Source organism: Sedimentitalea sp. (genome assembly GCF_039973035.1).
Lineage (GTDB): Bacteria > Pseudomonadota > Alphaproteobacteria > Rhodobacterales > Rhodobacteraceae > Sedimentitalea.
Window position 1 is genome coordinate 1 of record NZ_JBDWLR010000025.1, and the last position, 112199, is coordinate 112199.

A 112199-nucleotide genomic window follows, 5' to 3' on the forward strand; every position below is an offset into this window, starting at 1 on the left:
TGGGGCACCTTCATCAGCTAATAGATATTGTATCTTGAGTGCCGATGCGCACGCGTCCGAGCATCCATCGAACGCGGCTAGCCACCCATCCCCAAGACGTTTGATAACCACGCCGTCGCCCGCTGCAATGCATGGCTCGACGATACCGTCGCGGACGTTTCTCAGGGCGTCCAACGCGACACTGTGATCCTCATCCATCATCCGCGAATATCCCACGATGTCCGCCGCCAGAATGACTGTTTTTCGCTCAAAAGAACTCAAGTTAAACATTCCAAAATCGCCGTCACACATTCGATGCGAGCTGCAATCCGTGCATATCATGTAACCTCAAGCAACTGACCATGAATGCGGACGTTCGTATAGAGTGCAATATCCGGCAAAGTGGGCTCTCCCGATACCTTCGCCGCGTCGGCCACGAGCGGCGGGTTCGGGAACCAGCGCCGTTCGCTGCATCGTGCGCGAACTAGTAAGACGCGAGACAAAGCGGACTTATGCAGGTGCGGCTATTGCTAACGCTGCAATTCTTCACACATGCAGTGATAGTTATCCGGCAGCGCAGCGAATTTACCAAACCAGTCGTTCGGCCAGTTTCTAAGTCAGCTGAGTAGTTAATTCTTAAGCTGGCAGTGGTGCTCGCTCAGAGTCTGCAAAGACGCTTGGTTTCAGCCAAGACTGCACATTGCGTGTCAGAACCAAATCACCGTCAACGCGTAGATCACCAGACTTGAGCGCGTCACGATAAGTCCGGTCGCCCATCCAAACATCATGCATTGTGCGAACGGAGCAGTTGAAGAACACATTAACGTCCTTGCCGGGATCTTTCAGGCAGACTTGGGCCTTGTTGCTTTCAACAAGGAGCCACCAGTTTTGCTGTTCTGTCAGATCAGAGAAACGGAACTTGATGACGGTCTCAGAGCCGACCAGTTTCGTCGGATCAATGCTGCGTTCAAGATAGAACATCAAAAACTCGGCGTCGAAATCGGCGTCTAGGATAGTATGGCGTGCCCATAGCATGCCCCAATCCCCCAAAGACTTCACCACTGGGAGCAAGGCCTGACAGGCGTCCGTTGGGAAATACTCAAAGCCTTTCTGACCGGAGATTTTGCGGCGGGCGACCATCCCTTGCGACTCTAGAGATTTAAGCCGGTTGGTCAGAAGGGCCGGAGATATATCTCCAAGACCGCGTTGCAAGTCATTGAAGCGGGTGCCTCCCATAAGCAGCTCGCGAATGATCAGGATTGTCCACTTTTCGCCTAATATTTCGGTTGCCTTGGCGATGGGGCAAAATTGGTTGTAGCGCATATTAACACCTCCAATACGCAAACTTTATCACCTGACTTCAGAATTTGTAGTGGGTTGGTTCCAATTTTGTAGTGGGTTGCTTCAGTCCGCGAAGTATCTGGACGCCCGGCAAGCACATATTCCTTTGTTCATCGGTTGAGACGCGGTGTCTCAAGCGAAAGCAAAACAAAAGGAAACACACTATGCCACTCGTAGATATCCAAGTCATCGACGGTGTCTTCAGCGAAGACGAGAAGAAAGAAATGATCGCCAAAGTAACCGACACAATGGTCGCTATCGAAGGCGAGGCCCTGCGTGGCGTCACATGGGTGCGCGTCATTGACGTCCCCGGCGGTCAGTGGGGCATCGGAGGCCAAGCGCTTGGCGCAGCTGACGTCAAATCAATGCAAGCAGCTGCGGGCTAAACCTAGCCCCCTCGTTCGGGGCAGGTTCATACCAGCCTGCCTCAGACGATCCGCACTCCTTTTTTAAACGGGATACCACCATGACAATTGCATTCAACCTACCGACAGCAACCGCCACCCCCATCACACGCGGTACTCCGACCTACGGAACCGGCTTTGATGGCGTCTCCAACCTACCGGCCAGAAGCGCTTTCAAGCGCTGGTATAACCGTACAGCCTTGATCGGGTCCATCCGGTCTGCGGCTGATCGCGGCTAGTGCCGAACTTTCCCTAAAACACCTTTCAAACTGGAAAACACAATGAACACGCACTCCCAAATCACACCCGACTTTGACGCCATCAAGATCAAGCAAAACGCAGCATGGTCATCTGGCAATTACGCCGTGGTTGGCACGACATTGCAGATCGTCGGCGAAACGCTGGCCGAGGCAATGGACCTCAAGACAGGGTCCAAGGTCCTTGATGTTGCTGCCGGGAACGGCAACGCAACACTCGCCTTTGCCCGCCGCTGGCATGAGGTAACTTCAACCGACTACGTGCCGTCACTCTTGGCCATGGGCGAAGATCGCGCTGTGGCAGAGGGCCACCGTGTGACCTTTAAAGAAGCTGATGCTGAGGCCCTGCCGTTTGCGGACGGAACCTTTGACGCAACAGTTTCAACTTTCGGCGTCATGTTTACGCCGAACCAAACGCAGGCAGCAAACGAACTGATCCGTGTCACCCGCAATGGCGGACAGGTCGGCATGGCCAATTGGACGCCATCCAGTTTTATTGGGCGGCTCTTTAAGACGCTTGGCGCGCATGTGGTCCCACCCGCAGGTGTGAAGTCCCCGGCACTTTGGGGTGACGAGACTTGGATCAATGAAACCTTTGAAACAACGGCTTCGTTGATCACTTCGAATGTCCGCCAATTCAACTTCCGTTACCGCTCGCCTTCGCACTTTGTAGAGGTCTTTCGCACGCTCTATGGACCAGTGCACAAGGCATTCTTGGCCCTTGACGAAGCTGGCCAGATGAAGCTGGAAGCCGACATCCTGGCTCTAATTGATGAGTTCAATATCGCCGAAGACGGCACAATGAACGCGCCTGCGGATTACGCGGAAGTCATCATCTACAAGTAAGAGATTAGAGGCGTGACAACGCGCCTCTGATGCTCCCTTCAAATAAATGTCAAAAATCGTCGCTGCTCAGAGTGATACGTCAGGAATTCCTATGACCATTCATGCTTACCCCATCAACACCACAAAGCCTTCACCACTCGTTGATTTTTGGAACACGGTGCTGGCCCCCAAATTCATCACCTATCGGCACATTCTGGTTGGTGGGCTATCGCAGCACAGCGCTGCCATCATGCCGAGACTGGATATCGCAGAAGGGGATCAAATCCTCGATATTGGTTGTGGGTTTGGCGATACTGCCATCGCGCTAGCGGATCATACAGGTCCCAAAGGCGAAGTTCTTGGCGTTGATTGCTGTCAGGATTTTATTGACCTTGCCCGCCAATCAATCAGTCAAGACCAGCCCGACAATGTCCGGTTCATTTGTCATGATGTCGAAAATGGGTTGGCTGCGAGCGACTTCGATTTTGTCTTCGCGCGCTTTGGCACGATGTTTTTTGTCAATCCGGTGGCTGGGCTTAAAGCGATGCGCGCGGCCATGAAACCCGGCGGGCGCATGGCGCATATCGTTTGGCGCAATCGCGAAGACAACCCTTGGCTTATCAGTGCCAGGGATGTCGTGCAAAGCATTCTGCCCAAGCCCGGAGAAAATGCGCTTACTTGCGGACCAGGGCCATTTTCTATGGAAGATGAAACGGTGCTGCGGGGCCAAATGGAAGCGGCAGGTTATTGCGACATCGCGTTTGAGCGGCTGGATGCGAAAGTGCTGGTCGGGCGTACGGTCGAGGAAGCAATCGCATTTCAACTGGCTATTGGCCCCGCCGGAGAAACGTTCCGCGAAGGAGGCCTACTTGCCGAAGAGAAAAGATCAGAGGTTGAAGTAGCCCTTGCCGAGATGTTCCGCGGGGTCGAAAGTGACGAAGAGGGCCTATGGATGGACAGTTCGTCTTGGATTGTAACCGCAAGAAACCCGGAGGAATGACGACGATGACTTTTCACTTGGAAAGACAGGCCTAGGTCCGGCAATTCTGTTTTTGCTCGGTTTTTACAGCGCCGCAGCCGCTTGGCGCGGCGTTTGGAACCACCTCAGTGGCACTTACCAGTTGATTGCAACCAGTCTACTCGGCTATCTGCGAAAACAAATCGAGATGGCAGGTTCGATCCCGCCCAATCCGCAAGAAACTATCGAAAAACCGTACCTTCGGTTCATCTCAGAAAACGATCTGGCCCTGTATCTGCACTGTAGCTCGGCGGGTTATGCGTCGGGACTATTTGACGTCCTAACAATCCCAAAAATCACAAGATCCTTTGAGGACGAAGATGGGGTGCCTGAAATCTACGCCATGCTGAACGTAATGAAGGCGGACTTTGCTTTCGCACGCCAGGTCTTCTTCGAAACCCACGAATGGCCTCGTCCTCAGATGTTGACTGATCCAGCTGGAAATCCAGCGGCACGACTATTAGCCGCTGTGCTAGTCGAAGCGTTTCATGATCTGTTGCCACAGCTGAACCGTGCGGGCTTTTGATACTGTCAAAAATGCTTGAGTGTTTGCTGGTGGCTCTTATTCTAGACAGCGCGAGTTCTTCATCAGAGCTTTTTACCCAGTTAGTAATATCTGCCCAAACAGGATCGAATGCGGGATGCCTCCCCCTTGTTACAAGGCCCAAGCAGTCTTTGTTGTTTTGCATTGAGCCGCCGCCAGTCTTCCATTGCTTCCAGGCGAGATCCACAAAATCCTTCGGAAATCCATTGCGCGAAACTTGAACATTACTCTTGCAAGAGATCGCAAGATGACTAGCCCCGTCTTTGGTCGAAACCAAAAGGTCATCGATTATCCAGCCCATGGAACTAGTCTGAGATTGCAAAATAGCGCCTTCCGTCCCGACCCCTTGCAGCCTTTGCCCGAGCAACATCTTAGAAACCAGCCAAGCAGAAGTTAGGTCTTCGAAGTTGAAGCCAGGTCCGGCGGTCTGGCGTGTGGTCGCTGGCATTAATGGCCTCAATTTTTTTAGGTTCGTTCGAAAGGGCGAGCTGCTCTTGTGATAAAGCACCCGCATTCGAAGCGCCATCAATCAAGGAAACTTGGTCCCCGAAACAAGATGGTTTCATGATGCTAAATCAAACGTGTTGGATGTCAGCTTTTTCACTAGACTGATCCGGTTTGCCATCGCAGCGAATGACCGGATTCCGCCCTATGTGCCTAACGCCTTGATCAACTCCGCCTGTCTCTGTCTCGTGACTGGCATGTAGGATGATACCGTCGTGATCAGGCTTTCGTGGCCCATGTTCATTGACCACGCCTTGAGTTGTTCGATGTCGTCGCACATGTCTTTGCCCAGCATGGCCAAAGTGCTGCGAAAACTGTGCGGCGGGTATTCTGGCAGCTGGACCGACGCAAAGGCATTGCGGATGATTGCGTTTAACTTGGTGCCGTTGGTGTATGGCGAGCGAGACAGGCCCAGAACGGCAAAACCTCCGCCCTCCGCCAATCCCATGTCGGGTTTCGGAAACAAGGCGTCTTGCGGACCAAACAACTTGATCTCACGCAGATACTCAACCCAACTCGTAAAGCATTCCAGATAGGCCGGGTTGACCGGGAAGAACGTGGTGTCGATGGTCTTGGAGAATTTAGTGTTCACGTCCCTGCCGTCCTGAAGCACCCGCCCGTTGAACAGGTCTATGTGTTTCAGGCGAAGTGAGGCGACCGCTCCAACACGTGCGCCAGTCAGCATGAAGAACGCAAAGAGCGCTTTGTCACGTTGCTGGAATTCGGAGCGATCGGGTATCGCTTGGAATGCGTGATATGCGGCCTCAATTGAGGGAAACTCTTTCTCGCGGGCAGTATGTGCGACGCGGGCCGATTTGCGGCTGTTGCGGAAGTAATCTGTATCACTGTAGGAAATACGCGATTTGTAACCTCTCTGGCCTGCCAGCCAGTGAAAAAAACCGCGTACTGACGCCAAGGTCGCATCAACTGTCGCGTGACCGAGCGGCTTTCCCGTCTTGCCATTGATCTTCGCGAGATCTTCCTTGAACTTTGAAGCCTGCTCGATATGGAACCGTTTGAATGGCTTGAACTTGGTCGACTGTTCGAACTTCAGGATCGCAGCAAGAACCTTGTCGGTGGACTTTTCGTCCAACCCTTTGGCCTGTTCCAGATAGAAGACGTATTCGCGTTTAGCCCGCTCGTTTTCTTCAACATGTTTTCTCATGCTTCATATTCTCCGATTGAATGCTCGATTGCCGCTCTTTTCAGGTGGTTTGGACCGCCCGACGAATGTGTGGTTTCAGGAAGGGGTTGTGGGGTTCGCTTAGGCTTGCGAACCGCCATTGATAGCAATATCGAACAACCCATCGAATTTGACCAAGCCTGCCTTGCTGGTTAACCGGTTCATGGGACAACCACAGACCTCACACAGCCCTATGAGGCGGCCTCTGGCATCCGTTATAGGTAGGTAGTCGACCATTGCACCCATAGGCTTCCGATGCTCCCCACAGCCAAAGCAATTCATAAGGTGAAGCGGCATCTTATTGGTGCGTTTCGGACAGTGCAGTTTCACAAACTCGATCAATGCTTCTCCCAAGATGTAGTGCGGCTTCTGCCCAGTCATCACACTTAGACCTTTGGCCCGCCAAGACCGTACCGTTTGGGGAGTCAATCCCATCACCAAAGCAGCGGTTTCGTAAGTTTAATGACGGTTTTTTCTTGATCTTGCGTGTTGATACACGCTTGGCCATCAGGATTTTCCAACGTCAGCAGGCTCGACGCGCTGGGCTTCGGCCCATGCGTTAAGATCAGCCCCGCGATAGATGATCTTGCGTCCCAACCTGTAGAACGCTGGCCCCATACCCTTGTGACGCCATTGCGCCAGCTTGTCCCGGTCGCCGATCAATTCCAACTCTGGGTCGCCAAGAACGTAGCTGCGGCTCTGCTCGAAAAGATTTTCCATGTTTTGATCTCCGTCGTTTTGAATACGGGACCGTTGAAACACAGCGAACGGAACTTGAAAAAGGGCTTTGAAGGCCAACCTTTTTTGTCAGCGTTCACCAGTTAAATTTGTGATTATGGACCTTTGCCCAGCATGATTCCAAAGTTAACCAAGTGGTTCACATTAGGCTTAAGGTCATCTTCTGTAAGCTGTTCAATGGCCCATTCGGCAGGAGAACGTACAACCGTTTGGATTTCCAGAAGATCGAACACCTCTTTTAGCGCACGTGTGAAAGAGGTCGACGGATCGCCGGTCTCACCCGATGTGCCTACGGTTGGTCGCTGGCGCGTCTCTTTCGCAAATAAGCGCGCCAGACGTAACGCGATCGCGCGGGCATAGTGGTCTGGTGCTCGATGCGGTAGATTCCAGAATTCTTTCTTCTGGCTCTGCAATTCTTGGTAGCGGTCCTCCATCACGGACCATAAGTCCATCAAAACAAAGAGGCTTGCCGTATAGCCTCCAACATCAGCGACATTTTTGCGAACAAGTTTAATTGGGTCTCGGACAAAGCTGCGCGGGGACCTGCGAAACAACTTGTAGTCAACAATCGGCCTAACTCGCCTCAACGTTTCTGCATGTTCGCCGGTGTCATCACTGCTCGACAAAAGTTCAATTAGCTCTGACAAATGCTCTAAGCTCTGCTCAACAACCGCCATTTCGCGCTGGAATTCTGCCTTGCTGTCATGCTCGTTTGGCCGCGAAAAGTCGAAAGGAGCACTCTGCCCCAATAAGGTGCTTGCCCGTTGTTGAAGCTTCACGTCGAACGGCTTCAGCATCCGCTCGACTATTGCATGAAGTTGTTCTGCTACATCAGGTTCGTCGTTATTGGCGATATTGTCTTGCATAAAGGTAGCGTCTCACGCACCTTATCACATTACAAGCTTTGGACACGGCTACGGACCTCTCATAGAAGGTCGGTAGAGCGCGACCTTTTCTCATTAAATTTTCTGAATTTCCGTCAGTTTTACGACCTTGCCCGGAACATTGGCCACAAACTGTGACCACCGATCCATCAACGATCGCCGTTTCTCCAATAGGTCCGACCGGGCATAGGCCCGCTCCACGTTCGACCCAATCTTATGAGCCAAGCTCATTTCTGCAACCTCACGCGGCGCATTGGCGACTTCGGATGCCCAATCGCGGAACGTCGAACGGAAGCCGTGTACCGTGACCCCTTCGACCTGCATCCGGCGCAAGAGCATCAACATCGACATGTTGGACAGCGGGTGGTGGCGTTTCTGGCCCTCGAACACATAGTTCGACTGCATCTTGCGCAGCGGTTCGATGATCTCCAGCATCTCGTCGGTAAGCGGAACGCGATGATCTTCGCCGGTCTTCATACGCTCTGCCGGGCAGGTCCAGAGCCGCGCGTCAAAGTCGATCTCGTTCCACTGCATCCCCAGCACCTCACCCGTGCGCGACCCCGTCAGGCAAGTGAACATCAACGCCTTCGCAGCCATCGCGTTGCGCGTTTTCAGATCGGCATACAAGGCAGGCACATCTTGCCAGCCCATCGCCTTGTGGTGCTTCACCTTCTTGACTACCTTTGGCAGAACCTGCGCGTCCTTGATCGCTGTCACCGGGTTTTCGCCGGATCGGAACCCTTTCGACTTTGCCACGTCGAGCACGGTCTTGATCCGCTGCGCCAATCGTTTTGCCGTTTCATGCTTTTCAGTCCAGATCGGAGTCAGGCACATCAGAACTTCAGGTTGGTCAATGCTATCGACCGGCATTCGGCCAATCTTGGGAAACGCATAGTCGCGCAGTGTGTTGATCCACTGCTGACCATGCTTGGCGTTTCTCCATGTGGGCATCCGGTCGATATGAACCTGCTGGGCAACCTCTTCGAACGTCGGAATCTCTTGCCGGGCGTTGAAACGCGGGTTTAAGCCCTGTTTCGCCATGCGCCGATACTCTAGCGCCCTTTCCCGCGCCTGGTTCAGCGTTACGATGTCCGCCCCACCCAGACCAAAGTCCGTGCGCAAGGGTGCACCCTTCTTGTTCTTCTGACCTTTAACGACCACCCGCACGATCCAGCGCCGTGCGCCGGATGGATCAACCACCAGATAAAGCCCGTTGCCGTCGCCGTGCCGCCCCGCACCTAGGTTTTCAATCAGCTTCTTTGTCAGCTTGCCGGATAACGCCATCATAAAATACCACACTTCATACCACTCAAGGAATGAATATATGCACCATCGAAAGAAACTCAAGGCAAGCGACGGGTGCCCACAAGCCCAAGCATACAAAGAGAAAAGGCCGCCCAAGGCGACCCATCTATATTCAGAATAATGTGGTAGTGGCGGACCGAGGAGGATTCGAACCCCCGACCCCTTGATTCGTAGTCAAGTACTCTATCCAGCTGAGCTATCGGTCCACTGTGGGGCGATTTAGATGGGGTGGCGGTGGTTTGCAAGAGGAAAGCGTCCGGCAGGTGAAAAAAGCCGAGCGGCCTCAGACCATGCCATCGCCCTTGGGAAGGCAAATCTCGAACACCGTGCCCTGAGCGCCGCTTTCCTTGAGCGTCAGCTTGCCACCATGTCCGCGAACGAGCTCGGCGGATATGGCGAGGCCCAGACCCGAGCCACCTTTGCGGGCGCCGCCCTGAAACGGCGTGAACAGATGCTCCACCGCACGGGGCGGCAAGCCCGGCCCAGTGTCGGTGACGGTGATCAACCATGCATCGTCGTCTTCTTCCGCCGCGATGGACACTGTTCCGGGCTTGCCTGTTGCCGCGATCGCTTGACGCGCATTCCGCACGAGGTTCAACATCACACGATAGAGCTGTTCTTTGTCGGCACGTATCGTCAGGAGAGGCATGACTTGGGTGTCAAAAGAGACCGCTTTGCTGTCTTCGGCCAAGCGCTCACCTTCGACAACATCATCCACCACATCACGCAACCGCACCATACCAAGCGTCGGCGCCGGTTCTTCGGCGCGACCAAACGCCAGCGTGTTTTCGCAAAGCGATACGGCGCGGGTGATCGAATTGACCAGCTTGGGCGCGAGACGACGCACCAACGGGTCATCCGATGCTTCGATCCTGTCCGTGAAAAGCTGCGCGCTGGTGAGAATGTTGCGCAGATCGTGGCTGACCTTGGCGACCGCACCGCCGAGCTGCGCAAGCCGTTCACGCTGTTTCAACGCTTGGGTGAGATCAGTCTGAACCTTGAGCAGGGCCTCTTCGGCTTCGCGCAGCTCAACAAGGCTGGCGCTTGGGTGGATAAGCCCGCGCGCATCCTCGGGCGCAGCGGCGTAGCGCTGCATATAGCCCACAACCCCCTTGATCGGGCGCACCAGAAGGACCCGGATCGCCCAGAACAACAGCAGCGCGGTGATAACCGAGATCACCGCTGACAGGCCGAGGATACGCAACCCATAGGAAATCATCTCTGCGCGCAGAGGCGCAGTGTCCATCGTAACCTCGATCAGCAAACCAGCCATCTGAACCGGCGAGCCAATCACACGGATCACCTGATCTTCGGTTGAAAACAACCGGATCATCGCGTCCCGGATCAGCGTCATCAGCCCACCTTCACGCAAATCGAAGGTGGCGGCTACCATGGGCGGCATGGGCGAACTCAACACCAGCTCTCGCACTTCGTCACGCCGCAGGACAACGTTGTAGACGCCCGCAGTTTGCAACAACTCGGCCTCAAGCTCTGTCGACAGCATGTCGTCCGCCAACAACGCAAGCGACGCGATTTGCGCGCGCTCAAGCCTGTCCCGCAGGTAATCCTCGCGAAACCCTGCCACGGTGGGCACGAATATCAGCACCTCGGCCAGCATCACAAAGACCGTGGTCAATACCAGAAGCCGACCCGAAAGCGTGTTCAGCATGCTGCTCCTTGTTCGTCAGGGCAGCCATCTCTGAACCAGCCCAACCACCTGTTTGACCCTAGGATTATCAAACAGTCTGGGCGAGAAATAGGCCCCTACAGCACGTTTGTTGATTTCGCCATATGTGGGATAGGGAGCGACCATCCCCGCGATCTGGCTCATCTTGAGATTGTTCGCAATCGCAAGCGACCAGAGACTGATCAGATCGCCTGCCCGATGCCCGACTATAGTGGCCCCCACGGGGCGCCCACCAACAACCATGACTTTGATTTTGCCGGTGGTTTTTCGCTCTGCAATGGCTCGGTCGTTTTCATCAAACGAGAAGGCAGCAATCTCAAGCTTATCCCCATGTTCCTCGCGCGCCTCCGCTTCGGCCAGCCCAACCTGCGCCAGTTCCGGATCCGTGTAGGTTGCCCATGGAATATGAGAGGTTTTGGCTTTTGCAGGCAGTCCAAACAACATCGGGCGCAGGATAACCCCGGCCTGATAGCCGGCCACATGCGTGAATTGAAGCCCCCCGGCGATATCGCCAATGGCAAAGATGCGCCGGTTGCTGGTGCGCATCCGCGCATCTACTTTGATGCCCGATTTCGTCGTTTCGATCTCGGCGGCTTTCAGGTTCAGTCGGTCGGTGTTGGCCTTGCGGCCAACGGCTATCAAAAGGTGCGTACCACTAAACACCCGGCCATCCTTGGCTTCGACTTCGATGGCTCTGGCCTGTTCGCGGATTTCCGCCGCCATCGCCCCTTCCTCAATCGCCACGCCTTCAGTACGAATCGCATCCAGCACCTCAGACGCGAAATCCGGATCGTCCTTCGCCAGCGCGGTCATCCCTTCGATCACCGTCACCTTACTGCCCAGACGCACGTGGGCCTGTGCCATCTCAATGCCGATCGGGCCGCCGCCAATGATCAGCAGGTGATCAGGCCGCTCGCGCAAATCGAACAGCGTTTCGTTGGTCAGATACGGCACATTGTCCAATCCGGGAATTGGCGGCACCAGCGGAGATGACCCCGTTGCGATCACGATTCGCCGCGCGGTGATGCGGTGGTCGCCCGCCTGCACTTCGGTCGGTGACACGAACTGCCCGAATTCGCGGATCACCCTTACACCCAACCCTTCGAACCGTTCCTGGCTGTCGACCGGTGCAATTTGTGCAATGACCTGCGCGACGTGTTCCATGACCGCAGCATAATCAACGTCCGGCGGCTGGTTGGCGATCCCGAGGGGCGCGGAATGGGATTGCGCGTGTGCCGCCTTGGCACTGGCGATCAGGGCCTTGGACGGAACGCAACCATAGTTCAGACAGTCTCCGCCCATCTTGTGCCCCTCCAGCAGGACCACGTCGGCCCCCATCTGGCTGGCTCCTGCTGCAACGGACAATCCGGCAGAGCCTGCTCCGATGACGAGAACATCGGTTTTGATTGTTTCGACCATATCAAATCTCTTTCCGGCCCCTGAGGACCCTGATGACAATTGGCAGCGCGGCGAGAACGCAAAGACCAAGGATCGGACCCAGGATATGCGGTTCCCACAAAAGCGACAGATCCGGGGTTTCGCCACGGTCAAAGACCTCTCCCAGCCCGACGCCGATCCACGTAAAGACGATCGCGCCGGGAATGATACCGAGGGTGGTGGTCCACACGAAGTTGCGGAACTTTACCCCAACAAGCGCCGGTAGCAGGTTGGCGACAAAGAACGGCACTGCGGGAACAAGGCGAATCAAAAGCAGAACGTTGATCTCGTGATCACGCAACCCGTCACGGATGCGCTTTGCGGTGCCTTCGGATGCGTCCAGCTTGGCGCTGAGCGTCGCGCCAAGGCCCGCGCGGGCAGCGAGAAAGATCGCACAGGCGCCAATCGTGGCCGACATTACGTTTAACATCGTCCCTGCACCGAGACCAAAGAGAAAGCCCCCTGTGACCGACGCCACCGCCGCGCCGGGCAGGGAAAACGCAACGATCACCACATAGAGGGTTACAAATGCCGCCGCGAGCCCCAGCAGGTTCTGATCGCGGAACGCCAGCAACGCCTCGCGATTGGTGCGCAGCGTGTCGAACGTGATATAGTCTCGCAGGACAAATCCACCGATCACCGCAACGCAGAGAATCAGTATCAAGGGTATGTGGCGCAGAACAGCATGACTGCTGCGATCCGGGGTGGCGTTCATCAGGTGGGTCCATCTTCGGGTGAATTTTCGAACTCAACATGCGCCTCTGCAGAGGAAAGCGACAGGGACATCACGGGCCGTTGATCTGGTCCGCCTCTTTCGTGAGAATTCCGTGACGGATTGGTCTGCCTGAAACAATCCACTGTTGCCGGGACGCGAATTGTTGCAGTTTTCTCGCGATTTATAGCAGCCAGGGTTTGACTTGGCGATCAAGCACTATTAGAGGACGGGCTTCAAAGTTCACACGGGGGGCGATTCCGCGCCGTACCCGACCGAGTATAGCTGGAGACGGAGCGATGAAACGCACCTACCAACCATCGAACCTGGTTCGCAAGCGCCGCCATGGGTTTCGTGCACGTATGGCCACCAAAGCTGGCCGTAAAATCCTGAACGCGCGCCGTGCGCGTGGCCGCAAGGAACTGAGCGCGTAAGCGCATCAGATTTTCTGACGGACATGACACCGCCGGAGGCCCCCTTGGACGGCAATGCCGCCCAAGAGAGCAAGCCCCCGGCGGTGTCCGTTTGTGCGCCCGATACTATTGTCGTGCTGAAAGAGCGTGCTGATTTTCTGCGCGCCGCACGCGCCCGGCGCCAAGGCACGGCCTCGATGATGGTTCAGGGGCGCCAGCGCGCGCCTGACGAAGCCGACGGCATTCGCGTCGGTTTCACTTGCTCCAAGAAAGTCGGCAACGCTGTTGCCCGTAACCGCGCCAAGCGACGCTTGCGCGAGGCGGCCCGTCTGGTGCTGCCAACGCACGGCCGCGCGGGGTGGGACTATGTTCTGATCGGACGCGCAGAGGCAACGGCATCGCGATCTTTCGAGGCGCTGCAAAAGGATCTGCGCTATGCTCTGCGCCGCATCCATGGCGAATCGTGAGCCCCATTGCGCATATCCTTGCCTTGCCCGTGCGTGCCTATCGGCTCATCTTTTCGCCCTGGGTCGGGTATAACTGCCGCTACCAACCCACCTGCTCGGCCTATGCACTGGAAGCTTTGGAAAAGCACGGAGCGGTCAAAGGCGGGTGGCTCGCTCTGCGCCGCATAGGACGCTGTCACCCGATGGGCGGCTCAGGGTATGATCCGGTCCCGGACAAGTCGGAACCGGATTGTTAAGGGTCAGGAACGCCGCAAACTCGCAGAGCTAATTTGGTTACTTCAACAGGCCTGCATGGCGCAGACCGTCTTCTACCAGCGTCTTGGTGCTGTCTGTAAGTCCAGTCAATGGCAGGCGAACCTCTTCGCTGCACAGGCCAAGCACGCTCATCGCGTATTTCACCCCGACAAGCCCCGGCTCGGTAAAGACAGCCTGATGCAGTGGCATCAACCGGTCCTGCACCTCGAGCGCTTTGCCATAATCACCCGCAGCTGTCGCCGCCTGCAACTGGGCACACAGGCCCGGCGCGACGTTGGCAGTGACTGAGATACACCCAACCCCGCCTTGCGCGTTGAAACCATGCGCGGTCGCGTCTTCACCCGAAAGCTGAATGAAATCGGTGCCGCAGGTGATCCGCTGGGCGCTGACCCGCGCCAGATCGCCGGTGGCATCCTTGACGCCGACTATACGCGGAAGCTTTGCCAACTCGCCCATGGTTGCCGGCGACATGTCGATCACCGAGCGCGGCGGGATGTTGTAGATGAAGATCGGCAGAGACGTGGCGTCGTGGATCGCGGTGAAATGTGCGATCAGGCCCCGCTGTGTGGGCTTGTTGTAATAGGGCGTCACCACAAGAACCGCATCGGCCTCGACCGATTGGGCATGTTGGGCCAGCCGCAGGCTTTCCAGCGTGTTGTTGGAACCTGCCCCGGCGATCACCGGCACACGGCCAGCCGCCGCCTTGACCACTTCGGTCACGACCGTTTCATGTTCCCGGTGGGTCAGCGTGGGGCTTTCGCCCGTGGTGCCGACCGGTACCAGACCGGTGGTGCCTTCGCTGATCTGCCATTCGACCAATTGTTTGAGCGTATCCAGATCCAACTCGCCGTTGCGAAACGGTGTGACGAGGGCTGTCATTGAGCCATTGAACATGGGCACGCTCCTTTTTTCTTCTTTATTCTTCGATCTGCGCGGAAAAACTCCGCTAAACCTGAAACAGTTCCGTGATTGCTGTTGATCCCGGCCCGCCACAGATTATCGTCACAGGCTCTAGCCTTGGATGATCGGGTAATGCAAGTGATGTTGCGCATTCTGACAGTTCTGTTGTGCCTTTGCGCAGCCCCATGGGGCGCCGCGCTGGCCGATGATTCGCAGAATTTCGCGCGCGCCATGGAGTTGTTGCGCAAATGGGAATGGACCGAAGCACTGAGTGCGGCTGGTGAACCCGAGAGTGTGGCGAGCGATGTCGTAGAATGGCACCGCCTGCGAGCCGGACTGGGCGATGCGGCGGACGTCACCGGGTTTCTGGCACGCCGTCCCGATTGGCCCGGTCTGGCCTGGCTGCGGCGCAAGAGCGAGGCCGCGATAGACGTCCTGCCACCCGATGAGATCATTGCATTCTATGAAGAAATACCGCCGCAATCCCCCGAGGGTGTGCTGAGCCGCGCACGTGTCTTGATCGCGCAGGGCCAGAGGGGCGATGCCGAGGCCGAACTGGTTCTGGCGTGGCGCACCATGCCGATGGGCCGGCTTATTCAGGCGAACTATCTGCGCCAACACAAGGAACTGTTGGCCCCACATCACAACGCCCGACTGGACCGGATGTTGTGGGACAACCACTTGGTCAGCGCACGACAGATGCTGTCGCTGGTTGATGAAGATCATCGCGCACTGGCAGAGGCCCGGATCGCGCTGCATGAGGTGGCCCCCGGCGTGGATGTCCGAATAGAGGCCGTGCCCGAGGAGTTGAGCACTGCTGCGGGTCTGGCCCATGATCGATTCGTCTGGCGCGACCGAAAGGGTCGTGATGACGACGCGATCGAACTGCTGATGGAACGCAGTGCGAGCGCCAAGACCCTTGGGGAGCCTGAGAAGTGGGCGCGCCGCCGTGCCAATCTGGCGCGTCAGGTGATGCGGGCCGGCGAACCGGAGCGCGCCTATCAGATTGCATCGCGGCATTACCTGACCGAAGGGTCCAGCTATGCGGATCTGGAATGGCTGTCCGGGTTCATCGCCCTGCGCCAACTGGACGATCCAACCACCGCCCTGCGCCACTTTCAACATTTTGATGAAGCCGTCAGATCACCCATCTCACGGGGGCGCGCCGGGTATTGGCTGGGTCGGGCCTATGAGGCCTTGGGGGACAGTGACGGCGCACATGACGCCTATTCCCAAGGGGCTGAACATCAGACCTCGTTTTATGGGCTGCTCGCAGCCGAGCGCATCGGGCGACCGTTTGATCCCGTTCTCGCAACCCCCCCCGACCTGCCACCTTGGAAAGACGCACCCTTCATGAGCTCAAGCGTGCTTGAGGCCGGGTTGCTGCTGTTAGAGGCCGGAGAGTTGGACCTCGCCGAACGGTTCCTTGCCCATCTGGTTGAAAGCCTTGATCCCGTACAGGCCGGGCAACTGGGCGAGATGGTGATTGATATTGGCCAGCCACATCTTGCGGTGATGATCGCCAAGCGCGCGGCGCAGCAAGCGATGGTCATGCACGCCGCCTATTATCCGCTACACCCCGTCGCGGACATGAACCTGCCGATGGCGCCCGAGATGACGCTAGCGATTGCGCGGCGCGAGAGCGAGTTTGATCCCCGGGTGATCAGCGGCGCAGGCGCGCGCGGGTTGATGCAGGTGATGCCCGCAACCGCGAGCGCTGTGGCCGATGACATGGGCATTGCCGCCGCCCACAAGACATCCCGCCTGATCGAAGAATGGGAATACAATGCCATGCTGGGCGCGCGTTACCTCGCCGGACTGGCGGGCAGCTTTAACGGCAACGTGGTGATGATGGCGGCAGGCTACAACGCGGGTCCGGGGCGGCCCCTGCAATGGGCTTTGGATTTCGGCGATCCACGCAGCCCGGAGGTGGACGTGGTCGATTGGATCGAGTTCATTCCGTTCAACGAGACCCGCAATTATGTGATGCGCGTCACCGAGAGCCTCCCGGTCTATCGCGCCCGCACTGGCTCTACGCCACTGCCGATTCCCTTTTCGCGCGAGTTGGCAGGCTCAACTCTTAACGCGTTCGCGCCATAGGGTGAACAACCCGGCGGCCACGATGATCGCGGTTCCGATGGCAACATTGTCACGCAGGGTCTCACCAAAAACCAACATGCCCAACAACGACGCAAACACCAGTTGAAAATAGGCAAAGGGCTGCACGGCGCTGGCCTCTGCCGCCTCGTAACAGCGGATCAGCAGCCAATGGCCAAGAACCCCGGTGATGCAAAGCGTGATCATCCAGAGCCAGTCCGGGCCCGCCATCGGCTGCCAGAACCAGATGCCGACGCCGGTCATCAAAACCGCGCCGACGGTGCCGGTGTAGAAAAAACTGGTCGCCGTGGTATCGCGCCGCGCAGCATAGCGATTCAGCAGGCCATAGACCGCAAACATCACCGCCGAAATCAGCGGTATGATCGCCGCAGGGTCAAAGACGTCGAAACCCGGTTGCAGGATGATCAGAACCCCGACAAACCCGACGGCGATAGCGCTCCAACGCCGCCACCCGACCTGTTCGCCAAGGATTGGTCCGGACAGCGCCGCGACAAGAAGCGGGTAACAGGCAAAGACCGCGTGACTCTCGATCAGGCCGAGCAGCGTAAACCCGTACACGGCGACGCAGATTTCGGCGGCCAGCAGCAGACCGCGGGTGATCTGAAGTGTCGGTTGTGAAGTTTGGATTGCGGCGCGCAATCCGCCACGCGCCCGGGCGGCCAATGCAATCACAAAGGCGGCAAAGAACCAGTAGCGGATCATCACCACCATCATCGTGTTGTATTCCCCCGCCAAATGGCGCGAGATCCCGTCCTGGAGAGCGAATACAATCGTAGTGGCGATCATCAGCGTGACGCCAAGCGGGACATTGTTGGACTGTTGCGGCAAGTTGGGCGCGCTCATGCGAGGAACCCCCGAACCATATGCCGTTTACGCCCGTATCCGGGCACGCGGCTTACGTCAAAGCCGGCATTCATCAATCCCCGCCGCACGAAACCTGCTGCGGTATAGGTCGCAACCGTGCCGCCGGGGGCGGTATGGCGCGCAACCTCTGACAACAGGGATTCACCCCAGAGTTCCGGGTTCTTCGCGGGCGAAAACCCATCAAGGAACCACGCATCGGCCTGCGCCGCCCATGCGGGCAAAGTCTGGCGCGCGTCGCCTTTGATGACGGTCAGATGCATCGTGTCCAGATCACAGGTCCCCTCGCCGGTCCAGACCTCAAGGAACCGATCCCGCCACGATGACAGCGATGGAAATGCGGCAAGCGCCTTTGCCATGTCGGCAGGCACCATCGGAAAGGCCTCAAAACTGGTGAATTGCAACGGAGTCTGATGACCCGCCTGCTCCCACGCGGCCCAAGCGGTCAGCATGTTCAACCCGGTGCCAAAGCCAAGCTCGGCAATGTGGAACCCGTCGCGAAATCGATCCGGCAGATCATTGCCGTCCAGAAACACGTGTCGCGTTTCGGCCAACCCGTTTTCCAGACTGAAATACGGATCGTCAAACCGTGTCGAAACCGGCACCTGGCCATCACGCCATTGCAATTCTGCCTGCTGGTCCTGCATGTCCGGATTCCGTAAGAATGTCTCACAACGTCGCGAGACATGGCGCAAGGAACGGGATTAGGCAATGGTCGATGTAACGATACGCGGCGCAGGCATCTTTGGCCTGTCAATCGCGTGGGCCTGTGCCCGCCGTGGCGCATCCGTGCAGGTCATCGACCCGAACGGCCCTGCCGCAGGTGCATCGGGCGGAATCGTCGGGGCGCTGGCCCCGCATGTGCCGGAGAATTGGAATTCCAAAAAGGCATTTCAGCTTGAGAGCCTGCTGATGGCCGGGGATTTTTGGCAAGACGTGGAAACCGCCGGGGGTGTCCCGGCCGGGTATGGCCGCACCGGGCGTCTGCAACCTATCGCAGATGATCGCACGCTCGACCTCGCTCGGCAGCGGGCGGTGAACGCCGGAAGCCTTTGGCAGGGAGAGGCTGTGTGGGAGATAGTACAAACCGCTGATCTGGGGCCATTTGCCCCGTCCAGCGCCACTGGCCATGTCATTCACGACACGCTTAGCGCGCGGATACACCCAAGACGCGCCTGTGCTGCGCTGGTTGCCGCGCTCGAAGTGCGAGGTGTACCGATTATCCTAGAGGCACCTGATCGTGGACAGATCGTACATGCCACCGGCGTGGACGGGCTCGCCGATCTGTCGCGTGATAGGGGCAAGACCGTTGGCGTTGGCGTCAAGGGTCAGGCCGCGCTTTTGCGGTTTGATGCCGGCGACAGCCCGCAACTCTTTGTCGACGGTTTGCACCTGATCCCTCATGCGGACGGAACGCTTGCCATCGGTTCAACCAGCGAGCGCGACTATGATGCTCCGCAGACTACCGACACGCTGCTGGACGATGTAATCGACCGGGCGGTCGCCGCCATGCCAATCCTGCGCGGCGTTGCCGTAGTCGAACGTTGGGCTGGCATTCGTCCCCGCGCGAAAAGCCGTGCACCAATGCTGGGCCGTTGGCCGGAACGTCCGGGGCATTTCATCGCCAATGGCGGCTTTAAGATTGGTTTCGGAATGGCGCCCAAGGTCGCCGAGGTGATGGCGGACCTGGTATTAGAGGGGCATGATACAGTTCCAGAAGATTTCAAAGTCGAGGCGTCGCTGTAGCCAGCGAAACGCATCTTTACGCAGACGGCATGCTTGTATGCTGCCGCACCCAAGTCCTCTACAGCATCGGCACCGCATTCGCTGTCATCACCGCGCGCCCATCGTGGCCGCGCACCCAGAAGTCGGTGTCGCGACGGCAAAAGCTGGCGGTTTCAGAATCCATCAGCGGTGATGCGGCACGATAGGAAAATTGCGCCAACGGGCCAATCAGATCGCGAGCCATCAGCATCAAGTGTTGCGCCAACAACGGACCATGCACCACCAACCCATCATAGCCTTCGACATCGCGAGCATAGTCGCGATCATAGTGGATACGATGACCATTGAAGGTGAGCGCCGAATACCGAAACAGTTGAATTGAATCAAAACTCAGTTCACGCAGATCGGTTTCGTCGGTGCGAGCGACGGGCGGAACCGGGCGCGGGGCATCATGGCTGGGGTCCTGACGATAGACCAGATCCTGCCATTCGGTGAGACAGACACGACCCTGCTGACGGAACTCGTGGCGCAGCGTCACAAAGGCCAGCGGCCCGCTGCGCCCATGTTTATGCTCGACGGATTCAACCGTGCTGTGCCGTTCGGCCGGAACACCCGCACACAGGTCGTGGGCAAAGCCAAGCCGACCGCCCGCCCACATTCTACGCGGCAACCCGAGATCGGGGATCAATCCGGCCCCAAGTCGCGGATGACCGTCACGGCCGAGGTCGTTGGCCGGTTGCGGAGACCAGAAATAGAGTTGGTGATAGAATGGCGGCAACACGCTGCCTGCACCGATATCCGGAGCCTGCCCAAGTGCGATCTGAAACGCCTGCGCACGGGCCGGGTCAAGTTGATCGCTCTGGGTATCGGTGGCGGGGTGCGCGTGTTTCATGCCCGGTAGTCTAGAACCGAAACACGTAGAAAATCAAATAGCGAACGCTGTTATGAGCGGTCGATTTCCGCCCGCAGCTTGTCCATCAGCGCCTGCAGCGTCTTGATATAAAGTTCGCTCGTGAGCTGTCCGTTTTCATCGAATTGATTTCGCGTGTCGGCAAGATGCATCTCTGGCCCCTGCAGGATACGCGGCTGAAAGGCCACCATCATGGCGCGCAGAATCGATTGGGACCGCTCTCCCCCTGCCCGTCCAGCGGCAGCGGACATCACCGCGACCGGCTTGTCCTGCCATGGTCTGCTCTTGGTCCGGCTAACCCAGTCCAGCGCGTTCTTGAGCACGCCAGATGGGGCCTTGTTGTATTCCGGTGTCGAAATCACCACGGCATCGGCGGTAGCGATCTTATCGATGAGGGCCTGCACTTCGTCGGGAATACCCGGCCCGTCTTCGATATCGCCATCATAGAGCGGCAAGTGCAGATTAGCCTCGGCAAAATCGCAGGGGCCAAACAGCCGCGCCGCTTCGCGGATCAGCTTGGAATTGGTCGAGTCGGCCCGCAATGCGCCGGAGATTCCCAGAAGAGTTGGTTGCTTCATGTTTTCTCCGGTTACATTGCAGCGCTACTTGGCCGGATTCAGCCGCAAATCCTGAACGATCAGGTGTTCTTGGGGATCACGACGATCTCGACACGCCGGTTCTGTGCGCGGCCTTCGGGTGTCAGGTTCGACGCCAGCGGCTGCTCTTCGCCTTTTCCGAACGTATTGATCCGCGCCGCGCTAACACCGCCATTCTGAAGGATGTTGGCAACCGAATTGGCACGGCGCAGCGACAGACCAAGGTTGTAAGTGGCATCACCGGTGCTGTCGGTATGACCGATCACCTGCACGGTGCTGTCGGGATAGCGCAGCAGGTTCTGGGCGACACGTCCGATATCGGCACTTAGCGACGGGGTGACGTCGGAGCTATCGGTGGCAAAGGTGATGTCTTGTGGCAGGGTGACGATCAGGCGATCGCCGGCATTGGTGATGGTGATACCATCGCTGGCCAGTTCCGAACGCAGCTCGGCGGCCTGTTTATCCAGCTCGTTGCCGATGATCCCGCCCGCAGCAGCTCCGGCAGCTGCACCAAGCAGAAGATTTCCGCCTTCGCCGCCGGTAAGCGCAGATACGCCAACGCCGACCGCAGCGCCCAACAACGCCCCTTGCTTGGCCTTGGCGTTCGGGTCGGGTGCGCCGCCCAATGTGGACGGATCGTTACAGGCGCTCAGGGCGAGCGATGCGACCAGCGCAGCGCCAATGGAATACTTGGAGATCATCGATCATGTACCTTCTGCTCGCGCCCTGTTCTGTCAGGGCTGGTTGCGCGCAGTATAGCATGATCCGCAGGTGTGGTCTCAAGGCACAATATCGAGAGTGGCGGCAGATAATCGCCGTGCGCCCACATTCATGCCTCGGCGCGTGCGGATTCGTAGGCAAGCAGGGCGCGCTTGACAGGCAAACCCCAATGATATCCCCCCAATCCGCCGGATTTGCGCAAGGCGCGGTGGCAAGGGATCAGCCAGCTGACCGGGTTGCGCCCGACCGCCGTACCAACGGCGCGGACCGCCTTGGGGTGCCCGATGGCTTCGGCAATTTCGGAATAGGTGGTGACATGGCCCGAAGGGATGGCGAGCAGCGCTTCCCAAACCTTGATCTGAAACGGCGCGCCAATCATGTAAAGCGGGGCCTTTTGGTCGGCGGGCTGCGCACCAAAGGCGGCCTGCACCCAGGGCCGCAAGACCTCGGGATCCTCGACAAAATCGGCCAGAGGCCAACGTGCAGTTAAATCCGTCATTGCTTCCTCTTCACCGGTTTCAGATGCGAAACCGAGGCCACAAATGCCCTTTTCCGTGCCCATCACCAGCGCCGGGCCAAAGGGGCTGTCAAACCAACCCCAAAAAATCGTCAGCCCTGCGCCCTTGGCCGCAAATTCGCCGGGGCTCATCGCTTCCCACCGCAGGAACAGATCGTGCAGGCGACCCGATCCGGAAAGGCCGATGCTGTGACTGGCCTCAAGCGTTGTAAAGCGTTCGCGCAGCAGCGTCTTGGCGTGGCCAAGCGTCAGATATTGCTGATAGCGCTTGGGCGACACGCCGACCCAGCGGGAAAACAGGCGCTGGAAGTGGGCCGGGCTCATATCCATCTTTGCCGCCAATTGGTCGAGCGTCTGGGCTTCGCCACCGTCGTCGATCAGATCGATCGCACGCCGCATGACGTTGAAATGGTAACCGTCCTCTTGAGTATGCACGTTCATGACCTGTTGTCCTTTGTCTGTGATCCCAAAGTAGGGCAAGCCGGTAAACGAGGCGACCCGGAACTTGCGCTTTTGGCGGCGGCATGTCACGGCCGTTATGTGTAGATACTGGCTCATTCTGTGCCAACAGACAGGAGACACGTCATGCCCCCACCCCGCGCGCGCGACCTTGGCCTGCCGTTTCCCGGCATCCCCGGATCATTCAACGCGATCACCGATGTTGCCGGAGTGACGGTTGGATATACCACTCTGACAGATCCAACACGCGACATGCGCACCGGTGTGACGGCGATCATCCCACGCGGTTACAGCGCCGTCCCGATGCCGGTCTGGGCCGGGCAATACAGCCTGAATGGCAATGGCGAGCTGACTGGCAGCCACTGGATCAACGACGCGGGATACTTCATCGGGCCGGTCTGCATCACCAACACGCACGGCGTCGGCGCGGTTCATTCCGGCGCGACCCGCTGGATGATTGACACCTATTCGGACTTCTTTCGCAACGACCATGCTTGGGCGATGCCGGTGGTGGGCGAAACCTATGACGGTGTGCTGAACGACATCAATGCCATGTTCGTCGAGCCACAGCACGCGATTGCAGCGCTGCACAGCGCCACAGGGGGGCCGATTGCCGAAGGCTCTGTCGGGGGTGGCAACGGGATGATCTGTTACGAGTTCAAAGGCGGCACGGGAACCTCGTCACGGCAGGTCGCGATTGGCGAAGCGACCTATACCATCGGTGCCTTGGTACAGGCCAATTTCGGCATCCGACCCTGGCTGAACATCCTTGGCTACCCCGTGGGCAGGATGATGCCTGAAGGTACGCTGCTCTCGCAGGATACAGGGTCAATCATCGTTGTGCTGGGAACCGATGCCCCGCTTTCGGGCCTGAGCCTGCGTCAGATTGCCAAGCGCGCGGCCATCGGCATCGGCCGCACCGGCACGCCCGGCGGCAACAGCTCCGGTGACATCTTTCTGGCGTTCTCAACCGCAAACGCCGGGCCGATGCCACAGCATGGCGCGACGTTGCAACATCATGAAACGCTGAACAATGAATGGCTTGACCCGCTTTACCTCGGTGCTGTCGAAGCAGTGGAAGAGGCCGTGATCAACGCCTTGGTTGCTGGCGAGGATACGCCCACGGTCAAACCGCGCGGGCGGATTTGTCCGGGCATCGACCGGAATGCGCTGGCCGCCTTGTTTCAAGCGCCCGTGTGATGGCGGATCGGTTGCACCCGCGAACATCGCCGCGTATCTAGTTGACGCAGGGTAAGATGAGGGCAGGAAATTGAGCCATACTCCTCCAGTCAAATCAATTGGGGCCAGCGACATCCGAGCGCGAAAGGGTGGCGAACCACTGGTCTGCCTGACTGCTTATACGACCCCGATCGCCCAGATTGCCGACACCGAGTGCGATCTTGTTCTTGTCGGGGACAGCGTCGGAATGGTTCTGCACGGGCTGCCATCCACCCTGTCTGTCACGATGGAGATGATGATCCTGCACGGGCGAGCCGTCGCACGCGGTCTGAAACGGGCGCTGATGGTCGTGGACATGCCATTTGGCAGTTATGAGGAAAGCCCGAAACAGGCGCTGCGCAACGCCGTCCAGATCATGGCGGAAACCGGGGCTGGCGCGGTCAAGCTGGAAGGCGGGCAACACATGGCCCAAACGATCCGCTTTCTGGTTGATCGAGGCATTCCGGTAATGGCCCATGTCGGCCTGACGCCGCAATCCGTGAACGCCCTCGGCGGTTACACCGTACAAGGCAAGGGCAGCGACCGGCAACGGATACTCGACGATGCCGCCGCCGTGGCAGGTGCAGGGGCGTTCTCTGTAGTGCTGGAAAAAGTCCCGGCAGCTTTGGCAGACGAGATAACTACCGCAATCGACATTCCGACGGTGGGGATCGGCGCATCGGTGGTCTGTGATGGCCAGATTTTGGTTATTGACGACATGCTCGGGCTGTTTGACGCGTTCAAACCAAAATTCGTCAAGCGGTATGCCCATCTCGCAGAGGGCGCGACCGAGGCCGTCCGCCAATACGCCCAAGAGGTGCGCGCGCGCAGCTTTCCGGGGCCAGAGCACGTGTTTACCGATACCGGCACCAGTTCATGAAGATCGTCCGCACCAAATCGGACCTGCGTGGGTTGACCCGTGGCTGGCGGGCTGCTGGTGAAACCATTGGTGTGGTGCCAACAATGGGTGCCCTGCATGAAGGTCATCTGAGTCTGGTGTCGGCGGCCTGCGAACAAGCCGATCGGGTGATCGTAACGCTTTTTGTGAATCCAAAGCAGTTCAACAACCCCGAGGATCTCGCCAAATACCCGCGCACCGAAGAATCCGATGCCCGCAAGCTGGACCCGTTTGACGTGGATGTATTCTATGTCCCCGAAGCAACCGAGATTTACCCCGAAGGCTTTGCCACCAACATCTCTGTCAACGGTGTCAGCGACGGGCTGTGCGGGGCCAACCGGCCCGGGCATTTTGACGGGGTAGCGACCGTGGTGACCAAATTGCTGGTCCAGACGGACGCCGATTTTGCGTTTTTCGGCGAAAAGGATTTTCAGCAGGTGCAGGTGGTGCGCCGGGTGGTCGAGGATCTTGACCTTGGGTGCGAAATTGTGGGCTGCCCCACGGTGCGCGAGGCATCAGGGCTGGCGTTGTCATCACGAAACCTGCGGCTGGACGATGCAGCACGGCAGAAGGCCAGCGCCATATATGCAGCCCTGACCGATGCCACCGCGATGATCACGGCTGGCCAGCAGGTCTCCAACGTCCTCGATCAGACGCGGGACAAGCTTGTTAAGCATGGGCTGGGACCCATCGATTATCTGGAACTCCGCCGAGAGCACGATCTCGCGCTGACCGAAGACACGCGCGACCCGGCAAGATTGTTCGTCGCAGTCTGGCTGGACGGTGTCAGGTTGATCGACAATGTCATCGTCAGGGACACGTGATCTGCCCCTGACGGTCCCGCGGATCAATCGTTTTCAGGTTCGCCGATCTTGTCCTGGGTTTGCGTCTCGAAATCTGCCGCATCATGGCGTTCGCGCAGCTGCATCTTGGGATCACCGGACGCCCGGTTGACCATGCGCCCGCGCTGTACAGGCGCGCGTGCATCAATCGCCTCGGCCCAGCGCACAACGTTCTTGTAGCTTGCGACATCAAGAAATTCTGCAGCATCATAGAGGCGACCCAGCACCAGCTGCCCATACCACGCCCAGTTCGCGATGTCGGCAATCGTATAGTCGTCTCCGGCCAGATAGGTAGTGTCGGCCAACTGGCGGTCCAGAACGTCAAGCTGGCGCTTGACCTCCATCGAAAACCGGTTGATCGGATACTCCATCTTGCTCGGCGCATAGGCGTAGAAATGGCCGAAACCGCCCCCCAGATAGGGCGCGCTGCCCATCTGCCAGAACAACCATGACAGCATTTCGGGACGCTTGGCTGGATCGGACGGCAGGCAGGCCCCGAACTTCTCGGCAAGGTGCAAGAGGATCGCGCCGCTTTCAAAAACGCGCGTTGGCGGAGTGGTCGTGTGATCCATGAGGGCAGGGATTTTTGAATTTGGGTTCACCGAGACAAACCCACTGCCAAATTGCTCGCCATCGCCAATGTTGATCAGCCACGCGTCATAATCGGCATCTGCATGACCGGCGGCCAGCAGTTCCTCGAACATCACCGTCACCTTGACCCCGTTGGGCGTGGCGAGCGAATACAACTGAAAGGGATGCTTGCCGACTTGCAGATCCTTGTCGTGGGTCGCCCCGGCGATGGGACGGTTGATGCTGGCAAATCGACCACCACTTTCCGAATCCCAGGTCCAGACGCTCGGAGGTGTATATTCACTGATATCGGTCATGTCGGGCTCAATCTCCTGAGTGGTGTTTGGAACTAATTTTGAGGTCGGTACGCGCAATGTCCACCTGCAATCGCGCACAATCGATGCGCGATGCTGCGTGAACTATGACGCCGCTTCGGTGTTGTCACGGGTGTACCATGCCCAGACAATGCTGACGGCATAGGCAAATTCCATCGCGATCAGGGTTATCCATGTCTGCGTCAACAGCGCTGCAGCCAAAAAGACAAAGCCCAAAAGCAGGAATTTCACGCTCTTGCGCGCCACGCGGGTCTTCTTGAACGAAAATGTCGGTATCCGGCTGATCATCAACAGACCGATCCCGATCATATAAAATCCGACCAGAACCGGAGGTATCAGATCCGGATCATTCGCCTGAAAAGACAGGAACAAAGGCAGCAATACAAGAAACGCGCCCGCCGGGGCAGGCACACCAACAAAGCGGCTGCCCGAGGGCGTGGACGTTTCAGATTTGCTGTCGAGATTGAAACGGGCAAGGCGCATCACGCAGGTCACCGCGTAAACCAGTGCTGCAATCCAGCCCGCACCGGTCGTGTCCTGCATCGCGAACGCATAGACCAGCAATGCCGGAGCAACCCCGAAATTAACCGCATCGGCCAGCGAATCCAGTTCTGCGCCCATTGGCGATTCAGACCGCAGCAGCCGCGCCAGCTTGCCATCCATCCCATCCAGAATGCAGGCAATCAGGATCATGATGACCGCGCCTTTGAACTGGCCGTGAAACCCCATTCGGATTGCGGTCAGTCCTGCGCACAGCGCGGTGATGGTCACCACATTGGGCAGCAGCATTGTCAGCGGCATGTCCGTGCGTTGGGGCTGCCGGTCTTCTTTCATGTTCTAAGCCGTCCGCCCGGTGCGCGGTGTTTCGTCAGACATCAGATCCGCCAGAACAGTCTCGCCAGCGACCATGGATTGCCCGACGCTGACCAGAGGAGAGACCCCGTCAGGCAAATAGACATCAACACGGGACCCGAACCGGATCAGGCCAAAGCGTTCGCCGGTCATCATCTGTTGATCGTCCTCGACAAAACAGACGATGCGGCGCGCGACCAGACCGGCGATCTGCACGACAGCAATCTGGCGACCGTCTGCCATTTCGATGCAAAGGCTGTTGCGTTCGTTGTCCGAACTGGCCTTGTCGAGCGATGCGTTGAGAAATTTGCCTGGTCGATAAGCAACCGATGCGATGCGTCCGGCGATCGGGGCGCGGTTCACATGGCAGTTAAACACGTTCATGAAAACGCTGACCCGCGTGAGAGGCGCGCCAGACATGCCCAACTCTGCCGGCGGCACAGCGGGTTCGATCAGCGACACGACCCCGTCAGCCGGGCTGACAAACAACCCTTCTCGGATCGGGGTCGTGCGCTGCGGATCGCGGAAAAAATAGTAGCACCAGACCGTAAGCCCGGCACCGATCCAACCCAGGGGTTCAAGGATCAGGAACAGCAGGAGCGAAATGACAGCAAACCCGGCGACAAAGGGAATGCCTTCGCGGTGCATGGGTTTGATGAATGTGCCAAGCATGGTCATATTTGGTCAGACGCCTTTTCGGTGCTTATTGTTCCTAGCGCAGCTTTCCCGCCACAATCAACGCGATTATCCACAGCGGGCCGCATTTCGATGCGCCCTGCCCGCCTTCGCCACGGCAGGATGATAGACCAACGCGCCCAATTGCAGTCCGCAGTTATCCGCGCAGCACGCCGCCGGTTGCCTTGGCGACCTTGTCCACGATCTTGGCGCTGACCGCCTCGATGTCGGCTTCTTTCAGCGTCGCTTGGGACGGTTGCAGCCGCACGGTGACGGCCAGTGATTTCTTGCCCGCGCCAAGGTTGCCGCCAATGAATTCGTCGAACACACGCACGTCCTCGATCAGTGCCTTGTCGGCCCCTGCCGCCGCGTTGACGAGATTAAGGGCGTCGACATCCGCATCAACCACAAAGGCAAAGTCACGTTCAACCGTCTGCAGATCACGCAGTTCCAGTGCGGCACGGGTCGCTCCCGTCTTGCGTGGCATCGGCACTTCGTCGGGCCAGATGGTGAAGCCCATCGCCGGTCCCTTGATGTCCATCGCCGCCAGCACCTTTGGGTGCAATTCGCCAAACACGCCCAGCACCTTTTTTGGTCCAAGGCAGATCTGGCCGTGCCGACCGGGATGCCACCATTCACGCGCACCGCGCCGGATTTGCACCTTGGCCGGTGCACCAATTGCAGCCAGGATCGCCTCGGCATCGGCCTTGACGTCATAAAGGTCAACGGGACGCGACGCACCATGCACATCCTTGGGTCCGGTCCGCCCGACCAGCAGCCCGCTGATCAGCGTGTGCTGCTCTCCCGGCTCGCTGCCATGAAAGGCGGGGCCAACTTCAAACAGCGCAAGGTCCATGAACCCGCGCGCCTGATTGCGGGCCGCAGCCTGCAACAGCCCGGGCAACAGCGCCGGGCGCATGTGGCTCATCTCGGAGCTGATCGGGTTTTCCAGCATCGTCGCGTCATCGCCGCCACCAAACAGCGCCGCACTGGCCTGATCGATGAAGGAATAGCTGACACATTCATTATACCCAAGCGAAGCACAGGTCCGCCGAGCAGCCTGCCCGCGCCGTTGCCGTGCGGTCATTACCGGCTTAGGAATGCCCGCCGTCAGGCGTGGCAAGGGACGCCCTTGCAGCCCGGTCAGCGATGCGATGCGCGCGACTTCTTCGACCAGATCAGCCTCGCCCTGCACATCGGGTCGCCAGCTTGGCACCTGCGCCATGTCACCGTCAAGCCGGAAGCCGAGTTTTGTCAGCGTGTCGCGTTGAACGGCTTCGGGAATGTCCATGCCAACAAGGCTCTGCACCCGTGCCGCATCGAGACGATAGGCCCGCGAATGGTCCGGAACGGTTCCGGCGACCACGACTTCGGACGGCTCGCCACCGCAGAGATCAAGGATCATCTGGGTTGCCAGCTCCAGCCCGTTCAGCGTGAATTCGGGATCAATCCCGCGTTCAAACCGATACCGCGCATCCGAATTGATCTTGAGCGCCCTGCCCGTCAGCGCGATCTGCACGTGATCCCAGAACGCGCTTTCGACAAACACATCCACGGTCTCTTCGGTCACGCCTGTCGCGGTGCCGCCCATGATGCCGGCAATGCTCTCGGGGCCGGTATCATCGGAAATGGCCATCATGCCCGGCGCGAATGTATAGTCCTTATCATCCAGCGCCGTAAGGGTTTCGCCCCCTGCCGCACGGTGCACCCGCAGGTCGCCATTCATTTTGGCCACGTCAAACACGTGCAGCGGGCGGTTGCGGTCATAGGTGAAATAATTGGTGATATCGACCAGCGCCGAAATCGGTCGCAACCCGATGGCGCGCAGCCGATCCTGAAGCCATTGCGGGCTGGGGCCATTCTTGACACCCCGGATCACCCGACCGGCAAAAACCGGACAACCATCCAGCGAATCTTCGTCGATGGTGACGGAAACCGGGCACGGGAAATCGCCGGGCACCGGAACGATGTCATGCTGTTTCAGCGAGCCGAGACCCCGAGCCGCCAGATCGCGCGCAATACCTTCGATCCCCAATGCATCAGGGCGGTTCGGCGTGATCGCGATTTCGATCACCGGATCCACCTTGGCAGGATCATTCTCTGCCAGCCAGTCGATGAACCGGTCGCCGACTTCGCCACTGGGCAGCTCGATGATGCCGTCATGTTCTTCTGACAACTCCATCTCGCGCTCGGACGCCATCATGCCAAAGCTTTCGATGCCCCGGATTTTGCCGACCGCAATCGTGGTATCAATGCCGGGCACGTATACGCCGGGCTTGGCCACGACCACCGTGATCCCTTCGCGGGCGTTCGGGGCACCGCAGATGATCTGCAACTCACCCTCGTCCGTCGCAACCTTGCACACCCGCAACCGGTCGGCATCGGGGTGCTGTTCTGCGTGAACGACCTTGCCCAGCGTGAAATCCGACAGCCGCGCCGCCGGGTTGGTCACCTCTTCGACCTCAAGACCCAAATCGGTCAGAGCATAAAGGATCTCGTCAAGGCTGGCGTCAGTGTCCAGATGGTCTTTCAACCAGGAAAGCGTGAATTTCATGATAGAGACCCCTGCGTTGGATGAGCGTCGCAGAGGCAATGGCAAAGATTGGGCAAAGGTGCAAGTCGCAGCAGACCCGATGCCCGTCGCAATGCGGTTAACGAGGTTTTATCTTTCGTAATTCTGCGGCTGGCAACGCCGACAGATCAACCCATTGCCCAGCATCACGCCGGAGTCGCGCCGCGGTCACCAAGCGTAACAACCCGCAAGGCGCGCCCGGTAAAGCTGCCGGAACACAGGCCGATAACAGCGGCAAAGACGACGGTATAGGCCACCGCTTGGAGCAATTGAGGCCCGACGGCCTGAACCACGCCGTTCACGAAATTCGAGAAGAAGATCAGCATCAGGATCACAATAGTTATCCGATCCCCCTGCAGCCGCATCCGTTGGCCATTTTTCTGGAGAATCAGACCATCCTGCCAGCGGTACGCAAGTGCCATGCCGATCAGATAGCTGACAGAAAAAGCCACCCAATTTGTCGGGGCGTGAACAAGTCCACCGATCGAGCCCGCAGCACTCAAACCAAAGAGCGGGTAAAAGAAATAGGGAATAGTGGAGCTGTTTCGCGTTTTCATCGACAATATTCCGATGGCCACAAGGACAACGAACAATGGCCACACCCAACCCGGCGCATTCTGCCAGATTCCAACTAAGATCTTGTCCAAATTACCTGTCCGAATTTTGAAAATTTTCGAAGCACTTATGGGTGAAGCAAAAAACGTACGCGAGCGAAAAATGATCTCAACGTCTTCAGACTCAATGTCCCAAAATGCATTTCAGAGGCTGGCGATAACGGACTGCGAGCGACGAAACCATGGAAAATGTATTGGATTGCGGCCCAATACTAAGGCTTAGTCTTTCCCTCCAGATACCTTCGTTTGGCCTCTTCCGTCCGGCCATAATCCCGCACCATCGCGTCGATCGCCACCTCATCTGACTTGTCGGCATAGCGAAATTCGCTGTCTGCATAGCGGTTGATTTCTTGCAGGACCATGTCGGTCGTGATCGGCACACGCAGGTCCGAAATCATCGCCTTCTTGGTGTCGTAGTCCTTGAACAGGAACAGGTCCGGGTCTTCCATCCATTCGTCGGGCAGTTCGAAATCCATTGCCCGCACCTTGACTGCGTCGGTGATGTTCCTGATCGCGCGCCCGGTGAACCGCTCGTCCGCCTCTTGAATACCTTTGAGGTACGAGCCCATACGGGCAATCGTATTCAACGCGCCAACTTCGTCCCGCACCCGGTCAAACACCCGCAGCAAACCGTCTTCGTGGGGTCGGGAATGGCCGGCAAAGCTGGCGGCGACGGCTTTCTTGATCTCCTGCGCGGCATAGGCCTCGTGATCGCCCAGCGGGATGTCATGGTTCTTGCCCATCAGCAGGTGGAGGATATCGATGTAATCCTCGCGCGTCTGTGGCCCATCGACCAAAAACCGCGCTCCGGCGCGCTGGCGCAGGGCATCATCGACGTTTTCGGGATAGTTGGAAAACATCCCAAATGTGCAGTTCCCACGTACCACGGTGTTGGCACCGGCAAAGCTCTCCATCAGGACTGCGGTGATCTCAAGCTGACCGGCTGATGATTGCCGATCTCCGCGCTTGCCTGCCAGCGTGTCGATATCGTCAATGGTGCCGAACCCGATTACCCCGGGGTCAAGAATGGTATTGATGAACGCCTTGGCGTTTTGCCCCGATTTTCCCTGATAACTGTCGATATTATCCGTACTCAAGTTCTGATAGCGGAACGGATAGCCAGCAATCTGGCAATAGTCGTTAATCATCCCCGCCATCATCTGGATTAGCGTGGTCTTGCCCGTCCCCGGCTTACCATCCCCCATGAAGGTAAAGATGAATCCGCCGAGTTCCGCGAACGGGTTCAGGCGGCGGTCAAAATCGTAGGCCATCAGCATCTTGGCCAGCTTCATCGCCTGATACTTGGCGATGTGGTTGCCGACGACCTCGTTCGGTTTCTTGAACGTCATGGTCAGTGCGCTCGATTTCGCCCGCGATGCAGGTACAAAACCGCGCAGGGTCAGGTCATCGGCCTCGACCCGCCAAACGGCACCGGTAAACGGGGCGAGATACGGCGCGTTCTGCGCCCGCAACCCAGCCTTTTCCATCAACTGCTCGGCAAAAGCGCTGCTGGTGGCGACAAGCCGGGCATCATCGGTGGCGTGGGCGGCCAAATCCTGATCCAGTTCCCAAAGTGCGCCGTGCAGGGCAAGCTGGCCATTGTCGGTCAACACCTCCTGCACCTCGCCAACCTCGACCGACACCTCTGAAAGATGCGAGGACAACAGGTACGCCAGCGCATTGGCGAAAACGTGCAGCGTCACCAGCGCCTCTGCCGATAGCAATTCGGAAAACTCGGTCTTGCGCGCGGTGGCGAGATCACCCGCAAGATTTGCGCGTTTGAGTTCGGCCAGAGGTGTCGCATCCCCATAGGTTTCCGAGACCGCCAATGCGATGGCCAACGCCCGGCGCAATGCGTTCATGACAACGGCCTGCTGCGGCGAGGTCAGCACATCCCCCCCATCCGCCGCCTCAATCCGTTCGATCAGCCGCACCCCTTCGGGCCGTGTGCTGCGCTGCGTCACCAGCCCCGGCGTGGTAGACCTGAACCGTCTTCGCGTGCCGATCCCCGACGATCTCTCGGGCGTCGCTGCTTCGCCCGGTTTGGCAATTCGCGGGGCATGGTCAAACCCGGCCAGCATGGCTTCGGCGGCGGGATAGTGTTTGCGAATGTCGTCTTCGCGCAGTTCCATCTGATCCGAAGTCAGGCTCATCCGATATCGCTCTCCATTGAAAACCTCGATCCAAACAGTGCCAACCCGGGTCACGACCACGTTCAATTCGGTTGACAGAAATCTTCGCCTGAACGTGCATCCCAGATTGCGCGTAATCACAGACCGCTTCAAGGGGTGCAATCGGCCGGGACACTTGTGTTTGGCTTGCCCGCGCCCAGCTTTGAAGCGGTGTATCCTTTCGTTGTTGCGATGCGGCGCAGCGTTTTTCGTTTAAAAGGGCAAATTCCTGCGGTAGGAACGTCGCAGAAACGGATGGATCAGATGAGCCTTACGCCCGACATCTCCGAACTGCTGGCCCGCGCCCGTGCCGACCTGCGCATGGGTGTGCCGGTCGTTCTTGCCAACGATAAAGCGGGGATTCTCGCTGCGTCGGCGGAAACCCTGACGGAACAACGACTTGCCGATCTGCGCACAGTTGCGAACACGCCCGTGGTTGCGATCACCGCGCGGCGCACCGAAACACTCAAGGCGCGGGCCTATGACGGCGATCTGGCGCGGGTGATTATGCCTGCAGATGCGGATGCAGGGTGGGTTCAGTCGGTTGCGGACCCGGCGGATGATCTGAACGCTCCGATGAAAGGGCCTCTGATGTCAGAGCGCGGCGGCGATGCGGAATTGCATCGCGCGGCTCTAAAGCTCGCCAAGGCAGCCCGCCTCTTGCCAGCCGTTGTCGCTGTTCCTGTTACAGATCCGGCGGAATTTGCAGCGCGGAACGGGCTGACATTGATCGACTATCAACAGGCCAGATCGCATTTGCAAGGTCGCAGCCCCCTGTCCTCGGTTGTCAGCGCCCGCCTGCCGATGCAGGTTTCAGAGGCCGGGCGGCTTCATATCTTTCGGCCCGAGGACGGCGGCGAAGAGCACTATGCCGTCGAAATAGGCCGACCACTTCGCGACCAACCGGTGCTGGCGCGGCTGCATTCCGCCTGCTTTACCGGCGATCTGCTTGGTAGTCTCAAATGTGACTGTGGCCCGCAGCTTCGCGCGGCAATGGCGCAAATGGGTGCTGAGGGCGCGGGAATCTTGCTGTATCTCAATCAGGAAGGGCGCGGCATCGGGTTGGCCAACAAGATGCGGGCCTACAGCCTGCAAGATCAGGGCTTTGACACCGTAGAGGCCAACCATCGGCTGGGGTTTGAGGATGACGAGCGTGATTTTCGTCTGGGCTCGGACATATTGAAATCACTGGGCTTTTCGTCCGCCCGGCTGCTGACCAACAACCCCGCCAAGATCGCGATGATGGAAGGCAACGGGATCAGTGTGGTGGAACGCGTGCCGCTGAAAGTGGGCCAAACCGCTTTCAACACGGACTATCTCGCAACCAAGGCTGCAAAATCCGGCCATCTTCTGTGAGCGTCAACGACATGGTGCTGACCCCGACGGGCTTGCGACTCTGCGGACGCCGGTTTCCCTGTTCGATTGGCAAAGGCGGCATCACGACGCGCAAACGCGAGGGTGACGGCGCCACACCGGTTGGTGTGCATCGCATCGTTGGGTTGCTTTATCGTGCTGATCGAATGGCGCGCCCGACCGGCTGGGCTTGTCCGATTGGGCCGGTTGATCTCTGGTCCGATGATCAGCGCGATCCGGAATACAATCTACATGTCCGAGCGCCGCATGAATTCAGCCACGAGGCGCTGCGCCGTGCCGATCCGCTTTATGATCTGGTCTTGCTCACTGACTGGAACTGGCCGCATGCCGTGCCGGGTCACGGGTCCGCGATTTTTCTGCACCAATGGCGCAGATCTGGATACCCGACCGAAGGATGCCTCGCGTTCCGGCGCGATCATCTGAGGTGGATCGCCCAGCATGCCATACCCGGCACGCGGCTCATCGTATCCGGTTAGGTCCTGTCGGGCGTTCGCTCACCGAATATCGCCGAGCCGACGCGGACATGGGTCGCACCAAGTGCAATCGCGGTTTCAAAATCCGCGCTCATCCCCATTGATAACCCCTCAAGACCATTGCGCGCCGCAATCTTGGCGAGAAGGGCGAAATGCAGCGCTGGTTCCTCGTCAACCGGCGGAATGCACATCAGCCCGCGGATCGGCAGATCAAGCGCGCGGCATTCGGCGACGAATCCATCGGTATCCATCGGTAAGATGCCCGCCTTCTGTTCTTCTTCACCGGTATTCACCTGAATGAACAGATCCGGGCAGGCCCCGCGTTCCTGCGCCAATCGAGCGAGTGTGTTGGCAAGTTTCGGACGGTCCAACGAATGTATGGCGTCGCAAAGCTCCATGGCCTGCCGCGCCTTGTTGGTTTGAAGCGGCCCGATCAGGTGAAGGTCGATCCCGTCAAAACGTTCGCGAAACTCCGGCCACTTGCTTGCCGCCTCTTGCACCCGGTTTTCACCGAAACAGCGGTGTCCTTGCTCCAACACGGCCTCGACCCGTTCGTTGGGTTGCACCTTTGATACGGCGATCAACTTGGTTGAATCGGGCGCGCGCCCTGCTGCGGTTTCTGCAGTCGAAATGCGTGTCTTGATGTCTTGTAGCGGCATCTGATCCTCACGGGCGGTTTTCCCGACAGAAACACCAGACTGACGCAAAAGAAAAGGGCGAGCCATAGAGGCCCGCCCAAAAATTCAAGTCAAACGTGGTTCAGCTTAGAAGCTGAAGTACACACCTGCCTGGAACTGGTCTTGGTCGACATCGTTGTAGTCGCTGTTGACATAACCAGCAACGAAGGTAGCGCCGCCACCCAGGTCGTATTCGTAGTTGATGCCAAACGCGTTACCATCGGTGCCGACACCGTCAACGCCATCGATCGCAAAGGCACTGCCGTCAGCATCGTTGTACCAAACCAGGATGTTGCTGGCGGCACCGATGTCCATGTTGCCTTCGAGTGTCCAGGAATCGCTCGTATCGTTCGAACCGTATGCGATTTTGGCACCGAACTGACCCCAGTCACCACCAGCGGCGAGGAAGTACAGGTCGTTGATGTCGTCACCAGCGTCGGTCATCGGACCGTTGTTGGAGTCCTGGTAGGCACCAGTCACGTAGTAGTCACCAAAGCTGTATGTCAGCATGATGGCGGTACGCTCTTCGCCCGGGATACCAATATTGGTGACAGTATTGACTTCCAAGTCGTTGATTTTGCTGTACGAGATGTGGCCGGTGAAACCGCCCATGGTGTACAGAGCTTCAACGCCGTTTGCGCCTTGTCCGTCAGAGCTGTACGCGTCAAAGCCAGCGTCTTTGATGGCAACGCTGTAGAAGCCCATGCCGTCGATGCCGGTGCCGGCGGAGCGTGTGCCGGTTGTGTACAGGCCAGGTGCGTTTTCAACCGCACCGATGATGTTGCCGACGTTTACCGCCAGACCACCATAGGTCACGCCGAAACGTGCGCCGTTGAAGCCGTTGTCGTCTTCACGCAGGCCAACAGCTTCGAGGTCTGTCGGGTCTGTCAGAAGCTCGAAAGGACCACCAACACCGTTGCTGAGGTTCTGGTTGTCACGGCTTTCAGCTTGCATACGAACGCGTGCGTTGAAGCCAACGCCGCCGTCGGTTTCAGCCGACATATCCACCTGCAGACGCAGACGCGATGTGATGTTGGTCGAGCTGATGCCGTTGTAGTCTTCATCGCCCACGTTGTCATTGTTGGCGTCGTTGTAGTCCAAACCAAAACGGCCGTAACCGCTCAGGCGAACGTCTGCTGCTGCCATGCTGCCAAGAGCGATCAGCGCAGTCGTTGCGAAGAGAACCTTTTTCATCGTTTTTCCCTCGGTTTTAAAATCATACGCCCAAACCGGGGAATCCGGCGTGGGTATGGAGAGGGGTTTCGCTCTTTCGGGGTCGTTTTGGCAAGGGCTCGCAGCAGGCGCGCATCAAAGCGGTTGCGGATGGTGCAGCTTTGCCACAGTTATCACAGCCCGGTTCGGGCAAAGCCTGAGCGCAACCGCACCACTTATACAATAGCATATGTGCATTGGCTCTTGCTCAGATCGCGAGGATTGTCCACGACCGTTCGGGAATTGCTTTACATGACATGTGTATTGAGCGCGAAATGGCGGGCCATTATAACGCGCGAGATGGCGATTTGCAGCGCCGAACCGACCCAAAACGCTGTAAAGCCTTGCTCCACCTTGCCCGCTTGGGTAGGAACCTTGCCAACACTGTTCGGGATTTAACGATGAACCTCACTGGATTCCTCAAGGCAACGTTGCTCATTCTGGTTTGTCTGGGCCTGACGGCCTGCGGCAACCGGCGTTCTGGCGACCGGTCTGTTCCCTATACGCCACCACCGTCAGACTATATATCGAACAATCCCGAAACGGCCGGCTTTACCGATTCCGATGGGTCGACGATCTGGGACATCTTCGGCCCCAACACGACCGACCAGACAGTTAACGTGAACAAGTATCTCTGGTCCGCGTCGCTTGATGTGCTCGGGTTCCTGCCTGTGACCGATGTCGATCCCTTTACCGGTGTGATCGTGACCGGATACGGCACGCCGCCCGGTGGCGGCAGGTCTTATCGGGCCACTGTGCTCATCGACGATCCCGCCCTTGATGCGCGCTCGCTCAAGGTTTCGCTGCATACTCAAGGCGGACCGGTCAGCGCCGCAACCACGCGTGCGGTCGAAGACGCCATCCTATCCCGCGCCCGCCAGCTCCGCGTGCAAGACAGTCGTATCTGACGCCAACGCACACATAACCATCAGGGCGCCGGGTTATTGCCCGGCGTTTTCAGTCAAAGGACCGCTTTCATGTCGCGCTACTCTGCCGCAGAAATCGAATCAAAGTGGCAAGAGGCCTGGAACAAGGCCAGCGTCTTTACCGCCAGCCACAAGACCGACCGCCCCAAGTACTATGTGCTTGAGATGTTTCCCTATCCTTCGGGGCGGATCCACATGGGGCACGTGCGCAACTATACGATGGGCGACGTCATCGCGCGCTACAAGATTTCCACCGGGCATAACGTGCTGCACCCGATGGGCTGGGATGCGTTTGGAATGCCTGCGGAAAACGCCGCAATGGCAATCGGGGCCAATCCGCGCGACTGGACCTATCAGAATATCGCCGACATGCGGGACCAGATGAAGCCTCTGGGCCTGTCGATCGACTGGTCACGCGAGTTCGCCACCTGCGACCCTGAATATTATGGCCAGCAACAGGCGCTGTTTCTGGACATGCTCGAGACCGGCCTCGTCTATCGCAAGAACGCGGTGGTGAACTGGGATCCGGTCGACATGACGGTTCTGGCCAACGAACAGGTAATCGACGGCAAGGGCTGGCGCTCTGGTGCCGATGTAGAACGCCGCGAGCTGACCCAGTGGTTCTTCAAGATCTCCGACATGGCCGAAGAACTGCTCGAGGCACTGGACGGGCTTGAAAACTGGCCTGCCAAGGTCCGGTTGATGCAGGAAAACTGGATCGGAAAATCGCGCGGGCTCCAGATGACGTTCGATCTGACCGCGCCCGAACATGGCCATGACGGGATCGAGGTCTACACCACCCGCCCCGATACACTAGCCGGCGCATCCTTTATGGCGCTCTCGACCGATCACCCGCTGTCGCGCGCGCTCGAGGCGGACAACCCCGACCTTGCCGCATTCAACGCGGACTGTCGCAAGCTGGGCACATCCGAAGTCGAACTGGAAAAGGCCGACAAACGCGGCTTTGACACCGGCCTCACGGTACAACACCCGCTGCACCCCGATCAGACCCTGCCGGTCTGGGTCGCGAATTTCGTACTGATGGATTACGGTACCGGCGCGATCTTTGGTTGCCCCGCGCACGACCAGCGCGACCTTGATTTTGCACGCAAATACGACCTGAACGTGATCGACACCTTTGTTGCGATGGACGATGACAGCCGTGTTGAAAACACCGCCTATGTACCGCCCAAGACCGAAAAGGTCCGCTGGATCGACCAACCCGCAGGCTTGGACGTGGCCACCGGCCAAGAGGCCATTGATGCCACAATCGACTGGGCCGAAGCGCAGGGGATGGGCGAAGGCAAGACCCAGTTCCGCCTGCGCGATTGGGGTCTGTCACGGCAGCGGTATTGGGGTTGCCCGATTCCCGTGGTGCATTGCGACACCTGCGGCGTGGTGCCGGAGAAAAAGGGAAATCTGCCGGTTCGCCTGCCCGATGATGTGTCCTTTGACATCCCCGGCAACCCGCTTGACCGCCACCCGACCTGGCGCGATTGCCCATGCCCGGCCTGTGGCGCACCGGCCAAGCGCGAAACCGACACGATGGATACGTTTGTCGATTCGTCGTGGTACTATGCCCGCTTTACCGCGCCCCGCGCCGAAACCCCGACCGATCTGGACGAGGCGGACTATTGGATGAATGTCGATCAGTATATCGGCGGCATCGAACACGCGATCCTGCACCTGCTCTATTCCCGCTTCTTCGCGCGGGCGATGCAGATCACCGGGCATCTGCCGGAAAAGGCAATCGAACCGTTTGATGCCCTGTTTACCCAAGGCATGGTCACGCACGAGATCTATCAGACCCGCGATGAACGGGGCCGCCCGGTCTATCATCTGCCCGAGGATATTGCCGACGGGAAACTGGCCGACGGCACTGAGGTCGAGATCATCCCCTCGGCCAAGATGTCGAAATCCAAGAAAAACGTGGTCGATCCGGTCAGCATCATCTCGGCCTATGGCGCAGACACCGCGCGCTGGTTCGTGCTGTCTGACAGTCCTCCGGAACGGGACGTGGAATGGACTGCCGCCGGTGCCGAGGCCGCGCACAAGCACCTCAGCCGCGTTTATCGGATCGCAGACGACATCGCAGCTTCTGACACCGGCCCGCAAGCCGTTGATCAGGATCTCTTGCGCGAAATGCACAAGGCCATCAACGATGTGACGTTGGGCGTCGAATCCTTTGGCTTTAATGCGGCAATCGCCCGACTCTATGCCTTTACCAACACGCTGGCAAAATCCAAGGCCGGCAAGGCCGCGAAACTGGAAGCCGTGAAAACCCTTGCGCAGTTGATGTCCCCGATGACCCCGCATCTGAGCGAGGAAATCTGGACCCGCCTTGGCGGCGAAGGGCTGATCACCACCGCGCCGTGGCCCGTTGCGGACCCTGCAATGCTGATTGACGACACCGTGACGCTACCGATCCAGATCAACGGCAAGCGCCGCGCGGAAATCAGCGTGCCCAAGGATATGAGCAAGGACGAGGTTGAAAAAACCGCGCTGGCAGTGGACGCTGTGCAAAAGGCGTTGAACGGGGCGGCGCCGAAAAAGGTTATCGTTGTCCCCGGCCGGATCGTGAATGTCGTTGTTTGACCGACGCTCTCTGTTGTTGATGCCGCTGGCGCTCGCCGCCTGTGGTTTTGAACCGGTCTATGGGCCCGGTGGTGGTGGCAAGGCGCTCTATGGCAAGGTGCGCGTTGACGCGCCCGAAGGCGTGAACACCTATTTCCTTGTGCGTCGCCTCGAAGAACAGTTGGGCCGCTCCACCGACCCGGCCTATCGGCTGGCGATGGTGCTGGAGATCGGCATTCAGGGGCAGGGTATCACCGCATCTGGCGACATCACCTATTACAGCGTGATCGGCGCCATTGACTACACACTGCAAGATATCGGCAGCGCGCAGGCAATCGAAACCGGGCGTGTGACCAATTTCACCGGCTATTCCGCAACTGGCAACACCGCAGAAACGCTGGCCGCGCAGCGTGATGCGCGGGAACGGCTGATGGTGATTCTTGCGGATCAGGTCGTACGTCAACTGAACGCAACCGTGGACATCCCATCGTGAAACTCGCCGGGCGCGACGCGGACAGCTATTTTGCCAAGCCTGATCCCGACCGCACCGGCCTGTTGATCTATGGCGCGGACGCGATGCGGGTTGCGCTAAAGCGCCAACAGGTGATCGCGGCGCTGCTTGGCCAAGGGGCCGAAGAGGAAATGCGCCTGACCAGAATGCCGGGTGCCGATTTGCGCGGTGATCCGGCCCTGCTGCTGGATGCGGTCAAGGCGGTTGGCTTTTTTCCCGGCCCGCGCGCGGTCTTTGTCGAATCGGCCACCGATGTGGCAACCCCCGCGATCCAGTCCGCCGTTGACGACTGGCAGGCCGGTGACGCGCAGATCATTGTCACGGCAAACCAGCTCAAGGCCAGCTCAAAGCTGCGCAAACTGTTTGAGAACCACCGCAACACCGTGGCGGTCGGCCTTTATGACGAGCCACCCAGCCGTGCCGAGATCGAGCGCATCCTCAATACGTCAGGGCTGCAAAAGGTGCCTGCCGACAGCATGGCAGCGCTGGCCGATCTGGCGGCGGCCCTTGGCCCCGGTGACTTTGCGCGGACCATCGAAAAGCTGTCGATCTACAAACACGGCGACGATAGCGACCTGAGCCTTGATGACATCACGGCCTGCGCGCCGCAATCGACCGAGGCGGCGCTGGACGATATCCTCAACGTGGTCGCTGAACAGCGCAAGGAAGAGATCGGCCCCCTGCTGACCCGCTTGCAGGCACAGGGCACCAACGCCGTCACGCTCTGCATCGGGGCCACCCGGCATTTTCGCACGCTTTACACCGCGGCCGCAGACCCTGGTGGGCCCGCGTCCGGCATCGGACGGCTGCGCCCGCCGGTCTATGGCCCGCGCCGCGACCGGATCATCCGGCAAGCCAAGGCGTGGGGACCCGCCGAGCTGCAAAAGGCGCTGACCCGGCTCACCGATACCGATTTGCAATTGCGATCGGCCGGTCAGACGGCCCCGGCCATGGCGATCATGGAACGCACGCTGATCTGGCTCGCGATGCGTCTCAGATCACGATAACTGGCCTTGACCACGCCAGCCATTCGCCCCTCTATTCGGTCGGCATTTCATCGGGAGACACAAATGTACAAGGTCTATGGCAGTATCAACACACGCACATTTCGTGTTCTCTGGATGCTTGAAGAGCTGGGCGAGCCCTACGAGCTAATCAAGGCCCCACCCCGCAGCGAGATTATCATGGCCCTGAACCCGCTCGGCAAGATCCCCGTGTTGCAGGATGGCGATGAAACGATCACTGACTCGACCGCGATCATGACCTATCTGGGCGACAAACATGGTGGGCTGACCTTTCCCGCAGGCAGCATCAACCGCGCCCGGCAAGATGCGCTAAGCCACATGATCCTTGATGAACTGGACGCGGTTTTGTGGACAGCGGCACGTCACAGCTTTGTTCTGCCCGAAGACAAGCGTGTACCTGATGTCAAACCCAGCCTCGCCTGGGAATTCGGGCGCAATGTCGATCGACTAGCCGATCAATTCCAAGGTCCGTTCCTGATGGGCGACACCATGACAATTCCCGATATCATCGCGGTTCATTGCCTGAATTGGGCGTTCGGCGCGAAATTCCCGGTCGAGAACGAAACCATGCTGGCCTATGGAAAAACCATGCGCGCGCGTGACGCTTTCAAGCGGGTTCGTGCACTTGAATAGACTTGTTAGATTCGCGTCTGTTCATCCATTTTGCGCCATCCGGGCCGCCGCGCGTCCGGCCCAACGCCCTGTCGCCAGACACCCCGTCAAAAGATAGCCGCCCGTCGGAGCATCCCAATCCAGCATCTCTCCGGCGCAGAACACGCCGGGGACGGCCCGCAACATAAGCCCATCATCCAGCGCCGCGCGCGCAACGCCCCCCGCCGTCGAAATCGCCTCGTCCATCGGGCGCAACCCAGTTGTCTGCACCGGCAAAGCCTTGAGCGTCTCGACCCATTTCTCGCGTGGCCGCGGATCGCCTTGCGTCATCTCAAAGAACAGCGCGACCTTGGCTGGCGGCAATCGTAACCCGTTCTTCAGCCAGTGAGACAGGCGCGCCTTGCTCCCCTTGGAACGCAATCGTTTTGCCAGTTCCTCAACACTCAGATCAGGCACCAGATCAACGCTCAGCGCGGCTCCGCTCCGCAGGGCCGGTGTCAGAGAATAGATGCCCCCGCCCTCCAGCCCACGACGCGAAATCGTCGCCTCTCCGCGCGACGGCAGGTCGCCAGCATGCCAGCGAACGGATTTCAACGCCGCGCCGAAATGCGGCACCATATGCGCGCTCCAATCCATTTCAATCGCAACGTTGGATGGTGCGAATGCCGCCATTTCGACGCCACGTGCCGCCAGAATATTCGCCCAGGCCCCGTCTGATCCCAACCGCGCCCAGCTCGCACCGCCCAACGCCAGAACCGTCACATCCGAAGCCAATTCTTGCGGTCCGTCGGGCGTGTCAAATCGGGCTGCGCCGTGCTCTGCCCAGCCAGTCCAGCGCCAGCGCGTCTGTCGGATGACCCCTAAATCATCCAGCCGTGCGAGCCACGCGCGCAACAACGGGCTGGCCTTCATCGATACCGGAAACACCCGGCCACTGCTGCCGGTGAACAACTCTTGCCCCAGCCCCCGTGCCCAGTCCTGCACCACTGTTGCGTCAAATTCGGCGAGCATCGGTTGCAACCATTCAGTCGCGTCGCCATAGGCCGCATTGAACCGCAAAGCAGGTTCATCCTTGGTCAGGTTCAGCCCCGATTTCCCTGCCATCAGAAATTTGCGACCAACCGAGGGCTTGGCCTCGGCCACCGTCACCCGGCATCCGGCCCGCGCCAATTCCTCTGCGGCCATCAATCCCGCCGGGCCAGCACCGATGACCAAAGCACAGGGGGCTGTCATTCAGGCGCTGCCGGTAACCCGCCTTTCAGCTCGACGACCCGATGCGGATAGGGGATTTCGATGTCATTGTCCTTGAGCGCGTTCCAAACCGCGAACAACACTTTGGGCGTAAATTTGTTGCGCCCGTCGTCGATCCCGTTCACCCAGAATTCAACTGCGAAATCAATGCCGCTGTCTCCGAAACCGCGCAACTCGCAATCCGGTCCGTCGGGCTCTTTCAATACGAACTCCAGTTTTCCAACGGCTGCCTCAATAATGTCGGGGACTTTGTTGATGTCGGTGTCATAGCTGACTGAAAACGGCGCTTCGTAGCGATTGGCCGATCCGCTGTCAGAATAGTTCACCACGCGGGTTGTGATAAAATCCTCGTTTGGCACCACGATCCAGCGACCATCAAAGGTTTCCAGAATCGCCGCGCGCGCTGTCATCTTGACGATGGTGCCAGCTTCGCCGCCATCCAGTTCCACATAGTCGCCCACGGTCGCCTGCCCTTCGAGCAGCAGGATCACACCCGAAATAAAGTTCGAAGCGATTTTTTGCAGGCCGAACCCGAGACCGACACCAATCGCACCACCAAGCACGGCGAGCGTCGAAAGGTTCACGCCCATGATGTTCATCAGCAGGATGAAGGCGAGGCCGAAGATCGCGATCTCTGCCGTCTTGATCGCAAGTTCGCGAGTGGCCGGGCGCATCTGCTCTTGCTTCTTGAGGAACGCGGCGGACTGATCGTTGGACCAGCGCCCGAACCAGAACAACAGGCTGCCCGCGATCACACCCCGTGCGATGGCCATCAATGAGAACCGGATATTGCCCAGCCCGACGGTGGTTTCGGTGAGCCACAGGCTGACGTCATCCAGCAAGCCCAACGCGTAAAGCGCCGCAATCGGCAACAATACGAACCGACCGAGCGCATTGAGGAACGGCTCGTCGATGATTTCCTTGACCAGAATGCGCGCTGCAAGGAACAGAAAGACCCGTTTGCCGAACGCGATGACTTCGCCGCTGTCAAACAGGGATCGTACGACACCTTCGCCGATACCGGTGAACAAATAGGCCAAGAGCGGCAGGATCAGCGGCAGAAAGGCCAGCACCGTGCGTCGCGCGGTAGCAATGATGCCTTCCTGACCCTGGGGTGGTGTCAAAAGCCGGGTCAAAACCGGACGGACCTTGCGGGTTATCAGAAGGGCAACGACAAATGCCCCCACCAACAGGGCAAACTGTGTCCAAGCTGCGGGGCTCAGCAACCATCCCTTGGCCAGTTCCCAACCCTGCAACCCAAGATCAACGGCCTGGCGTACGATCTCCGGTTGGCTCTCCAGATCAAAATCCATCACACTTGCCCATACTGGTTTCACGTATTACCCAAAGACCCTTGCCCGTCTGGCAGCAAAGGATCAAGCATGATGTCTGCTGAGACGCCCGCGGTATGCGCTCTGTGCGGCCGCCCGATCCCGGATGATGCGCCGCAAAGCCGACACCACCTGATCCCGCGCTTGCGGGGTGGCAAGGGCGGGCCGACGGTGTTGCTCCACGAAATCTGTCATCGCGAGATCCACGCCAGCCTGTCAGAAACCGAACTCGCGCGGGACTTCAGCACCATCGATGCACTGCGTTCTCATCCCAGATTGGCCAAGTTCATCACCTGGGTTCAAAAACGACCGCCCGAGTTCCGGTCTCGCGTTCCGGGCAAGCGGCGCAACCGGACCTAACTGGCAGATTTACCGCATAGCCGCGCGATTCCGGCCGCAACGCCAGCGCTGGCTGCGCAGGAGTCGGCCACCAGATCGCGGGCCGTATCCAACAACATGTCCGGTGCGACAATCCGGTCGATCAGACCGAATTGCAAAGCCTCATCCGCAAGGATCCGTTGCCCGGCCATCAGGATCAGCTTGGCGCGCGCAGGGCCGACCAGCGCCATCAGGCGTGCGGGGTCAGACGGTTGCGGCAGAAATCCCAGCTTCATCACCGGGTAAAAGAACTTGGCACCGGGCACGGCAATGCGCAGATCACAGGCCAGCGCCATGCCCATCGCGCCCCCCGCCAGCGTCCCGTTCAGCGCGGCGACAGTCAGACAAGGCAAAGCGGCAATTGCACTCGAAAGACGCTCCCAAAGATCCGATTTGGCCAATCCGGCGCGCGCTTCGTCCAGATCCGCACCGGCGCTGAACACCTTGCCCGCGCCGGTCAGGATCAAGGCGCGCGCATCGGTCGCCGACTCGGCGATCTCGGCCAGTTCGGCGAGCATGTCACCGGTCAGCGAATTGGCCTTGTCCGGCCGATTTATCGTTACAGTCCAAAGGCCGTCATCACGCGCCAGCTCGATCATGTCAGGCCGACCCGTTTGCGAATGGCTTCGTCACGCAGGGTAATTTCGGTGCCTATAAACTCGTCGGCATCCGGTGAACACATCCACAGCAATGTGCGCGCTGGCCAGTCGGGGGGAATGTGATCTTCCCAGTCAAGCTGGCTGATCGGGTTGATGCCGCTGGCCTTGATCTCGCGCTGCATCTGGGTGGCCACCGTCCCCGGCGACAGCCCCATGGCACGGATGCCCGCCTCGCGGTTCTCCTTGTCAGCGCAGCTGGTCAGCATCGCCGCACCGGCCTTGGACGAACAGTAATGACTCCACGCTTCGATCGGGCTGTGTGCCGCGCCCGAACTGATGGTCAGAATGCTGCCGCCACCGGCCTTGGTCATCACCGGCAAGGCTGCGCGCATGCCATAGAACACGCCCTTGAGATTGATATCGATGACATGCCCCCACTCGGCAGGGTCCGCAGTTGCCAGATGCGATATCGGCTCGACCGCACCGGCGTTGTTGATCAGCACCTCCAGCCCGCCAAACCGAGCGACACAGGCCTGTACGGCGGCTTCGACCTGGGCATAGTCGCTCACGTCGCAGGCCATGCCAAAGGCGCGTTCGCCCAGATCGGCGGCAAGGCTTTCGACGCTCGCCTCACTGCGTGCCAACAGTCCGACATTGGCCCCGGCCAGCGCAAAAACCCGCGCCGCTTCGGCCCCGATACCGCGACTGGCACCGGTGATCAGTACCGTCTTTCCTGTCATGTCCATCTGCACGATCCTTCACAATGCTGCATGGTCCCGTGGTAATGCCGCGAATTGATCGGGTCCACCCCTTGACGCCCGATTGCCAAGCGCAGACGATGCGGCGGATTTTTCTTTGGAAGGGTTTACCCATGACCGCTCGTTTTGCGCAGGGCTTCGGCGCCGCGATTGTATATGTACTCGCCACGCAGGCGGCCTATGCCGATCTGACGGCAAATGATGTCTGGGCGGACTGGAAAGACTACCTCGCTTCGACCGGCTACTCCGTGACCGGCGACGAACAGAGTTCCGCTGGGAATCTGACCATCAACAACCTTTCCATCGAGATGCCGATCCCCGATGACGATGGATCATTTGCGATCACCATGGACGCGCTGACCTTTGCCGAAAACGGCGACGGAACGGTCAGCATCACGATGCCCGACAGCATACCGATGACATTCCACAGCGAAGTAGATGACGATGGCCCGGTGACAGGCGTTCTGACCTATGCGCATACCGACACTGGCATGACCGCCTCGGGCAGCCCCGAAGATGTGACCTATGCCTATGCGTCGACGCGCGCGACGATGGAACTGACGTCGCTGAGCATCGACAACGAACCCATGCCTGAAGAGATGCTTCGCGTGCTCGTGGCGCTCGAAAACATCGACACCAAGACTCGGTTGCTCAAGGGCGATCTGCGCACCTACAGCCAACAGATGACGGCGGATGTGGTGAATTATGATATCGCATTCGACGACCCGGAGTCTGAGGACATGGGCAGTTTCAAGGGTGTGATGCAGAACGTCAGTGTCGAAGGGACCGGCGCCATACCGCTTGAATTGGATCCCGATGATTTTGATGCCTCACTTCAAGACGGGTTCGCCGTGGATGCCACGATGGCCTATGGCGCCGGCAACACGGCAATCGACGGGGTTGGCGATGGCAGTCCCTTTTCCTTCGCAAGCTCTTCGCAGGGTGGCACCCTCGGGTTCAAGATGGACGCGAACGGTATCGCCTATGACGTGGAACAGAAGCAGTCCTCGATTTCGATGCAAGGCGCCGAATTGCCTGTTCCCGTCGAGATCGCCGCAGCGGTGACGGCCTTCAACCTCAGCATGCCGGTGCGCAAATCGGATGAAGATCAGGACTTTGCAATTGGTCTTAACCTGAGTGAATTCACCATGTCCGAGATGCTGTGGTCGATGATCGACCCAGCAGCCCAATTGCCGCGCGATCCAGCCACCGTGATGATGGATGCCGTTGGCAAGGGCAAGATGCTCTTTAACCTGCTGGATCCAACCGAGGCTGCACTGATTGAACAGGCGGGCAAACCCCCGGCCGAAATTAGCGCCTTGACCATCAACAAACTGCTCGTGTCCCTCGTCGGTGCCAGCGTCACCGGCACAGGCGATTTCACCTTTGACAATTCCGACACCGCCACGATGAATGGCTATCCACGGCCAACCGGGTTTATCGACCTTAAACTGGCCGGTGCCAACGCTCTGCTCGACAAACTCAGCAGCATGGGTCTTGTCGCAGAACAGGAAGCCATGGGCGCACGCATGATGATGGGGCTGCTGGCGGTTCCGGGTGACGAGCCTGACACGCTGAACTCCAAGATCGAGATCAACGATCAGGGGCACATCATGGCCAACGGCCAGCGCATTCAATAGGCGCAGCAGGCCGGGGATGTCGCAGGCCGAACCGGCCACCACTTGCAGGCCGCCGCCAGCAGGGATACCTGCTGGCGTAACCTGTTGCCCAATCCGGAGAGACACCGCATGTCCGACTCTTTGCAAGAACTTGCCGCTGCGTTGCTGCGCGCGGCCAGCGACGCCGGAGCAGACGCTGCCGAGGCGCTCACGGTTCAAGGCACATCGCTCTCCATCGACGTGCGCAACGGAACGCTTGAAATGGCGGAGCGGTCCGAGGCGACCGATCTGGGGCTTCGGGTTTTCATTGGCCAGCGATCTGCCATCACCTCCGCCTCGGACAGCAGCGCGACAACCATCGCGGCAATGGCTGAACGCGCGGTCGCAATGGCCCGCGAAGCGCCCGAAGACCCCCATGCTGGTATCGCAGGGTCGGAACAGATCGCACAAACCTGGGACGTCGCCGCACTCGAACTGGCCGACTCAACCCCTGAACCGGATCCTGCCACGCTGGAGCAGGACGCACTGACCGCCGAGGCGGCCGGGCTTGCGGTTGCGGGCGTCTCACAGGTGCAGTCGGCAAACGCCTCTTACGGCGCACAAACCATGCATATGGCGTCGACCAACGGGTTCTCCGGCGGGTACAACCGCACCAGCCGATCGGTGAGCTGCGTGGCCATCGCAGGCACGGGCACCGATATGGAGCGCGACTATGATGGTGACGCGCGGATATTTCAGTCCGATCTGCGCAGTGCGGATGAAATCGGGCGGGTCGCAGGCGAGCGAGCCATTGAACGGCTAAACGCGCGCAAACCGGCCACCGGCAGCTATCCGGTGCTGTTTGACGAACGCATCGCGGCATCGCTTATCGGGCATCTGCTGTCGGCTGCCAACGGTGCGGCGGTTGCCCGTGGTTCTTCGTGGCTTGAGGGCTGTCTGGGAGAACCCGTGCTGCCAGACCATCTGTCGATCATTGAAGATCCGTATCGCGCACGCGCCTCCGGGTCTCGTCCGTTTGATGGCGAGGGGTTGCCCACCACCCGCCGTGCAATTGTGGAAAACGGTGTGCTGACCGGCTGGTCACTGGATCTTTCCAGCGCCCGCAAGCTGGATATGTCGCCGACCGGGAATGCCGCGCGCGGCGTGTCGTCACCGCCGTCCCCGGCCAACTGGAATATCGCACTAACGCCGGGCGAACAGAGCAGAGCCGATCTGATTGCGTCCATGGGGACCGGTCTGCTTGTGACCTCTATGATCGGCAGCACCATCAATCCGAACACCGGCGATTATTCACGCGGGGCCTCGGGATTCTGGGTTGAGAACGGTGAAATCACCCACCCGGTCAACGAATGCACCATCGCGGGCAATCTGCGTGACATGTTGCGCCGGATCATCCCGGCAAACGATGCCCGCCCGTGGTTGTCGCGCGTGGTTCCGTCGCTTCTGGTCGAAGGGATGACCCTTGCCGGCGACTGATCTTGAGCTTTTGATTGACGCGGCACGGGCGGCGGGAAAAGTCGCTTTGGGCTATACTGGCCCGCAGGCACGTCGCTGGGACAAACCGGACGGAGCCGGCCCCGTGACAGAGGCTGATCTGGCCGTCAACGACCTGCTGCACGATACGCTGCGCACGGCCCGGCCCGATTATGGGTGGCTTTCGGAGGAAACCGAGGACAGCGTTGACCGCCTGTCGCGCGAACGGGTGTTCATCGTCGACCCGATTGACGGCACGCGCAGCTTTGCTGAAGGCAGTTCAACCTGGGCGCACGCCATTGCGGTGGCGGAGCGGGGCGTCGTGACAGCCGGTGTGGTCTATCTGCCTAAGCGGGACCTGATGTATGTCGCCGCCACCGGGCAAGGCGCAACCGTCAATGGCAAACCGTTGAAACCATCGCAGACCGGCGATCTGGAGAGCTCCGAGATTTTGGCCAATCGACCAAGCATGGCAGAGGCGAACTGGCGCGATGGCAAGATACCGGGTTTCACACGCGCCTATCGCCCGTCGCTGGCTTATCGCATGGCGACCGTCGCCGAAGGGCGCTTTGACGGTATGATCACCCTTCACCCCTGCTGGGAATGGGATATCGCCGCCGGAGAGTTGATCCTGCGCGAGGCGGGCGCGCTTTGCACCGACAAGACCGGCGCAACGCCGATTTTCAACAATGCACATCCGACCATCAACGGGCTGGTGGCCGGCGGGCGGGAGATACACAGTCTTCTCCGGGCAGGACTTCGCCCATCCTGATGTGCCTTGCCTTGACGGGTGATGCGCATCTCGTAGGCTAGGCTGGTTCCTGTTACTGCGTTTGAACAAAGGATATTGAACATGGTCCAACGCCTTCGTCCTGTGTTACGCGGCGCAGTGGTCGCGTGATCCAAACCGTCGCGCTGTCCAAATGAACCGCTCGCTCGGTCTCGCAGCCTATCGCGCCTTCTCCCGGCGCCAACCTTACAGCGCGTCCACGCAACACCCCGAGCGTCCGCAGGGCGAACTGATCTGGGCCCATGCCACCAATGAACAGCGCTATTCCGCCCTGTGCGATCTCAGCCTGCGCCTTCGCATCATGCGCCCGGAGTTGTATTTGCTCATCACGATCGAACAGGCCCGGTTTGATCCGCCACCGGCTCCGCAGAATGGCTGTGATCACATCGTATCCCTTGAGTCCGACCACCCCGGCACGGCCCAGGCCTTTATCGAACACTGGCAACCGGATCTCTGCCTGTGGACCGGTGGCGACCTGATGCCCAACCTGCTTGCGGCGGCCTCGAAAGTCGAACTGCCGATGATCCTTCTGGATGTTGGCGAAACCGATTTTCCAGCGCGGCGCTACAACTGGTTCCCCGACCTGACTGGTCCCAGCCTCGCCCAATTTGATACTATCCTCGTGAACACCGATGCCACCGCCCAGATGATCCGAAACGTCGGCGTCCCCAATACCCATATCCGTGTCGCGACGCGTCTGCGCAGCTGCGGCACGCCGCCACTCTGCTCGGATGACGAGCTGGCCGAAGTGACCGCCGAGCTTGCCGGACGCCCGGTTTGGCTCGCCGCGCATGTCACAGAGGCAGAGTTCGATGCCGTTCTTGACGCGCATCGGGCGGCGCTCAGGCTGTTGCATCGCCTCGTGCTCGTACTCGTGGTTCATGCGGATGCAGATGCCGAAGCGCTGAAACGCGGAATTTCCGCCCGCAACATGCGCAGCGTCGATTGGGACACCGGTGATGTGGTCGACGATAACACCCAGATCATCCTGTCCCGTGACGCCGACAATTTTGGCCTGTGGTATCGTCTTGCCCCGCTGACCTTCATGGCCAATTCGCTGTCACCCGAGGCAAATGGCAATTCACCGCTGGACGCCGCCGCCCTCGGGTCTGCGATCCTCTATGGCAGCCATGTCGCCGGTCACATGGAAACCTATGCACGCCTTGCGGCGGCAGGTGCCGCGCGAACTGTGCATGATGGTGAATCGCTGGGCAGTGCGGTCGTTCAGCTTGCCGCACCCGATCATGCGGCAACGATGGCGCTGGCCGGATGGAAGGTTGTCACCGAAGGGGCGCACATGACCGATGAGCTTGTCGACATGATCCTTGATCGTCTGGACGGGGCCGGGGCAGATCATGCGCCAACCTGACTTCTGGTTCACAGGTCCAGACACTCCAGACTGGCGCGCGCGGTTGCTGTCACCCTTGGGGCATATCTATGCCGCCGCCACCGCGCGCCGGGTCGCGCGCAAGCCCGTGGCCCGTCCGGACATTCCGGTGATCTGCGTGGGCAATCTGAACGCGGGCGGCACGGGCAAGACGCCGACCGTGATCTGGGTGGTCGAGCAATTGCGCAATGCCGGGCATGAGCCCTTTGTGGTGACGCGCGGATATGGCGGTCGATTGACCGGACCGGTGTCGGTCGACCCGTCAAAACACACCGCTGCGGATACCGGTGACGAACCCTTACTGCTGGCTGCCTTTGCACAGGTCTGGGTGGCCAATGACCGAGCCGCCGGAGCGCAAGCCGCCGCCTTGGCGGGGGCCAGTGTCATCGTGCTGGATGACGGATTCCAGAACCCTGCGGTCGCCAAAGACCTTTCGATCATCGTGGTGGACGCCGCCCAAGGCTTTGGCAATGGCCGTTGCCTGCCTGCGGGTCCCTTGCGCGAACCAGTGAAACAGGGATTGCAGCGTGCCGATCTGGTTTTGTCACTGGGCGACAAGGCCGCGCAGGCGAAATTTGCAACTGAATGGTCCAGCGCATTGAGCGTCCCGCATGTGACAGGCGTGGTTGGACCTTTGCAGACTGGCATGGACTGGACCGACACGCCGGTCCTTGCCTTTGCTGGGATCGGAACGCCCGAGAAGTTTTTTGCGACACTGCGCGATCTGGGTGCCGATCTGCGCCGATGCGAACCGCTGGATGATCATCAGCCGCTGACTTCTGCCCTCATGTCACGGATGGAGACCGAAGCACGTGCTTTGGGCGCGCAGATGGTCACGACCGAAAAGGATGCTGTTCGGTTGCCGCCAGCCTTCAGAAGCAAGGTCATCACCCTGCCTGTCCGGCTGCGGATTGATACTGCAGACGATATCACATCAGAACTTCTCAGGGTTGCTCCGCCGCCGTGATGCAGGGTATCGCGGCCACATCCAATTTCACGGATTTTTTTCCGATATAGCAAATTCTTCTATTTCGGATTGTTTTCCGCTATGGTAGAAATTGAGTCGAACGGAGGTCCAATCATGTCCCAAGCATTCCTGTCACATATCACGGAAACACTCGCCCAGATCGAAGCCGAAGGCATGACCAAGCACGAGCGCCTGATCACGTCGCCTCAAGGCGGTGAGATCGATGTCGGTGATCGCCACGTCATTAACCTGTGTGCCAACAACTATCTGGGGCTGGCTGACCACCCCAATCTCATCTCGGCGGCGCGTGCCGCCATGGACCCGCGCGGGTTCGGTATGGCCAGTGTGCGGTTTATATGCGGGACTCAAGACCTCCATCGCGATCTGGAAAAGCGGCTTGCCGGCTTTCTGGAAACGGATGATTCCATTCTGTTTGCCGCTTGCTTTGATGCCAACGGCGGTGTCTTTGAACCGCTGCTTGGCCCCGAGGATGCGGTGATTTCGGATGCGCTGAACCATGCGTCGATCATCGACGGGATACGGCTCTGCAAGGCCAATCGCTACCGCTATGCCAACTCGGACATGGCCGACCTCGAAGCAAAGCTGAAATCGGCACGCGAAGACGGCGCCCGTCATATCATGATCGCCACCGACGGGGTGTTCAGCATGGATGGCTATCTGGCCAAACTGCCTGAGATCCGCGCGCTGGCCGACCGGTATGACGCCATTCTGATGGTGGATGATTGCCACGCGACGGGTTTCATGGGGCCAAACGGGGCCGGAACGCCTGACCATTTCGGCATCCACGCCGACATCCTGACCGGTACGCTGGGCAAGGCGCTTGGCGGTGCCATCGGCGGTTATGTCGCCGGACCGCAGCCGGTGATCGACCTGCTCCGCCAACGCGCCCGCCCCTACCTGTTCTCCAACTCGTTGCCGCCCGCCATTGTCGCCGCCGGAATCGAAGCGATCCGGCTGGTGGAAAACGGTGCCGATCTGCGTGCGCGCCTGTTCGAAAATGCGCGTTACTGGCGTGCAGGCCTTGAAAATCTGGGTTTTGATCTGCTGCCGGGCGAACACCCCATCGTGCCGGTGATGCTGGGTGAGGCGCAATTGGCACAGGATATGGCCGCTCGCCTGTTTGACGAAGGCGTCTATGTCTCGGGCTTTTTCTTTCCGGTGGTACCGCGCGGGCAGGCCCGCATCCGCACTCAGATGAACGCGGCGCTGACGCGAGATGAACTTGACCGTGCGCTGGGGGCATTTGAAACCGTCGGCAAGGATTTGGGAGTGATCTCATGAAAAATACCATGAAGGCGCTGGAAAAATCGCAAGCTGCCGAGGGGTTGTGGCTGGTTGATGCGCCGGTTCCAGAAATCGGCCCGGATGACGTACTTATCAAGATCAACAAGACCGGCATTTGTGGCACCGATGTCCATATCTGGAACTGGGATGAATGGGCTGAAAAGACCGTGCCAGTGCCGTTGATCACCGGCCACGAATTTGCCGGAGAGATTGTCGAGATCGGTCGCGATGTCGAGGATCTGGAAATTGGCCAGCGGTGCAGTGGCGAAGGTCACCTGATCGGTCACCATTCGCGCCAGGCGCGCGCGGGCAAATTTCACCTTGATCCCGAAACCCGTGGCATCGGCGTCAACGAACAGGGCGCGTTTGCGCAATATCTGCGGCTTCCGGCCTTTAACGTCGTTCCCCTGCCCGATGAAATCAGCGACGATATTGGTGCCATCCTCGATCCCCTTGGTAATGCGGTTCACACCGCGCTCAGCTTTGATCTGGTGGGCGAGGATGTGCTGATCACCGGGGCCGGACCGATTGGCATCATGGCCGCTGCCGTGGCGCGGCACGTGGGCGCGCGGCATGTGGCGATTACCGACATCAATCAGGCGCGTCTTGATCTGGCGGCAAAGGTCGCCGACGTCGTGCCGGTGAACGTCGCGACCGAAGACCTTGGCGCCGTGATCAAACGGCTCGGTATGAAACAGGGCTTTGACGTCGGCATGGAAATGTCAGGCAATCAGCGGGCGCTGGACCAGATGGTCGAGGCAATGACCATGGGTGGACGGATCGCGATGCTGGGCATCCCGCCGGGCAAATCGCCTGTCGATTGGTCGCGCATCGTGTTCAAGGCGATCACCATCAAAGGTGTCTATGGCCGCGAAATCTTTGAAACCTGGTACAAGATGATCGCCATGCTGCAGAATGGGCTGGACGTCAGCGGCGTGATCACCCACCGGTTCGCTGCAAATGACTTTGCCGACGGCTTTGACGCGATGAAGTCAGGTCAAAGCGGCAAGGTTGTGTTGGACTGGAGATGAGCGCTAGCGACTCCATCATCGGGGCCATCGGGCGCACGCCGTCGGTCTGGCTGGACCGGATGGTTGAGGCACGCGGCCTCGAAGGGCGTATTCTGGCCAAGCTAGATTACCTCAACCCCGGATTCTCCAAGAAAGACCGTGCCGCCCGTGGGATCATCGACGCGGCCCGCGCCGATGGTTCGCTCGCGCCCGGACAAACCGTTATAGAACTAACCAGTGGCAATATGGGCACCGGGCTGGCGATTGTATGCACGGTGCTCGGCCACCCGTTTGTTGCGGTGATGAGTCGGGGCAATTCTCCTGAACGGGCACGGATGATGACCGCGCTTGGCGCCGAGGTGGTCTTGGTCGATCAGGCACCGGACAGCATACCGGGCGAAGTCTCGGGAGTGGATTTAGCGCTGGTCGAAGACGAGGCACAGCGCATCACCGCGAACCGTGGCGCCTTTCGCGCCAATCAATTCGCGCACACAGGAAATACACAGGCGCATTTTGACACCACCGGCCCGGAACTTTGGGCCGATAGTGATTGCAGCCTGACCGCTTTCGCTGATTTCGCCGGATCAGGTGGCACATTCGGTGGAACGATGGCAGCGCTACGGCAACGTAACTCATTGCTGCGCGGCTATGTCGTTGAACCCACGGGCGCGGCGGCATTGGCGGGGCAACCGATCACGCAACCGGGGCATCCGATACAGGGCGGCGGCTATGCGATGCCGGAATTGTCACTGTTGGACAGCGACTTAGTGCATGACTACCTCACGATCAGCGGTGAGGACGCAAGGGAAACGACCCGTGCTCTGGCGCGAGAAGAGGGTATTTTCGCCGGATTTTCCGCCGGCGCCAACGTCGCCGCCGCGCTTCAATTACTGGCCGGTCCGGAATCCGGGGGGAGGATCGGGGTCATAATCTGCGACAGTGGCCTGAAATATCTGTCAACCGACCTCTGGGACGCCGGTTAAGGCGTCAAACGAACGCGACCGCCTTTGCTCAACAACCAGCAATCGGTGCCTTCAAACACTGCCGGAACAATCGGTCGGCCATACCCGGCACCGCCGTCCAGATCGATACGATTGCCAAAGTGTTGCGGAAAATCGAGCGCCGTATGCCCGTGCACCACCAGCCATGGGTGTGGTTCCGTGTATTTGAGGAATGGATCCCGGATCCAGACAAAGTCGTCCTCGACCTGATCCTGCAAGGGAACGCCCGGCGCGATACCTGCATGAACAAAGAACAGGCCCCCGCGTTCGTGATAGAGCGGCAGGTTTTTCATATAATCGAGATGCGCCTGCGGTACCGCCTGCTGCGCCTCGGTAAAAAGGCGGGACGACGTTGTGTCCGTCTCGACATCGACCCCAAAGGAAGCCAGTGTCGCAATGCCGCCCAGTCGCGGGTTGAGCCAGCCGATGCCGGACAGGATGCGTTCATCATGCTCTTCGGCTTCGCTGACAAAACGCGCAAACATGCGGTCATGGTTGCCCTTGACGACATGCCAGTTTCGCCCGGCAGCCTGTCCATCCATCAGGCGCTCAATCACGCCCCGACTGTTTGGGCCGCGATCCACGAGATCGCCGAGAAACACGATTTCGGCGTCGTCCCCTCCGTCTGCAGCGATCAGGTCGAGCGCGGCTTCGAGATAGTCAAGTTGGCCATGGATGTCGCCTACGGCGTAGATCGGTTGTGTCATGGGCGTGGGCTAGCGCAGCTGGCCTGCAATGAAAAGCAGAGAGTCCGGCACCGTGATCTGAATACCATGATGCCGCCCGCTGTAATTGGCGGGCGGCATCAATTTTGTACTTTCAGCGCAAGGCGTGATCAGGCGACTTCGAATTCCAGCGGTTTGATCTGACGGAACATGCCGGTGCTGGAGAGCTTTTCGCGCACCGGTGCAGGCACTTCTGCATCGACATACAGCAGGGCAATCGCCTCGCCGCCCTTGTCAGAGCGCCCGAGCGTAAAGTTAGCGATGTTCACGCCGTTTTCGCCCATGGTCTGGCCCAACGTCCCGATGATGCCCGGCACGTCATCGTTGGTTGTGTATAGCATATGCGCCCCGACCTCGGCGTCGATGTTGATGCCCTTGATCTGGATAAAGCGCGGCTTGCCATCGGAGAACACCGTACCGGCGATCGAACGCTCGCGAGTCTCGGTCACCACGCTCACTTTGACGTAACCGTCAAAGGCGCCAGATTTGTCTTGGTTTGTCGTGCTGATCTTGATGCCGCGTTCCTTGGCAACAACCGGCGCGCTGACCATGTTCACATCGGGGTTGGCCTTTTTCATGATGCCGGCCACGACCGAACAGTTCAGCGCATCAAGGTTCATCTGCGCAACACTACCGTCATACAGGACATTGATCGCCTTGATCGGCTCGTCCGTCATTTGGCCGATGAACGCACCAAGATGTCCCGCCAGCTTGACCCATGGCCCCATGACCTTGGCCTCTTCGGCGGTAACGGACGGCATGTTCAACGCGTTGCTTACGGCCCCGGTCAGCAGGTAGTCAGACATTTGCTCGGCCACTTGCAAGGCAACGTTTTCCTGCGCCTCGGTCGTTGCGGCACCCAAATGCGGAGTGCAGACCACGTTGGGCAGACCGAACAATGGGTTCTCGGTGGCGGGCTCCTTAGAGAACACGTCAAACGCCGCCCCGGCGACATGGCCCGACTTCAGCATCTCGGCCAGCGCCTCTTCGTCGACCAGACCGCCGCGCGCGCAGTTGATGATGCGCACACCCTTTTTGGTTTTGGCGAGGTTCTCAGCGGACAGGATGTTGCGGGTCGTATCCGTCAGCGGCACATGCAGCGTGATGAAATCAGCGCGCGCCAGCAGTTCGCCAAGCTCGACCTTTTCGACGCCCATCTTTTGCGCCTTTTCCTCGCTCAGGAAGGGATCATAGGCGACGACTTTCATCCGCAGGCCAAGTGCACGGTCACAGACGATGCCACCGATATTACCCGCACCGATGACGCCGAGAGTCTTGCTGGTCAACTCGACGCCCATGAACTTGGACTTTTCCCATTTGCCTGCGTGCGTGCTGGCAGATGCCTCGGGGATCTGGCGTGCCACGGCGAACATCATCGCGATGGCGTGTTCGGCGGTGGTGATCATGTTGCCAAACGGCGTGTTCATCACGATCACGCCCTTTTTGGAGGCCGCTTCCTTGTCGACATTGTCGGTGCCGATACCGGCACGCCCAACGACGCGCAGCTTGTCCGCATGGCGCAGGATGGTTTCGGTGACCTTGGTGGCGCTGCGGATCGCAAGGCCGTCATATTGGCCAATCACCTCGGCCAGCTTGTCCTTGTCTTTGCCCAGATCGGGTTCAAAATCCACGTCGATACCGCGATCACGAAAGATCTGCACGGCGGTCGGGGACAGTTTGTCAGAGACGAGTACTTTGGGTTTTGTCATTGTCTATGTTCCTCGGATCCAGTCCAAGGCCTCCTGATAAGAGAATTGTGGGGAGGTTCCGGGTCAGGCCCGGAACCGGAAAAGCATGGATCAGGCGGCTTCGCTCAGCGCCTCGACTTCGGCCTCAAACGCCCAGGCAAGCCATGGCAGCATCGCCGCAATGTCCGATGTTTCTACCGTGCTGCCACACCAGATGCGCAACCCAGCGGGTGCGTCCCGATAGGCACCGATATCCAGCGCGATGTTCTCTTGCTCGAGCCGCTTGGCAACGGCCTTGGCAAATGTCGCACCATCATTGATCCGGGCATCGGCAAATTTAAGACACACAGACGTGTTGGAGCGTGTCGCCGGGTCAACCGCGAGGAATTCGATCCACTCGTGCGCCGCAACAAAGTCGGTGATGGCAGCGGTGTTGGCATCCGCACGGGCGATCATGCCGTTCAAGCCGCCGACCGAGCGCGCCCAATCGAGCGCCAGCAGATAGTCTTCGACGCAAAGCATCGAAGGCGTGTTGATGGTCGCACCGGTAAAGATACCGTCGATCAACTTGCCGCCTTTGGTCAGCCGGAAGATTTTGGGCAGGGGCCATGCCGGCGTATAGCTTTCCAGCCGTTCAACCGCACGCGGCGACAGGATCAGCATGCCATGCGCGGCCTCGCCACCCAGCACTTTCTGCCAGGAGAAGGTCGTCACATCCAGCTTGTCCCAAGGCAGGTCCATCGCAAAGGCGGCCGAGGTCGCATCGCACAGCGTCAGGCCAGCGCGGTCTGCGGGAATCACATCGCCGTTCGGAACCCGCACACCGGATGTGGTGCCGTTCCAGGTGAAACATACGTCTTTGTCGAAATCGACGCCCGCCAGATCAACGATCTCGCCATAGTCGGCGGTCTTGACAGTCGCGTCGAGTTTGAGCTGCTTGACCACATCCGTGACCCAGCCGGAGCCAAAGCTTTCCCAAGCGAGCATTTCCACCGGGCGTTCACCCAACAGATTCCACATCGCCATTTCAAAGGCGCCAGTGTCAGAGGCCGGTACGATGCCGATTTTGTAATCCGCAGGGATGCCGAGAATATCGCGGGTTTCCTCAATGGCGGACTTGAGCTTGGCCTTGCCGATCGCTGCACGGTGTGAGCGGCCCAGAGGCGCATCCGCAAGTTTGGTCAGCTCGAAAACGGGGGGTTTGGCGCAAGGGCCAGAGGAAAAACGCGGGTTCGCCGGCCGCGTTGCCGGTTGTACAATAGCCATTATGCTACCCTTCCAGATATAGCGCCCCTCGTTGGGGAGGGGTGTCCCACCGGCGGGAATACGGCCCGTCCCGGCCTTTCACAAGACAAAAAACGTCGCTATAGCGCCGCTTGAACCCTCAAACGCTACTCTTCTGTTGCCTATCGGAAACCTGCCCATGTTTGTCGTTACCCTGCTCAGCAACCCGGACACCTCACGGCTCGAACCGTCACTGGTCGACTCGCTGCGCAATGCCTGGGGCGGGGGCGATGCAATTTGGCTCTGCCCTGATGTCGCGGCGGAGTTTGCGGTCGCCACACAACCGGACAACCAATGGCAGGTCTGGGATGAACTGCAAAAGATGCAGATCGATCTGGTTGTGCAGCCCGCCGATGGGCGCCGTAAGAAAATGCTGCTGGCCGATATGGACAGCACCATGATCCAGCAGGAATGCATCGACGAACTGGCCGACGAGGCAGGCGTTGGTGACCGGGTCAAGGACATCACCGCGCGGGCGATGAACGGTGAACTGGATTTCGAAGGCGCGCTGACAGAACGGGTTGGCTTGCTCGCCGGATTGGACGAGGCGGTTATCGCCAAGGTTCTTGAAACGCGTATTACCCTGATGCCCGGCGGTCCGGTCCTGTTGGCCACGATGCGGGCAAAAGCGGCCTATGCGGCACTGGTTTCAGGTGGGTTCACGGCCTTTACCGGTGCCGTGGCCGCGCAGCTTGGCTTTGACGAAAATCGCGCCAATACCTTGCTGACTGCGGATGGCAAACTGACGGGCGAGGTGCAGCATCCGATTCTGGGCCGCGCCGCCAAGATCGAGGCCCTTGAACAGATCACGGCGCGGTTGGGCATCGCCGAGGCTGATGTGATCGCGGTCGGTGACGGGGCCAACGATCTGGGCATGTTGGGCCGCGCTGGCACGGGTGTCGCGCTGCATGCCAAGCCATCAGTCGCGGCAGAATGTGATGTGCGGATCAACTTTGGCGATCTCACGGCGCTGCTGTATTTGCAGGGATATGCACAGGATGAGTTCGCCGCTGTCTGACGCCCCAAATAATTAACGCTTGCGTTAAATAACAATTCGTTTAATTATCAGATCATGACTGATCTGACACAAACCTTTGCGGCCCTCTCGGACCCGACCCGCCTGTCGATGGTGGAAAAGCTGATGGCCGAAGGCGAGTTGCCCGCCGGAGAGCTTGTTGCCGGTTACCCGATCTCGGCCCCTGCGGTTTCACGCCATCTCAAGGTTCTGCGCGCGGCCGGGCTGATCCGCCAGCGCGCCGCAGGCACCCACCGCTATTATGCCGTCAGGCCCGAGGCAATGCAGACCATTGCCCGCTGGACGATGGATCACCGCAGTTTCTGGGAGGGCAGCCTCAATCGGCTGGACAGCCTTCTGGCGCTGAACCCCGAAACAGAGGACTCACCATGAAAGATACACACGATCTCGAATTCATCCGCGAATACCCCGTCGATGTCGAGCGGCTGTGGGCTGCGGTCACTCGCCCGGACGAAATCGTACAGTGGTTCGGCACCGAAGGTGTGCGCTTGGAAACCTGCGAGATGGATTTCACCAAAACCGGTCCATGGGTCTGTGTCATGGTCGGCAAGGAAAGCGGTGATCCGTTCAAGGTGTCAGGTCAGGTCACGCATGTGCGACCACCAGAATCCGGTGGCGAAGGTTCGGTCGGCTTTACATGGGGCTGGCATGACGGCAACGACAATCGCGGCAAGGAAAGCCATGTCACGTTTGCCGTCGCACCCACCGAAACCGGCGCCCGGTTCACGCTGTCGCATCGTCAGCTCGACACACTGGAATCCTCGCAGAATCATGGCCGCGGCTGGTTGTCGACACTTAACAAACTCGACCAACTGTTGGGCTGAGCCTGCAATTTTCAACCAAGGAGTAAACCAATGCCAAATTTTCTATTCGTTTATCACGGGGGCGGAATGCCCGACACCCAGGAAGAGATCGACAAGAGCATGGCCGCATGGGGAAAATGGATGGAGGTCAACGGGCCCAGCCTGGTGGAACCCGGCAACCCCGTCGGTATGTCCAAAACAGTCAGCGCCTCTGGTGTTGCGGACAACGGCGGTGCCAACCCGGTCTCAGGCTACACGATCATCTCTGCCGATGACATCGACGCAGCCTGCGCCATCGCAAAGTCAAACCCGATGGTCGCGGATGGCTCCGGTTCGGTCGAAATCGCAGAAATCGTCAATATGGAGATGTAGTAAGACGGTTCTGGCCGTCAGCCCAGACCGGCTGACGGTCGGATCACGCCACATACCATGCCCCGTCGATTCAGAATCGGGGCATTCATGAACATCCGCGTTGCCGGATGCTCTGCATCAAGAACACCGAGACCGACGAGAATCGCCGCGATTGTGCATTCGGCGGCCCGTGTCCCGCCATCGACGATCTTGACCGCGATCCCCATGCGCTTTTCCGGGACGATCGCGACATACACCGCCTCGGCCCCGGTTTTGATCGCGACCCGGCCGTCCATCGCACGCATCAGTTCTGTGCACGCCCGCCCCTCGCCTGCGACAAGCTCGGGATGTGCCATCATCGCAGCAGTCAGACTTGCGGCGGCATTACTCTGCCGATCCGACCGATCCTGCGCTGATGCAAAAAACGCCATCGCCCGCGCCAACCCATGCACGGTTGTGGCAAAGTTGGGGGCAGAGCATCCGTCAATGCCATAGCCGGGGCTGTCCAGCTGAGTCGTCTCTTCGATCGCAGTCAGGCTGGCCTGCTGAACCGGGTGATCCACCTCGACGTATTCCGGCCCGGCCCCCATATGCGCGGCGAGGGTCAGAAACCCGGCATGTTTGCCTGAACAGTTGTTATGCACCGGGCACGGGCTTTCATCCGCACGGATCAACGCGTTACGTGCCGGGATATCATCTGGTTCCTGCGCGCCACAGCGAAAGTCATCTTCGCTCAACCCCAGTTGGTCGAGCCACGCGCGCACCCGGTCGGTATGGATTGCCGCACCGTTGTGCGATGCACAGGCGAGTGCCAGTTGCTCACTGCTCAGCCCGAACTTGTCAGCGGCTCCGGAGGTTACAAGCGGGAGGGCCTGCACCATCTTGCAGGACGAGCGCGGATAGATCACCGTATCCGGATCCCCCCAGGACCGGACGATCTGTCCCGTGTCATCGCAGATCACGGCATGGCCCAGATGCAGGCATTCAAGCAGCGAAGCACGCCAAATTTCGGTCATCGGTACAGGATTGGTCACGTCAGTCCTCACAACTTGGCGAAATCCTGCCAAATGGCCTTTCGCTGGTGGTGCAATTTACGATAATGTGTATGTGTCGGCAAGCAGCGGGGCGCGCGTCAAGACGATTGCAAAAATCGCTCGGGCACCCAAGTATTTATTGAGGTCTAGGACAGTCTGGAGGCTGTACACATGAAATCCTATCTTGCCCGCGCAGCGGCGGGCCTGTGTCTGGCCAGTATGGCCACCATCGCGATTGCACAGGATCAGAGCACCAACCGGGTTGCGGCCAAGACAGACTGGAGTGTCTTTGTCGAAGCCGATCCCAAGGAATGCTGGAGCGTTTCTGCCCCTAAGGAAACCGTAAACACCCGTGACGGCCGCGTTGTCGCCGTGCGGCGCAGCGATATCCTGCTGTTCGTGTTCTATCGTCCAGGGGCAGAGGTCAAAGGACAGGTCACCTTTACCGGCGGCTATCCGTTTGCGCCGGGTTCGACCGTCAACATGAACATTTCGGGCAATGAGTTCGAATTGTTCAGCGAAGGCGAATGGGCATGGCCTGCAACCGCCGCGGACGATGCCAAGATCATCACCGCGATGAAGCGCGGCGCCGAAGCGACAATCACCGCCCGGTCCGCGCGCGGCACCCAAACCAAGGATTCGTTTTCGTTGCTCGGGTTCACCGCCGCCCTTGAGGATGCGGAAAAGAGGTGCGGTAGCTGAGCCCGCCACCGCCCAAATTGTACAAGATCGCGGCCTTATCGTACAAACGGTAAGGCCGAATTGTTTTGAAACGAGATGGAATCCCTATATAGGGACGATCTTGCTCTGTAACCCGAAAGTATGCCCATGTCCGCCAACGCCCCGATCACACAGGACGTGATGACCATTCCCCGCAAGCTGCCCGACGGCCCGATCAACCTGATCGGTCTGACCCGCGATGCCATGCGCGATGCGCTGATTGCCCATGGCACCCCGGAAAAGCAAGCCAAGATGCGGGTCGGTCAGATTTGGCAATGGATCTACCAATGGGGTATGCGTGACTTTGCCGAGATGACCAATCTGTCCAAGGCTTATCGAGGCCAATTGGCCGAAGCCTTTGTCATCGAAATCCCCGAAGTGGTCAGCAAGCAGGTCAGCACCGACGGAACGCGCAAATATCTGGTGCGGATCGCTGGCGGACACGAGGTCGAAGTAGTCTATATCCCCGAAGACGGGCGCGGCACGCTTTGCATCAGCTCGCAGGTCGGCTGCACCCTCACCTGTTCGTTCTGCCACACCGGCACACAAAAGCTGGTGCGCAACCTCACGGCGGGTGAAATCATCGGTCAGGTGATGATGGCCCGCGACGATCTGGGCGAATGGCCAGAAGTCGGAGCGCCCAATGTCGAAGGCCGCCTTTTGTCCAATATCGTGCTGATGGGCATGGGCGAACCTCTTTATAACTTTGAAAACGTGCGCGATGCGATGAAAATTGCGATGGACCCCGAGGGCATTCAACTGTCCCGCCGTCGCATCACCCTGTCCACGTCAGGCGTGGTACCTGAAATTGCCCGCACCGCAGAGGAAATCGGCTGTCTGCTCGCCGTATCGTTTCATGCCACCACGGACGAGGTTCGCAACGGGTTGGTGCCGATCAACAAACGCTGGAACATCGCCGAATTGCTCGACGCGCTACGCGCCTATCCAAAGGTCAGCAATTCGGAACGCATCACCTTTGAGTATGTGATGCTCAAGGACGTGAACGACAGCGACGAAGACGCGCGGCGGTTGATCGAGTTGATCAAAGGCATTCCGGCCAAGATCAATCTGATTCCGTTCAACGAATGGCCCGGCGCGCCTTACACACGGTCCTCCAACAATCGCATCCACGCCTTTGCCGACATCATCCACGAGGCAGGATATGCCAGCCCGATCCGAAAACCGCGCGGCGAAGATATCATGGCCGCCTGCGGACAGTTGAAATCTGCCACCGAGCGGGCGCGCAAGTCCCGAGCACAGATCGCGTCCGAAGCCGGTCTCTGATCCCTGACGCTCTAGCATGCGCTACCCAAAACGATTCGGCGAGTAACCAACCGCGTTCCAACGGCTGTAGCGCGTCAGATCAAACCCGCTCGATCGCAATCGCCGTGCCTTCACCACCACCGATGCAGATGGCCGCGATTCCACGTTTGAGGTCGCGTTTTTCCAAAGCGTTCAGCAAGGTAACCATGATCCGTGCGCCAGAGGCTCCAATCGGGTGCCCCAATGCGCACGCGCCGCCGTTGACGTTCACAATGTCGCGCGGCAGGCCCATCTCATGCATGAAGGCCATGGGAACCACGGCAAAGGCTTCGTTCACTTCCCACAGATCGACGTCGCCCTTTTCCCAACCCAGCCGGTCGAGCAATTTCTGCGCAGCAGGCACCGGCGCTGTCGTGAACAGCGACGGAGCCTGCGCATGCGAGGCATGGCCCAGAATGCGGGCGCGGATTGTCAGGCCATTGGCTTCTGCATGTTCACGCGAGGACAGGACCAGCGCCGCCGCGCCATCCGAGATCGACGAACTGTTGGCGGCAGTGACCGTGCCGCCCTTGCGAAACGCCGGTTTCAGCATCGGAATCTTTTCAGGCCGCGCCTTGGCGGGTTGTTCATCGCGCGTGATGACCTCTTCGCCAGTCCGCGCATGTACGGTGAACGGTGCGATTTCATCGTCAAAAGCACCGCTTCGTTCCGCCGCAAGCGCATTGTCGAGCGAGGCGATCGCATATTGATCCTGTGCTTCGCGGGTGAATTGAAACGATTCGGCGCAATCTTCGGCAAAGGTGCCCATCAGACGGCCTTTGTCATAGGCATCCTCCAGCCCGTCGAGGAACATATGATCCACAACTTCGCCGTGGCCAATACGGGCACCGCCACGCATCTTGGGCAGAATATAAGGCGCGCGCGACATGCTCTCCATACCGCCGATCGCCATGAGGTTCGTATGACCCAAGGCGATCTGATCAAAACCGATCATCGCGGCCTTCATTCCCGATCCGCACATCTTGTTGAGCGTGGTGGCCGGCACCTCTTCTCCAAGACCGGCGGCAAAACCTGCCTGACGCGCAGGCGCCTGACCCTGGCCAGCGGGCAGAACGCACCCCATCAACACCTCTTCGACGGTATCGGCACCGGCACCCTTTAGGGCCGCCCTGATCGCGGACCCGCCCAGATCCGCCGCCTGAACACTGTCAAACACGCCCTGAAACCCACCCATCGGTGTGCGCGCCGCGCCGCTGATGACAACCTCGTTCATGATAATCCCTCCAATGCCTGCTGGTTGCATACCGAATGGTAAGGATTGCCGTCTAGCGTTACTTGCACGTTTCTACCCCCGAGATGGAGTAAACTGGTGAGTCTGACCAGCACAGCAACCGACACCGCCAAGATCATTACCGTCAATGCCTCCCGAATTGACGCGGCAATGGCGATCCAGTTCAAGGAAGACATGCGTGAACATGGGGCCAATGGTCCGGCGCGTGTCATACTCGACCTGTCTGCCGTCGACTTCATCGATTCCAGCGGGCTCGGCGCGATTGTTGCCGCGATGAAGCAGCTTGGCGATGAACGCAGACTGGACCTCGCCGGTCTGACCCCAACGGTTGAAAAGGTGTTTCGACTGACGCGGATGGACACGGTGTTCAACCTGTTTGCCTCGCTGGATGAGGCAATATCAACAGAGGCGAGCTGATCCAGCGGAGTGATCTGAGGTGAGCGGGACGCACGCAGGATTTACACAAGAATTTGCCGCGACCGTGCAAGGCACGCGCGGCGCACTGGCTGAAATCATGACGCGATTACGCGCAATCGGCGTGACCGATCAGCAATCGGGCGCAGTGGAAATCACGCTCGCCGAAGCGGTGAACAATATCGTCGAACACGCATATCATGATGTCGATTCAGGTATGGCCCTGATCCGGGCACGGGTCTCTGACAATGTGCTGTGGGTGCTGTTGGTCGATGAAGGTACGGAACTGCCCGGCGCGGGATTACCCGATGGCAAGCCCGCCAATATCGGCACGACGCGTGACGATCTGCCCGAGGGTGGGTTCGGCTGGTTCATGATCCGCGCGCTCACCCGAAACGTCAGGTACAGGCGCTGGCAAGATCGAAACCATCTGCGGCTTGTGTTCGATCTGATACCGGAGGTGAGATAGGTCTCTGATGCTCTAATCTGGCATGGCAAGATCATGCGCCAGACATATCATCTCCAGTGGTGATTGGCGCGTACCAAACCACCGCCGCCCCAAAATGGCCCAAATGCCACCCAACCGCTGACCAAAACGAACTGCAAAAGGAAAGGGTAGCTGCATATAGCTTCCCTTGGTGCCACGTGTCATAGCCCCCACCCAGTACGTGGCACCAAGGAATTTGCAGCGAAACTCTCCCCCGATATTGGCATTCCCCAACTCGCCGCATAGGCTCTGCTGGCAATTTGGAGAAACATGATGCGCGATTTTCAGGTTCCTGGACGCTCTGTCGTTCTCAGCACGAACGGCATGTGCGCCACGTCGCACCCGCTGGCGGCACAAACCGCTGTGGACATCCTCAAGCGCGGCGGCAACGCAATGGACGCGGCCATCGCCGGTGCGGTGTTGCTGGGCATCTGCGAACCTCAGATGACGGGGATCGGGGGGGACTGCTTTGTGCTCTATTCCCCTGCCGGCAGCGACGACGTTCTGGCACTGAACGGCTCTGGAAAGGCACCTGCGGCCGCGAATGCCGAACGCTTGCGCAGCGCGGGATTGAACGCAATCGAGCAAGGCAGTCCAGATGCCGTGACTGTCCCCGGCGCGATGGATGCATTTTGCCATTTGTCCGAAACGGTGGGCGTTTTGGGTCTGGATGCAATCCTGCAACCGGCGATCCACTATGCCGAAAACGGAGTGCCGGTTGCGCCGCGCGTCTCCTTTGACTGGGGCAATGACGCAGCGATCCTGAACGCACGTGCGCGTGAAACCTATCTTGTAAACGGCGCGGTGCCAAAACCGGGCGAGATGTTTTGTGCACCGGGTCAGGCCGACGTGTTGCGCCGGGTGGCCAAACACGGGCGCGATGCATTTTATACCGGAGAGATCGCCGAGGACATGGTCAACACACTGACCGCGTTGGGCGGCGTGCACAGCCTTGACGATTTTGCCGCCACCGCCTGCGAAGCGACGACACCCGTCAGCGGAAACTATGGCGGGGTCGAACTGGTAGAGCATCCGCCGAACGGCCAAGGCGCCACTGCCATCCTGATGCTGAATATCCTGTCGCATTTCGACATTGCGGCGATGGACCCAATGGGAGCCGAACGCGCCCATATCGAGGCCGAGGCTGCGAAACTGGCCTATGACACACGCAACCGGTTTATCGCAGATGCACGCCACACCGAACGGCTGGACCACATGCTCGCCCCTGAAACCGCCGCCGCGCTTGCGGCGCTGATCCGGCGCGACACGGCCATGCCCGCCGCTGCTCCGCTAACGGAATCGGTGCACAAGGACACGATTTATATCACTGTGGTCGACAAGGACCGGATGGCTGTTTCCCTGATCTATTCCGTCTTTCACGGATTCGGCTCTGGGATAGCGACCGACAAGTTCGGGATATTGTTCCAGAGCCGCGGGGCTGGATTTACCTTGAAAGAGGGCCACCCGAACGAACTGGGCGGCGGCAAGCGTCCGATGCACACGATCATCCCGGGGATGTTGCGCGAAAACGGGCGTGTGATGATGCCGTTTGGCGTGATGGGTGGGGCCTATCAACCCAACGGACACGCCCGTTTTGTCAGCAACCTGCAGGATTTTGGGATGGGGCTGCAAGAGGCTCTGGATGCGCCGCGATGCTTTTCGGATGCGGGCGATATGAAAGTCGAACGCGGGTATTCCGATGCCGTGCGGCAACAGCTTTCCGATCTGGGCCATGCGGTTTCGATACCGGACACGGCAATTGGCGGGGCGCAGGCAATCCGGATAACCGAGGATGGTATTCTGGAAGGCGCAAGCGATCCGCGCAAGGATGGCTGTGCGCTCGGCTACTGACCTGCTGTTTGGCGGTCAGTTCAGCTGAAAATGCAGCGGATAGGACCCGTCTTCGAAGGGGCCGAACATGTCGGGGATGTCGGGGTGATCAACCGGCTCTCCGGAGTAGTCCGCGACGAGGTTCTGCTCTGAGACATAAGCCACGTAGTAGGATTGATCGTTTTCCGCGAGCAGGTGGTAAAAGGGTTGGTCGCGCACAGGACGACTTTCCTCGGGGATGGCTTCATACCATTCCTCGGTATTTGCGAACTCGGGGTCAACGTCAAACACAACACCGCGAAACGGGTGCTTCTTGTGACGGACAACCTGACCGAGATGATATTTTGCGCGCGTTCTCAGCATAGTAATGGTGCCCCTACCCGTCCTAATTAACCTTTTCAAGTCGCGCTTGTCCAATAAATGCATTCAAAATCAAAGAAACAGTCTGTGAACGGCGAATTGACAGTCAGCTTTGCCTGAACTCTCAACACCGACCGCAAGCAAGGGGTGTCACAGACGCAAAGACTTGCCGATACCCAGACGGATCACGTGGAATTGTGATTCCATACCTCACCGTTTTCCGATAGGGTTTGACCAAAAAGGCAAGAGGCAGATGAGCAGAACTCTTCGCGCGATGATGCTGTTGCTGATTCTGGCATCCTGTGGTGGTGGGCACGAGCCGCCCCCGCGCAATATGGATGACGCATGCAGCATCGCGACACAGCGCCCGAAATACGTCAAGGCGTTCAAAGCGACCGAGCGTCGCTGGGGCGTCCCGATGCATGTGCAGATGGCGACGATCTATCAGGAAAGCCGCTTTCGCGGTAATGCGCGCACCCCATACAACTATGTTCTCGGCGTCATTCCGATGGGTCGTCAAAGCAGCGCATATGGCTATAGCCAGGCGCTGGATGGCACATGGGATGACTACCGCAGCCAGACCGGCCGCCGCAGCGCCAAACGTGACCGGATACGCGATGCGACCGACTTTATGGGATGGTACATGAACCAGAGCCGCGAAAAGAACGGCATTGCCCTGACCGATACCAGAAACCAGTATCTGGCCTATCACGAAGGACAAAACGGATTTGCGCGCGGAACCTACAAGAACAAGAGCTGGCTGATGCGTGTCGCTGATCAGGTTCACGACCGGTCAAACATTTACGCCGCGCAGCTCGCGAACTGCAAATCCGCAAGGTAGCGGCACGGGCGGTCCCTATCGGGCCGCCCTTCGCTTCAGCGAGTTTACCGGTTCGAACCGCCACCGCCCTGCGAATTAAAGAGCGAGCTCCCAAGTTTCTGCCCCTTGGTCAGCGCGCCCAGCACCACGGTGGTCTGGCTACCGGCTCCGTCGTGGATGACCCAACTGCGCAGTTCCAGTGGGCTGCCCGCAAACTTGAGGTCGATACGCCCATAGTCGGGATTTTTGGGGTCCTGTGCGGTCACCACTGTCGACTTGCCGTCAAAGCTGTGCCCGACGACCATGTTCGCCTGACCAAGGTTCACGCGGCGGTCGAGGATGATCGACAAGGGGGTGCGCTTGAGCGGATAGCTTTCAGGCGGCTGGTTCGATTTTGGGTCATGGATCACCACCGCCCCCGATCCGGCCACCACAGTTGCACCATTGGGCGGATCATATTCAAACCGCATCCGCCCGGGCCGATGCAGATAGAGTTGCCCGGTCGATTGACTGCCATCGTCGTTGTATTGCGTGAACGGGGCCGTGACCGTCGTCAGCCCGTTCAGATAATTGGAAATCGTGGACAACGGCACCTTGCCCTGCGCCATGACCGATGTTGCCGATACAGTCAGGACGAGCCCAACAAGAAGCTTTACCATAGTATTCATAGTGGGCAGATAACCTCGCCTGTTCGTCGATACATCCCCTGACCTGTCACATCGGCGTGTTCCAGCCCATCAGAGCCTGTCAGGAAAAATCGTGATAATAGTCGAGATACGAGACAATATCGCTGGCCACGGTATTCATGAGGAGAATCTCAAAATCAATGCTCGCCCCGTCGTCTATGGTAAGCACGGTATGCGCCCCGCCGCCCGAACTTTGTACTGTGAAATCTTCGCGAACCAGCGCTGTAGCACCAAATCCGAGCGTGTCGGCATAATAGACGAAATCACGCACCTTGTCCCGTTGCCGGTCGGTTACCGGATTGAAATTGAACAGATCGGCACCGCTGTCACCAAACAACACGTCAAGGCCGCGCCCCCCTGTCAGGGTGTCATTGCCATAGCCACCCTTGAGGCGGTCATTCCCACCGCCACCGAGCATCTCGTCTTCGCCATCTCCACCTAGCAGCACATCATCACCGGCCCCACCGACCAGCTTGTGCGACCCCGGGTCGGTATAGTTCACGCCGTCCTGTACGCGGCTAACAAGCAGATCATTGCCCTTGCCGCCATAGAGTTCGTCGGCACCATCCATTCCAAGCAAGGTGTCATCGCCGTTGCCGCCATAGAGCTTGTCATCGCCATCGCGACCGACAAGCAGGTCGTCGCCGTTTCGGCCCTTTAGCACGTTCGGACCTTCGACCCCCATGATCCGATCGTCGCGCGCGGCCCCGCTCACTTCGAAAACGCCGCTTTCAAACCCATAGGTCCAGCCGTTCATATTCGCGCCGGTGCCGTAAATATTCTGCAGAGCCTGCACATCCAATGGACCAAGCGTGTCGGTCGGGGTCGGCGCCCAGTTGTAGGACATCACGGTCTGGCTGCGAATATCGAGTGCATGCTCCAGTGTGACATCACCACCATGAGTGTGGGACAGACCAACCGCATGGCCGATTTCGTGCAGCAACGTTCCCATACCGTCGCCTGTCAGCTTCTCGCCATTGGTCACGTCGATTACATAGTCACCAACCAGCGAAGTCAGGTCCGTCACATAGGGATAGTTCGCCCAGCCGCCATACCCGGATCCGGTGACGGTGTGCGCATTGATCATGGCCTCGCCGGTGGTCTCGACAAAAGTAAGGCCGGCCACTGCCTCAAACTGCGTTAATGCGGACCGCACGGCGTCTTGTTGCGCGCTCGACATGGCCTGAACCCCACTCGCGGGATAGGCCAGGTCGCCGACAGACGGCAAGGTTGCAGCGGTGTAGAAGCTGTAACTGACGAATACCGGAAACCCGAGATCTTCGGTTGCGTTCCAGCGTCGTTCGTCGGCATCCAGATAGGCAAGGATGGAGGTATAGTCCGATACAACAGGCATTGTTCAGTCCTTTAGACACCACTCACCACCCGTTCAGAGCATACTGTCCGAACGGGTGTGGTTCCAGTCTACTTTGCTCAGGACTGTTCTGGCACCAGGATTTCACGTTTGCCGACGTGGTTGGCGGCGGAAACAAGGCCCTCGTCTTCCATTTGCTCAACCAGACGGGCCGCCTTGTTATAACCGATGGCCAGTTTGCGCTGAATATAGCTGGTCGAGCACTTGCGATCCTGAATTACCACCTGAACGGCAGAATCATAGAGCGCATCCTCGCCGTTGGTGTTGCCGCCAAGGCCCAACACCGCGTCGATATTGCTTTCCTTGTCTTCGTCCGGTCCCTCAACCACGCCGCTCATATAGCTGGGCGGGCCAAACGACTTGAGATGGTTGACCACCTCCTCGACCTCTTCGTCCGAGACAAACGGACCATGACAGCGAGTGATCTTGGCACCCCCGGCCATGTAGAGCATGTCGCCCATGCCCAACAGCTGCTCAGCGCCCATTTCCCCAAGGATCGTACGGCTGTCGATCTTCGACGTCACCTGAAACGAAATCCGGGTGGGGAAGTTGGCCTTGATCGTACCGGTGATCACGTCGACTGACGGGCGTTGCGTGGCCATGATCAGGTGAATACCCGAGGCCCGCGCCATTTGCGCCAGACGCTGAATGCAGGCTTCGATTTCCTTGCCCGCAACCATCATCAGATCCGCCATCTCGTCTACGATAACGACGATGAATGGCATTGCCTCGGGTGCGAATTCCTCGGTTTCGAACACCGGATCGCCGGTTTCATCATCAAAACCCGTCTGGACCGTACGGCTGAACATTTCGCCTTTGGCTAGAGCGTCGCGGACCCGACCGTTATACCCTTCGATATTCCGCACGCCCATTTTGGACATCTTGCGATAGCGATCTTCCATCTCGCCGACGGTCCATTTCAGGGCGACAACTGCCTTCTTGGGGTCGGTCACAACCGGCGACAAAAGGTGTGGGATGCCGTCATAGACCGACAATTCCAACATTTTCGGATCGATCATGATCAGGCGGCATTCTTCCGGCGTCAGCTTGTAAAGCAGACTCAGGATCATGGTGTTGATCGCAACCGATTTACCTGAACCCGTGGTTCCCGCGATCAGCAGGTGGGGCATCTTGGCGAGGTTGGCAACGATGGGGTCGCCACCGATATCCTTGCCCAGTGCCAGTGGCAGGCGCATGTTGCTGTCGCCAAAGTCACGCGCCGCGAGAACCTCGCGCAGAACGCACATCTCGCGGTTTTCATTGGGCAGTTCGATCCCGATGACCGACCGGCCCGGCACGGTGCTGACCCGTGCGGACAAAGCCATCATCGAGCGCGCGATGTCGTCCGAAAGGCCGATCACGCGACTGGCCTTGAGGCCCGGTGCCGGTTCCAGTTCGTACATGGTGACGACGGGGCCGGGGCGCACGCTGACGATCTCGCCCTTGACGCCATAGTCGTCCAGCACGTTTTCCAGCATCCGCGCGTTTTCCTCGAGCGCCTCATCACTCAGGTGATGACGCTTGATCGTGGACGGGCTGGTCAACAGGTCAAGCGGCGGCAGTTCAAAATCGGACGTGCTCTCATCAAAGGCCAATGCAGGTTGTGCCTCGGCCTGTGCGCGACGCGACGGTGCCGGGGCTTTGCGCAGCGGGTTCAGCACCACCTTGCGCGGCTCTGCCACCGGAATTTTTGGCAATTCAGGTTTTGGTGGTTCGGCCAACGGCAGGATATTTTCCGGATCCTCGGCCTCAATCACCGCATCGTCCGGTGCGAGCATGACGGGGTCGATCATGTCGGGTTCATACGCTGCAGGTTCTGGCGAAGCAGACTCTGGCGCATACAACATGGGTTCGGGCGGCAATTCCGCCTGCGCCGACGTCAATGGCGGCTCTTGCCGCAAGCCCGATGGGCGCGATGTATCAAGCAACAGAGGATCAGGGCCACGCCCCCGGCCCTTGGTCAGCGGGCGGGTCGGATCGGGTTTGGGTTCACCCGGCATGATCCGCGAACGGACGGCATCGGCAATCTTGGCCCGGATGCGGTCATCGCCGGGCATGTCATCATACCCGTCAATTTCCTGTGCTTCGACCAATTCCGCCTGCGGCATCGGATCAGCTCGACGGATCAGCGACGGCATACGCGACAGGAATCCGCCACGCTCTTCCGGCTCTTCCTCAATTTCATAGTCATCGCCCATGTCGAGTTCCGGATCATCCGCAACCCGGCGGATGGTAAAGGCGTCGTCGTCCTCATACTCGATGTCCGCACGCGCGACACGACGCTCGGCGAATTGGGCCGCGCGCTCCCGCGCCACGCTGGCGGCCGTAACCGCACCCCGGCCCAGTGCTGCACGCAGCCAGCTATAGCCCATGATCACACCATACAGTGACAGACGCAGACCCCGGCCCACTTCGGCGCGGGTAAACCCGAAAACGTAGGCTGCCAGCGACACCATGCAGATTGCGGTCAGAAACGACATCAGTTTCAGCGCCAGATTTGATCCGATCGGCAACAGTGTCAGCAACACGCCCATGACCGTATCGCCAAACAACCCGCCCAGCCCAAAGCTGTGCGTCGCGCGCCATTCCGCATCCGGCACCAAAGTTGCTGCATAGATCGAGGCCAGCGCGATGGCGATCGGGGCAAAGATCACCCGCCCAACGGCGCAATCTTCCCCCATGTGGAATGCAAAGCGCACGCCCCAGACCAGACAGACCAGCGCAATCCCCCAACTGCCCCAGCCTACAATCATGAACAGCGGTGCAGCGAGCGACGCCCCGAACTGACCCAGCCAGTTCTGCACCGGCGCATCGGTTGACACCATCCAGTTGGGATCATCCGGCGTATAAGAGGCGATCATCGACGCCGCCGCGAGCCCCAGACAGATCAGGACAATCCCCAGCAATTCCTTGCCGCGTTTTTCGATTGCCGCCTGCATGTTGCTATCCAGCAAAGGATCCCGACTGCGTGTGTGATATGCCATAACTACCCTCGATCTACCTGTACAAACAGTCGCGCAGCTGAATCAGCCCGCTCTGTGTGTCGTTTTTTGGAGCCACCATCGCGACCCGTATGTATCCTTCACCGGGGTTTTCGCCCCGTTTTCCCTGCGCCAGATAGGCGCCCGGAAGCACCCGAACCCCGGTTTCCGTCCACAGCTTCAGGGTTGCCGCCTCGCCATCGTCGACCGGCAACCAGAGAAAGAAACCGGCCTCTGGCGTAACGTAGCCCTGAACCGACCCCATAACTTCATCTGCAATGGCGTATTTCTCACGATACAACGCCCGGTTTTCGATAACGTGATCTTCGTCCGCCCAGACCGCCGCCGCAGCCGCCTGCAGTGGCCCCGGCAATGGTGCGCCCGCATAGCTGCGCAGCAATTTGATCTGCTCGATCGTCTTGGGCCCGCCCGCAACAAACCCCGAACGCAGCCCAGGCAGGTTCGAACGCTTGGACAGGGAATGAAAAATCGTAACCCGCTCCGGGTCTGCCCCCATCTCCTGCGCAACTTGCAAGGCGCCTGGTGGCGGTGTGTCACGGTATATCTCGGAATAGCACTCGTCAGCGAAAATGCGAAAATCATACTGCTCGGCCAGCGAGATCAGATTAGCCCAATAGTCCCGATTGGCCACGGCACCCTGCGGATTTGCAGGCGAGCAGACATAGACAATCGCGGTGCGGTTCAACACATCCGCCCCCACCGAGGCATAGTCCGGCAGGTGTCCGTTCGCTGCGGTGGCAGGCACAAAAACCGGCTCTGCGCCGACCGAAATCGCCGCAACCATATAGACCTGATAAAACGGGTTCGGCGTCAGGATCGTCGGTTTCTGGCCGTTTTTCGTCTCGGGGCACAGCGCCATCGCGGCGTTATAAAGCCCTTCTCGCGTGCCATTCAGCGCCATGATCTGACGATCCGGAACCAGCGTCACGCCATAGCGGCGTGCAACCCAATCCGCCATTGCACCACGCAACGCTTCGGCACCCTCGTTCTGAGGGTAGGAATTGAAACCGGCCGCATTCTCGACAATGACATCCGTAACCCATTGAGGAAACGCATGTTTTGGCTCACCAATGGTCATATGCACAATGTCACCGCCGGGCGCGTGAACGTCCAACAGCGCGCGCAGACGCGGAAATGCGTATTCCGGTAGGTTCGAGAACCGTTCGGGTAGATTCATGTTGCTGCCTCAGGTCGGGATCATATTCGCCCCGTTGATAGCAGATTACAGATGCCGTGCGTGTCCGTCCAGACAAAGGGTACCTTGAAACCGGATTTGTGGCTTTCAGGCCAATGCGAGCTCTGCCGCCGCACCAAGCCGCAACAATGCCTCTTCGCCGTTTGGCGCACCCATCAGGGAAATACCGCAGCTCGGCGTGCCTGTCGGCAAGGTCAAGGCGCACACTCCCATCAGGTTGCCGATCCGCGTGTTGCGCAGGGTCAACAGATTTTCGGTCACGTAATACTCTGCATCCGACAGCAACCGCTCCATGTTCGGCGGCAGGTTCGGCGCGGTGGGGCAAAGGATCGCATCAAACCCGGCGGTACGCTCTTGCCAGGCCGCCCTTGCAGCGTGCAACTTTGCCCAAGCGGCGACGTAGTCGGGGCCGGAGAACGTCGCGCCTACGCGGAATCGGTCACGGATCTGGTCATACATCAGGTCCGGGTTTGCCTCGATCACGTCACGCCAGAGACCATAGGCCTCAGCCGTATAGAGAACGCCGCTCAACCCCATCGCATCGGCGAGTTCGGGCACGACAATCGGCTCGACCACGGCACCGGCCTCGGCCAGACGGTTCACGGCCGCATCATAGGCTGCACGCGGGGCATCGCGCAGATCATCCAGCGCCACGGTCTGAAGCAGCCCAAGCCGTCGCCCCTTGATCGATGCGCCTCGCAAATCCGCCGCTGGCCCTGCTTCCAACGCTGCCAGCATCAGCGCCGCATCCTCGACAGTACGGCCCAATGGACCGATGGTATCGAACTTGAGGCACAGCGGCACGACACCCTTAAGGCTGACGCGCCCCGACGTGGTTTTGAGCCCAACAAGATCATTCCACGCCGACGGTATCCGTACTGACCCACCGGTATCCGACCCGATGCCGATGGCCGACAGCCCAAACGCCACGGAGGTCGCAGCCCCGGAGGACGACCCGCCCGGGACGGCATCTGCGTCGTTCACGCAAGGCGGTGTCGCGGTCACCGGGTTGTATCCCAGCCCTGAAAAGGCCAGCTCGCTCATATGGGTCTTGCCAAGACAGATGGTGCCCATCGCCGTGGCGTTGCGCAGAACTTCGCAGTCGGCAGCCAGAACACGGTCTTTCAGCAAAGCCGACCCGGACTCGGTGCCGGTACCGGCGCTGTCGAATAAATCTTTCCAGCTGACCGGAACCCCATCCAAAGGCGACAACCGGCGACCGGCCTGCGCCCGATCCCGTGCGGCGCGGGCCTCTGCCATGGCGCGATCATGGGTTACACGAGCAAAAATTCGGTCGCGCAAAGGGTGCGCATCAATCGCATCAAGATAGGTCTGCGTCAGCGCCACAGGGTCAATATCGCCGCTGGCAATGCCACGCCCAAGATCGCCCGCGCCTTGTGTCAACCAATCCTGCATGTCGCCCTCCGCGTTTCAGTCGCGGCGACCCTAGCGACAGCACCGCGCATGGACAATCCCGCAAGCAAGGTCATATTGCGGATCATGGAAACAGACACCGATATCATCATTGTGGGCGGCGGGCTGAATGGTCCGGCATTGGCGCTGGCGATGGCGCAGACCGGCCATCGGGTCACGGTGATTGACGCCCTGCCCGCCGAGACCCGTGGCGACGCTGCTTTTGATGGACGCGGTTATGCGCTGGCGCTGGCATCCCAGAGGTTACTGTCCCTCATCGGCATCTGGGACCGTGTCGCCGCAGAGGCACAGCCGATGCTAGAGATCAAGGTGACTGATGGCCATGCCGGGCATGGTCCTTCGCCGTTCTTCATGCATTTCGATCATGCCGAGATTGAAGAAGGTCCGATGGGCTATATGGTCGAGGATCGACATCTGCGCCCGGCCTTTCTGGACGCGATGAAGGCGGCAGAGAGTGTTACCCAGATCAACGGCCAATCGGTTGTGGCGCAATCTGTCGATGCGTCAGGTGTTTCGGTGACATTGGATAATGGCAAAGAGGTCGCTGGCCGTATCCTGATCGGATCAGATGGCCGCAGCAGCGGCACCGCGACGCGCGCCGGTATCAAGCGCACGGGTTGGGATTATGGGCAGACCGCGCTGGTCTGCGCTATCGCTCATGAAAAGCCGCATGATGGCATTGCACATCAGTTTTTCATGCCCCCGGGTCCGCTGGCGATTCTCCCTCTGACCGGGAATCGCAGTTCCATCGTCTGGAGCGAGCGCACCGCAGAAGCCAACCGGATCAATGCCCTGGACGACGATGGCTATCTCGCGGCACTGCATCCTCGGTTTGGAGACTTTCTCGGGGAAATCTCGCTGGCCGGAGGGCGATTTACCTATCCGTTGAACCTGACCATCGCCAACCGCTTTATTGACGGCCGGATCGCATTGGTTGGCGATGCCGCGCATGGCGTACATCCGATTGCAGGTCAGGGGCTGAATGCGGGGCTACGCGATGTTGCGGCGCTGGCCGAAACCCTGACGATGGCGGCGCGGCGCGGCGAAGACATCGGCGCGCAAGCGGTGCTCGAACGATATCAGCAGTGGCGGCGGTTTGATACGACGACGCTGGCGCTCGCGACGGATGCGTTCAACCGGCTGTTTTCTAATGACAACGCATTGCTGCGCATGGGGCGGGATTTGGGCATGGGGCTGGTCAACGCGGTTCCCGGCTTGAGGCGCGGTTTTATCCGCGAGGCCGCCGGGCTGACCGGCGATCTGCCGCGTCTGATGCAAGGCAAGCCCATCTGAAGCCGGTTCCCGTCATTCGCAGATTAGCCGGTGCGTTGAAAGAAACCTGGCTGGCGAAACACCTGACGTAGCCTGCGTTCAACGGCATCCGCTTCGCTGGTCTCGACCTGACGGAACGGACGCGATAACAACGCCGCGCGCAGCGATTTTTCGCGTGCTTTCAGCCGCTGGATCTCCAATCGGATATCATCGAGCTCTTTCACGGGTTGGTATGTGATTGTCATATGCCGATCCTCTGTTTGCGAGAACCATCAAACCAGACGATTTCTAAAGCTGGGTTAAATCTCGTGCTCAATCCAGTTGGCGCGCTTCGTCAACCAGCATTATGGGAATGCCATTGCGGATGGGAAAGGCAAGACCGGCTGACTTGGAAATCAGTTCCTGCTTTTCTGCGTCATAGCGCAGCGTCGTCTGAGTCTGCGGGCAGATCAAAGCTTCTAGCATGCGGCGGTCAAACCCTGTTTCGGCGTCAGTCATTGCAGCAATTCCTTGTGTTCGCCGCCACTGCGGAGGGCGTATTCGATCAACGTAACCAGCGTTTCGCGGCGCGTTTCAAGGCTCGGTGCCTCAAGCAAGGCCTGTTTCTCTTCGGGGTCAAAGTTCAGCAGCATCGACAATGAATTGATCAACAGTTCATCCTCGGCCTCTTTGATCGTGTCCCAATCCGTCGACAGTTGCTGTGTCGAGAAATACCGATCCAGCAAAGCGAGAAACTGACCGCGATCAAAGCCGCTGTCAGTTTCGGTCGGGCCGAGATCACGCTCAAACCCGTCCCAGCTGATCTCAAACCGACGATATGGACAAAATCCGTCGTTTTCGGCTTTGGTGCGAAATCGCGAGACGCCGGTCAGCGTAATCATGTACCGACCGTCTTCGGTTTCGGAAAACTGCGTAATCCGCCCGGCACACCCGATGCTATGCACCGCACCTTCTGAACCGGGCAGCGGATTTGGCTGCACCATACCGATGAGGCGTTGTGGCGTTTTCAGGGCATCTTCGAACATCTGCAGATAGCGTGGTTCGAATACATGCAAAGGCAATCGGGACCGGGGCAACAAGAGCGCCCCGGGAAGTGGGAACACGGATAGGGTGTCCGGCAAGTCTGCGGATTTCAACATGCAGATGACTGTAGCTCTGTTGTGGCGTTAGGCAAATATCATTGAGCTGAGTTTCCGCCGTCCGTTCAGAACCACCGGGTCATTGGGTTTGAGCGCATCAAAGATCGTAAAGAGTTGCGTCTTGGCAGCCCCGTCATTCCACTCTCGATCGCTGCGGAAAATCTCGAGCAGTTGATCGACAGCCTGCTGCACTTCGCCGCCCGCATGGAGAGCGAGTGCTAGGTCAAACCGCGCCTGATGGTTGCTGGGGTCAGCCTCGACTGCGGCGGTCAGTTCGGCAATCGGGCCAGCATCAGCGGCCTGACGCGCCAGTTCGATCTGTGCATGCGCCGCTTCAAGCTCGGCGCTGTTGGAAATCTCGGCTGGTGCCCCGTTCAGGATCGCCTCAGCCTGATCCAGATCGTCCATCGCGATATGCGCCCGTACCAGACCACCATAGGCGCCCGCATGCGCTGGCTCTTCGGCAAGGATGGCGGCAAAGGTCTGGGCCGCGTCCGCAACGGCACCATCGGTCAGCATCTCTTCGGCCGCCTCGACGGCAGCGTTCAGCGACTCGCCCGGTGCCTCGCCACCACCCGCCGACACCACACGGTCGACAAAGGCCTTGATTTCGGATTCCGGTTGCGCACCCTGAAAGCCATCAATCGGCTGCCCTTTGTGAAAGGCATAAACCGTCGGGATCGACTGGATCTGCAATTGACCCGCGATCCCCTGCGCTTCGTCTACGTTCACCTTGACCATCTTGACCGCGCCCTTGGCGGCGGTCACCGCTTTTTCAAGCATCGGGCCAAGCGTCTTGCAGGGGCCACACCAGGGCGCCCAAAAGTCAACGATGATAGGGGTCGTCTGCGAGGCGTCGACCACATCCACCATAAAGCTGGCTTCAGTGGTGTCCTTGATCAGGTCCGCGGGCACATCGGTGCCGGTCGATAGTTCAAGCATGTCGTTCTCTCCTTGGAGCTTGGCCCCTATATGAAAGCTGTCGTCACAGAAACCAAGAGGGAACAGGCGCAAAAGTCATGTTTTTAAAGGTCGAACGTCGCAAAGACCGGCGCGTGATCACTGGGTTTTTCCCAGCCGCGCGCATCCCGCAGGACACGGCTCGAGTGCCCGGCCGATGAAATATCCGGCGTCGACCAGACATGATCGAGCCGCCGGCCCTTGTCTGCGTCCGACCAGTCGCGCGCCCGATAGGACCACCAGCTGTACAGCTGCCCATCCGGAATATCCTGACGGGTGATATCGACCCAACTGCCTGCATCCTGTGTTTGCGCGAGCTGCTCAACTTCGATCGGAGTATGGCTGACCACCTTCAGAAGTTTCTTGTGGCTCCAGACGTCATCTTCGCGTGGCGCGATGTTCAGATCACCGACAAGAATGGACTTTTCGGGTTTTTCCGCATGAAACCAATCCCGCATTTCGGTCAGATAATCGAGCTTTTGGCCGAATTTCTCGTTCTGTTCGCGATCCGGCACGTCGCCACCCGCAGGCACGTAGAAATTGTGGATCGTCACCCCGTTTTCCAGCCGCCCGGCAATATGTCGCGCGTGGCCGAGCGCGGCGAAATCCTTGTCGCCGGCGTCTACCATCGGCAGGCGGGACAGGATCGCGACGCCGTTGTATCCTTTCTGCCCGCGGGCCACCATATGGGTGTACCCTAGGGCAGCAAACGCTTCGGTCGGGATTTTTTCGACCGGCGATTTGCATTCCTGCAGACACAGAACATCGGGTGCTTCTTCCTGCAACAGCTTGAGCACGATAGGTTCGCGCAACCGAACCGAGTTGATGTTCCATGTGGCCAGCGAAAAGCTCATTTGCAGGGTCCGATCCTCAGAAAATTTGCGCAAACCTATTCCCGGTGAACCACGGTGGCCAGTGCCAAATGCGTCCTGTCAGAAATCCTGTGCTGGGCCAGAGCGCGAAAAAGGCGTGCGCAAGCGCCGCCGAGTTGAAAGTGAATTTAGGTGGATTGCTCCATCGCATTCGCGGGACCACGGTGTTCCACCGGTCCAGCTCCATGGTCTGAGACAGAGCCGCGATAGAAAGAAGGTTGAGGATCCGGCCAATCGACATTCGAAAATGGTATTGGCTGCGGCGCTCCGGACAAACCTGAACAAAAAAATGGCCGGGTACGAAACCCGGCCAAGTCCAACAGGGAGGTTGTATGTCATTGCCCGGACATACACGGGATAGGTTGACTATAGCGGCGACACGAATGGGTGTCTGTGATCCGCAACAATTATTTCAACCATAACGTGTAACACTAAACATGTAAATAATCCATGTCACGCGACGAGACGATATCCGCCGGATTCGGTCACGAGCAGGCGCGCGTTTGATGGATCCGGCTCGATTTTCTGACGCAGACGATAGATGTGGGTTTCAAGCGTGTGCGTGGTGACGCCCGCGTTATATCCCCAAACCTCGTGCAACAGCACCTCGCGCGCAACAACACCATCGGTCGAGCGGTAGAGAAACTTGAGGATACTGGTTTCTTTCTCGGTCAGCCGAATCTTGCGATCTTCTTCGCTGATCAGCATCTTCATCGACGGCTTGAACGTATACGGACCAAGCTGGAAAACCGCGTCCTCGGATTGTTCGTGCTGGCGCAACTGCGCCCGGATACGGGCCAGCAACACCGGAAACTTGAATGGTTTGCTGACATAGTCGTTTGCCCCGGCATCCAGCCCGAGGATCGTGTCCGCATCACTGTCATGGCCCGTCAGCATCAAAATCGGCGACTTGACGCCCTGTTTGCGCATCAGGCGGCACAACTCGCGACCATCCGTATCGGGCAGACCCACATCGAGAATGATAAGATCGTAAAGCGCTTCCTTGCTGCGCTCCATCGCGGCCTGGCCGTCTCCGGCTTCGAAAACATCGAAATCTTCGGTCAGGATGAGCTGTTCGCTCAGCGCCTCGCGCAGATCGTCATCATCGTCCACCAGCAAGATCTTCTTGAGTTGTGGCATCGGGCATTTCTCCTGTCTGGTCTCGGACGACGTTGCTGCATCTGCATTTCGGATCGCCAAACCAGTCACAAGCAGGCCAGGAAACCGTGAAACTCGATGCCGCGTTGGGCGTCTGTTCTCAATCACAGATGTGTGCGGAAACGTGAGGGAGCAAGAATTGCTGCAAATCTTCACGGTGACGTGTCCCGGACCGCAGAAATGTTTCACATTCTGTCAAATACCGGAACGGCGAAACACCGACACGTAACAATCCCGGCCTTTGATCAGCCAGCATTAACATATTGCGGGCCCCGGCATAAACCGGGGCCCGCTTGTCTGATTGGTCAGTGAACGACTGCATCATCCGGTCTGGGGCGATCGGTCGTTCCCAACCTCTCGCCAATGATGAGACCTTCCGCCCCTGCCGAAACTGGCACGGTGTCACCATCACGGATATCCCCGGCCAAGAGCGCTTCGGCCATTGGGTTCTGCAATGCCCGCTGGATCACCCGCTTGAGCGGACGCGCACCAAACACCGGGTCATAGCCTTCATCCGCGAGCCATTTCTTCGCAGCCTCATCCAGCTCAAGCGCAATCTTGCGCGCGGCCAGACGCTTTTTCAGAAGACCCAACTGGATATCGACGATGCCATCCATATTCGCGCGATCCAAACGATCAAAGATGATTGTCTCATCCAGACGGTTCAGGAACTCGGGGCGGAAATGTGCCCGCACCGCATCCATCACGTCACGCTTGGCCTCGGACGCATCCGCGCCCTCGGGCAATTGGCTCAGCGCCTGCGCCCCAAGGTTGGAAGTCAGGATGATCAGCGTCTGCTTGAAGTCCACAGTCCGGCCCTGACCATCGGTCAGCACACCGTCATCAAGCACCTGCAACAGCACATTGAACACATCCGGGTGCGCCTTTTCGACTTCGTCAAAAAGCACAACCTGATACGGACGCCGCCGGACCGCTTCGGTCAACACACCGCCCTCATCATAGCCGACATAGCCTGGAGGGGCCCCGATCAGACGCGCGACGCTGTGCTTTTCCATGAACTCGGACATGTCGATGCGTACCATCGCGCTGTCATCGTCAAACAGGAATTCTGCAAGCGCCTTGGTCAATTCGGTCTTACCCACGCCGGTCGGCCCAAGGAACAGGAAACTGCCCAATGGACGGTTTTCATCCTGCAATCCGGCCCGCGCACGACGCACCGCATTGGAAACAGCGCGCACAGCAATGTCCTGACCGATTACCCGCTTGTGCAGGCCATCTTCCATGCGCAGCAGTTTTTCCCGCTCGCCTTCCAGCATCTTGTTTACAGGAATGCCGGTCCAACGCTCGACCACCGAGGCGATCTGTTCTGGACGGACCTTTTCCTCGACCATGACACCTTCGGCTTCGCTTTCCTCGGCTTGCTGCAGCTTTTTCTCAAGCTCCGGGATCACGCCGTAAGACAGCTCACCCGCCTTGGCCAGATTGCCTTCGCGCTTGGCGATGTCCAGCTCGGCACGGGCCTGTTCAAGATGTTCCTTGATATCACGCGCACCCGCCAGTTTGTCACGTTCGGCCTGCCATTGCGCCGTCATCTCGGAGGATTTCTCTTGCAGCTCGGCCAGATCCTTTTGCAGGATTTCCAGACGGTCCTTGCTTGCAGTGTCATCTTCAAGCTTGAGCGCCTGTTCCTCGATCTGCAATTGCAGGATCTGACGGTCCAGCTGGTCCAGCTCCTCGGGCTTGGAATCAACCTCCATCCGCAACCGGCTGGCGGCCTCGTCCATCAGGTCGATCGCTTTGTCGGGGAGGAAACGGTCGGTGATGTACCGATGCGACAGGGTCGCCGCCGCCACCAGTGCCGCGTCGGAAATGTCGACCCCGTGGTGCACCTCGTATTTTTCCTTGATGCCCCGCAGAATGCTGATCGTGTCCTCGACCGTGGGTTCCTGAACCACAACAGGTTGGAACCGGCGGGCCAAGGCCGCGTCCTTTTCAACATATTTGCGATATTCATCGAGCGTGGTTGCACCGATACAGTGCAATTCACCCCGTGCCAGCGCCGGTTTGATCAGGTTGGCCGCGTCCATTGCACCATCGGATTTTCCCGCGCCAACCAGCGTATGCATTTCATCGATGAACAGGATGATTTCGCCCGCGGCCTCTGTGACCTCGGTCAGAACTGCCTTGAGCCGTTCTTCAAATTCACCACGATACTTGGCACCGGCGATCAATGCGCCCATGTCCAGCGCCAACAATTTCTTGTCGCGCAGGGATTCCGGCACGTCACCATTGATGATGCGCAGCGCCATACCCTCGGCGATCGCGGTCTTACCCACGCCGGGTTCCCCGATCAGCACAGGATTGTTTTTGGTCCGACGGCTGAGCACCTGCATCGCGCGACGAATTTCCTCGTCGCGGCCAATAATAGGGTCAATCTTGCCCTCGCTGGCCGCCTCGGTCAGATCGCGCGCGTATTTCTTGAGTGCATCGTAACCCTCTTCGGCGGTGGCGCTATCTGCCGTCCGCCCCTTACGGATGTCGTTGATCGCTTCATTCAGTTTTTGCGCGGTGACGTCGCCAGCGTCCAACGCGTCCTTGGCCTTGGATTTGACCATGCACAGCGCCATCAGCATCCGCTCGACCGGCACAAAGCTGTCGCCCGCCTTGGTGGCAATCGCTTCGGCTTCGGCCAGGACCTTGCCGGTGGTGCCATCCATGTAAATCTGGCTCGCATCTCCGCTGACCTGCGGGATTTTTGAAACCGCCAGGTCCACGGCCTCGACTACGCGCGCCGGGTTGCCCCCGGACCGAGTAATCAAGTTGCTTGCCAGCCCCTGATCATCATCCATCAATGCCTTGAGAATATGTTCGGGGGCGAGCCTTTGATGCCCCTCGCGCAGAGCAATGGTCTGCGCTGCCTGCACGAATCCACGTGCACGCTCAGTGAACTTGTTTAAGTCCATCTTTCTCTCCTTTTCAAAGCGCCCTCGCTGAGTTGCGCCTGCTTTGCAGCACGCCACTCGATGGGCCTCGCATTCAATTTGGGGAATGCGGCGGCGCGTTCAACCCCTGAGAAGATGATTATTCCTGTCGATATCAATGCACTTTGATCCAACTCAATTCACGATCCAAGCCTGTCAACGGCACGATTTTATCGAGGGCGTGATCCCCTTGCTCTGAGTACCCAAGCGCCATAGACAGGCGCGACCCAGAAAAAACGGAGTCTGCAATGTCCGATGACCGCCTGATCGTAGCTCTTGATGTCCCCAATGCGTTGCAGGGGCTCGAATTGACCCAGAAGATTGGCGATGCGGTCAATTTCTACAAGATTGGCTTGGGGATGCTGACCGGCGGAGGCTTAGCCTTGGCGAATGAGCTGAAACAGGAACACGGCAAGCGCATCTTTCTGGACATGAAGCTGTTTGACATCGGCGCCACGGTCGAAGCAGCCGTGCGCGGGCTGGCGCAATTCGATCTGGATTTCCTCACCGTGCACGGCGACCCACATGTGGTGCGCGCAGCCAAGGAAGGCGCGGCGGGAAGTGATCTGAAAATTCTGGGCGTGACGATCCTGACCTCGCTGGATCGCGCCGATCTGGATGACGGGATGATCGTCGCAGGCAATGTGTCTGATCTGGTGGTCCAGCGTGCCGCGCGGGCGCTGGAGGCCGGAGCCGATGGAGTTATCGCCAGCCCCCAAGAAGCCGCAGCGATCCGCGCCTTGCCAGAGGCAGAGGGCCGTCTGGTTGTGACACCCGGCGTCCGTCCGAGCGGCGCTGCACTGGGTGATCAAAAGCGTGTCGCTACGCCGGCAACGGCCATCGCTGATGGGGCTGATCACATCGTGGTGGGTCGTCCAGTCTGGACATCAGAGGATCCAAAGGCGGCTGCCGAGGCGATCCTCGCAGAGATGGGCAGCCCACAAGCGACCCTTCCCAACCGGGGGTAGGCAGCTTCGCCGCCTGTGCCCGCAAAAGCACATCCTGAAGGTGTATTTGGCCAGTCTGGTATTCCGGACTTTCAAATTCGGGGATTTTGGGTGACGCTAGGTCAACGGTTACTCCCCAACGAACCTTTTCTTCCTGTGGTTCGTTACCTCCCCCCGCCTCAGCAGCGGGGGGTCTTTCTTGAAAAGATGGTTAACCAGCGCTCTCAGCCAAGTAACTGCGAAGCTGTACGGCGAAATGCGGCACCGCAAGCGGATGGTCGCAATAGACTTGTGGCGGCATCAGGCTCCACCCCTGCCCTTCGTCGCCAAATTCGATCTTGTCCTGCATTTGTCGCGGCTGGTGCGCCGCAAAGAACCACACCGTCCCGTGCGGTCGCTGGTAGTGACGCGCCCAAACCAGATCACGCTCCTGCAAGGTCAGCCCGACCTCTTCAAAGGTTTCGCGCAGCGCACATTGCGCGGCGGATTCCAGTCCTTCACGCCCGCCACCGGGCAGGTCCCAATGATCCGGCCACGGGATGTCAGGCCGATCATCCCGACGGATCACCAAAAGGTCATCGCCCAAAAACAGGGCTAACTTGGCACCAGAAAACTCCATTATCCGGGTATCGCCTCCGAGAATTGCGCTGACGCCGCAATGCGTCCTGCTGTACTATGTGCAGATATAGTAACGAATTGTGAAACGGACATCTCTCACATGCCCTCACTTTGCCGGGATTGCATGCACAGGGCGCAAAAAGAAGCGACCCGATGTGCAAAATGCGGCAGCCCGCGCATGCTGCGGCACCCGGAACTCTTTGATCTCAGCATTGCGCATATGGATTGCGACGCCTTTTATGCGTCGGTTGAAAAGCGCGACAACCCCGCTCTTGCGGATAAGCCGGTGATTATCGGCGGTGGTCGCCGGGGGGTCGTATCCACGGCTTGTTACGTTGCGCGCATACGCGGCGTGCATTCTGCGATGCCGATGTTTAAGGCGCTAAAGCTGTGCCCGGAAGCGGTGGTCATCAAGCCCCGGATGAACGCCTATGTCGAGGCCAGCCGCCAGATTCGCGCGATGATGGAAGAACTGACTCCGGCAATTCAACCATTGTCACTTGACGAAGCCTTCCTTGACCTCACCGGCACCACCCGCTTGCACGGTGCGCCGCCTGCCGTCATGCTCGCGCGCCTGATAAAGCGGATGAAAGACGAGTTGGGCCTCACCGGGTCGATCGGGCTGTCGCACAACAAGTTTCTGGCCAAAGTTGCCTCTGACCTTGACAAGCCGCGCGGCTTTTCGGTGATCGGCGAGGCCGAAACCGCAAGCTTTCTGCACGACAAGCCAGTGCGGCTGATCTGGGGCATCGGTCCCGCGGCACAGGCATCGCTGGACAAGGCGGGGATTCGGACGTTTTCGGACCTGCTGCGATGGGACCGCGCCGCGCTTTCGGCCCGGTTCGGCGCGATGGGGGACAGGTTGTGGCATCTGGCGCGGGGTCAAGATCGTCGGCGCGTGTCTGCACATGAGCCGGTCAAATCAATCAGCAACGAAACCACGTTCTTTGAAGACACGGGTGATCCCGACCTTCTGGATGGCCACCTGTGGCGCATGGCCGAAAAGGTGTCAGATCGCGCCAAGGCGAAACGCATTGCCGGGCGGGTCGTGACGCTCAAACTGAAACGCTCTGATCACAGCAGCCTGACACGTCGCCAATCCCTGCGCGACGCAACACAGATGGCAGACACGATCTATCGCACCGCACGGGCTCTCTTTGATCAGACGATGGATCAAGGCCCGTTTCGTCTGCTGGGCTGCGGGCTGAGCGATCTGGTGCCGGAAACCGAGGCCGACAAATCGGGCGATCTGCTGGACCCCGGAGCCAGACAACGCAGCAGCGCCGAACGCGCCACCGATGCGATCCGCGAGAAATTCGGGACCGACGCGATCAAAAAAGGACGGTCGCTGCGCTGATACCTGGCGACAGCGTTACCTCACTCGGAAACCCACAGAGGCGCGTGGCCATCGACACCCCGAATGGATTGATCTTCAATACGCCGTTGCGCAGCCAGTATGGGGGCATCAACTCCGGACTCCGCCTGAACCCGTGCATGCATCGCATCGCTCATGACCAGCCGCACAGATAGATCGCGGCTCATCGCTTCGAGCCGGCTGGCGATGTTGACCGTGTTCCCGACCACCGCGAATTCAAGTCTGTTCGCCCCGACATCGCCCAGCACAACAGGCCCATAATGCAAGCCAAAGCTGACCTTTATCGGCGATTCACCCTGCGCCGTGCGTTCAGCATTCCACCTGTCTACGGCCTTGATCATGCTATTGGCACACTCAAGGGCGTTACTGGCATCGCGATCTCCGGGCAATGGCGTGCCGAATGTGGCCATGAGTCCGTCACCCAAATACTTGTCCAGCGTCCCTTGATGGCGGAAAACCTCGGTTTCCATACGCGAATGAAAGGCGCGCAACGTCTCGATCAATTGTCGTGGAGAGCGGGTGGCGGCATAGGCCGTGAACCCCACGATGTCCACGAACAGAACAGCAACATCATGGCTGCGTATCTGTTTGAGCGGGTCGTCGTTGTGTGACAATTCTTCGACGACATTTGGCGAGAAATACCGCGAGAGATTGGTCCGTTCACGTTCCAGCGCGGCATTGTTCAAAAGCAACCGATTGAAACGCCGCACCGATACCGCCAAGGTAAAAGAGACGATCAGAAACACGATAATTTCCTGTATCCGCATCCCGAAATCAATACTGTTGGGATCAAGGAGGTGTGCCATTTTTGTATCGTGCCCAAACGCTTCCTGCGCCGCCGCCGTCAGTGCCGGGTCGGTCTTGCCAAACCACCAGACAAGCCCAAGCGCGATCAACCACATTATTGCTGTCCAGTTGCCAATCGCCATGATTGTCCGCCAGGAATAGGCCAGTGTCCCTGCGGCGAGAATGACGAAGAAAAAGCTGAAAGCCCCGAAACGATAGACCATCGCGGCTGGCCATCCGCTTTGGTCCAGCGGGTTCGGCAGTGCCAGTACGATCGTCATGACGAGCAATTCTATGAACAACAGAACCAACTCGACGGGCGATCGCCCGACACGACCGATACGCCGTTGCGCCCAGCCGGTGATCGCCAACGCCGCAAGCAACAATTCGTAATAGATCATCTCAAAGCTGAAATTCAGGAACGGCAACATGACCGCGATGACCGCAAGCGCAATCCAGCGCGCCCGAACGGCCAGTTCCAGCCCCTCGCGTTTGTGCCTCTCCAGAGTCGCCTCGGTAAAACGATTGGCCGCGATCTCGGCATGTGTCGCGCCCGGGGGCAGATCGGCATCCGTGAAATCCGGCAGGCTCGGGTCAGTGGCTGTCATGACGGGACTCACTCCGATTGGTGTTCGCCCATGTTAAGGCGATGTGCCATGAGTTGTAACAACTAGAGCCTGAAACCCGCCAAACGAAAAGAGCCCCGCCATAAGGCGGGGCAAGTCAGGTGCCCCATGACAGGCCACAGGCACCGGCGGTAGCTCTGAATTTCGGTGGGTCAGTTCTGCATTTCGGCGCGAATCTGCTGGCGCAGAACGTCGATTGGCACCGTCTTGCCATCGCGCTTAAAGCACCAGTAGGTCCAGCCATTGCAGCTCGGGGCGCCTTCCAGCGCGGCTCCGACCTGATGGATCGATCCTTTGACATCGCCGCCGATCAGGGTGCCGTCGGCACGGACCTTGACCTTGTGACGCTTGTTCATCGAAAACAATTCTTCTCCGGGGCGCAGCATTCCGCGTTCGACAAGCTGGCCAAAGGGAACGCGCGGCTCGGCGCGTTTGCTGGCGCTGACCTGCAGGGCCTCGCGATCAAACTTGCGAACCTTGGCGATGCGCTTTTCTGCAACCTTGCGATAGGCCGCCTCGCGTTCGATCCCGATAAAGTCCCGGCCCAGCATCTTGGCGACGGCACCGGTTGTGCCGGTTCCAAAGAACGGATCAAGCACGACATCGCCGGGCTTGGTCGTTCCGACAAGCACCCTGTGCAGCAGGCTTTCGGGTTTCTGCGTCGGATGTGCCTTGTCGCCGTTGTCATCCTTGAGGCGTTCATGCCCGGTACAGATCGGCAGCACCCAGTCACTGCGCATCTGGATGCCTTCGTTCAGCGATTTCAGCGCCTCGTAGTTGAACGTGTATTTCGCACCCTCGTCGCGGCTGGCCCAGATCATCGTCTCATGCGCGTTGGTAAAGCGCTTGCCACGGAAATTCGGCATGGGGTTGGACTTGCGCCAAACCACATCATTCAGCACCCAATAACCCGCGTCCTGCAGCGCCGCTCCGACACGAAAGATGTTGTGATAACTGCCAATCACCCAGATTGCGCCGTTCGGCTTAAGAATGCGGCGGGCCGCAGCGAGCCATTCGCGAGTGAACTTGTCGTAGGCGGCAAATGACGAAAACTGATCCCAGTGATCGTCTACCGCATCCACCTGGCTGTTGTCGGGCCGGTGAAGGTCGCCGCGAAGTTGCAGGTTGTAGGGCGGGTCCGCAAAGATCAGGTCGACAGACGCCTCAGGCAGGCTGTTCATCGCCTCGACGCAATCGCCATCCATGATCGTGTTCAGTGGGAGCGCCGCAGCGCCCCTGGTATCGGTCTTGGTCATTGTCTGCCTCTGTCCGTGGCGCTTTGTGCGCTCTGTGGTTGAGGCAAGGATGAGTCAAAGGCGATTCGCCGTCAATTTCTTTTTTTGAATCAGTGACTTATAGATTTATCTTGATACAAGATATTGTGTACCGGCTTGAACGAACGTCTATGGTGTGGGGTTACACCAAGATTTTGAAGCGCCTCTCTGTGTCTTTTTGACGGGTATCCGGCGTTGGTCTCCCAGCCGTAGCCCGGATGCTGTTGCGCCAAATCCACCATGATGCGATCGCGCGATATTTTGGCAACTATCGACGCGGCCGCAATCGACACGGAACGGGCGTCACCCTTGATCACCGCCTCTGCCGGAATGGACAGTCCACGGGGGATCATGTTGCCATCAATCAGCAGAAAGTCCGGTGCCGGCGACAGCCCCGCGACCGCCCGCTCCATCGCGAGATGGCTGGCGCGCAGAATGTTGATCTGGTCGATCTCCTCCACGCTGGCATGAGCAATGCTGACTTCGGCAACGCGGTGCAGTTCCGCATCAAGCAGGGCGCGCGCCTTGGCAGAGAGTTTCTTGGAGTCGTTCAGCCCCGGCGGAACCACCGCCATGTCCAGCACCACCGCCGCTGCGGTGACAGGACCTGCGAGCGGGCCGCGCCCGACCTCGTCAACGCCCGCGATACGAAGATGGCCACGCTTGCGCGCGGCCTGTTCCAGACTGTCATCAGGTATGCTCATCAGGATGTGCTGACCCGATCCCTCCAGCATTGCAAGTGGAAAGCCACTTTACTGCGTTGGGCCAAAGCAGTCAGGCGTGCTGCTCTAACGCCAACGCAGCAGAAGCGCTACTTGTTGACGATCCGATACCCGTGCTCACGCAGGCACAGCGGCTCGTACCCGGTGCGGGAGATGTTGCGACCATCGAACCGCAGGCGGCAGGCCTGGGGCAACTGCGATGTAAAACGATAGTTGCTTTTCAGGCATTGCAGCCCCAGCAACCGCGACGGGCCACCATGCAGATTTTGATTGCTCAGGCATTTCCCCGGCAAGTTATAGCGTGCCGCCCGTTGCGGCAGAGGGCGCGGACGAACCGAGTGATTGGTTGGCGGCGGGGCCGCGCGCGAAACGGTGGGGGCATCGTGTTTATCACGCGCATTATGAATCGCGATCCCCAGAATGGCGAGGGCGGCAAGACCGGTAATCGCACGGGCCGTGCCGTTTTCGCTGGCGCGGGCGGGCATTGCCGACAGGCTGGTGATACAAATGGCAGTGGAAACAATCAGGGCGATAAAATTGCGGTTCATGGGTCGGGTCCTTTCAAGTAGCGTTCTGTGCAACCCGATCTGCATGATCAGGCGATGACCCGACCGTCGGCCGAGGGCGGCCAGACAGGCAATATCGCCGGGATGTTATCGAATATCACCGCGCCAAATACCTGTGGTTATTGAATATCCGCCCGCCTCGGCGCATCGTGCAGTCATGAAACATCTCGCTCACATCCTGGCGCTGAGCCTACTTTTTGCTGCACCCGGAACAGCCCGCGCCGCTGACTGCTATGCCGACTACAAGGCCAAACAGGACAGCCCCCTCCGCCTGCATTACGGCGTCATGCAGTTGTCCGGTGCCTGCGACAAAGGGGCGGCAAAATCCGAATTGTCCGCGCGGCTGGCCCAGAACGGCTGGACGTTGTTGAACGTGTTGTCGGTGTTCGGTCCCGACGGGCTTGAGGAAAGGAAGGCCAATGCCGGACCCTACTATCTCCGTTTCTGACACCCGCCGCTCCGGCACCCGGATCGTGGCGTTCGGGATCGCGGCGATTGTCGCCGTCCTTGTGATTGCCGGGGCGTTTCTGTTTCTGACGCTGCCGGACGCCAATGCCTTTAATGCACGTGTCGAACGGCTCTTTGTCGAAAATGATCTGACCACGCAGGCCGAAATCAAACTGCTGGAGATCCTTGCGCAGTCGGGCACGGCGTTCTCGGATACGTTGGCCAGCTACCGGACCGTCATCTTTGTATTGCTGATCTTTGCCACGGCGCTGTTGATCGCGGCACTGGTATTTCTGGTGATGCTGGTCACGCTGAACCGGCGCATGGCACAGATCGAGCGCACCGGGATTCAGGTCAATTCCCTGCTGATCAGCCGCGAAGAAAACACCGTCTATCTCAATAATCTCGACTTCAAACTGACGGCGGCTGCGATGGAAACACTGGCGGTATTGGCAGAGGCACGACTGGACGATGACGTGCTGTCCGGAGCCGAGATCGAAGCGGTGATTTCCGGGCGTGATGCAGCCGATTGTGACGAAGCGGCGGGTGCGACGCGAATCAAACGGCTTCGTGATACGCTGGGCAACCAGATGGTCAGCGCGTTGCTGGTCAAGAACATCACGAAACGGGGCTATATGCTGTCCATCGAAAAGGATGTGATCCAGATGATCTGAGCCACGACTCGTGGCTCCTTGGGCGACAAAGGCGGGTCAAGGTCTTGGAATGCACCGCAGGCGGCCCCATTTTGACCAATGCCCCGAGCGCAGGACCATTCATGACAAATCGTTATCGCATTCACACCGAGCCGCTGATAGGGCGCGTTACCGCCAGTCGAAACGGCAGAATGCTCGCCAGCAGCGACCAAGCTGTGGTCATGTATGAAACCCGCCTGGCGCCCACCATCTATTTCCCACAGAAAGACATCGTTGCCCCGATGAGTGACCTGACCAATCTTCAGACATTTTGCCCGTTCAAGGGCACCGCCAGCTACCGCGATCTGGACCTTCCGGATGAGCACCTCGCCAACGCTGTCTGGTCCTATCAGGCAGCCTTGCCAGAGAGTCGCGCCATTCAAGGACATTACGCATTCAAGCCCGATGTCGTCACCGACATGGATCTTGGCGAAAGCACCCTCTGCGACAATAATTCCGGCCACATCAGCGGCCCCGTGGTTGACTGGTTGCTGCGCGAAGCGGCATACATCAAGACCCCCGAGGAATTCACCGCCGCGCTTTCGCTCAAGCTACGGGAGCACGGCGTGCACCTTTCCCGTCTGAGCGTGATGCTCTGGTCGCTGCATCCGCTGATCGCGGGCAAGAACTATATTTGGGAAAAAGGCGTCAAGGAGGTCAGCGTTTACGCACCCTCCTATGAAATCCATGATCACCCCAACTATCTGAACAGCCCATTGCGCCATGTGTCGAGCGGTCTTGGCGGAATTCGGCAACGACTTTGCACGGATGTGCCCGGTAACAGCTTTCCGATTATCGAGGATTTGCGGGCCAAGGGGGCGACGGATTATGTGGCTATGCCGATGTTGTTTTCTGATGGGCGCAGGAATGTACTAACCCTCACGAGCGATCATCCGGATGGATTCAATACCGCCAATCTAGGGTTGGTGTTTGAATGTTCTGCAGTGATCAGCCGATTTTACGAAGTTTTCATGCAGAAAGAGAACGCGCAGTCGTTGTTGGAAACCTATGTCGGCAAGCGCACGGGTGCGCGCGTTTTGGGCGGAGAAATCCGGCGCGGCGACGGTGACGAGATTGATGCGGCGATCATGTTCTGTGATCTGCACGACTCGACCCGGTTGGCCGAGACATTGGATCGCGCCGCGTATATCGCGCTGCTCAATCAGTTCTTTGAAACCACGTCGACGATCATCCACGATCACGGCGGCGAGGTTCTCAAGTTTATCGGTGACGCCGTGCTTGCGGTGTTTCCGGCAGGCGATGATGCCAAGATGGCGTGCTCGCAGGCGCTGAAGGCCGCGCGGGCCATCGTCGAGCATTCCGCCGACAGGGAAGTTCCTGACTCCACGCATCAATACGAATGCTCCATCGGGATCGCCTTTGGTCGCGTGACCTATGGCAATGTCGGCTCAAGAGAACGTCTGGATTTCACGGTCATCGGCCAGGCCGCCAATCTGGCCGCGCGCCTGAATGATTACGCCAAGCGCAAAGGCCATGGTATCGTGGTGACCCGTGATGTCGCCGGTGCGCGCGAGGACATGGAAGAACTTGGTCCGCTCAAGCTGCACAACATGTCCGAGATGGTGCATGGCTATGTCGCGCGCGTGCCAGAAGTCGCTTAGCCCGTCGGCCCCCGCCCCTTGCGAACCATGCCCCGGGCAGGATCATATCCGATAAGGCTGCCCGCCATAAAGATCGCAAAGGCCAGTACAACCCACAGCAACGCCATGCCGTTCACGCTCTCATAGAGTGCAAAACGGATCAGTTCGACGGCATGGGTGAATGGGTTGACGGCACAGATATCACGCAGCAGAGGCGAACTTTCGGCCATGCGCCAAAGCGGGTAAAGCGCGCTGGACATGAAGAACATCGGAAAGATCACAAAGTTCATCACTCCGGCAAAATTCTCCAGTTGCCGGATTGTCGAGGAAATCAGCAACCCCAACGCACCCAGCATCAGACCGCTGATCACCAGCGCCGGAAAGGCATAGACATAGCCCATCAGCGGCATTGTGATGCCAAACGCGGCCGCAATGGCCAGAAAGACATAGACCTGCAGGATCGACACCGCGACCCCGGCCATCAGTTTCGAAAACAAGAGCCACCAGCGCGGTAGCGGACTCGTCAGCAACAGGCGCATGGATCCCATCTCACGGTCATAGACCAGCGATAGCGATGACTGCATCCCATTGAACAACTGGATCATGCCGCAGAGGCCGGGAACGATATAGACCTCGTAGGTGATATAGGTCTGGTAAGGTGGGATGATCGACAGGCCCAGCGCAGCGCGGAACCCGGCGGCAAACACGATCAACCACACGAGTGGCCGCACCAGCGCCGCAATGAACCGGCTGCGTTGATTGACAAAGCGCATGGCCTCGCGAAACACGATGGCGCGGAGGGCGACAAGCCAGCGCATCACGCAGGTTCTTTCGGCGCGGTCATATCAATGAACGCATCTATAAGCTGTCCGCCCCCGGCAATGGCAGATGCCGTATCATGGCGCAGAACGCGCCCCTGATGCAGCACCACAATATCGTCCTGTTCCCGGATCTCATCAACCAGATGTGTCGCCCAGAATACCAGCAGACCAGAATCCGCCAGATCATGCACATGCGCGGTGATCGCCTGACGGCTGCCTGTGTCCAACCCGACGGTTGGTTCGTCCAGCATCAGCACCTTGGGGTCATGAATCAGCGCACGGGCAATTTCCATCCGGCGCCGATGCCCGCCGTTCAACGCGCGCGCCTTTTCTCTGGCCCGTTCGCGCATATCCAGTCGGTCAAGCGCGGCGTCGATGCTGTGCTGCGCCGATGAACCGGACAGCCCCTGAAGTGCTGCGAAATAGCGAAGGTTCTGCAGCACGGTCATATCGAGATCGAGCGTCTGCTGTTGAAAGACCACTCCGATCTGCGCCAACGCCGCACGAGGGTTCTGGGCGAGATCATGACCCGCGACCGAAATCGCGCCATCACGCGTCACCAAGAGCCGGGTCATCAGGGAAAACAACGTCGATTTGCCCGCGCCGTTCGGCCCCAGCAGGGCGCAAAATCGCCCCGCACTCAGGTCAAAGGAAACATGATCAAGCGCTCTCTTGGCCGCATAGCTATAGGACACGTCCTGAACGGTGAGCATGCTCATTCCGGACTATTCGATGATGATTTCGACCCGCTGACTTTCACCGGTGGACCCTGGCTGTTTCAGTTCATAGCGTCCGGGTTTGATTGCGACGAATTCGATTTCCATCGTGCCGGCTTGGTCAAATTCCAGACTGTCGATGCCATAAGGGCGGATTTCCAGCCCGTTCACAACCACTTCGTTGACCCAGATCGCCCGAAAGAACCCGGCCCCTTCGAGCGCCAGTTCGCCAGTTCCATCCGCTTCGATCTCTATTTCATAGGCCGTGCCTGACTTCAGCATCAGCGGGCCTTCGGCAATCGGCTTGCCCACGGACAGGGTCAGTTCGGGCAGGTCTTCCTTGTTTGACTTTGACAGGATGCCGGCAAAGCCAAATTCATGTGCCATGGCTGGCCCGCCAATCAGCGCTGCCGCGCATGCGAATGCAAAAAATCGTTTCATGTAGATCCTCTCCCAGTGGATAAATCAAAGTGGCTCATCGGCTTGGCCCCGTTCGGGGAACCATGAGCCAAGCCGATGAGCCATTGCAGATGTGCGGTCTGCGCGTGTGCAGAATTCCACACGCGCCACAGAGGTCAACCGCCACCAAAGGCGTAGAGGATCGCGCAAGATCGGGATTTGAGCCCGCATTCGCTGGTCGAGCGGATCATCGGCAGGTTGCCATTTCTTGCCAACAAGGCTTGTCGCGCTCATACCTGAATCGCCGTCCAAGCGTATCAAATCCAGATTGCGAGACCCTGTCGATGTCCAATGATCCACTGTTGCAGCCCTATCAACTCAAGCACCTGACATTAAAGAACAGGATCATGACGACGAGTCATGAACCCGCCTATCCCGAAGATGGGATGCCCAAGGACCGGTATCGTGCCTATCACGAAGAACGGGCAAAGGGCGGAGTCGCATTGGCGATGACGGCGGGGTCTGCCGTCGTATCGAAGGACAGCCCTCCATCGTTCAACAACATCCTGGCCTACAAGGACGAAGTGGTTCCGTGGATCAAGAACCTGACCGATGCGTGTCATGCCCATGGCTGTGCTGTGATGATCCAGTTGACGCATCTGGGCCGACGCACCGGATGGAACAAGGGCGATTGGCTGCCATCCGTCTCGTCCTCGCGCCACCGCGAACCTGCGCACCGCGCGTTTCCGAAACTGATTGAAGACTGGGATATCGAGCGGATCATAAAAGATTTCGCAGATGCCGCCGAACGGATGAAGGCGGGCGGCATGGATGGGATCGAACTAGAGGTCTATGGCCACCTGCTCGATCAGTTCTGGTCTCCGCTTACCAATGACCTTGACGGGGCCTATGGTGCGGACACGCTTGATACGCGAATGCGTTTCCCTCTTGAGGTTCTTTCTGCAATCCGTGATCGGGTCGGAGACGAATTCATCGTCGGCTTCCGCTATACGGCGGACGAAACGCACACAGGCGGGATCTCTGCCGACGAAGGGCTCGAGATTTCGCGCCGGTTAAAGGCAACCGGACAACTCGACTTTCTGAACGTCATTCGCGGTCGCATACACACCGATCCCGCAATGACCGATGTCATCCCGGTCCAGGGCATGGCCAGCGCCCCGCATCTCGATTTTGCAGGTGAGGTGAGAAAGACTATCGGCATGCCAACGTTTCACGCGGCACGGATACCCGATGTTGCCACCGCCCGACATGCGGTGGCCGCAGGCCTTTTGGATATGGTGGGTATGACCCGCGCACACATGGCGGACCCGCATATCGTCAACAAGATCATCGAGGGGCGCGAAGACGACATTCGCCCTTGCGTCGGGGCCACCTATTGCCTTGATCGCATCTATCAGGCCGCGGACGCGCTCTGCATCCACAACGCGGCCACTGGTCGCGAACGCACGATGCCGCATACCATTGCGCCCGCTGAAACCCCACGCAAGGTCGTCATCGTCGGCGCAGGCCCCGCTGGGCTTGAAGCCGCGCGCGTCGCCGCCGAACGCGGACACGAGGTTGTCGTGTACGAGGCCCAGCCTGATCCAGGCGGCCAGCTCCGCCTTGCCGCGCAAAGCCCGCGCCGACGCGAAATGCTGTCCATCATCGACTGGCGCATGTCGCAATGCGCCGCGCGCAACGTCGTGTTCCACTTTAACACTTGGGCCGAGGCTGACGATGTGACCGCGCTGAACCCCGATATTGTCCTGATCGCAACAGGCGGCTTGCCCAATACGGAACTGTTCGAAACCGGCAAGGATGCCGATCACGTCATCTCCACGTGGGATATCATCGCAGGCGACGTGAAACCGGCAGAGAATATCCTGATCTATGACGAGAGCGGCGATCATCCAGCGTTGCAATCCGCCGAAGTCGCCGCCAAAGCCGGGGCGCGGGTCGAAGTGATGACGCCAGACCGCGTCTTTGCACCGGATATCATGGCAATGAATCTTGTGCCCTATATGCGATCACTGCAGGACAAGGAGGTGACATTCACAGTCACGCGTCGTCTGCTCGAAGTAGAGCGAACCGGCAACACCCTCACCGCAACCATCGGTACGGATTACAGTGACCACACCTATCGTGCTGAATACGATCAGGTGGTGGTGAACTACGGCACACTGCCGATGGATGACCTGTATCACGAACTCAAACCCCACAGCAGCAACCTCGGCATGGTGGATCATGACGCATTGATCGCCGGCATTCCCCAAACCGTGTGCAAAAACCCTGATAGCGGGTTCAAGTTGTTCCGTATCGGGGATGCGGTTTCTGCGCGTAACACGCACGCTGCGATTTATGACGCGCTGCGCCTGATGAAGGACATGTAGGAACAAGTTCTTTCCAAGGACACAACCCAACCGGATTGACCGCCCGCACCAAAAAATTGTAAAGTAAAAAAAATTATTTACTCGCGATAAAATGTAGAGCCAAAAAAATGACCAAACAGAAGATCCGAAACATGGATGAGTTCTCGACGGTCTGCGGCGTATCGCGTCCGACATTATCCAAATTCTTCAATGACCCCGACAGTGTTAAGCGATCAACGCGCGACAAGATCGAGCAAGCGATCGCAAAGTATGATTACAGCCCGAACATCTACGCGGTGAACCAGAATCGCCGGAAAACCAGAAACATCGGAATCGTGGTTCCCAATCTCGCCGACCCTTTCTTTTCCGAAATCGGCCGCGAGGTGGAACTGGCCTGCCACGACGCTGGCTACAGCCCTATCGTGCTGAGTTCGCATGGTCGGCCCACGCTGGAGGTGAGCAATCTGAACTTGCTCCGCTCGCTCAAACCAGCCGGCGTGCTGCTGGCCCCATTCGGACGGGTATCTGATGTCAGTGTTGTCGACAAATTCGCAAAAGACGTGCCCGTGGTGCTCTTTGACGCAAACATTGACGGGGTAGGCGAAGCGTTCGTTGGCACCGACAACACCCAAAGCATGGACCTAATGGTCGAATACCTTTGCCGGAGTGGTCAACCACCCTGCCTGTTTGAAATGAAGTCACCCCTGAACCCCAATGCATTCAAACGACGTCATGCATACCTTGAAAGCATGGAAAGACACGGCTTTCCGGCACATATCTTCCAAGCCGAAGGCACTGGATGGGGATTTGAAGAGATTGGCAGTGCCGAAGGGGGCAGGATGCTGTCCCAGAAGGTCTTTCCAACTGACACCGTGCTCTGCAGCAATGATCGCCTGGCAATCGGAATGCTGTCGGCAGCCTACAGTTTAGGCCTGCGGATCGGACATGGGTCAGGCTGCGACCTGCGCATCGCTGGACATGATGATCATCCGTATTCCCGCTATACTTGCCCGTCACTCACAACCATTGCGCAGGATTATTCGGAAATCGCGACACGCGCAGCACAGACGCTTTTTACAATGATCGAATCGTCAGAAACAGCTTCTGAACGGCGCGAAACCCTGCTGGATGGCAAGCTCATTATGCGCAACTCCGCTTAAGGGTCTGATACAAAAGGGAATGCCAATTTATTTACGCGCGTAAATAATTTAATTGACTTGACCGATCAGATAGCGCTACCAATGATGGACAAACTAAATGGGGGAGGACCCAGAATGTCTCTAAGAAACTCACTTTTGACGGCAACGGCGTTGACCTGCGCGACAGCGTTTGGTGCATCTGCTCAAACCACGGTGACAATCGCCACCGTCAACAACGGCGACATGGTGCGCATGCAGGGGCTCGCAGACGATTTCACCGCCGCAAACCCAGACATCACGCTGGAATGGGTCACGCTCGAAGAAAACGTACTGCGTCAGCGCGTCACCCAAGACATCGCCGCCAATGGCGGTCAGTTTGATGTCATGACCATCGGCACCTACGAAGTTCCGATCTGGGCCGCCCAAGACTGGCTGGTTTCGCTCAATGATCTGCCCGCAGAATGGGACGCGGATGATATCCTGCCCGCAATCCGTGGCGGCCTGACCGTTGATGGTGAATTGTATGCCGCGCCGTTTTACGGCGAAAGTTCCATGGTCATGTATCGCACCGACCTGATGGAGCAAGCCGGTCTGGAAATGCCCGAAGCACCGACTTGGGATGACATCAAGGCCGCTGCCGAAGCCATGACCGACAAGGAAAACGAAATCTACGGCATCTGCCTGCGCGGCAAGGCCGGTTGGGGCGAAAACATGGCGTTCCTGACGGCAATGTCCAACTCGTTCGGCGCCCGCTGGTTCGACGAAAACTGGACCGCCCAGCTGGACAGCGAAGAGTGGGCCTCGACCGTCAACTATTACATGGACCTGATGAACAACTACGGTCCTCCGGGCGCGTCAACCAACGGTTTCAACGAAAACCTGTCGCTGTTCCAGCAGGGCAAATGCGGCATGTGGATCGACGCCACCGTCGCGGCGTCCTTTGTCACCAACCCCACCGACTCGACTGTTGCTGACAAGGTTGGATTTGCGCTGGCACCCGACAATGGGCTTGGCAAGCGCGGCAACTGGCTCTGGGCATGGTCGCTGGCGATCCCCGCCGGTTCAGATGCAACCGAAGCCGCCAAGAAATTCGTGACCTGGGCAACAAGCAAGGAATACACCGCACTTGTCGCCGAGAACGAAGGTTGGGCAAACGTACCTCCGGGCACACGTACATCCCTGTATGAAAATGCCGATTACGCCAAGGTTCCGTTTGCCGAGATGACGCTGAAGTCGATCAACGAGGCCGATCCGAACGCGCCTTCGATCCAGCCGGTCCCCTATACTGGCGTTCAGTTCGTGGCCATCCCCGAGTTCGCAGGCATTGCGACGCAGGTCGGTCAGGAAATCTCTGCGGCTCTGGCAGGCCAGCAATCGGTCGAGGAAGCGCTTGAAAAAGCACAGGCTCTGACCGTCGACGAAATGGAAGCTGCAGGCTACTAAGCCCCGCCCTTCCAACGCAAAGGGGGCGACAAGTACGTCCCCTTTGTGCATTATGAATTTCCACATTCACATTCTGCCGACGGCTGCACTTTGGCAGCTAACAGAGGAGGTGTGCCCAATGGCAACCCAACATTCTCGATCAGCAGCAAGGCTCATGATGGCTCCGGCTGTTGTCCTACTCTTGGGATGGATGCTCGTCCCGCTGATCATGACGCTCTTCTTTTCTTTCAAGAAATATCTTCCCCTCCGCGGTGGCGATCTGGGGTGGGTTGGTTTTGACAACTATGTTCGGTTTGTTACGTCCAGTGCCTTTTGGCCCTCTGTCCTTGCGACGCTGTTGATTGTGGGGGGCGTGCTGCTCATCACGGTGGTTTTCGGGGTTTTGCTGGCGGTCCTGCTAAACCAGCCAATGTGGGGTCAGGGCGTTGTCCGCATTCTCGTCATCGCGCCCTTCTTTGTAATGCCGACGGTGTCTGCGCTGGTCTGGAAGAACATGTTCATGGACCCGGTGAACGGACTTTTTGCACACATATGGAAATTCTTCGGCGCCCAGCCAGTGGAATGGCTTAGCGAGGCGTCAATGACGTCGATTATCATGATCGTTTCCTGGCAATGGCTTCCCTTTGCGACCCTTATCCTGCTGACTGCAATTCAGTCGTTGGACGGCGAACAGCTTGAAGCCTCGGAAATGGACGGCGCCCCGCCGCTGGCCCGTTTTGGATACATCGTTCTGCCGCACCTTGGACGCGCCGTGACTGTTGTGGTTCTGATCCAGTCGATCTTTCTGCTGTCGATTTTTGCAGAAATCTTCGTCACCACACAGGGCTCGTTCGGCACCCGTACGCTGACGTACCTGATCTATCAGCGTGTGCTCGAAAGCCAGAACGTGGGCCTTGGTTCCGCCGGTGGTGTCTATGCAATCATTCTCGCCAATATCGTTGCCATCTTTCTGATGCGCATCGTCGGCAAGAATCTCGACGCGTGAGGAGGCAATCATGGCACGTGGAGTTACAACACAACGCAAGATCATCAATACGACAGCCGCATGGATTGTCGGACTGCTGATCTTCTTTCCGATCCTCTGGACAATCCTCACCAGCTTCAAAACCGAAGCAACGGCGATTGCCGATCCCCCGGTCTTTCTGGCCTTCAACTGGACGCTGGAAAACTACGCCGACGTTCTGGAACGGTCCAACTATGGCCGGTTCTTGTGGAACTCGATCATAATCGCCGGCGGGTCCACCATTCTGGGCATCATCATCGCGGTACCCGCAGCCTGGTCGATGGCGTTTGTTCCATCAAAGAGAACCAAAGACATCCTCCTCTGGATGCTCTCGACCAAGATGTTGCCAGCTGTCGGTGTTCTTTATCCGATCTACCTGATCTTCATCAAAATGGGGCTTCTGGATACACGCCTCGGGCTGACGATTGTTCTGATGCTGATTAACCTGCCGATCATCGTCTGGATGCTCTACACCTACTTCAAGGAAATTCCGGGTGAGATTCTGGAAGCTGCTCGGATGGACGGTGCGACGCTCAAGGAAGAGGTGCTTTATGTGCTGACTCCGATGGCTATTCCCGGCATCGCGTCCACCCTGTTGCTGAACGTCATTCTGGCCTGGAACGAAGCGTTCTGGACCCTGAACCTGACGGCGGCAAAGGCGGCTCCGTTGACGGCCTTCATCGCCAGCTACTCTAGTCCCGAAGGACTGTTCTACGCAAAGCTGAGCGCGGCCTCGACCATGGCCATTGCGCCGATCCTCATCCTTGGCTGGTTCAGCCAGAAGCAACTCGTCAGCGGCCTGACCTTCGGCGCTGTGAAATAAGGAAACTGACCAATGGGACAAATTCAACTCAACCAAGTGACCAAATCCTTCGGCGACGTTCAGGTCATCCCACCCCTTGACCTGACCATCGAAGACGGCGAGTTCACGGTCTTTGTCGGCCCCTCGGGCTGCGGTAAATCCACCCTCCTGCGCCTGATTGCTGGCCTCGAGGATATGACCAGCGGCCATATCGCGATTGATGGGACGGACGCGACCAATGTGCCCCCTGCCAAACGCGGCCTGGCGATGGTGTTCCAATCCTATGCGCTTTATCCGCATATGTCGGTGCGCAAGAACATCGCCTTTCCGATGAAAATGGCCAAGATGCCGGAAGACGAGCAAAATCGGCGGATCGAAGCCGCAGCCAAAGCGCTGAACCTGACCGACTATCTGGACCGCAAGCCCGGCCAGCTTTCGGGTGGTCAGCGTCAGCGGGTTGCCATCGGGCGATCAATCGTTCGCGAACCTTCGGCGTTCCTGTTTGACGAACCCCTGTCCAACCTTGATGCGGCTCTGCGTGTCGGGATGCGGCTGGAAATCAGCGAAATGCACGAACGGCTGAAGACCACGATGATCTACGTGACACACGATCAGGTCGAGGCCATGACCATGGCCGACAAGATCGTGGTGCTGCGTGCAGGTATCATCGAACAGGTCGGCTCGCCGCTGGAATTGTACCACAGCCCGCGCAACGTCTTTGTCGCCGGTTTCATCGGATCGCCAAAGATGAACATCTTCAGCGGTCCCGAAGCCGAAAAACATGGTGCGCACTCTATCGGCATCCGCCCGGAACACACCGATGTCAGCACTACCGAAGGCATGTGGAAAGGCGTCGTTGGCGTAGCAGAGCACCTCGGATCGGACACGTTCATTCACGTGCACGAAACCGGGCTGGATGATCTGGTCACCGTTCGGATTACCGGAGACATTCCGGTCCGCCACGGCGACACGATCTATCTGACACCTCAGATGGACAAGCTGCACAAGTTCGACGCCGCGGGGCTGCGGACCGGATGAAACGGCTGGCTGGAAAGACAGCCCTGATAACAGGTGCCGCCCGAGGAATCGGGCGCGCCTTTGCCGAGGCGTACATCAACGAAGGCGTCCGTGTCGCGATTGCCGACATCAACTTGGATGGCGCGCGCGAGGCCGCAAACGCTCTTGGCGATGCGGCGGTTGCGATTCAACTCGATGTCACCGATCAAGCAAGCATCGACCGCGCGATTGTCGAAGCCGTTCAAGCGCTTGGCCAGATTGATATCCTGATCAACAACGCGGCGATCTTTACTGCCGCTCCGATCACCGAGATCACGCGTGCCGACTATGACCGCGCCTTTGGCATCAACGTCGCCGGCCCCCTGTTTACGCTTCAGGCGGTCGCGCGGCACATGATCGCCGCCGGGATCAACGGCAAGATCATCAATATGGCCAGCCAAGCGGGTCGTCGCGGCGAACCACTTGTCGCGGTCTACTGTGCAAGCAAGGCCGCCGTGATCAGCCTGACCCAGTCTGCGGGTCTGAACCTGATCGAACACGGCATCAACGTAAACGCAATTGCACCCGGCGTGGTCGACGGTGACCACTGGGACGGTGTCGATGCGTTCTTTGCGAAATACGAAGGCAAGGCCCCCGGTCAGAAAAAGGCCGAGGTAGGAAAGAGTGTCCCGTTTGGACGTATGGGCAGACCGGATGATCTGACCGGAATGGCCATTTTTCTCGCCACTGATGAAGCCAAATACATCGTGGCCCAATGCTATAACGTGGATGGTGGACAATGGATGAGCTAATCCCCCTATCAACTGAAACTCTGGACGCGATGCCCGATGGGGTGCGCGTGCCGAGCTATGACAGAAAATCCCTGACCGCTGGTATCGTGCATATCGGGCTGGGCAATTTTCACCGCGCGCATCAGGCGTGGTATCTGCACCGCCTCTTCGACCTCGGCCTTTGCCATGACTGGGCAATCCTTGGCGCAGGCGTTCGTCCGAACGATGCCGCCAGCCGTGAACGGCTGATCGCGCAGGATTGTCTGACCACCTTGATCGAGCTTGATCCGACAGGAATGTCTGCCGAGATATGCGGATCGATGATCGACTATCTGCCGGTCGAGGACGGAAATGGCGCGCTGATCAAGGCGATGACCGATCCCGCCATTCGGATCGTCGCGCTGACTGTGACCGAAGGCGGCTATTATATTGATGCCGTGACCGGTGCATTCGACGCCAAACATCCCGACATCGTGCATGATGCGGACAATCCCGAAACGCCAAAGACCGCGTTTGGTGCAATGGTCGCCGCGCTAAGGCAACGGCGGGCATCGGATGCTGGCCCCTTTACCGGTCAGAGCTGTGACAATCTTCAAGGCAACGGCGCGATACTGCGGCAAGCGGTTGTGGGTCTTGCGCGCCTGACTGATCCTGATCTCGCAGACTGGATCGACACGAATTGTTCGTTCCCGAACGCGATGGTCGACTGCATCGTGCCTGCCACCGGACCCAAGGAACTGGAACTGGTCAAACGCTTTGGCATCGGCGACAACGCGCCGGTCACGCACGAGAACTTCCGCCAGTGGGTCATCGAAGACGATTTCTGTAATGGCCGCCCCGACTGGGACAAGACCGGAGCAACCTTTTCAAACCGCGTACACGATTTTGAAACGATGAAACTGCGCATCCTGAATGGCGGCCATCAGGTTATCGCCATTCCGGGTGAAATCCTCGGCATCGACTCGATTGCGGCAACCATGGGCAACCCGGCCATACGAGGCCTGCTGCGAAAAGTCATGACAGAAGAGGTTGCGCAGCATGTTGCGCCGGTTCCCGGCTTTACCGCGCTTGAATATCTCGACCTCGTCGACCGGCGATTCTCCAACCCCGAAATCGCCGACACTACACGCCGCGTCGCGTTTGATGGGTCCAGCCGCCAGACCGGGTTCATCATACCCAGCATCCGTGACGGACTGAACGCCGGTGCATCTGTCGTCGGTCTCGCCTTGGTCTCTGCCCTTTGGGCACGCTATTGTCAGGGCGTTCGGGAAGACGGCAGCACAGTCGAAGCCAACGATCCTAACTGGGACGCGCTTCACCAGATCGCCAAAACGGCGAAAGATCGACCTTTGGCATGGCTCGAAATGGAGCAGTACTACGGCGATCTTGCCAGCAATAAGCCCTTCGCGGACGCATTTGAGCGCTGGCTGACGATGCTTAACACCGATGGCGCCGAGGCCACCATCAACGCCTATCTCAACAGCTAGACATCGACGATCCTGCACCCGTTTACCGGGTGCGGGATCAAATCTCGATCGGTTGGTTGCGACCGATGGGCACTGCGTTCTCGCCAAAAATGGCATCGATCTTGTGTCGCGGCCAGACGACCTCGACGATGGCCCCCCGACGCTCGCTCTTGCCCAGACCGCTGTGATAGGGGTCTGATCCATTTGCAAAGGTAAGCTCTGCGCCGGATCGCTCCAATAGCGTCTTGGCAATAAAAAGCCCCAGCCCCATGCCTTCGTATTCCGGGCGGGCCTTGCGGTCGGATTCGGTGCGTCGCCGCCGAACAAATGGATCCCCGATCCGCCCGATCATCTGTGGTGGGTATCCGCGCCCATCATCCATGATCCGGATAGAAATCATGTTTTGACTCCAGGTCGACTCGACCCAGACATTGGCCCGTGCGAAATCCACGGCATTCTGGATCAGGTTGCGCAAACCATGGATCATCTCGGGTTTGCGCAGAACCGATGGTTGCGGGAGATTTTCATCCAGATCGAGTCCTTCTTCGAAATGGACGAATTTCCCCCGGTGCATGTGTGGCTCTGCCGCTTCGTTGATAACTGCCGTAAGGGGCGCTTGTCGCAAATGCAGGTCATCCTTCCCTGCTCGGCCCATGTCACGCAGGATATCGCGACAACGGTCGGCCTGTTCCCGGATCAGGGCCGCATCCTCGCGTAAACTCGCGTTGTCTTCCAACTCTTCAACCAGTTCACTGCTGGCCAGCTTGATCGTCGCCAGCGGCGTACCAAGCTCATGCGCCGCAGCGGCGACGACCCCCCCAAGATCGGTCAATTTTTGTTCGCGGGACAGCGCCATCTGCGTCGCGACAAGCGCATCGTTCATGGATTGGATTTCCGAACTGATGCGTCGCGAATAGGCCCCCATAAAGATGATCGCGATAATGATCGCAGCCCAATTCCCAAATACGAAAAAATCGGGAATCCGCAGGATCAGCCCCTGTTCCGTGCGCAGAGGAATGTTGAACATGGCCAGAAACGTAACAAGTATGATCGCGCTGCTGCCGATCAGCACTGTGGAACGAAGCCCGAGAACTGTCGCCGAGATGGTCACCGGCCCCAAAAGCAACAGCGCAAACGGATTGCTCAGACCACCCGTCAGATAAAGCAGGAACGCCAGTTGCAGCAGGTCAAACAGCACCATCATGAAGTTCTCAAATTCCGAGAGGCGCTTGCTTTCCGGGAAAATGAAGATCGCAACCAGGTTGCCGATCACCGAGACACCGACCGTCAGAAAACAGAGACCGATCTCAAGTTGCAGACCAAAAAATTCCTGCGCGGTGGTGAGGGCCGCCAACTGTCCTGCGATGGCGACCCACCGCAACAGGATCATGGTGCGTAGTCGAATCCAGCTGCTGCGGGGCTGACCGTGCAAGAGGCCTATTTCGGATGCGATCATCTTACCCTCTGACTGGTTGCAACGGCTGACTAAGTTGATAGGAGTCCGCGTGGAAACGTCAACCACAACAGTCTGGAGTCCCTGCGCCATGTCACGTCAATATGCGATTATTGCTGCCGTCGTTCTAGCGGCACTTGTTGGCGGCGTCTGGGTCGCGACGATGATCGGAGGCAGTTCCGACGATCAGTTCGCCCAATGCCGCGCCAGCCAGATTGCTGGTGGTTCCGACCAGATTGGTGGCCCTTTCGAGCTGGTCAATTCGCAAGGCGAAACAGTGACGGACAAAGACGTCGTCACCGAACCCGCGCTGATCTATTTTGGCTATACATTCTGCCCGGATGTGTGCCCGCTGGACGTCGCGCGTAACGCCGAGGCCATCGATATCCTTGAAGAGCGCGGCAAGTCGGTGACGCCCGTGTTCATCTCGATCGACCCGGCGCGGGACACTCCCGAAGTGGTTGGTGATTTTGCAGGCAACCTGCACGAACGCATGATCGGGTTGACCGGTTCGCCCGAGCAGGTGAAAGCCGCAAGCCAAACCTTCAAGACCTACTACAAGGCGCATCCGGCCGAGGATGACTATTACCTCGTTGATCATTCCACGTTCAGCTATCTGGTCTTGCCAGAACGTGGATTTGTCGAATTTTTCCGTCGGGATATGTCGCCAGAAGATATGGCTGACGCGGTTGGGTGTTTTGTCGATAACATGTAAAGCCCACGCAGCATTTGACGTTTGCCAGACCGCTGTTAATACTCGTCGGACACAATAAGAAAAACTGTCCGGGGGAGGAACCTTATGGCGGAACCAGCACAGCATGAGATCGGGCTAGATAAGTCGTTATTGCTCGTGGATGATGACGAACCCTTTCTCAGGCGCCTGGCCAAAGCCATGGAGAAGCGCGGGTTCGAGATTGAAATGGCATCTTCTGTTGCCGCTGGACGGGCGATTGCCACAGCCAGACCACCCGCCTATGCGGTCGTTGACCTGCGGCTTGAGGATGGCAACGGACTGGATGTTGTTGAAGTGTTGCGGGAAAAGCGCCCGGACAGCCGCGTGGTTGTCCTGACCGGCTATGGCGCCATTGCAACGGCCGTTGCTGCGGTCAAGATCGGGGCGACGGACTATCTGTCTAAACCTGCGGATGCCACCGACATCACCAATGCGCTGCTTGCCAAACCCGACGAGCTGCCTCCGCCACCGGAAAACCCGATGAGCGCGGATCGCGTGCGTTGGGAACATATCCAACGGGTCTATGAACTCTGCGACCGGAACGTCAGCGAAACCGCGCGTCGGCTGAACATGCACCGCCGTACATTGCAACGCATTCTGGCCAAGCGCAGCCCGCGATAACGATGCCGGACCCGGCAGATACCCAACCTTTGCCACAAGGCGGATGGTCTGAAGAGATCAGGCACCTGAAGGATGCCACCGTGATTCCGCCGGTTGAAAACGGTTTTGTTCAGGCCGCTGGTGTGCTGGAGTCCGACGGGTCCTACTGCGCGCATGGCGCGTTGTGGCGCAAGTTTCGCCCGCTGACGACAGAACCCATACAGCCCGAGGGCGACGTGCCGCGCCTGACCGGGCGATGGCTGTGGGGCGGCGTGCTTTGGGCGCATTTTGGTCATTTCCTTGTGGAAAGCACGTCCCGGCTCTGGGGATTGGAACATCTGGATCGACCTGTCGACGGTGTTCTGTTTATCCCCAAACGCCCCCGCGCCGGAGAGAGCCTGCGCGGTTTCCATACCGGCTTTCTTGACATGATGGCGCCGGATTTGCCCATCCGTGTTGCCACCACGCCGATGAATGTCGAGGAACTGATCGTACCGGGTCAGGGCTTTGGGCTGGGCATGATCACCGCAGGAACAGAGCGGTTCCGCGCGGCCATTCACCATCGTTTTGCCCGTGATATCGCAGCGGATGGTCCTGAGAGGATCTATCTCTCACGATCTGCATTGGGCTTGGGCAAAGGTGGTTTGCTGGGCGAGGAACGGCTGGAAGAACTGTTGCAGGCCGAAGGATACGAGATTTTCCACCCCCAGCAGCACGACCTTGCCACGCAGATCGCCCGCTACAAGGCGGCAAAACAGGTAATCGCCGCAGATGGTTCGGCGGTACATCTCTATGCGATGGTCGGGCGGCCCGATCAGGCAGTGGCGATGATCCTGCGACGGCAATCGCGCTCCAACAACCTCTTGGCAGAAAACGTCCGGCATTTCTGCGGCACCGAACCGACGATCATTTCAGCG

110 protein-coding genes, 1 tRNA gene and 1 pseudogene (1 of these 112 running past the window's edge) are annotated in these 112199 nt (G+C 58.8%); 56 read left to right on the plus strand and 56 right to left on the minus strand.

Annotation, left to right across the window (positions count from 1 at the left end; translation table 11 throughout):
- Positions 1 to 270 (minus strand): annotated as a pseudogene (locus ABJO75_RS05345) (hypothetical protein); the annotation flags it as partial.
- Between the two features lie 345 nt (positions 271 to 615).
- Positions 616 to 1302: a winged helix-turn-helix transcriptional regulator gene (locus ABJO75_RS05350; protein WP_348135047.1), complete on the minus strand. Its 687-nt coding sequence runs from the start codon at positions 1300 to 1302 to the stop codon at positions 616 to 618.
- Between the two features lie 182 nt (positions 1303 to 1484).
- On the opposite strand from ABJO75_RS05350, the gene ABJO75_RS05355 reads away from it, so the two are divergent.
- From ABJO75_RS05355 to ABJO75_RS05375, 5 genes are all read left to right on the plus strand, one after another.
- Entirely contained in the window at positions 1485 to 1706 is a 222-nt protein-coding gene (locus tag ABJO75_RS05355; protein ID WP_348135049.1) for a tautomerase family protein, read from the plus strand.
- An 80-nt stretch (positions 1707 to 1786) separates the two neighbouring features.
- Entirely contained in the window at positions 1787 to 1963 is a 177-nt protein-coding gene (locus ABJO75_RS05360) for a hypothetical protein (RefSeq protein ID WP_348135051.1), read from the plus strand.
- A gap of 42 nt (positions 1964 to 2005) precedes the next feature.
- Positions 2006 to 2827 (plus strand): class I SAM-dependent methyltransferase, encoded by an 822-nt coding sequence (locus ABJO75_RS05365; RefSeq protein ID WP_348135053.1) that lies wholly within the window; start codon positions 2006 to 2008, stop codon positions 2825 to 2827.
- 91 nt (positions 2828 to 2918) lie between these two features.
- Entirely contained in the window at positions 2919 to 3806 is an 888-nt protein-coding gene (locus ABJO75_RS05370; RefSeq protein WP_348135055.1) for a class I SAM-dependent methyltransferase, read from the plus strand.
- Between the two features lie 52 nt (positions 3807 to 3858).
- Positions 3859 to 4350 carry a hypothetical protein gene (locus tag ABJO75_RS05375; protein ID WP_348135057.1) on the plus strand — a complete coding sequence of 164 codons (492 nt, stop codon included), beginning with the start codon at positions 3859 to 3861 and terminating at the stop codon, positions 4348 to 4350.
- Between the two features lie 667 nt (positions 4351 to 5017).
- Here the strand turns inward: ABJO75_RS05375 and ABJO75_RS05380 are convergent.
- From ABJO75_RS05380 to ABJO75_RS05415, 8 genes are all read right to left on the minus strand, one after another.
- Entirely contained in the window at positions 5018 to 6037 is a 1020-nt protein-coding gene (locus ABJO75_RS05380) for a site-specific integrase (RefSeq protein WP_348135058.1), read from the minus strand.
- A 525-nt stretch (positions 6038 to 6562) separates the two neighbouring features.
- On the minus strand, positions 6563 to 6775 hold the full coding sequence (locus tag ABJO75_RS05385) for a MerR family transcriptional regulator (protein ID WP_348135060.1): 213 nt from the start codon (positions 6773 to 6775) through the stop codon (positions 6563 to 6565).
- A 113-nt stretch (positions 6776 to 6888) separates the two neighbouring features.
- Positions 6889 to 7659 carry a hypothetical protein gene (locus ABJO75_RS05390; protein ID WP_348135062.1) on the minus strand — a complete coding sequence of 257 codons (771 nt, stop codon included), beginning with the start codon at positions 7657 to 7659 and terminating at the stop codon, positions 6889 to 6891.
- A 93-nt stretch (positions 7660 to 7752) separates the two neighbouring features.
- Positions 7753 to 8964: a tyrosine-type recombinase/integrase gene (locus tag ABJO75_RS05395; RefSeq protein ID WP_348135064.1), complete on the minus strand. Its 1212-nt coding sequence runs from the start codon at positions 8962 to 8964 to the stop codon at positions 7753 to 7755.
- Between the two features lie 147 nt (positions 8965 to 9111).
- A tRNA-Arg gene (locus ABJO75_RS05400) sits at positions 9112 to 9188 on the minus strand.
- A 77-nt stretch (positions 9189 to 9265) separates the two neighbouring features.
- On the minus strand, positions 9266 to 10651 hold the full coding sequence (locus tag ABJO75_RS05405; RefSeq protein ID WP_348135066.1) for a HAMP domain-containing sensor histidine kinase: 1386 nt from the start codon (positions 10649 to 10651) through the stop codon (positions 9266 to 9268).
- A 15-nt stretch (positions 10652 to 10666) separates the two neighbouring features.
- Positions 10667 to 12088, minus strand: a complete 1422-nt coding sequence (locus ABJO75_RS05410; protein WP_348135068.1) for an FAD-dependent oxidoreductase — start codon at positions 12086 to 12088, stop codon at positions 10667 to 10669.
- Between the two features lies 1 nt (position 12089).
- On the minus strand, positions 12090 to 12821 hold the full coding sequence (locus tag ABJO75_RS05415; protein ID WP_348135070.1) for a VTT domain-containing protein: 732 nt from the start codon (positions 12819 to 12821) through the stop codon (positions 12090 to 12092).
- 296 nt (positions 12822 to 13117) lie between these two features.
- Here ABJO75_RS05415 and rpmH point away from each other — a divergent pair, with 296 nt between their 5' ends.
- Genes rpmH through yidD form a run of 3 tightly spaced genes read left to right on the plus strand, consistent with a single transcriptional unit; the run spans position 13118 to position 13934 of the window.
- Positions 13118 to 13252, plus strand: a complete 135-nt coding sequence (gene rpmH / locus ABJO75_RS05420) for a 50S ribosomal protein L34 (RefSeq protein ID WP_008554144.1) — start codon at positions 13118 to 13120, stop codon at positions 13250 to 13252.
- 23 nt (positions 13253 to 13275) lie between these two features.
- Positions 13276 to 13698 carry a ribonuclease P protein component gene (gene rnpA / locus ABJO75_RS05425; RefSeq protein ID WP_348135072.1) on the plus strand — a complete coding sequence of 141 codons (423 nt, stop codon included), beginning with the start codon at positions 13276 to 13278 and terminating at the stop codon, positions 13696 to 13698.
- Positions 13695 to 13934, plus strand: a complete 240-nt coding sequence (gene yidD, locus ABJO75_RS05430) for a membrane protein insertion efficiency factor YidD (protein ID WP_348135074.1) — start codon at positions 13695 to 13697, stop codon at positions 13932 to 13934. Before rnpA ends, yidD begins: the two co-directional genes overlap by 4 nt.
- Before the next feature lie 37 nt (positions 13935 to 13971).
- On the opposite strand, the gene dapA is transcribed toward yidD, so the two are convergent.
- Positions 13972 to 14847 (minus strand): 4-hydroxy-tetrahydrodipicolinate synthase, encoded by an 876-nt coding sequence (gene dapA / locus ABJO75_RS05435; RefSeq protein WP_348135075.1) that lies wholly within the window; start codon positions 14845 to 14847, stop codon positions 13972 to 13974.
- 147 nt (positions 14848 to 14994) lie between these two features.
- Here dapA and ABJO75_RS05440 point away from each other — a divergent pair, with 147 nt between their 5' ends.
- Complete coding sequence (locus ABJO75_RS05440) at positions 14995 to 16953, plus strand: lytic transglycosylase domain-containing protein (RefSeq protein WP_348135288.1); 1959 nt, start codon at positions 14995 to 14997, stop codon at positions 16951 to 16953.
- On the opposite strand, the gene ABJO75_RS05445 is transcribed toward ABJO75_RS05440, so the two are convergent.
- Positions 16927 to 17814 carry a DMT family transporter gene (locus ABJO75_RS05445; protein WP_348135077.1) on the minus strand — a complete coding sequence of 296 codons (888 nt, stop codon included), beginning with the start codon at positions 17812 to 17814 and terminating at the stop codon, positions 16927 to 16929. The genes ABJO75_RS05440 and ABJO75_RS05445 overlap by 27 nt on opposite strands.
- Positions 17811 to 18479, minus strand: a complete 669-nt coding sequence (mnmD, locus tag ABJO75_RS05450) for a tRNA (5-methylaminomethyl-2-thiouridine)(34)-methyltransferase MnmD (protein ID WP_348135079.1) — start codon at positions 18477 to 18479, stop codon at positions 17811 to 17813. Before mnmD ends, ABJO75_RS05445 begins: the two co-directional genes overlap by 4 nt.
- A gap of 64 nt (positions 18480 to 18543) precedes the next feature.
- Here mnmD and ABJO75_RS05455 point away from each other — a divergent pair, with 64 nt between their 5' ends.
- Positions 18544 to 19578, plus strand: coding sequence for an FAD-dependent oxidoreductase (locus tag ABJO75_RS05455; protein WP_348135081.1), 1035 nt, complete (start codon positions 18544 to 18546; stop codon positions 19576 to 19578).
- A 58-nt stretch (positions 19579 to 19636) separates the two neighbouring features.
- Here the strand turns inward: ABJO75_RS05455 and ABJO75_RS05460 are convergent, their stop codons facing one another.
- The 4 genes from ABJO75_RS05460 to ABJO75_RS05475 form a co-directional block, all read right to left on the minus strand.
- The gene (locus ABJO75_RS05460) at positions 19637 to 20449 is read right to left on the minus strand and encodes a MaoC family dehydratase N-terminal domain-containing protein (RefSeq protein ID WP_348135082.1); all 813 of its coding nucleotides are present in this window, start codon (positions 20447 to 20449) and stop codon (positions 19637 to 19639) included.
- Positions 20450 to 20499: 50 nt separating this feature from the next.
- Positions 20500 to 21045: an NADPH-dependent FMN reductase gene (locus ABJO75_RS05465; protein ID WP_348135083.1), complete on the minus strand. Its 546-nt coding sequence runs from the start codon at positions 21043 to 21045 to the stop codon at positions 20500 to 20502.
- A 59-nt stretch (positions 21046 to 21104) separates the two neighbouring features.
- The gene (locus tag ABJO75_RS05470) at positions 21105 to 21764 is read right to left on the minus strand and encodes an OmpA family protein (protein WP_348135085.1); all 660 of its coding nucleotides are present in this window, start codon (positions 21762 to 21764) and stop codon (positions 21105 to 21107) included.
- A gap of 128 nt (positions 21765 to 21892) precedes the next feature.
- Positions 21893 to 22741, minus strand: a complete 849-nt coding sequence (locus ABJO75_RS05475) for a bifunctional helix-turn-helix domain-containing protein/methylated-DNA--[protein]-cysteine S-methyltransferase (RefSeq protein ID WP_348135087.1) — start codon at positions 22739 to 22741, stop codon at positions 21893 to 21895.
- Positions 22742 to 22885: 144 nt separating this feature from the next.
- Here ABJO75_RS05475 and ABJO75_RS05480 point away from each other — a divergent pair, with 144 nt between their 5' ends.
- The 3 genes from ABJO75_RS05480 to panC all read left to right on the plus strand — a co-directional run bounded on the left by ABJO75_RS05480 (position 22886) and on the right by panC (position 25699).
- The gene (locus ABJO75_RS05480; RefSeq protein ID WP_348135089.1) at positions 22886 to 23959 is read left to right on the plus strand and encodes a P1 family peptidase; all 1074 of its coding nucleotides are present in this window, start codon (positions 22886 to 22888) and stop codon (positions 23957 to 23959) included.
- 70 nt (positions 23960 to 24029) lie between these two features.
- On the plus strand, positions 24030 to 24857 hold the full coding sequence (gene panB / locus ABJO75_RS05485; protein ID WP_348135090.1) for a 3-methyl-2-oxobutanoate hydroxymethyltransferase: 828 nt from the start codon (positions 24030 to 24032) through the stop codon (positions 24855 to 24857).
- On the plus strand, positions 24854 to 25699 hold the full coding sequence (gene panC / locus ABJO75_RS05490) for a pantoate--beta-alanine ligase (RefSeq protein WP_348135091.1): 846 nt from the start codon (positions 24854 to 24856) through the stop codon (positions 25697 to 25699). Before panB ends, panC begins: the two co-directional genes overlap by 4 nt.
- Before the next feature lie 23 nt (positions 25700 to 25722).
- Here panC and yghU read toward each other — a convergent pair whose 3' ends face one another.
- The 6 genes from yghU to ABJO75_RS05520 all read right to left on the minus strand — a co-directional run bounded on the left by yghU (position 25723) and on the right by ABJO75_RS05520 (position 33488).
- Positions 25723 to 26604 (minus strand): glutathione-dependent disulfide-bond oxidoreductase, encoded by an 882-nt coding sequence (gene yghU, locus ABJO75_RS05495; RefSeq protein WP_348135093.1) that lies wholly within the window; start codon positions 26602 to 26604, stop codon positions 25723 to 25725.
- Between the two features lie 102 nt (positions 26605 to 26706).
- Entirely contained in the window at positions 26707 to 27456 is a 750-nt protein-coding gene (pssA, locus tag ABJO75_RS05500) for a CDP-diacylglycerol--serine O-phosphatidyltransferase (RefSeq protein ID WP_348135095.1), read from the minus strand.
- Positions 27457 to 27459: 3 nt separating this feature from the next.
- Complete coding sequence (locus ABJO75_RS05505; RefSeq protein ID WP_348135097.1) at positions 27460 to 28152, minus strand: phosphatidylserine decarboxylase; 693 nt, start codon at positions 28150 to 28152, stop codon at positions 27460 to 27462.
- Positions 28153 to 28306: 154 nt separating this feature from the next.
- Positions 28307 to 30703 carry a phenylalanine--tRNA ligase subunit beta gene (gene pheT / locus ABJO75_RS05510; RefSeq protein ID WP_348135099.1) on the minus strand — a complete coding sequence of 799 codons (2397 nt, stop codon included), beginning with the start codon at positions 30701 to 30703 and terminating at the stop codon, positions 28307 to 28309.
- A 164-nt stretch (positions 30704 to 30867) separates the two neighbouring features.
- Complete coding sequence (locus ABJO75_RS05515; RefSeq protein ID WP_348135101.1) at positions 30868 to 31368, minus strand: DUF6622 family protein; 501 nt, start codon at positions 31366 to 31368, stop codon at positions 30868 to 30870.
- A 179-nt stretch (positions 31369 to 31547) separates the two neighbouring features.
- The gene (locus ABJO75_RS05520) at positions 31548 to 33488 is read right to left on the minus strand and encodes an AAA family ATPase (protein WP_348135103.1); all 1941 of its coding nucleotides are present in this window, start codon (positions 33486 to 33488) and stop codon (positions 31548 to 31550) included.
- Positions 33489 to 33770: 282 nt separating this feature from the next.
- Here ABJO75_RS05520 and ribA point away from each other — a divergent pair, with 282 nt between their 5' ends.
- Positions 33771 to 34862: a GTP cyclohydrolase II gene (ribA, locus tag ABJO75_RS05525; protein ID WP_348135105.1), complete on the plus strand. Its 1092-nt coding sequence runs from the start codon at positions 33771 to 33773 to the stop codon at positions 34860 to 34862.
- Positions 34859 to 35356 carry a L,D-transpeptidase family protein gene (locus tag ABJO75_RS05530; protein WP_348135106.1) on the plus strand — a complete coding sequence of 166 codons (498 nt, stop codon included), beginning with the start codon at positions 34859 to 34861 and terminating at the stop codon, positions 35354 to 35356. The genes ribA and ABJO75_RS05530 overlap by 4 nt, the downstream gene beginning before the upstream one ends.
- Here the strand turns inward: ABJO75_RS05530 and ABJO75_RS05535 are convergent.
- Both ABJO75_RS05535 and ABJO75_RS05540 read right to left on the minus strand, forming a co-directional pair.
- The gene (locus ABJO75_RS05535) at positions 35353 to 36012 is read right to left on the minus strand and encodes a YggS family pyridoxal phosphate-dependent enzyme (protein ID WP_348135290.1); all 660 of its coding nucleotides are present in this window, start codon (positions 36010 to 36012) and stop codon (positions 35353 to 35355) included. The two genes, ABJO75_RS05530 and ABJO75_RS05535, sit on opposite strands and share 4 nt — an antisense overlap.
- A 105-nt stretch (positions 36013 to 36117) precedes the next feature.
- Positions 36118 to 37224, minus strand: coding sequence for a porin (locus ABJO75_RS05540; protein WP_348135108.1), 1107 nt, complete (start codon positions 37222 to 37224; stop codon positions 36118 to 36120).
- Positions 37225 to 37643: 419 nt separating this feature from the next.
- Between ABJO75_RS05540 and ABJO75_RS05545 the strand changes: the two genes are divergently transcribed.
- The 5 genes from ABJO75_RS05545 to ABJO75_RS05565 all read left to right on the plus strand — a co-directional run bounded on the left by ABJO75_RS05545 (position 37644) and on the right by ABJO75_RS05565 (position 42911).
- Entirely contained in the window at positions 37644 to 38150 is a 507-nt protein-coding gene (locus tag ABJO75_RS05545; protein ID WP_348135110.1) for a DUF3576 domain-containing protein, read from the plus strand.
- A gap of 69 nt (positions 38151 to 38219) precedes the next feature.
- A complete protein-coding gene (gene leuS, locus ABJO75_RS05550; RefSeq protein WP_348135112.1) occupies positions 38220 to 40763 on the plus strand; it encodes a leucine--tRNA ligase in 2544 nt (847 codons plus the stop codon).
- Positions 40750 to 41235, plus strand: coding sequence for an LPS assembly lipoprotein LptE (lptE, locus tag ABJO75_RS05555; RefSeq protein WP_348135114.1), 486 nt, complete (start codon positions 40750 to 40752; stop codon positions 41233 to 41235). Before leuS ends, lptE begins: the two co-directional genes overlap by 14 nt.
- The gene (gene holA / locus ABJO75_RS05560) at positions 41232 to 42260 is read left to right on the plus strand and encodes a DNA polymerase III subunit delta (protein ID WP_348135115.1); all 1029 of its coding nucleotides are present in this window, start codon (positions 41232 to 41234) and stop codon (positions 42258 to 42260) included. The genes lptE and holA overlap by 4 nt, the downstream gene beginning before the upstream one ends.
- A 63-nt stretch (positions 42261 to 42323) precedes the next feature.
- Entirely contained in the window at positions 42324 to 42911 is a 588-nt protein-coding gene (locus tag ABJO75_RS05565) for a glutathione S-transferase family protein (protein WP_348135117.1), read from the plus strand.
- A gap of 21 nt (positions 42912 to 42932) precedes the next feature.
- On the opposite strand, the gene ABJO75_RS05570 is transcribed toward ABJO75_RS05565, so the two are convergent.
- Positions 42933 to 44123 (minus strand): TIGR03862 family flavoprotein, encoded by a 1191-nt coding sequence (locus tag ABJO75_RS05570; protein ID WP_348135119.1) that lies wholly within the window; start codon positions 44121 to 44123, stop codon positions 42933 to 42935.
- Entirely contained in the window at positions 44120 to 45454 is a 1335-nt protein-coding gene (locus ABJO75_RS05575; protein WP_348135121.1) for a mechanosensitive ion channel domain-containing protein, read from the minus strand. The genes ABJO75_RS05570 and ABJO75_RS05575 overlap by 4 nt, the downstream gene beginning before the upstream one ends.
- A gap of 72 nt (positions 45455 to 45526) precedes the next feature.
- On the opposite strand from ABJO75_RS05575, the gene ABJO75_RS05580 reads away from it, so the two are divergent.
- Positions 45527 to 45832 (plus strand): HNH endonuclease, encoded by a 306-nt coding sequence (locus tag ABJO75_RS05580; RefSeq protein ID WP_348135292.1) that lies wholly within the window; start codon positions 45527 to 45529, stop codon positions 45830 to 45832.
- Here the strand turns inward: ABJO75_RS05580 and ABJO75_RS05585 are convergent.
- Together ABJO75_RS05585 and ABJO75_RS05590 are read right to left on the minus strand one after the other, a co-directional pair.
- Positions 45829 to 46449, minus strand: coding sequence for an enoyl-CoA hydratase/isomerase family protein (locus ABJO75_RS05585; protein ID WP_348135123.1), 621 nt, complete (start codon positions 46447 to 46449; stop codon positions 45829 to 45831). The two genes, ABJO75_RS05580 and ABJO75_RS05585, sit on opposite strands and share 4 nt — an antisense overlap.
- Positions 46446 to 47195 (minus strand): SDR family oxidoreductase, encoded by a 750-nt coding sequence (locus ABJO75_RS05590; RefSeq protein WP_348135125.1) that lies wholly within the window; start codon positions 47193 to 47195, stop codon positions 46446 to 46448. The genes ABJO75_RS05585 and ABJO75_RS05590 overlap by 4 nt, the downstream gene beginning before the upstream one ends.
- Before the next feature lie 125 nt (positions 47196 to 47320).
- On the opposite strand from ABJO75_RS05590, the gene ABJO75_RS05595 reads away from it, so the two are divergent.
- The 8 genes from ABJO75_RS05595 to ABJO75_RS05630 all read left to right on the plus strand — a co-directional run bounded on the left by ABJO75_RS05595 (position 47321) and on the right by ABJO75_RS05630 (position 56741).
- Entirely contained in the window at positions 47321 to 48847 is a 1527-nt protein-coding gene (locus ABJO75_RS05595; protein ID WP_348135126.1) for a DUF2125 domain-containing protein, read from the plus strand.
- Positions 48848 to 48955: 108 nt separating this feature from the next.
- On the plus strand, positions 48956 to 50302 hold the full coding sequence (locus ABJO75_RS05600; protein WP_348135128.1) for a TldD/PmbA family protein: 1347 nt from the start codon (positions 48956 to 48958) through the stop codon (positions 50300 to 50302).
- Entirely contained in the window at positions 50289 to 51071 is a 783-nt protein-coding gene (locus tag ABJO75_RS05605; protein ID WP_348135130.1) for a 3'(2'),5'-bisphosphate nucleotidase CysQ, read from the plus strand. The genes ABJO75_RS05600 and ABJO75_RS05605 overlap by 14 nt, the downstream gene beginning before the upstream one ends.
- A 151-nt stretch (positions 51072 to 51222) precedes the next feature.
- On the plus strand, positions 51223 to 52458 hold the full coding sequence (locus ABJO75_RS05610; RefSeq protein WP_348135132.1) for a glycosyltransferase N-terminal domain-containing protein: 1236 nt from the start codon (positions 51223 to 51225) through the stop codon (positions 52456 to 52458).
- The gene (gene lpxK / locus ABJO75_RS05615; RefSeq protein WP_348135134.1) at positions 52445 to 53443 is read left to right on the plus strand and encodes a tetraacyldisaccharide 4'-kinase; all 999 of its coding nucleotides are present in this window, start codon (positions 52445 to 52447) and stop codon (positions 53441 to 53443) included. The genes ABJO75_RS05610 and lpxK overlap by 14 nt, the downstream gene beginning before the upstream one ends.
- 114 nt (positions 53444 to 53557) lie before the next feature.
- A complete protein-coding gene (locus ABJO75_RS05620; protein WP_348135136.1) occupies positions 53558 to 54745 on the plus strand; it encodes a glycine C-acetyltransferase in 1188 nt (395 codons plus the stop codon).
- Entirely contained in the window at positions 54742 to 55779 is a 1038-nt protein-coding gene (gene tdh / locus ABJO75_RS05625; protein WP_348135138.1) for an L-threonine 3-dehydrogenase, read from the plus strand. Before ABJO75_RS05620 ends, tdh begins: the two co-directional genes overlap by 4 nt.
- Entirely contained in the window at positions 55776 to 56741 is a 966-nt protein-coding gene (locus ABJO75_RS05630) for a cysteine synthase family protein (RefSeq protein WP_348135140.1), read from the plus strand. The genes tdh and ABJO75_RS05630 overlap by 4 nt, the downstream gene beginning before the upstream one ends.
- On the opposite strand, the gene ABJO75_RS05635 is transcribed toward ABJO75_RS05630, so the two are convergent.
- The 3 genes from ABJO75_RS05635 to ABJO75_RS05645 form a co-directional block, all read right to left on the minus strand.
- Positions 56738 to 57466, minus strand: a complete 729-nt coding sequence (locus tag ABJO75_RS05635; protein WP_348135142.1) for a metallophosphoesterase family protein — start codon at positions 57464 to 57466, stop codon at positions 56738 to 56740. The two genes, ABJO75_RS05630 and ABJO75_RS05635, sit on opposite strands and share 4 nt — an antisense overlap.
- A 128-nt stretch (positions 57467 to 57594) precedes the next feature.
- On the minus strand, positions 57595 to 59193 hold the full coding sequence (gene serA / locus ABJO75_RS05640; RefSeq protein WP_348135144.1) for a phosphoglycerate dehydrogenase: 1599 nt from the start codon (positions 59191 to 59193) through the stop codon (positions 57595 to 57597).
- A gap of 90 nt (positions 59194 to 59283) precedes the next feature.
- The gene (locus ABJO75_RS05645; RefSeq protein ID WP_348135146.1) at positions 59284 to 60438 is read right to left on the minus strand and encodes a phosphoserine transaminase; all 1155 of its coding nucleotides are present in this window, start codon (positions 60436 to 60438) and stop codon (positions 59284 to 59286) included.
- A gap of 157 nt (positions 60439 to 60595) precedes the next feature.
- Here ABJO75_RS05645 and serB point away from each other — a divergent pair, with 157 nt between their 5' ends.
- From serB to ABJO75_RS05665, 4 genes are read left to right on the plus strand one after another with little or no spacing between them, the layout of a single operon-like run.
- Positions 60596 to 61474 (plus strand): phosphoserine phosphatase SerB, encoded by an 879-nt coding sequence (serB, locus tag ABJO75_RS05650; protein ID WP_348135147.1) that lies wholly within the window; start codon positions 60596 to 60598, stop codon positions 61472 to 61474.
- 54 nt (positions 61475 to 61528) lie between these two features.
- A complete protein-coding gene (locus ABJO75_RS05655; protein WP_348135149.1) occupies positions 61529 to 61864 on the plus strand; it encodes a metalloregulator ArsR/SmtB family transcription factor in 336 nt (111 codons plus the stop codon).
- Entirely contained in the window at positions 61861 to 62316 is a 456-nt protein-coding gene (locus tag ABJO75_RS05660) for an SRPBCC domain-containing protein (RefSeq protein WP_348135151.1), read from the plus strand. The genes ABJO75_RS05655 and ABJO75_RS05660 overlap by 4 nt, the downstream gene beginning before the upstream one ends.
- Before the next feature lie 30 nt (positions 62317 to 62346).
- Positions 62347 to 62667 (plus strand): hypothetical protein, encoded by a 321-nt coding sequence (locus ABJO75_RS05665; protein ID WP_348135153.1) that lies wholly within the window; start codon positions 62347 to 62349, stop codon positions 62665 to 62667.
- Between the two features lie 17 nt (positions 62668 to 62684).
- Here ABJO75_RS05665 and ABJO75_RS05670 read toward each other — a convergent pair whose 3' ends face one another.
- Positions 62685 to 63680 carry an asparaginase gene (locus ABJO75_RS05670; RefSeq protein WP_348135155.1) on the minus strand — a complete coding sequence of 332 codons (996 nt, stop codon included), beginning with the start codon at positions 63678 to 63680 and terminating at the stop codon, positions 62685 to 62687.
- A gap of 171 nt (positions 63681 to 63851) precedes the next feature.
- Between ABJO75_RS05670 and ABJO75_RS05675 the strand changes: the two genes are divergently transcribed.
- Together ABJO75_RS05675 and rlmN are read left to right on the plus strand one after the other, a co-directional pair.
- A complete protein-coding gene (locus tag ABJO75_RS05675) occupies positions 63852 to 64382 on the plus strand; it encodes an invasion associated locus B family protein (RefSeq protein ID WP_348135157.1) in 531 nt (176 codons plus the stop codon).
- Between the two features lie 126 nt (positions 64383 to 64508).
- Positions 64509 to 65684, plus strand: coding sequence for a 23S rRNA (adenine(2503)-C(2))-methyltransferase RlmN (rlmN, locus tag ABJO75_RS05680; RefSeq protein ID WP_348135158.1), 1176 nt, complete (start codon positions 64509 to 64511; stop codon positions 65682 to 65684).
- A 79-nt stretch (positions 65685 to 65763) separates the two neighbouring features.
- On the opposite strand, the gene ABJO75_RS05685 is transcribed toward rlmN, so the two are convergent.
- On the minus strand, positions 65764 to 66936 hold the full coding sequence (locus tag ABJO75_RS05685; protein ID WP_348135160.1) for an acetyl-CoA C-acyltransferase: 1173 nt from the start codon (positions 66934 to 66936) through the stop codon (positions 65764 to 65766).
- 96 nt (positions 66937 to 67032) lie between these two features.
- Between ABJO75_RS05685 and ABJO75_RS05690 the strand changes: the two genes are divergently transcribed.
- From ABJO75_RS05690 to ABJO75_RS05700, 3 genes are all read left to right on the plus strand, one after another.
- The gene (locus ABJO75_RS05690; RefSeq protein WP_348135162.1) at positions 67033 to 67371 is read left to right on the plus strand and encodes an STAS domain-containing protein; all 339 of its coding nucleotides are present in this window, start codon (positions 67033 to 67035) and stop codon (positions 67369 to 67371) included.
- Positions 67372 to 67390: 19 nt separating this feature from the next.
- Positions 67391 to 67837, plus strand: coding sequence for an ATP-binding protein (locus ABJO75_RS05695; protein ID WP_348135164.1), 447 nt, complete (start codon positions 67391 to 67393; stop codon positions 67835 to 67837).
- 291 nt (positions 67838 to 68128) lie between these two features.
- Entirely contained in the window at positions 68129 to 69706 is a 1578-nt protein-coding gene (locus ABJO75_RS05700; protein ID WP_348135166.1) for a gamma-glutamyltransferase family protein, read from the plus strand.
- A 15-nt stretch (positions 69707 to 69721) separates the two neighbouring features.
- Here ABJO75_RS05700 and hspQ read toward each other — a convergent pair whose 3' ends face one another.
- Positions 69722 to 70048: a heat shock protein HspQ gene (gene hspQ / locus ABJO75_RS05705; protein ID WP_348135168.1), complete on the minus strand. Its 327-nt coding sequence runs from the start codon at positions 70046 to 70048 to the stop codon at positions 69722 to 69724.
- 250 nt (positions 70049 to 70298) lie between these two features.
- Between hspQ and ABJO75_RS05710 the strand changes: the two genes are divergently transcribed.
- Entirely contained in the window at positions 70299 to 70886 is a 588-nt protein-coding gene (locus ABJO75_RS05710) for a lytic transglycosylase (protein ID WP_348135170.1), read from the plus strand.
- A gap of 44 nt (positions 70887 to 70930) precedes the next feature.
- On the opposite strand, the gene ABJO75_RS05715 is transcribed toward ABJO75_RS05710, so the two are convergent.
- From ABJO75_RS05715 to ABJO75_RS05735, 5 genes are all read right to left on the minus strand, one after another.
- On the minus strand, positions 70931 to 71524 hold the full coding sequence (locus ABJO75_RS05715) for an outer membrane lipoprotein carrier protein LolA (RefSeq protein WP_348135294.1): 594 nt from the start codon (positions 71522 to 71524) through the stop codon (positions 70931 to 70933).
- Between the two features lie 88 nt (positions 71525 to 71612).
- Positions 71613 to 72905 (minus strand): type I secretion protein, encoded by a 1293-nt coding sequence (locus tag ABJO75_RS05720; RefSeq protein ID WP_348135172.1) that lies wholly within the window; start codon positions 72903 to 72905, stop codon positions 71613 to 71615.
- A gap of 77 nt (positions 72906 to 72982) precedes the next feature.
- Positions 72983 to 75907: a DNA translocase FtsK 4TM domain-containing protein gene (locus ABJO75_RS05725; protein WP_348135174.1), complete on the minus strand. Its 2925-nt coding sequence runs from the start codon at positions 75905 to 75907 to the stop codon at positions 72983 to 72985.
- Positions 75908 to 75920: 13 nt separating this feature from the next.
- Positions 75921 to 77102, minus strand: coding sequence for an aminotransferase class I/II-fold pyridoxal phosphate-dependent enzyme (locus ABJO75_RS05730; RefSeq protein ID WP_348135176.1), 1182 nt, complete (start codon positions 77100 to 77102; stop codon positions 75921 to 75923).
- A gap of 105 nt (positions 77103 to 77207) precedes the next feature.
- Positions 77208 to 78536, minus strand: a complete 1329-nt coding sequence (locus tag ABJO75_RS05735; RefSeq protein ID WP_348135178.1) for an amidase family protein — start codon at positions 78534 to 78536, stop codon at positions 77208 to 77210.
- A gap of 48 nt (positions 78537 to 78584) precedes the next feature.
- On the opposite strand from ABJO75_RS05735, the gene ABJO75_RS05740 reads away from it, so the two are divergent.
- Positions 78585 to 79847, plus strand: a complete 1263-nt coding sequence (locus ABJO75_RS05740) for an FAD-dependent monooxygenase (RefSeq protein ID WP_348135180.1) — start codon at positions 78585 to 78587, stop codon at positions 79845 to 79847.
- 23 nt (positions 79848 to 79870) lie between these two features.
- Here the strand turns inward: ABJO75_RS05740 and ABJO75_RS05745 are convergent, their stop codons facing one another.
- The 7 genes from ABJO75_RS05745 to clpB all read right to left on the minus strand — a co-directional run bounded on the left by ABJO75_RS05745 (position 79871) and on the right by clpB (position 86879).
- The gene (locus ABJO75_RS05745; protein WP_348135181.1) at positions 79871 to 80071 is read right to left on the minus strand and encodes a hypothetical protein; all 201 of its coding nucleotides are present in this window, start codon (positions 80069 to 80071) and stop codon (positions 79871 to 79873) included.
- A gap of 67 nt (positions 80072 to 80138) precedes the next feature.
- The gene (locus ABJO75_RS05750) at positions 80139 to 80324 is read right to left on the minus strand and encodes a Trm112 family protein (protein WP_348135183.1); all 186 of its coding nucleotides are present in this window, start codon (positions 80322 to 80324) and stop codon (positions 80139 to 80141) included.
- Complete coding sequence (locus ABJO75_RS05755; protein ID WP_348135185.1) at positions 80321 to 80965, minus strand: LON peptidase substrate-binding domain-containing protein; 645 nt, start codon at positions 80963 to 80965, stop codon at positions 80321 to 80323. The genes ABJO75_RS05750 and ABJO75_RS05755 overlap by 4 nt, the downstream gene beginning before the upstream one ends.
- 27 nt (positions 80966 to 80992) lie before the next feature.
- Complete coding sequence (trxA, locus tag ABJO75_RS05760; RefSeq protein ID WP_348135187.1) at positions 80993 to 81907, minus strand: thioredoxin; 915 nt, start codon at positions 81905 to 81907, stop codon at positions 80993 to 80995.
- An 83-nt stretch (positions 81908 to 81990) separates the two neighbouring features.
- Complete coding sequence (locus ABJO75_RS05765; protein ID WP_348135189.1) at positions 81991 to 82779, minus strand: exodeoxyribonuclease III; 789 nt, start codon at positions 82777 to 82779, stop codon at positions 81991 to 81993.
- 471 nt (positions 82780 to 83250) lie between these two features.
- A complete protein-coding gene (locus tag ABJO75_RS05770; RefSeq protein ID WP_348135191.1) occupies positions 83251 to 83937 on the minus strand; it encodes a response regulator transcription factor in 687 nt (228 codons plus the stop codon).
- A 323-nt stretch (positions 83938 to 84260) separates the two neighbouring features.
- Positions 84261 to 86879 (minus strand): ATP-dependent chaperone ClpB, encoded by a 2619-nt coding sequence (gene clpB, locus ABJO75_RS05775; RefSeq protein ID WP_348135192.1) that lies wholly within the window; start codon positions 86877 to 86879, stop codon positions 84261 to 84263.
- A 266-nt stretch (positions 86880 to 87145) separates the two neighbouring features.
- Here clpB and pyrF point away from each other — a divergent pair, with 266 nt between their 5' ends.
- A complete protein-coding gene (gene pyrF, locus ABJO75_RS05780; protein WP_348135194.1) occupies positions 87146 to 87865 on the plus strand; it encodes an orotidine-5'-phosphate decarboxylase in 720 nt (239 codons plus the stop codon).
- Positions 87866 to 88055: 190 nt separating this feature from the next.
- On the opposite strand, the gene ABJO75_RS05785 is transcribed toward pyrF, so the two are convergent.
- Entirely contained in the window at positions 88056 to 88463 is a 408-nt protein-coding gene (locus ABJO75_RS05785; protein ID WP_348135196.1) for an NUDIX hydrolase, read from the minus strand.
- 99 nt (positions 88464 to 88562) lie between these two features.
- Between ABJO75_RS05785 and ABJO75_RS05790 the strand changes: the two genes are divergently transcribed.
- Positions 88563 to 89819: a DNA polymerase IV gene (locus ABJO75_RS05790; protein ID WP_348135198.1), complete on the plus strand. Its 1257-nt coding sequence runs from the start codon at positions 88563 to 88565 to the stop codon at positions 89817 to 89819.
- 20 nt (positions 89820 to 89839) lie between these two features.
- Here ABJO75_RS05790 and ABJO75_RS05795 read toward each other — a convergent pair whose 3' ends face one another.
- The 4 genes from ABJO75_RS05795 to ABJO75_RS05810 all read right to left on the minus strand — a co-directional run bounded on the left by ABJO75_RS05795 (position 89840) and on the right by ABJO75_RS05810 (position 93793).
- Positions 89840 to 91231 (minus strand): adenylate/guanylate cyclase domain-containing protein, encoded by a 1392-nt coding sequence (locus ABJO75_RS05795; RefSeq protein WP_348135200.1) that lies wholly within the window; start codon positions 91229 to 91231, stop codon positions 89840 to 89842.
- 170 nt (positions 91232 to 91401) lie between these two features.
- Positions 91402 to 92505: a site-specific DNA-methyltransferase gene (locus ABJO75_RS05800; RefSeq protein WP_348135202.1), complete on the minus strand. Its 1104-nt coding sequence runs from the start codon at positions 92503 to 92505 to the stop codon at positions 91402 to 91404.
- An 89-nt stretch (positions 92506 to 92594) separates the two neighbouring features.
- Positions 92595 to 93227: a ribonuclease HII gene (locus tag ABJO75_RS05805; RefSeq protein ID WP_348135204.1), complete on the minus strand. Its 633-nt coding sequence runs from the start codon at positions 93225 to 93227 to the stop codon at positions 92595 to 92597.
- 107 nt (positions 93228 to 93334) lie between these two features.
- Positions 93335 to 93793, minus strand: a complete 459-nt coding sequence (locus ABJO75_RS05810; protein ID WP_348135206.1) for a hypothetical protein — start codon at positions 93791 to 93793, stop codon at positions 93335 to 93337.
- 175 nt (positions 93794 to 93968) lie between these two features.
- On the opposite strand from ABJO75_RS05810, the gene ABJO75_RS05815 reads away from it, so the two are divergent.
- The 3 genes from ABJO75_RS05815 (at position 93969) to ABJO75_RS05825 (ending at position 96572) form a co-directional block, all read left to right on the plus strand.
- Complete coding sequence (locus tag ABJO75_RS05815; protein WP_348135208.1) at positions 93969 to 94259, plus strand: hypothetical protein; 291 nt, start codon at positions 93969 to 93971, stop codon at positions 94257 to 94259.
- Complete coding sequence (locus ABJO75_RS05820; protein WP_348135210.1) at positions 94231 to 94932, plus strand: hypothetical protein; 702 nt, start codon at positions 94231 to 94233, stop codon at positions 94930 to 94932. The genes ABJO75_RS05815 and ABJO75_RS05820 overlap by 29 nt, the downstream gene beginning before the upstream one ends.
- A 101-nt stretch (positions 94933 to 95033) precedes the next feature.
- Positions 95034 to 96572 (plus strand): DUF427 domain-containing protein, encoded by a 1539-nt coding sequence (locus ABJO75_RS05825; protein ID WP_348135211.1) that lies wholly within the window; start codon positions 95034 to 95036, stop codon positions 96570 to 96572.
- Here the strand turns inward: ABJO75_RS05825 and ABJO75_RS05830 are convergent.
- From ABJO75_RS05830 to ABJO75_RS05840, 3 genes are read right to left on the minus strand one after another with little or no spacing between them, the layout of a single operon-like run.
- Positions 96569 to 97369: an ABC transporter permease gene (locus ABJO75_RS05830; protein WP_348135213.1), complete on the minus strand. Its 801-nt coding sequence runs from the start codon at positions 97367 to 97369 to the stop codon at positions 96569 to 96571. The genes ABJO75_RS05825 and ABJO75_RS05830 overlap by 4 nt on opposite strands.
- Entirely contained in the window at positions 97369 to 98091 is a 723-nt protein-coding gene (locus ABJO75_RS05835) for an ABC transporter ATP-binding protein (RefSeq protein WP_348135215.1), read from the minus strand. The genes ABJO75_RS05830 and ABJO75_RS05835 overlap by 1 nt, the downstream gene beginning before the upstream one ends.
- Positions 98092 to 98097: 6 nt before the next feature.
- Complete coding sequence (locus ABJO75_RS05840) at positions 98098 to 98529, minus strand: hypothetical protein (protein ID WP_348135217.1); 432 nt, start codon at positions 98527 to 98529, stop codon at positions 98098 to 98100.
- A gap of 302 nt (positions 98530 to 98831) precedes the next feature.
- On the opposite strand from ABJO75_RS05840, the gene ABJO75_RS05845 reads away from it, so the two are divergent.
- From ABJO75_RS05845 to ABJO75_RS05880, 8 genes are all read left to right on the plus strand, one after another.
- On the plus strand, positions 98832 to 100877 hold the full coding sequence (locus tag ABJO75_RS05845) for an NADH:flavin oxidoreductase (RefSeq protein WP_348135219.1): 2046 nt from the start codon (positions 98832 to 98834) through the stop codon (positions 100875 to 100877).
- A 107-nt stretch (positions 100878 to 100984) separates the two neighbouring features.
- Positions 100985 to 102016 carry a LacI family DNA-binding transcriptional regulator gene (locus ABJO75_RS05850; RefSeq protein WP_348135221.1) on the plus strand — a complete coding sequence of 344 codons (1032 nt, stop codon included), beginning with the start codon at positions 100985 to 100987 and terminating at the stop codon, positions 102014 to 102016.
- 114 nt (positions 102017 to 102130) lie between these two features.
- Positions 102131 to 103438 (plus strand): sugar ABC transporter substrate-binding protein, encoded by a 1308-nt coding sequence (locus ABJO75_RS05855; RefSeq protein WP_348135223.1) that lies wholly within the window; start codon positions 102131 to 102133, stop codon positions 103436 to 103438.
- Positions 103439 to 103556: 118 nt separating this feature from the next.
- Positions 103557 to 104423, plus strand: coding sequence for a sugar ABC transporter permease (locus tag ABJO75_RS05860; RefSeq protein WP_348135225.1), 867 nt, complete (start codon positions 103557 to 103559; stop codon positions 104421 to 104423).
- Positions 104424 to 104433: 10 nt separating this feature from the next.
- Positions 104434 to 105264, plus strand: coding sequence for a carbohydrate ABC transporter permease (locus ABJO75_RS05865; protein ID WP_348135227.1), 831 nt, complete (start codon positions 104434 to 104436; stop codon positions 105262 to 105264).
- 12 nt (positions 105265 to 105276) lie between these two features.
- Positions 105277 to 106281 (plus strand): ABC transporter ATP-binding protein, encoded by a 1005-nt coding sequence (locus tag ABJO75_RS05870; protein WP_348135229.1) that lies wholly within the window; start codon positions 105277 to 105279, stop codon positions 106279 to 106281.
- A complete protein-coding gene (locus tag ABJO75_RS05875) occupies positions 106278 to 107051 on the plus strand; it encodes an L-iditol 2-dehydrogenase (protein WP_348135231.1) in 774 nt (257 codons plus the stop codon). The genes ABJO75_RS05870 and ABJO75_RS05875 overlap by 4 nt, the downstream gene beginning before the upstream one ends.
- Positions 107039 to 108517: a mannitol dehydrogenase family protein gene (locus ABJO75_RS05880; RefSeq protein WP_348135233.1), complete on the plus strand. Its 1479-nt coding sequence runs from the start codon at positions 107039 to 107041 to the stop codon at positions 108515 to 108517. Before ABJO75_RS05875 ends, ABJO75_RS05880 begins: the two co-directional genes overlap by 13 nt.
- A 37-nt stretch (positions 108518 to 108554) precedes the next feature.
- Here ABJO75_RS05880 and ABJO75_RS05885 read toward each other — a convergent pair whose 3' ends face one another.
- Positions 108555 to 109952: an ActS/PrrB/RegB family redox-sensitive histidine kinase gene (locus tag ABJO75_RS05885; RefSeq protein ID WP_348135235.1), complete on the minus strand. Its 1398-nt coding sequence runs from the start codon at positions 109950 to 109952 to the stop codon at positions 108555 to 108557.
- Between the two features lie 88 nt (positions 109953 to 110040).
- Here ABJO75_RS05885 and ABJO75_RS05890 point away from each other — a divergent pair, with 88 nt between their 5' ends.
- The 3 genes from ABJO75_RS05890 to ABJO75_RS05900 all read left to right on the plus strand — a co-directional run.
- Entirely contained in the window at positions 110041 to 110664 is a 624-nt protein-coding gene (locus ABJO75_RS05890) for an SCO family protein (protein WP_348135237.1), read from the plus strand.
- Between the two features lie 84 nt (positions 110665 to 110748).
- Positions 110749 to 111303 (plus strand): ActR/PrrA/RegA family redox response regulator transcription factor, encoded by a 555-nt coding sequence (locus ABJO75_RS05895; protein ID WP_348135239.1) that lies wholly within the window; start codon positions 110749 to 110751, stop codon positions 111301 to 111303.
- 80 nt (positions 111304 to 111383) lie between these two features.
- A protein-coding gene (locus ABJO75_RS05900) for a glycosyltransferase 61 family protein (RefSeq protein WP_348135241.1) crosses the window boundary here: on the plus strand, positions 111384 to 112199 show its 5' portion. 261 nt of this gene lie beyond the right edge of the window; the window shows 816 of its 1077 coding nt (coding positions 1–816); its start codon is at positions 111384 to 111386; the stop codon falls past the right edge of the window.

What these genes read in the sequence shown, in the direction of transcription:
- ABJO75_RS05850 (WP_348135221.1), top strand. Translation starts at nt 100,985, where the DNA reads ATGACCAAACAGAAGATCCGAAACATGGATGAGTTCTCGACGGTCTGC.
- ABJO75_RS05390 (WP_348135062.1), bottom strand. Translation starts at nt 7,659, where the DNA reads ATGCAAGACAATATCGCCAATAACGACGAACCTGATGTAGCAGAACAA.
- ABJO75_RS05715 (WP_348135294.1), bottom strand. Translation starts at nt 71,524, where the DNA reads ATGGTAAAGCTTCTTGTTGGGCTCGTCCTGACTGTATCGGCAACATCG.
- ABJO75_RS05565 (WP_348135117.1), top strand. Translation starts at nt 42,324, where the DNA reads ATGTACAAGGTCTATGGCAGTATCAACACACGCACATTTCGTGTTCTC.
- ABJO75_RS05410 (WP_348135068.1), bottom strand. Translation starts at nt 12,088, where the DNA reads ATGGTCGAAACAATCAAAACCGATGTTCTCGTCATCGGAGCAGGCTCT.
- ABJO75_RS05660 (WP_348135151.1), top strand. Translation starts at nt 61,861, where the DNA reads ATGAAAGATACACACGATCTCGAATTCATCCGCGAATACCCCGTCGAT.
- leuS (WP_348135112.1), top strand. Translation starts at nt 38,220, where the DNA reads ATGTCGCGCTACTCTGCCGCAGAAATCGAATCAAAGTGGCAAGAGGCC.
- pssA (WP_348135095.1), bottom strand. Translation starts at nt 27,456, where the DNA reads ATGAAAGAAGACCGGCAGCCCCAACGCACGGACATGCCGCTGACAATG.
- ABJO75_RS05645 (WP_348135146.1), bottom strand. Translation starts at nt 60,438, where the DNA reads ATGGCTATTGTACAACCGGCAACGCGGCCGGCGAACCCGCGTTTTTCC.
- ABJO75_RS05825 (WP_348135211.1), top strand. Translation starts at nt 95,034, where the DNA reads ATGACAAATCGTTATCGCATTCACACCGAGCCGCTGATAGGGCGCGTT.
- ABJO75_RS05740 (WP_348135180.1), top strand. Translation starts at nt 78,585, where the DNA reads ATGGACAATCCCGCAAGCAAGGTCATATTGCGGATCATGGAAACAGAC.
- pyrF (WP_348135194.1), top strand. Translation starts at nt 87,146, where the DNA reads ATGTCCGATGACCGCCTGATCGTAGCTCTTGATGTCCCCAATGCGTTG.
- ABJO75_RS05700 (WP_348135166.1), top strand. Translation starts at nt 68,129, where the DNA reads ATGCGCGATTTTCAGGTTCCTGGACGCTCTGTCGTTCTCAGCACGAAC.
- ABJO75_RS05385 (WP_348135060.1), bottom strand. Translation starts at nt 6,775, where the DNA reads ATGGAAAATCTTTTCGAGCAGAGCCGCAGCTACGTTCTTGGCGACCCA.
- ABJO75_RS05885 (WP_348135235.1), bottom strand. Translation starts at nt 109,952, where the DNA reads ATGATCGCATCCGAAATAGGCCTCTTGCACGGTCAGCCCCGCAGCAGC.
- ABJO75_RS05465 (WP_348135083.1), bottom strand. Translation starts at nt 21,045, where the DNA reads ATGAAGCAACCAACTCTTCTGGGAATCTCCGGCGCATTGCGGGCCGAC.
- ABJO75_RS05475 (WP_348135087.1), bottom strand. Translation starts at nt 22,741, where the DNA reads ATGAACGTGCATACTCAAGAGGACGGTTACCATTTCAACGTCATGCGG.
- serB (WP_348135147.1), top strand. Translation starts at nt 60,596, where the DNA reads ATGTTTGTCGTTACCCTGCTCAGCAACCCGGACACCTCACGGCTCGAA.
- ABJO75_RS05370 (WP_348135055.1), top strand. Translation starts at nt 2,919, where the DNA reads ATGACCATTCATGCTTACCCCATCAACACCACAAAGCCTTCACCACTC.
- ABJO75_RS05620 (WP_348135136.1), top strand. Translation starts at nt 53,558, where the DNA reads ATGTCCCAAGCATTCCTGTCACATATCACGGAAACACTCGCCCAGATC.
- ABJO75_RS05835 (WP_348135215.1), bottom strand. Translation starts at nt 98,091, where the DNA reads ATGAGCATGCTCACCGTTCAGGACGTGTCCTATAGCTATGCGGCCAAG.
- ABJO75_RS05870 (WP_348135229.1), top strand. Translation starts at nt 105,277, where the DNA reads ATGGGACAAATTCAACTCAACCAAGTGACCAAATCCTTCGGCGACGTT.
- ABJO75_RS05865 (WP_348135227.1), top strand. Translation starts at nt 104,434, where the DNA reads ATGGCACGTGGAGTTACAACACAACGCAAGATCATCAATACGACAGCC.
- ABJO75_RS05685 (WP_348135160.1), bottom strand. Translation starts at nt 66,936, where the DNA reads ATGAACGAGGTTGTCATCAGCGGCGCGGCGCGCACACCGATGGGTGGG.
- ABJO75_RS05720 (WP_348135172.1), bottom strand. Translation starts at nt 72,905, where the DNA reads ATGCCTGTTGTATCGGACTATACCTCCATCCTTGCCTATCTGGATGCC.
- mnmD (WP_348135079.1), bottom strand. Translation starts at nt 18,479, where the DNA reads ATGCAGGACCAGCAGGCAGAATTGCAATGGCGTGATGGCCAGGTGCCG.
- ABJO75_RS05480 (WP_348135089.1), top strand. Translation starts at nt 22,886, where the DNA reads ATGCCCCCACCCCGCGCGCGCGACCTTGGCCTGCCGTTTCCCGGCATC.
- rnpA (WP_348135072.1), top strand. Translation starts at nt 13,276, where the DNA reads ATGACACCGCCGGAGGCCCCCTTGGACGGCAATGCCGCCCAAGAGAGC.
- ABJO75_RS05395 (WP_348135064.1), bottom strand. Translation starts at nt 8,964, where the DNA reads ATGATGGCGTTATCCGGCAAGCTGACAAAGAAGCTGATTGAAAACCTA.
- trxA (WP_348135187.1), bottom strand. Translation starts at nt 81,907, where the DNA reads ATGCTTGAACTATCGACCGGCACCGATGTGCCCGCGGACCTGATCAAG.
- ABJO75_RS05725 (WP_348135174.1), bottom strand. Translation starts at nt 75,907, where the DNA reads ATGGCATATCACACACGCAGTCGGGATCCTTTGCTGGATAGCAACATG.
- rpmH (WP_008554144.1), top strand. Translation starts at nt 13,118, where the DNA reads ATGAAACGCACCTACCAACCATCGAACCTGGTTCGCAAGCGCCGCCAT.
- ABJO75_RS05855 (WP_348135223.1), top strand. Translation starts at nt 102,131, where the DNA reads ATGTCTCTAAGAAACTCACTTTTGACGGCAACGGCGTTGACCTGCGCG.
- ABJO75_RS05505 (WP_348135097.1), bottom strand. Translation starts at nt 28,152, where the DNA reads ATGACCATGCTTGGCACATTCATCAAACCCATGCACCGCGAAGGCATT.
- ABJO75_RS05880 (WP_348135233.1), top strand. Translation starts at nt 107,039, where the DNA reads ATGGATGAGCTAATCCCCCTATCAACTGAAACTCTGGACGCGATGCCC.
- ABJO75_RS05545 (WP_348135110.1), top strand. Translation starts at nt 37,644, where the DNA reads ATGAACCTCACTGGATTCCTCAAGGCAACGTTGCTCATTCTGGTTTGT.
- ABJO75_RS05440 (WP_348135288.1), top strand. Translation starts at nt 14,995, where the DNA reads ATGTTGCGCATTCTGACAGTTCTGTTGTGCCTTTGCGCAGCCCCATGG.
- ABJO75_RS05350 (WP_348135047.1), bottom strand. Translation starts at nt 1,302, where the DNA reads ATGCGCTACAACCAATTTTGCCCCATCGCCAAGGCAACCGAAATATTA.
- ABJO75_RS05635 (WP_348135142.1), bottom strand. Translation starts at nt 57,466, where the DNA reads ATGACACAACCGATCTACGCCGTAGGCGACATCCATGGCCAACTTGAC.
- ABJO75_RS05610 (WP_348135132.1), top strand. Translation starts at nt 51,223, where the DNA reads ATGAACCGCTCGCTCGGTCTCGCAGCCTATCGCGCCTTCTCCCGGCGC.
- ABJO75_RS05595 (WP_348135126.1), top strand. Translation starts at nt 47,321, where the DNA reads ATGACCGCTCGTTTTGCGCAGGGCTTCGGCGCCGCGATTGTATATGTA.
- ABJO75_RS05630 (WP_348135140.1), top strand. Translation starts at nt 55,776, where the DNA reads ATGAGCGCTAGCGACTCCATCATCGGGGCCATCGGGCGCACGCCGTCG.
- ABJO75_RS05800 (WP_348135202.1), bottom strand. Translation starts at nt 92,505, where the DNA reads ATGACCAAGACCGATACCAGGGGCGCTGCGGCGCTCCCACTGAACACG.
- clpB (WP_348135192.1), bottom strand. Translation starts at nt 86,879, where the DNA reads ATGGACTTAAACAAGTTCACTGAGCGTGCACGTGGATTCGTGCAGGCA.
- panC (WP_348135091.1), top strand. Translation starts at nt 24,854, where the DNA reads ATGAAGATCGTCCGCACCAAATCGGACCTGCGTGGGTTGACCCGTGGC.
- ABJO75_RS05750 (WP_348135183.1), bottom strand. Translation starts at nt 80,324, where the DNA reads ATGACTGACGCCGAAACAGGGTTTGACCGCCGCATGCTAGAAGCTTTG.
- ABJO75_RS05580 (WP_348135292.1), top strand. Translation starts at nt 45,527, where the DNA reads ATGTCTGCTGAGACGCCCGCGGTATGCGCTCTGTGCGGCCGCCCGATC.
- ABJO75_RS05745 (WP_348135181.1), bottom strand. Translation starts at nt 80,071, where the DNA reads ATGACAATCACATACCAACCCGTGAAAGAGCTCGATGATATCCGATTG.
- ABJO75_RS05355 (WP_348135049.1), top strand. Translation starts at nt 1,485, where the DNA reads ATGCCACTCGTAGATATCCAAGTCATCGACGGTGTCTTCAGCGAAGAC.
- ABJO75_RS05455 (WP_348135081.1), top strand. Translation starts at nt 18,544, where the DNA reads ATGGTCGATGTAACGATACGCGGCGCAGGCATCTTTGGCCTGTCAATC.
- ABJO75_RS05365 (WP_348135053.1), top strand. Translation starts at nt 2,006, where the DNA reads ATGAACACGCACTCCCAAATCACACCCGACTTTGACGCCATCAAGATC.
- ABJO75_RS05665 (WP_348135153.1), top strand. Translation starts at nt 62,347, where the DNA reads ATGCCAAATTTTCTATTCGTTTATCACGGGGGCGGAATGCCCGACACC.
- ABJO75_RS05535 (WP_348135290.1), bottom strand. Translation starts at nt 36,012, where the DNA reads ATGCCGCTACAAGACATCAAGACACGCATTTCGACTGCAGAAACCGCA.
- ABJO75_RS05460 (WP_348135082.1), bottom strand. Translation starts at nt 20,449, where the DNA reads ATGAAACACGCGCACCCCGCCACCGATACCCAGAGCGATCAACTTGAC.
- ribA (WP_348135105.1), top strand. Translation starts at nt 33,771, where the DNA reads ATGAGCCTTACGCCCGACATCTCCGAACTGCTGGCCCGCGCCCGTGCC.
- ABJO75_RS05830 (WP_348135213.1), bottom strand. Translation starts at nt 97,369, where the DNA reads ATGCGCTGGCTTGTCGCCCTCCGCGCCATCGTGTTTCGCGAGGCCATG.
- ABJO75_RS05805 (WP_348135204.1), bottom strand. Translation starts at nt 93,227, where the DNA reads ATGAGCATACCTGATGACAGTCTGGAACAGGCCGCGCGCAAGCGTGGC.
- ABJO75_RS05675 (WP_348135157.1), top strand. Translation starts at nt 63,852, where the DNA reads ATGAAATCCTATCTTGCCCGCGCAGCGGCGGGCCTGTGTCTGGCCAGT.
- lptE (WP_348135114.1), top strand. Translation starts at nt 40,750, where the DNA reads ATGTCGTTGTTTGACCGACGCTCTCTGTTGTTGATGCCGCTGGCGCTC.
- ABJO75_RS05795 (WP_348135200.1), bottom strand. Translation starts at nt 91,231, where the DNA reads ATGACAGCCACTGACCCGAGCCTGCCGGATTTCACGGATGCCGATCTG.
- ABJO75_RS05575 (WP_348135121.1), bottom strand. Translation starts at nt 45,454, where the DNA reads ATGGATTTTGATCTGGAGAGCCAACCGGAGATCGTACGCCAGGCCGTT.
- ABJO75_RS05765 (WP_348135189.1), bottom strand. Translation starts at nt 82,779, where the DNA reads ATGAGCTTTTCGCTGGCCACATGGAACATCAACTCGGTTCGGTTGCGC.
- ABJO75_RS05540 (WP_348135108.1), bottom strand. Translation starts at nt 37,224, where the DNA reads ATGAAAAAGGTTCTCTTCGCAACGACTGCGCTGATCGCTCTTGGCAGC.
- ABJO75_RS05820 (WP_348135210.1), top strand. Translation starts at nt 94,231, where the DNA reads ATGCCGGACCCTACTATCTCCGTTTCTGACACCCGCCGCTCCGGCACC.
- ABJO75_RS05380 (WP_348135058.1), bottom strand. Translation starts at nt 6,037, where the DNA reads ATGAGAAAACATGTTGAAGAAAACGAGCGGGCTAAACGCGAATACGTC.
- ABJO75_RS05710 (WP_348135170.1), top strand. Translation starts at nt 70,299, where the DNA reads ATGAGCAGAACTCTTCGCGCGATGATGCTGTTGCTGATTCTGGCATCC.
- ABJO75_RS05520 (WP_348135103.1), bottom strand. Translation starts at nt 33,488, where the DNA reads ATGAGCCTGACTTCGGATCAGATGGAACTGCGCGAAGACGACATTCGC.
- ABJO75_RS05445 (WP_348135077.1), bottom strand. Translation starts at nt 17,814, where the DNA reads ATGAGCGCGCCCAACTTGCCGCAACAGTCCAACAATGTCCCGCTTGGC.
- tdh (WP_348135138.1), top strand. Translation starts at nt 54,742, where the DNA reads ATGAAAAATACCATGAAGGCGCTGGAAAAATCGCAAGCTGCCGAGGGG.
- hspQ (WP_348135168.1), bottom strand. Translation starts at nt 70,048, where the DNA reads ATGCTGAGAACGCGCGCAAAATATCATCTCGGTCAGGTTGTCCGTCAC.
- ABJO75_RS05770 (WP_348135191.1), bottom strand. Translation starts at nt 83,937, where the DNA reads ATGCCACAACTCAAGAAGATCTTGCTGGTGGACGATGATGACGATCTG.
- ABJO75_RS05360 (WP_348135051.1), top strand. Translation starts at nt 1,787, where the DNA reads ATGACAATTGCATTCAACCTACCGACAGCAACCGCCACCCCCATCACA.
- ABJO75_RS05590 (WP_348135125.1), bottom strand. Translation starts at nt 47,195, where the DNA reads ATGGACATGACAGGAAAGACGGTACTGATCACCGGTGCCAGTCGCGGT.
- ABJO75_RS05815 (WP_348135208.1), top strand. Translation starts at nt 93,969, where the DNA reads ATGAAACATCTCGCTCACATCCTGGCGCTGAGCCTACTTTTTGCTGCA.
- yghU (WP_348135093.1), bottom strand. Translation starts at nt 26,604, where the DNA reads ATGACCGATATCAGTGAATATACACCTCCGAGCGTCTGGACCTGGGAT.
- ABJO75_RS05755 (WP_348135185.1), bottom strand. Translation starts at nt 80,965, where the DNA reads ATGTTGAAATCCGCAGACTTGCCGGACACCCTATCCGTGTTCCCACTT.
- ABJO75_RS05600 (WP_348135128.1), top strand. Translation starts at nt 48,956, where the DNA reads ATGTCCGACTCTTTGCAAGAACTTGCCGCTGCGTTGCTGCGCGCGGCC.
- rlmN (WP_348135158.1), top strand. Translation starts at nt 64,509, where the DNA reads ATGTCCGCCAACGCCCCGATCACACAGGACGTGATGACCATTCCCCGC.
- ABJO75_RS05570 (WP_348135119.1), bottom strand. Translation starts at nt 44,123, where the DNA reads ATGACAGCCCCCTGTGCTTTGGTCATCGGTGCTGGCCCGGCGGGATTG.
- ABJO75_RS05415 (WP_348135070.1), bottom strand. Translation starts at nt 12,821, where the DNA reads ATGAACGCCACCCCGGATCGCAGCAGTCATGCTGTTCTGCGCCACATA.
- ABJO75_RS05735 (WP_348135178.1), bottom strand. Translation starts at nt 78,536, where the DNA reads ATGCAGGATTGGTTGACACAAGGCGCGGGCGATCTTGGGCGTGGCATT.
- ABJO75_RS05860 (WP_348135225.1), top strand. Translation starts at nt 103,557, where the DNA reads ATGGCAACCCAACATTCTCGATCAGCAGCAAGGCTCATGATGGCTCCG.
- ABJO75_RS05845 (WP_348135219.1), top strand. Translation starts at nt 98,832, where the DNA reads ATGTCCAATGATCCACTGTTGCAGCCCTATCAACTCAAGCACCTGACA.
- ABJO75_RS05785 (WP_348135196.1), bottom strand. Translation starts at nt 88,463, where the DNA reads ATGGAGTTTTCTGGTGCCAAGTTAGCCCTGTTTTTGGGCGATGACCTT.
- pheT (WP_348135099.1), bottom strand. Translation starts at nt 30,703, where the DNA reads ATGAAATTCACGCTTTCCTGGTTGAAAGACCATCTGGACACTGACGCC.
- ABJO75_RS05810 (WP_348135206.1), bottom strand. Translation starts at nt 93,793, where the DNA reads ATGAACCGCAATTTTATCGCCCTGATTGTTTCCACTGCCATTTGTATC.
- ABJO75_RS05840 (WP_348135217.1), bottom strand. Translation starts at nt 98,529, where the DNA reads ATGAAACGATTTTTTGCATTCGCATGCGCGGCAGCGCTGATTGGCGGG.
- ABJO75_RS05655 (WP_348135149.1), top strand. Translation starts at nt 61,529, where the DNA reads ATGACTGATCTGACACAAACCTTTGCGGCCCTCTCGGACCCGACCCGC.
- ABJO75_RS05895 (WP_348135239.1), top strand. Translation starts at nt 110,749, where the DNA reads ATGGCGGAACCAGCACAGCATGAGATCGGGCTAGATAAGTCGTTATTG.
- ABJO75_RS05730 (WP_348135176.1), bottom strand. Translation starts at nt 77,102, where the DNA reads ATGAATCTACCCGAACGGTTCTCGAACCTACCGGAATACGCATTTCCG.
- dapA (WP_348135075.1), bottom strand. Translation starts at nt 14,847, where the DNA reads ATGTTCAATGGCTCAATGACAGCCCTCGTCACACCGTTTCGCAACGGC.
- lpxK (WP_348135134.1), top strand. Translation starts at nt 52,445, where the DNA reads ATGCGCCAACCTGACTTCTGGTTCACAGGTCCAGACACTCCAGACTGG.
- serA (WP_348135144.1), bottom strand. Translation starts at nt 59,193, where the DNA reads ATGACAAAACCCAAAGTACTCGTCTCTGACAAACTGTCCCCGACCGCC.
- ABJO75_RS05405 (WP_348135066.1), bottom strand. Translation starts at nt 10,651, where the DNA reads ATGCTGAACACGCTTTCGGGTCGGCTTCTGGTATTGACCACGGTCTTT.
- ABJO75_RS05470 (WP_348135085.1), bottom strand. Translation starts at nt 21,764, where the DNA reads ATGATCTCCAAGTATTCCATTGGCGCTGCGCTGGTCGCATCGCTCGCC.
- ABJO75_RS05585 (WP_348135123.1), bottom strand. Translation starts at nt 46,449, where the DNA reads ATGATCGAGCTGGCGCGTGATGACGGCCTTTGGACTGTAACGATAAAT.
- ABJO75_RS05890 (WP_348135237.1), top strand. Translation starts at nt 110,041, where the DNA reads ATGTCACGTCAATATGCGATTATTGCTGCCGTCGTTCTAGCGGCACTT.
- ABJO75_RS05875 (WP_348135231.1), top strand. Translation starts at nt 106,278, where the DNA reads ATGAAACGGCTGGCTGGAAAGACAGCCCTGATAACAGGTGCCGCCCGA.
- ABJO75_RS05790 (WP_348135198.1), top strand. Translation starts at nt 88,563, where the DNA reads ATGCCCTCACTTTGCCGGGATTGCATGCACAGGGCGCAAAAAGAAGCG.